126 protein-coding genes and 2 pseudogenes (1 of these 128 only partly in view) are annotated in these 106,230 nt (G+C 60.8%); 45 read left to right on the forward strand and 83 right to left on the reverse strand.

All coding sequences use genetic code 11. The features are described from left to right. Both U5K31_06540 and mutS read right to left on the reverse strand, forming a co-directional pair. A protein-coding gene (locus U5K31_06540) for a GntR family transcriptional regulator (protein ID MDZ7772379.1) crosses the window boundary here: on the reverse strand, positions 1-153 show its 5' portion. It extends 741 nt beyond the left edge of the window; only the first 153 of its 894 coding nucleotides appear in the window; its start codon is at positions 151-153; its stop codon lies beyond the left edge, outside the window. After that, complete coding sequence (mutS, locus tag U5K31_06545; protein ID MDZ7772380.1) at positions 150-2,852, reverse strand: DNA mismatch repair protein MutS; 2,703 nt, start codon at positions 2,850-2,852, stop codon at positions 150-152. Before mutS ends, U5K31_06540 begins: the two co-directional genes overlap by 4 nt. Before the next feature lie 137 nt (positions 2,853-2,989). Between mutS and U5K31_06550 the strand changes: the two genes are divergently transcribed. Together U5K31_06550 and U5K31_06555 are read left to right on the forward strand one after the other, a co-directional pair. Further along, complete coding sequence (locus U5K31_06550) at positions 2,990-3,892, forward strand: YihY/virulence factor BrkB family protein (GenBank protein MDZ7772381.1); 903 nt, start codon at positions 2,990-2,992, stop codon at positions 3,890-3,892. Positions 3,893-3,951: 59 nt separating this feature from the next. Further along, positions 3,952-4,548 (forward strand): DNA-3-methyladenine glycosylase, encoded by a 597-nt coding sequence (locus U5K31_06555; protein ID MDZ7772382.1) that lies wholly within the window; start codon positions 3,952-3,954, stop codon positions 4,546-4,548. Between the two features lie 133 nt (positions 4,549-4,681). Here U5K31_06555 and U5K31_06560 read toward each other — a convergent pair whose 3' ends face one another. Continuing rightward, positions 4,682-5,218 carry a DUF4168 domain-containing protein gene (locus tag U5K31_06560; GenBank protein MDZ7772383.1) on the reverse strand — a complete coding sequence of 179 codons (537 nt, stop codon included), beginning with the start codon at positions 5,216-5,218 and terminating at the stop codon, positions 4,682-4,684. Between the two features lie 181 nt (positions 5,219-5,399). Next, entirely contained in the window at positions 5,400-6,989 is a 1,590-nt protein-coding gene (locus tag U5K31_06565; protein ID MDZ7772384.1) for a M14 family metallopeptidase, read from the reverse strand. A gap of 244 nt (positions 6,990-7,233) precedes the next feature. On the opposite strand from U5K31_06565, the gene U5K31_06570 reads away from it, so the two are divergent. Together U5K31_06570 and U5K31_06575 are read left to right on the forward strand one after the other, a co-directional pair. Next, on the forward strand, positions 7,234-7,665 hold the full coding sequence (locus U5K31_06570) for a DoxX family protein (GenBank protein ID MDZ7772385.1): 432 nt from the start codon (positions 7,234-7,236) through the stop codon (positions 7,663-7,665). Positions 7,666-7,743: 78 nt separating this feature from the next. Further along, on the forward strand, positions 7,744-8,760 hold the full coding sequence (locus tag U5K31_06575) for an isocitrate/isopropylmalate dehydrogenase family protein (GenBank protein ID MDZ7772386.1): 1,017 nt from the start codon (positions 7,744-7,746) through the stop codon (positions 8,758-8,760). 33 nt (positions 8,761-8,793) lie between these two features. Here U5K31_06575 and U5K31_06580 read toward each other — a convergent pair whose 3' ends face one another. From U5K31_06580 to U5K31_06615, 8 genes are all read right to left on the reverse strand, one after another. Continuing rightward, on the reverse strand, positions 8,794-9,990 hold the full coding sequence (locus U5K31_06580) for a tetratricopeptide repeat protein (protein MDZ7772387.1): 1,197 nt from the start codon (positions 9,988-9,990) through the stop codon (positions 8,794-8,796). Beyond that, on the reverse strand, positions 9,987-10,862 hold the full coding sequence (locus U5K31_06585; protein ID MDZ7772388.1) for an alpha/beta fold hydrolase: 876 nt from the start codon (positions 10,860-10,862) through the stop codon (positions 9,987-9,989). The genes U5K31_06580 and U5K31_06585 overlap by 4 nt, the downstream gene beginning before the upstream one ends. A gap of 4 nt (positions 10,863-10,866) precedes the next feature. Next, a complete protein-coding gene (locus U5K31_06590) occupies positions 10,867-11,766 on the reverse strand; it encodes a pseudouridine synthase (protein MDZ7772389.1) in 900 nt (299 codons plus the stop codon). Continuing rightward, a complete protein-coding gene (scpB, locus tag U5K31_06595) occupies positions 11,763-12,605 on the reverse strand; it encodes an SMC-Scp complex subunit ScpB (GenBank protein ID MDZ7772390.1) in 843 nt (280 codons plus the stop codon). Before scpB ends, U5K31_06590 begins: the two co-directional genes overlap by 4 nt. Positions 12,606-12,686: 81 nt before the next feature. Further along, positions 12,687-13,649: a succinylglutamate desuccinylase/aspartoacylase family protein gene (locus U5K31_06600; GenBank protein ID MDZ7772391.1), complete on the reverse strand. Its 963-nt coding sequence runs from the start codon at positions 13,647-13,649 to the stop codon at positions 12,687-12,689. A 1-nt stretch (position 13,650) separates the two neighbouring features. Further along, the gene (locus U5K31_06605) at positions 13,651-15,582 is read right to left on the reverse strand and encodes a CBS domain-containing protein (GenBank protein ID MDZ7772392.1); all 1,932 of its coding nucleotides are present in this window, start codon (positions 15,580-15,582) and stop codon (positions 13,651-13,653) included. Positions 15,583-15,645: 63 nt separating this feature from the next. Then, a complete protein-coding gene (priA, locus tag U5K31_06610; GenBank protein ID MDZ7772393.1) occupies positions 15,646-18,108 on the reverse strand; it encodes a primosomal protein N' in 2,463 nt (820 codons plus the stop codon). A gap of 95 nt (positions 18,109-18,203) precedes the next feature. After that, the gene (locus tag U5K31_06615) at positions 18,204-19,745 is read right to left on the reverse strand and encodes a YifB family Mg chelatase-like AAA ATPase (GenBank protein ID MDZ7772394.1); all 1,542 of its coding nucleotides are present in this window, start codon (positions 19,743-19,745) and stop codon (positions 18,204-18,206) included. 118 nt (positions 19,746-19,863) lie between these two features. On the opposite strand from U5K31_06615, the gene U5K31_06620 reads away from it, so the two are divergent. Next, positions 19,864-20,217 (forward strand): DUF4342 domain-containing protein, encoded by a 354-nt coding sequence (locus tag U5K31_06620; GenBank protein ID MDZ7772395.1) that lies wholly within the window; start codon positions 19,864-19,866, stop codon positions 20,215-20,217. 7 nt (positions 20,218-20,224) lie between these two features. Here the strand turns inward: U5K31_06620 and trxB are convergent, their stop codons facing one another. Continuing rightward, positions 20,225-21,217, reverse strand: a complete 993-nt coding sequence (trxB, locus tag U5K31_06625; GenBank protein MDZ7772396.1) for a thioredoxin-disulfide reductase — start codon at positions 21,215-21,217, stop codon at positions 20,225-20,227. Between the two features lie 198 nt (positions 21,218-21,415). Between trxB and U5K31_06630 the strand changes: the two genes are divergently transcribed. The 8 genes from U5K31_06630 to U5K31_06665 all read left to right on the forward strand — a co-directional run bounded on the left by U5K31_06630 (position 21,416) and on the right by U5K31_06665 (position 26,181). Then, a complete protein-coding gene (locus U5K31_06630; protein ID MDZ7772397.1) occupies positions 21,416-21,688 on the forward strand; it encodes a DUF6364 family protein in 273 nt (90 codons plus the stop codon). Continuing rightward, positions 21,666-22,094, forward strand: coding sequence for a PIN domain-containing protein (locus U5K31_06635; protein MDZ7772398.1), 429 nt, complete (start codon positions 21,666-21,668; stop codon positions 22,092-22,094). Before U5K31_06630 ends, U5K31_06635 begins: the two co-directional genes overlap by 23 nt. A 302-nt stretch (positions 22,095-22,396) precedes the next feature. Then, the gene (locus U5K31_06640; GenBank protein ID MDZ7772399.1) at positions 22,397-22,570 is read left to right on the forward strand and encodes a hypothetical protein; all 174 of its coding nucleotides are present in this window, start codon (positions 22,397-22,399) and stop codon (positions 22,568-22,570) included. Between the two features lie 91 nt (positions 22,571-22,661). Then, entirely contained in the window at positions 22,662-22,889 is a 228-nt protein-coding gene (locus tag U5K31_06645) for a hypothetical protein (GenBank protein MDZ7772400.1), read from the forward strand. Then, positions 22,877-23,149, forward strand: coding sequence for a hypothetical protein (locus U5K31_06650; protein ID MDZ7772401.1), 273 nt, complete (start codon positions 22,877-22,879; stop codon positions 23,147-23,149). Before U5K31_06645 ends, U5K31_06650 begins: the two co-directional genes overlap by 13 nt. A gap of 164 nt (positions 23,150-23,313) precedes the next feature. Then, positions 23,314-24,447, forward strand: coding sequence for a Re/Si-specific NAD(P)(+) transhydrogenase subunit alpha (locus U5K31_06655; GenBank protein ID MDZ7772402.1), 1,134 nt, complete (start codon positions 23,314-23,316; stop codon positions 24,445-24,447). An 11-nt stretch (positions 24,448-24,458) separates the two neighbouring features. Further along, positions 24,459-24,758, forward strand: coding sequence for an NAD(P) transhydrogenase subunit alpha (locus U5K31_06660; GenBank protein MDZ7772403.1), 300 nt, complete (start codon positions 24,459-24,461; stop codon positions 24,756-24,758). Beyond that, positions 24,751-26,181, forward strand: a complete 1,431-nt coding sequence (locus U5K31_06665; GenBank protein MDZ7772404.1) for an NAD(P)(+) transhydrogenase (Re/Si-specific) subunit beta — start codon at positions 24,751-24,753, stop codon at positions 26,179-26,181. Before U5K31_06660 ends, U5K31_06665 begins: the two co-directional genes overlap by 8 nt. A gap of 6 nt (positions 26,182-26,187) precedes the next feature. Here U5K31_06665 and U5K31_06670 read toward each other — a convergent pair whose 3' ends face one another. After that, positions 26,188-27,501: an MFS transporter gene (locus U5K31_06670; GenBank protein MDZ7772405.1), complete on the reverse strand. Its 1,314-nt coding sequence runs from the start codon at positions 27,499-27,501 to the stop codon at positions 26,188-26,190. Positions 27,502-27,655: 154 nt separating this feature from the next. Here U5K31_06670 and nth point away from each other — a divergent pair, with 154 nt between their 5' ends. From nth to U5K31_06685, 3 genes are all read left to right on the forward strand, one after another. Next, a complete protein-coding gene (gene nth / locus U5K31_06675; GenBank protein ID MDZ7772406.1) occupies positions 27,656-28,369 on the forward strand; it encodes an endonuclease III in 714 nt (237 codons plus the stop codon). 4 nt (positions 28,370-28,373) lie between these two features. Then, a complete protein-coding gene (amrB, locus tag U5K31_06680) occupies positions 28,374-29,657 on the forward strand; it encodes an AmmeMemoRadiSam system protein B (protein ID MDZ7772407.1) in 1,284 nt (427 codons plus the stop codon). Positions 29,658-29,742: 85 nt separating this feature from the next. After that, positions 29,743-30,021, forward strand: coding sequence for a nucleotidyltransferase family protein (locus tag U5K31_06685; protein MDZ7772408.1), 279 nt, complete (start codon positions 29,743-29,745; stop codon positions 30,019-30,021). 27 nt (positions 30,022-30,048) lie between these two features. Here the strand turns inward: U5K31_06685 and gldC are convergent, their stop codons facing one another. The 3 genes from gldC to U5K31_06700 all read right to left on the reverse strand — a co-directional run bounded on the left by gldC (position 30,049) and on the right by U5K31_06700 (position 32,381). Further along, the gene (gldC, locus tag U5K31_06690) at positions 30,049-30,387 is read right to left on the reverse strand and encodes a gliding motility protein GldC (GenBank protein ID MDZ7772409.1); all 339 of its coding nucleotides are present in this window, start codon (positions 30,385-30,387) and stop codon (positions 30,049-30,051) included. A gap of 80 nt (positions 30,388-30,467) precedes the next feature. Further along, the gene (gene ahcY, locus U5K31_06695) at positions 30,468-31,778 is read right to left on the reverse strand and encodes an adenosylhomocysteinase (GenBank protein ID MDZ7772410.1); all 1,311 of its coding nucleotides are present in this window, start codon (positions 31,776-31,778) and stop codon (positions 30,468-30,470) included. 42 nt (positions 31,779-31,820) lie between these two features. After that, positions 31,821-32,381, reverse strand: a complete 561-nt coding sequence (locus tag U5K31_06700; protein MDZ7772411.1) for a TlpA disulfide reductase family protein — start codon at positions 32,379-32,381, stop codon at positions 31,821-31,823. Between the two features lie 191 nt (positions 32,382-32,572). On the opposite strand from U5K31_06700, the gene lhgO reads away from it, so the two are divergent. Continuing rightward, positions 32,573-33,775: an L-2-hydroxyglutarate oxidase gene (gene lhgO, locus U5K31_06705; protein MDZ7772412.1), complete on the forward strand. Its 1,203-nt coding sequence runs from the start codon at positions 32,573-32,575 to the stop codon at positions 33,773-33,775. Beyond that, a complete protein-coding gene (locus U5K31_06710) occupies positions 33,772-36,678 on the forward strand; it encodes an FAD-linked oxidase C-terminal domain-containing protein (protein MDZ7772413.1) in 2,907 nt (968 codons plus the stop codon). Before lhgO ends, U5K31_06710 begins: the two co-directional genes overlap by 4 nt. A 55-nt stretch (positions 36,679-36,733) precedes the next feature. Here U5K31_06710 and U5K31_06715 read toward each other — a convergent pair whose 3' ends face one another. The 5 genes and pseudogenes from U5K31_06715 to U5K31_06735 form a co-directional block, all read right to left on the reverse strand. Further along, positions 36,734-37,129, reverse strand: coding sequence for a rhodanese-like domain-containing protein (locus U5K31_06715; protein MDZ7772414.1), 396 nt, complete (start codon positions 37,127-37,129; stop codon positions 36,734-36,736). A gap of 94 nt (positions 37,130-37,223) precedes the next feature. Further along, positions 37,224-37,697, reverse strand: coding sequence for an AAA family ATPase (locus U5K31_06720; GenBank protein ID MDZ7772415.1), 474 nt, complete (start codon positions 37,695-37,697; stop codon positions 37,224-37,226). Between the two features lie 215 nt (positions 37,698-37,912). Further along, positions 37,913-38,212: a hypothetical protein gene (locus tag U5K31_06725; protein MDZ7772416.1), complete on the reverse strand. Its 300-nt coding sequence runs from the start codon at positions 38,210-38,212 to the stop codon at positions 37,913-37,915. Beyond that, positions 38,191-38,577 (reverse strand): hypothetical protein, encoded by a 387-nt coding sequence (locus U5K31_06730; GenBank protein MDZ7772417.1) that lies wholly within the window; start codon positions 38,575-38,577, stop codon positions 38,191-38,193. Before U5K31_06730 ends, U5K31_06725 begins: the two co-directional genes overlap by 22 nt. A gap of 247 nt (positions 38,578-38,824) precedes the next feature. Further along, a pseudogene (locus tag U5K31_06735) lies at positions 38,825-38,932 on the reverse strand (AAA family ATPase). 273 nt (positions 38,933-39,205) lie between these two features. Between U5K31_06735 and U5K31_06740 the strand changes: the two are divergent. Beyond that, a complete protein-coding gene (locus tag U5K31_06740; GenBank protein MDZ7772418.1) occupies positions 39,206-40,210 on the forward strand; it encodes an RluA family pseudouridine synthase in 1,005 nt (334 codons plus the stop codon). 66 nt (positions 40,211-40,276) lie between these two features. Here U5K31_06740 and U5K31_06745 read toward each other — a convergent pair whose 3' ends face one another. The 6 genes from U5K31_06745 to U5K31_06770 all read right to left on the reverse strand — a co-directional run bounded on the left by U5K31_06745 (position 40,277) and on the right by U5K31_06770 (position 45,003). Then, a complete protein-coding gene (locus U5K31_06745; protein ID MDZ7772419.1) occupies positions 40,277-41,344 on the reverse strand; it encodes a zinc-dependent metalloprotease in 1,068 nt (355 codons plus the stop codon). Between the two features lie 52 nt (positions 41,345-41,396). Further along, positions 41,397-41,744 carry a hypothetical protein gene (locus U5K31_06750; protein MDZ7772420.1) on the reverse strand — a complete coding sequence of 116 codons (348 nt, stop codon included), beginning with the start codon at positions 41,742-41,744 and terminating at the stop codon, positions 41,397-41,399. Continuing rightward, positions 41,711-42,541, reverse strand: coding sequence for a DUF5117 domain-containing protein (locus tag U5K31_06755; protein ID MDZ7772421.1), 831 nt, complete (start codon positions 42,539-42,541; stop codon positions 41,711-41,713). The genes U5K31_06750 and U5K31_06755 overlap by 34 nt, the downstream gene beginning before the upstream one ends. Further along, positions 42,444-42,887, reverse strand: coding sequence for a DUF5118 domain-containing protein (locus tag U5K31_06760; protein MDZ7772422.1), 444 nt, complete (start codon positions 42,885-42,887; stop codon positions 42,444-42,446). Before U5K31_06760 ends, U5K31_06755 begins: the two co-directional genes overlap by 98 nt. A 426-nt stretch (positions 42,888-43,313) precedes the next feature. Next, complete coding sequence (locus U5K31_06765) at positions 43,314-43,946, reverse strand: sensor histidine kinase (GenBank protein ID MDZ7772423.1); 633 nt, start codon at positions 43,944-43,946, stop codon at positions 43,314-43,316. Positions 43,947-44,799: 853 nt separating this feature from the next. Beyond that, positions 44,800-45,003 (reverse strand): PAS domain-containing protein, encoded by a 204-nt coding sequence (locus U5K31_06770; protein ID MDZ7772424.1) that lies wholly within the window; start codon positions 45,001-45,003, stop codon positions 44,800-44,802. 1,102 nt (positions 45,004-46,105) lie between these two features. Here U5K31_06770 and U5K31_06775 point away from each other — a divergent pair. From U5K31_06775 to U5K31_06795, 5 genes are all read left to right on the forward strand, one after another. Further along, on the forward strand, positions 46,106-46,309 hold the full coding sequence (locus U5K31_06775) for a hypothetical protein (protein MDZ7772425.1): 204 nt from the start codon (positions 46,106-46,108) through the stop codon (positions 46,307-46,309). Between the two features lie 952 nt (positions 46,310-47,261). Next, entirely contained in the window at positions 47,262-47,414 is a 153-nt protein-coding gene (locus U5K31_06780) for a hypothetical protein (GenBank protein ID MDZ7772426.1), read from the forward strand. Between the two features lie 10 nt (positions 47,415-47,424). Next, entirely contained in the window at positions 47,425-47,961 is a 537-nt protein-coding gene (locus U5K31_06785) for a hypothetical protein (GenBank protein ID MDZ7772427.1), read from the forward strand. A 103-nt stretch (positions 47,962-48,064) separates the two neighbouring features. After that, entirely contained in the window at positions 48,065-48,361 is a 297-nt protein-coding gene (locus tag U5K31_06790; GenBank protein ID MDZ7772428.1) for a hypothetical protein, read from the forward strand. Between the two features lie 1,641 nt (positions 48,362-50,002). Then, the gene (locus U5K31_06795) at positions 50,003-50,371 is read left to right on the forward strand and encodes a hypothetical protein (GenBank protein MDZ7772429.1); all 369 of its coding nucleotides are present in this window, start codon (positions 50,003-50,005) and stop codon (positions 50,369-50,371) included. 20 nt (positions 50,372-50,391) lie between these two features. On the opposite strand, the gene U5K31_06800 is transcribed toward U5K31_06795, so the two are convergent. From U5K31_06800 to U5K31_06890, 19 genes and pseudogenes are all read right to left on the reverse strand, one after another. Beyond that, on the reverse strand, positions 50,392-50,550 hold the full coding sequence (locus U5K31_06800; protein ID MDZ7772430.1) for a hypothetical protein: 159 nt from the start codon (positions 50,548-50,550) through the stop codon (positions 50,392-50,394). Positions 50,551-50,800: 250 nt separating this feature from the next. Then, positions 50,801-51,298 (reverse strand): hypothetical protein, encoded by a 498-nt coding sequence (locus U5K31_06805; protein MDZ7772431.1) that lies wholly within the window; start codon positions 51,296-51,298, stop codon positions 50,801-50,803. Between the two features lie 3 nt (positions 51,299-51,301). Continuing rightward, entirely contained in the window at positions 51,302-51,526 is a 225-nt protein-coding gene (locus U5K31_06810; protein MDZ7772432.1) for a hypothetical protein, read from the reverse strand. Continuing rightward, the gene (locus tag U5K31_06815; GenBank protein ID MDZ7772433.1) at positions 51,523-52,203 is read right to left on the reverse strand and encodes a hypothetical protein; all 681 of its coding nucleotides are present in this window, start codon (positions 52,201-52,203) and stop codon (positions 51,523-51,525) included. Before U5K31_06815 ends, U5K31_06810 begins: the two co-directional genes overlap by 4 nt. Next, a complete protein-coding gene (locus tag U5K31_06820; protein ID MDZ7772434.1) occupies positions 52,200-52,379 on the reverse strand; it encodes a hypothetical protein in 180 nt (59 codons plus the stop codon). The genes U5K31_06815 and U5K31_06820 overlap by 4 nt, the downstream gene beginning before the upstream one ends. Positions 52,380-52,433: 54 nt before the next feature. Next, positions 52,434-53,327, reverse strand: a complete 894-nt coding sequence (ric, locus tag U5K31_06825; GenBank protein MDZ7772435.1) for an iron-sulfur cluster repair di-iron protein — start codon at positions 53,325-53,327, stop codon at positions 52,434-52,436. A gap of 2 nt (positions 53,328-53,329) precedes the next feature. Further along, a complete protein-coding gene (locus tag U5K31_06830) occupies positions 53,330-53,605 on the reverse strand; it encodes a hypothetical protein (GenBank protein ID MDZ7772436.1) in 276 nt (91 codons plus the stop codon). Further along, positions 53,530-54,708: an oxygen-independent coproporphyrinogen III oxidase gene (gene hemN / locus U5K31_06835; protein ID MDZ7772437.1), complete on the reverse strand. Its 1,179-nt coding sequence runs from the start codon at positions 54,706-54,708 to the stop codon at positions 53,530-53,532. Before hemN ends, U5K31_06830 begins: the two co-directional genes overlap by 76 nt. A 17-nt stretch (positions 54,709-54,725) precedes the next feature. Continuing rightward, positions 54,726-55,466: a hypothetical protein gene (locus U5K31_06840; GenBank protein MDZ7772438.1), complete on the reverse strand. Its 741-nt coding sequence runs from the start codon at positions 55,464-55,466 to the stop codon at positions 54,726-54,728. A gap of 778 nt (positions 55,467-56,244) precedes the next feature. Continuing rightward, positions 56,245-56,514: a hypothetical protein gene (locus tag U5K31_06845; protein MDZ7772439.1), complete on the reverse strand. Its 270-nt coding sequence runs from the start codon at positions 56,512-56,514 to the stop codon at positions 56,245-56,247. A 543-nt stretch (positions 56,515-57,057) separates the two neighbouring features. Beyond that, the gene (locus U5K31_06850) at positions 57,058-57,315 is read right to left on the reverse strand and encodes a hypothetical protein (GenBank protein ID MDZ7772440.1); all 258 of its coding nucleotides are present in this window, start codon (positions 57,313-57,315) and stop codon (positions 57,058-57,060) included. 275 nt (positions 57,316-57,590) lie between these two features. Continuing rightward, positions 57,591-58,061: a hypothetical protein gene (locus tag U5K31_06855; GenBank protein MDZ7772441.1), complete on the reverse strand. Its 471-nt coding sequence runs from the start codon at positions 58,059-58,061 to the stop codon at positions 57,591-57,593. 24 nt (positions 58,062-58,085) lie between these two features. Beyond that, positions 58,086-58,670, reverse strand: coding sequence for a hypothetical protein (locus tag U5K31_06860; protein MDZ7772442.1), 585 nt, complete (start codon positions 58,668-58,670; stop codon positions 58,086-58,088). Between the two features lie 141 nt (positions 58,671-58,811). Continuing rightward, positions 58,812-59,084, reverse strand: a complete 273-nt coding sequence (locus U5K31_06865; protein MDZ7772443.1) for a hypothetical protein — start codon at positions 59,082-59,084, stop codon at positions 58,812-58,814. Positions 59,085-59,176: 92 nt separating this feature from the next. Continuing rightward, a pseudogene (locus U5K31_06870) lies at positions 59,177-59,464 on the reverse strand (hypothetical protein). Between the two features lie 155 nt (positions 59,465-59,619). Continuing rightward, positions 59,620-59,787 (reverse strand): hypothetical protein, encoded by a 168-nt coding sequence (locus U5K31_06875; GenBank protein MDZ7772444.1) that lies wholly within the window; start codon positions 59,785-59,787, stop codon positions 59,620-59,622. A 34-nt stretch (positions 59,788-59,821) separates the two neighbouring features. Next, positions 59,822-60,016, reverse strand: coding sequence for a hypothetical protein (locus U5K31_06880; protein MDZ7772445.1), 195 nt, complete (start codon positions 60,014-60,016; stop codon positions 59,822-59,824). 472 nt (positions 60,017-60,488) lie between these two features. After that, the gene (locus U5K31_06885) at positions 60,489-60,632 is read right to left on the reverse strand and encodes a hypothetical protein (GenBank protein MDZ7772446.1); all 144 of its coding nucleotides are present in this window, start codon (positions 60,630-60,632) and stop codon (positions 60,489-60,491) included. Between the two features lie 854 nt (positions 60,633-61,486). Next, entirely contained in the window at positions 61,487-61,897 is a 411-nt protein-coding gene (locus U5K31_06890; protein ID MDZ7772447.1) for an Rrf2 family transcriptional regulator, read from the reverse strand. A gap of 380 nt (positions 61,898-62,277) precedes the next feature. On the opposite strand from U5K31_06890, the gene U5K31_06895 reads away from it, so the two are divergent. The 3 genes from U5K31_06895 (at position 62,278) to U5K31_06905 (ending at position 63,472) form a co-directional block, all read left to right on the forward strand. Continuing rightward, the gene (locus tag U5K31_06895; GenBank protein MDZ7772448.1) at positions 62,278-62,607 is read left to right on the forward strand and encodes a hypothetical protein; all 330 of its coding nucleotides are present in this window, start codon (positions 62,278-62,280) and stop codon (positions 62,605-62,607) included. Then, positions 62,604-63,017, forward strand: coding sequence for a hypothetical protein (locus tag U5K31_06900; protein ID MDZ7772449.1), 414 nt, complete (start codon positions 62,604-62,606; stop codon positions 63,015-63,017). Before U5K31_06895 ends, U5K31_06900 begins: the two co-directional genes overlap by 4 nt. 179 nt (positions 63,018-63,196) lie before the next feature. Next, entirely contained in the window at positions 63,197-63,472 is a 276-nt protein-coding gene (locus U5K31_06905) for a hypothetical protein (protein ID MDZ7772450.1), read from the forward strand. A 324-nt stretch (positions 63,473-63,796) separates the two neighbouring features. On the opposite strand, the gene U5K31_06910 is transcribed toward U5K31_06905, so the two are convergent. The 4 genes from U5K31_06910 to U5K31_06925 all read right to left on the reverse strand — a co-directional run bounded on the left by U5K31_06910 (position 63,797) and on the right by U5K31_06925 (position 66,098). Further along, positions 63,797-64,243 (reverse strand): hypothetical protein, encoded by a 447-nt coding sequence (locus tag U5K31_06910; GenBank protein ID MDZ7772451.1) that lies wholly within the window; start codon positions 64,241-64,243, stop codon positions 63,797-63,799. Continuing rightward, positions 64,240-64,983, reverse strand: a complete 744-nt coding sequence (locus U5K31_06915) for a DUF5916 domain-containing protein (protein MDZ7772452.1) — start codon at positions 64,981-64,983, stop codon at positions 64,240-64,242. The genes U5K31_06910 and U5K31_06915 overlap by 4 nt, the downstream gene beginning before the upstream one ends. Then, on the reverse strand, positions 64,953-65,555 hold the full coding sequence (locus tag U5K31_06920) for a carbohydrate binding family 9 domain-containing protein (protein ID MDZ7772453.1): 603 nt from the start codon (positions 65,553-65,555) through the stop codon (positions 64,953-64,955). Before U5K31_06920 ends, U5K31_06915 begins: the two co-directional genes overlap by 31 nt. A 393-nt stretch (positions 65,556-65,948) precedes the next feature. Next, positions 65,949-66,098 carry a hypothetical protein gene (locus U5K31_06925; GenBank protein ID MDZ7772454.1) on the reverse strand — a complete coding sequence of 50 codons (150 nt, stop codon included), beginning with the start codon at positions 66,096-66,098 and terminating at the stop codon, positions 65,949-65,951. On the opposite strand from U5K31_06925, the gene U5K31_06930 reads away from it, so the two are divergent. Together U5K31_06930 and U5K31_06935 are read left to right on the forward strand one after the other, a co-directional pair. Then, positions 66,070-66,390, forward strand: coding sequence for a PHB depolymerase family esterase (locus tag U5K31_06930; GenBank protein ID MDZ7772455.1), 321 nt, complete (start codon positions 66,070-66,072; stop codon positions 66,388-66,390). The two genes, U5K31_06925 and U5K31_06930, sit on opposite strands and share 29 nt — an antisense overlap. A gap of 120 nt (positions 66,391-66,510) precedes the next feature. Further along, positions 66,511-66,723: a hypothetical protein gene (locus U5K31_06935; GenBank protein MDZ7772456.1), complete on the forward strand. Its 213-nt coding sequence runs from the start codon at positions 66,511-66,513 to the stop codon at positions 66,721-66,723. 205 nt (positions 66,724-66,928) lie between these two features. Here the strand turns inward: U5K31_06935 and U5K31_06940 are convergent, their stop codons facing one another. The 4 genes from U5K31_06940 to U5K31_06955 form a co-directional block, all read right to left on the reverse strand. After that, positions 66,929-67,258, reverse strand: coding sequence for a LytTR family DNA-binding domain-containing protein (locus U5K31_06940; protein ID MDZ7772457.1), 330 nt, complete (start codon positions 67,256-67,258; stop codon positions 66,929-66,931). Continuing rightward, a complete protein-coding gene (locus U5K31_06945; protein ID MDZ7772458.1) occupies positions 67,255-67,419 on the reverse strand; it encodes a hypothetical protein in 165 nt (54 codons plus the stop codon). Before U5K31_06945 ends, U5K31_06940 begins: the two co-directional genes overlap by 4 nt. Before the next feature lie 136 nt (positions 67,420-67,555). Continuing rightward, positions 67,556-67,696 carry a response regulator gene (locus U5K31_06950; GenBank protein ID MDZ7772459.1) on the reverse strand — a complete coding sequence of 47 codons (141 nt, stop codon included), beginning with the start codon at positions 67,694-67,696 and terminating at the stop codon, positions 67,556-67,558. A 101-nt stretch (positions 67,697-67,797) separates the two neighbouring features. Further along, positions 67,798-68,310, reverse strand: a complete 513-nt coding sequence (locus tag U5K31_06955) for a histidine kinase (GenBank protein MDZ7772460.1) — start codon at positions 68,308-68,310, stop codon at positions 67,798-67,800. On the opposite strand from U5K31_06955, the gene U5K31_06960 reads away from it, so the two are divergent. Both U5K31_06960 and U5K31_06965 read left to right on the forward strand, forming a co-directional pair. Beyond that, on the forward strand, positions 68,245-68,430 hold the full coding sequence (locus tag U5K31_06960) for a hypothetical protein (protein MDZ7772461.1): 186 nt from the start codon (positions 68,245-68,247) through the stop codon (positions 68,428-68,430). The two genes, U5K31_06955 and U5K31_06960, sit on opposite strands and share 66 nt — an antisense overlap. A 19-nt stretch (positions 68,431-68,449) precedes the next feature. Beyond that, positions 68,450-68,758 (forward strand): hypothetical protein, encoded by a 309-nt coding sequence (locus U5K31_06965; GenBank protein MDZ7772462.1) that lies wholly within the window; start codon positions 68,450-68,452, stop codon positions 68,756-68,758. Here the strand turns inward: U5K31_06965 and U5K31_06970 are convergent. Next, entirely contained in the window at positions 68,743-69,111 is a 369-nt protein-coding gene (locus U5K31_06970) for a hypothetical protein (protein MDZ7772463.1), read from the reverse strand. The genes U5K31_06965 and U5K31_06970 overlap by 16 nt on opposite strands. After that, complete coding sequence (locus tag U5K31_06975) at positions 69,108-69,974, reverse strand: hypothetical protein (protein ID MDZ7772464.1); 867 nt, start codon at positions 69,972-69,974, stop codon at positions 69,108-69,110. Before U5K31_06975 ends, U5K31_06970 begins: the two co-directional genes overlap by 4 nt. An 852-nt stretch (positions 69,975-70,826) precedes the next feature. Here U5K31_06975 and U5K31_06980 point away from each other — a divergent pair. Beyond that, positions 70,827-71,162: a hypothetical protein gene (locus U5K31_06980; protein MDZ7772465.1), complete on the forward strand. Its 336-nt coding sequence runs from the start codon at positions 70,827-70,829 to the stop codon at positions 71,160-71,162. Between the two features lie 174 nt (positions 71,163-71,336). Continuing rightward, on the forward strand, positions 71,337-71,768 hold the full coding sequence (locus tag U5K31_06985) for a hypothetical protein (GenBank protein MDZ7772466.1): 432 nt from the start codon (positions 71,337-71,339) through the stop codon (positions 71,766-71,768). A gap of 36 nt (positions 71,769-71,804) precedes the next feature. Here U5K31_06985 and U5K31_06990 read toward each other — a convergent pair whose 3' ends face one another. After that, positions 71,805-72,326: a hypothetical protein gene (locus U5K31_06990; GenBank protein MDZ7772467.1), complete on the reverse strand. Its 522-nt coding sequence runs from the start codon at positions 72,324-72,326 to the stop codon at positions 71,805-71,807. Positions 72,327-72,533: 207 nt separating this feature from the next. After that, the gene (locus tag U5K31_06995) at positions 72,534-72,677 is read right to left on the reverse strand and encodes a hypothetical protein (GenBank protein MDZ7772468.1); all 144 of its coding nucleotides are present in this window, start codon (positions 72,675-72,677) and stop codon (positions 72,534-72,536) included. 221 nt (positions 72,678-72,898) lie between these two features. On the opposite strand from U5K31_06995, the gene U5K31_07000 reads away from it, so the two are divergent. Next, positions 72,899-73,108: a cold-shock protein gene (locus U5K31_07000; GenBank protein ID MDZ7772469.1), complete on the forward strand. Its 210-nt coding sequence runs from the start codon at positions 72,899-72,901 to the stop codon at positions 73,106-73,108. Positions 73,109-73,159: 51 nt separating this feature from the next. Here the strand turns inward: U5K31_07000 and U5K31_07005 are convergent, their stop codons facing one another. The 5 genes from U5K31_07005 to U5K31_07025 form a co-directional block, all read right to left on the reverse strand. Beyond that, complete coding sequence (locus U5K31_07005; protein ID MDZ7772470.1) at positions 73,160-73,645, reverse strand: Rid family detoxifying hydrolase; 486 nt, start codon at positions 73,643-73,645, stop codon at positions 73,160-73,162. Then, the gene (locus U5K31_07010; GenBank protein ID MDZ7772471.1) at positions 73,642-74,952 is read right to left on the reverse strand and encodes an aminotransferase class V-fold PLP-dependent enzyme; all 1,311 of its coding nucleotides are present in this window, start codon (positions 74,950-74,952) and stop codon (positions 73,642-73,644) included. Before U5K31_07010 ends, U5K31_07005 begins: the two co-directional genes overlap by 4 nt. A 159-nt stretch (positions 74,953-75,111) precedes the next feature. Then, complete coding sequence (locus U5K31_07015; GenBank protein ID MDZ7772472.1) at positions 75,112-75,552, reverse strand: SufE family protein; 441 nt, start codon at positions 75,550-75,552, stop codon at positions 75,112-75,114. Positions 75,553-75,635: 83 nt separating this feature from the next. Further along, the gene (locus U5K31_07020; protein MDZ7772473.1) at positions 75,636-76,892 is read right to left on the reverse strand and encodes a PAS domain S-box protein; all 1,257 of its coding nucleotides are present in this window, start codon (positions 76,890-76,892) and stop codon (positions 75,636-75,638) included. A gap of 181 nt (positions 76,893-77,073) precedes the next feature. Next, the gene (locus U5K31_07025) at positions 77,074-78,237 is read right to left on the reverse strand and encodes an acyl-CoA dehydrogenase (GenBank protein MDZ7772474.1); all 1,164 of its coding nucleotides are present in this window, start codon (positions 78,235-78,237) and stop codon (positions 77,074-77,076) included. Positions 78,238-78,432: 195 nt separating this feature from the next. Here U5K31_07025 and U5K31_07030 point away from each other — a divergent pair, with 195 nt between their 5' ends. From U5K31_07030 to meaB, 3 genes are read left to right on the forward strand one after another with little or no spacing between them, the layout of a single operon-like run. Next, positions 78,433-80,418, forward strand: a complete 1,986-nt coding sequence (locus U5K31_07030; protein MDZ7772475.1) for a methylmalonyl-CoA mutase family protein — start codon at positions 78,433-78,435, stop codon at positions 80,416-80,418. A 16-nt stretch (positions 80,419-80,434) separates the two neighbouring features. Next, on the forward strand, positions 80,435-82,606 hold the full coding sequence (gene scpA / locus U5K31_07035) for a methylmalonyl-CoA mutase (GenBank protein MDZ7772476.1): 2,172 nt from the start codon (positions 80,435-80,437) through the stop codon (positions 82,604-82,606). Continuing rightward, positions 82,603-83,691: a methylmalonyl Co-A mutase-associated GTPase MeaB gene (gene meaB, locus U5K31_07040; GenBank protein ID MDZ7772477.1), complete on the forward strand. Its 1,089-nt coding sequence runs from the start codon at positions 82,603-82,605 to the stop codon at positions 83,689-83,691. The genes scpA and meaB overlap by 4 nt, the downstream gene beginning before the upstream one ends. On the opposite strand, the gene U5K31_07045 is transcribed toward meaB, so the two are convergent. From U5K31_07045 to U5K31_07095, 11 genes are all read right to left on the reverse strand, one after another. Further along, entirely contained in the window at positions 83,673-84,554 is an 882-nt protein-coding gene (locus tag U5K31_07045) for a DUF4097 family beta strand repeat-containing protein (GenBank protein MDZ7772478.1), read from the reverse strand. The two genes, meaB and U5K31_07045, sit on opposite strands and share 19 nt — an antisense overlap. 60 nt (positions 84,555-84,614) lie before the next feature. Continuing rightward, positions 84,615-85,430 carry a diadenylate cyclase CdaA gene (gene cdaA, locus U5K31_07050; GenBank protein ID MDZ7772479.1) on the reverse strand — a complete coding sequence of 272 codons (816 nt, stop codon included), beginning with the start codon at positions 85,428-85,430 and terminating at the stop codon, positions 84,615-84,617. Between the two features lie 17 nt (positions 85,431-85,447). Next, positions 85,448-86,302 (reverse strand): dihydropteroate synthase, encoded by an 855-nt coding sequence (gene folP, locus U5K31_07055; protein MDZ7772480.1) that lies wholly within the window; start codon positions 86,300-86,302, stop codon positions 85,448-85,450. A 6-nt stretch (positions 86,303-86,308) separates the two neighbouring features. Then, on the reverse strand, positions 86,309-86,647 hold the full coding sequence (locus U5K31_07060; protein ID MDZ7772481.1) for a DUF3470 domain-containing protein: 339 nt from the start codon (positions 86,645-86,647) through the stop codon (positions 86,309-86,311). 78 nt (positions 86,648-86,725) lie between these two features. Next, a complete protein-coding gene (locus U5K31_07065) occupies positions 86,726-87,979 on the reverse strand; it encodes an ectonucleotide pyrophosphatase/phosphodiesterase (GenBank protein MDZ7772482.1) in 1,254 nt (417 codons plus the stop codon). Positions 87,980-88,114: 135 nt separating this feature from the next. Next, entirely contained in the window at positions 88,115-91,318 is a 3,204-nt protein-coding gene (locus U5K31_07070; GenBank protein MDZ7772483.1) for a carboxypeptidase regulatory-like domain-containing protein, read from the reverse strand. A gap of 289 nt (positions 91,319-91,607) precedes the next feature. Further along, positions 91,608-91,814, reverse strand: a complete 207-nt coding sequence (locus tag U5K31_07075) for a hypothetical protein (protein MDZ7772484.1) — start codon at positions 91,812-91,814, stop codon at positions 91,608-91,610. Further along, a complete protein-coding gene (locus tag U5K31_07080; protein ID MDZ7772485.1) occupies positions 91,811-92,293 on the reverse strand; it encodes a glycosyltransferase in 483 nt (160 codons plus the stop codon). The genes U5K31_07075 and U5K31_07080 overlap by 4 nt, the downstream gene beginning before the upstream one ends. Then, positions 92,290-92,901 (reverse strand): TIGR04282 family arsenosugar biosynthesis glycosyltransferase, encoded by a 612-nt coding sequence (locus U5K31_07085; GenBank protein MDZ7772486.1) that lies wholly within the window; start codon positions 92,899-92,901, stop codon positions 92,290-92,292. Before U5K31_07085 ends, U5K31_07080 begins: the two co-directional genes overlap by 4 nt. Further along, the gene (gene arsS, locus U5K31_07090) at positions 92,898-93,950 is read right to left on the reverse strand and encodes an arsenosugar biosynthesis radical SAM (seleno)protein ArsS (GenBank protein MDZ7772487.1); all 1,053 of its coding nucleotides are present in this window, start codon (positions 93,948-93,950) and stop codon (positions 92,898-92,900) included. Before arsS ends, U5K31_07085 begins: the two co-directional genes overlap by 4 nt. Before the next feature lie 12 nt (positions 93,951-93,962). Continuing rightward, positions 93,963-94,298, reverse strand: coding sequence for an arsenosugar biosynthesis-associated peroxidase-like protein (locus U5K31_07095; protein ID MDZ7772488.1), 336 nt, complete (start codon positions 94,296-94,298; stop codon positions 93,963-93,965). 269 nt (positions 94,299-94,567) lie between these two features. On the opposite strand from U5K31_07095, the gene U5K31_07100 reads away from it, so the two are divergent. Continuing rightward, on the forward strand, positions 94,568-95,032 hold the full coding sequence (locus tag U5K31_07100) for a hypothetical protein (protein MDZ7772489.1): 465 nt from the start codon (positions 94,568-94,570) through the stop codon (positions 95,030-95,032). On the opposite strand, the gene U5K31_07105 is transcribed toward U5K31_07100, so the two are convergent. From U5K31_07105 to U5K31_07140, 8 genes are all read right to left on the reverse strand, one after another. Continuing rightward, positions 95,029-96,744: a DUF349 domain-containing protein gene (locus U5K31_07105; GenBank protein ID MDZ7772490.1), complete on the reverse strand. Its 1,716-nt coding sequence runs from the start codon at positions 96,742-96,744 to the stop codon at positions 95,029-95,031. The genes U5K31_07100 and U5K31_07105 overlap by 4 nt on opposite strands. A 182-nt stretch (positions 96,745-96,926) precedes the next feature. Beyond that, positions 96,927-97,751: a mechanosensitive ion channel gene (locus U5K31_07110; protein MDZ7772491.1), complete on the reverse strand. Its 825-nt coding sequence runs from the start codon at positions 97,749-97,751 to the stop codon at positions 96,927-96,929. Positions 97,752-97,861: 110 nt separating this feature from the next. After that, entirely contained in the window at positions 97,862-98,152 is a 291-nt protein-coding gene (locus U5K31_07115) for a hypothetical protein (protein MDZ7772492.1), read from the reverse strand. A 28-nt stretch (positions 98,153-98,180) separates the two neighbouring features. Further along, complete coding sequence (locus tag U5K31_07120; GenBank protein ID MDZ7772493.1) at positions 98,181-98,651, reverse strand: Dps family protein; 471 nt, start codon at positions 98,649-98,651, stop codon at positions 98,181-98,183. A 280-nt stretch (positions 98,652-98,931) separates the two neighbouring features. Beyond that, positions 98,932-99,642, reverse strand: a complete 711-nt coding sequence (locus U5K31_07125) for an RluA family pseudouridine synthase (protein ID MDZ7772494.1) — start codon at positions 99,640-99,642, stop codon at positions 98,932-98,934. A gap of 29 nt (positions 99,643-99,671) precedes the next feature. Next, positions 99,672-100,022, reverse strand: a complete 351-nt coding sequence (locus tag U5K31_07130) for a hypothetical protein (GenBank protein MDZ7772495.1) — start codon at positions 100,020-100,022, stop codon at positions 99,672-99,674. Positions 100,023-100,115: 93 nt separating this feature from the next. Further along, positions 100,116-101,423, reverse strand: coding sequence for an MATE family efflux transporter (locus U5K31_07135; GenBank protein ID MDZ7772496.1), 1,308 nt, complete (start codon positions 101,421-101,423; stop codon positions 100,116-100,118). A gap of 18 nt (positions 101,424-101,441) precedes the next feature. Then, complete coding sequence (locus tag U5K31_07140; protein MDZ7772497.1) at positions 101,442-101,930, reverse strand: MgtC/SapB family protein; 489 nt, start codon at positions 101,928-101,930, stop codon at positions 101,442-101,444. A gap of 45 nt (positions 101,931-101,975) precedes the next feature. Here U5K31_07140 and U5K31_07145 point away from each other — a divergent pair, with 45 nt between their 5' ends. The 7 genes from U5K31_07145 to U5K31_07175 all read left to right on the forward strand — a co-directional run. Next, positions 101,976-102,167 (forward strand): hypothetical protein, encoded by a 192-nt coding sequence (locus U5K31_07145; GenBank protein ID MDZ7772498.1) that lies wholly within the window; start codon positions 101,976-101,978, stop codon positions 102,165-102,167. Positions 102,168-102,177: 10 nt separating this feature from the next. Continuing rightward, positions 102,178-102,654, forward strand: a complete 477-nt coding sequence (locus U5K31_07150; protein ID MDZ7772499.1) for a hypothetical protein — start codon at positions 102,178-102,180, stop codon at positions 102,652-102,654. An 8-nt stretch (positions 102,655-102,662) separates the two neighbouring features. Further along, on the forward strand, positions 102,663-103,523 hold the full coding sequence (locus tag U5K31_07155) for a hypothetical protein (GenBank protein MDZ7772500.1): 861 nt from the start codon (positions 102,663-102,665) through the stop codon (positions 103,521-103,523). 108 nt (positions 103,524-103,631) lie between these two features. Continuing rightward, positions 103,632-104,177, forward strand: coding sequence for a 16S rRNA (guanine(966)-N(2))-methyltransferase RsmD (rsmD, locus tag U5K31_07160; GenBank protein ID MDZ7772501.1), 546 nt, complete (start codon positions 103,632-103,634; stop codon positions 104,175-104,177). 24 nt (positions 104,178-104,201) lie between these two features. Further along, positions 104,202-104,699 carry a pantetheine-phosphate adenylyltransferase gene (gene coaD / locus U5K31_07165; GenBank protein ID MDZ7772502.1) on the forward strand — a complete coding sequence of 166 codons (498 nt, stop codon included), beginning with the start codon at positions 104,202-104,204 and terminating at the stop codon, positions 104,697-104,699. 126 nt (positions 104,700-104,825) lie between these two features. After that, on the forward strand, positions 104,826-106,022 hold the full coding sequence (locus U5K31_07170) for a pyridoxal phosphate-dependent aminotransferase (GenBank protein ID MDZ7772503.1): 1,197 nt from the start codon (positions 104,826-104,828) through the stop codon (positions 106,020-106,022). Positions 106,023-106,050: 28 nt separating this feature from the next. Continuing rightward, positions 106,051-106,230 (forward strand): FmdB family zinc ribbon protein (locus tag U5K31_07175; GenBank protein ID MDZ7772504.1); only part of this gene is annotated, 180 nt, incomplete at its 3' end.

Raw genomic sequence — 106,230 nt, forward strand, 5'->3', positions numbered from 1 at the left:
CAGGATATGATACGCCTTTCGAACGGTGTGGAAGCTGGTTTCCAGCTGCTGGCCCAGCTCGCGGGTGGAGGGCAGCGTCTCGCCCACCTGGAACTGCTTGGTGGCGATCATCAGCCGGATGCGGTCGGCGATATATTTGGCGGAGGTTTTCACCCCTTCTTATCCACCATCTTCTTGAGTTCGGTGAGCAGCATGAGCGATTCGATGGGCGTCATCCGGTTGGGGTCGCAGGCCTCCAGCTTGTCCATGAGCTGCTCGATCCGGGGGTCAAGCTCCGCCTGAAAGAGGGACATCTGCTCGATCTGCTCCTGCTTGTCCATTTGTTGGGCCGCCTTACGGGCCGCAGCCTGCCTGGCCGCGGCGGCGGCCTTGCCATTTTCGCCCCCCTCCTTGAGGGTGCCGGCGGAGTCGGTCAGGTCGAGACTGTGGCTCTCCAGGTTCCCCAGGATCTCCCGGGCGCGCTCGATGACGATGGAGGGAAGCCCGGCCATATCGGCCACCTGTATGCCGTAGCTGTGGTCGGTGCCGCCGGGCACCAGCTTGCGCAGGAAGATCACCTTGCCCTCGTGCTCCTTCACCTGCACGTTGTAGTTTTTAATATGCTCGTAAAGGTTCTCCAGCTCGTTGAGCTCGTGGTAGTGGGTGGCAAAGAGGGTCTTGGCGGCCACCGAGGGCTGGTTGTGCAGGTACTCGGCCAGCGCCCAGGCGATGCTCAGCCCGTCGAAGGTGCTGGTGCCCCGCCCCACCTCGTCCAGCAGAATGAGGGAATTGCGCGTGGCGTTGTTGAGGATGTTGGCCGCCTCGTTCATCTCCACCAGAAAGGTGCTCTCCCCGGCGGCCAGGTTGTCGGAGGCGCCCACGCGGGTGAAGATCTTGTCCACCAGTCCGATGTGCGCCTTTTTGGCGGGCACGAAGCAGCCGACCTGCGCCAGCAGCACAATGAGGCCGGTTTGTCGTAAAATAATGCTTTTGCCGGCCATGTTGGGACCGGTGATGATCAGGATCTGCTCGTCCTCGTTCTCCAGGTGGATGTCGTTGGGAATGAAGGGCTCACCGGGCGGGAGGGTCTTCTCCACCACCGGGTGGCGCCCCTTGGTGATATCGACCACCTGGTCGTCGGCCATCTCCGGCTTGCAGTAGTTGTTGCGGAAGGCCACCTCGGCAAAGCTCTGCAGGCAGTCCAGCTCGGCCACCGCTCGGGCCACCTGCTGCACCTGCTCGGCGTATTCGGCCACCTGGCTGCGAAGCTCCTCGAAGAGCTCGTACTCCAGGGTTTTGCTGCGCTCCTCGCTGGAGAGGATCTTCTCCTCCACCTCCTTCAGCTCCTCGGTAATGTAGCGCTCGGAGTTGACCAGGGTCTGCTTGCGCGTGAAGTGGTCGGGCACCTTCTCCTTGTGGGTATTGGTGACCTCGATGTAGTAGCCGAAGACCTTGTTGTAGCCGATCTTGAGCGAGCCGATGCCGGTTTCCGCGGCCAGCTCCTCCTTGATCTTTTCGATGTACTGCTTGCCGTTGCGGGCGATGTCGCGCAGCTCGTCCAGCTCCTCGTTGTAGCCGTCCCGGAAGATGCCGCCGTCGCGCAGACTGGCGGGGGGATCCTCCTGTATGGACTCCTCGATCAGCTCCTGCAGCTCGTCCAGCAGGGGAAGACGCCCGCGCAGGTCGTTCAGCAGGGGCTCGTCCAGCCCCTGGAACTGCTCCTTCACGAAGGGCACGCGCAGCAGCGAACTGCTGAGCGCCGCCAGGTCGCGGGCGTTCGTGCGTCCCACGCAGATGCGGGAGATGAGCCGTTCCAGGTCACCCACCTGATCCAGTTCCTCCCGAAGGTTCTCCCGCGCCTCGTGGTCCCCGTTCAGCGCTTCCACGGCGTTGAGGCGTGCCACGATGGGCTCGAGGCGCTTGAGGGGACGCATGATCCACTTGCGCAGCATGCGGCCGCCCATGGCCGTGCATGTGCGGTCGAGGATGGAGATGAGCGTGCCTTCGGTGCCTCCCTCCTGCAGGCTGGTGACCAGCTCCAGGTTACGCTTGGTGGAGCCGTCCAGGGACATGTACTCATCGTCCTCGTAGGCATAGAGCCGTCGGATGTGTCCCAGCGAAGCCTTCTGGGTCTCCTGGACGTAGTGCATGAGCGCGCCGGCGGCCACCTGTGCGGTCTCCATACCCTCCACGCCGAAACCCTTCAGGGAGTGAGTCTCGAAGTGATCTGTGAGCAGCTCGTAGCCGTAGTCGCCCTCGTAGACCCAGTCTTCGACATAGGTGACGTTGTAGCCCTCCAGTCCCTCCGGCAGACTGTTCTTGAGCCTGCGGGGGAGCAGCAGCTCCGAGGGGGTGACAGACTGCAGCAGGTCGCCCAACCGCTCTTTGGGGGTTTCCGACAGGCCGAACTCCCCCGTGGAGACATCGGTGAAGGCCACCCCGACCGTGCCGCCCGACCAGTGCACCGCGGCGGCGTAGTTGTTGCGTTTGTGCTCGAGCAGTTTCTCCGACATGGTGACGCCGGGAGTGGTGATCTCGGTCACCTCCCGCTGCACCACCTTGCGGCCGGCACTCTTCGCCTCGGAGGGGTCCTCCGTCTGCTCGCAGATGGCCACCCGGTGTCCCAGCTTGACCAGCTTGGGGAGATAGGTGTCGAGGGCGTGGTAGGGAAAGCCCGCCAGCAGGGTCTGGTCGCTGCCGTTGTTGCGCTTGGTGAGGGTGATGCCCAGCTCCTCGCTCACCGTTTCGGCGTCGTCGGCGAAGGTCTCGTAGAAATCTCCTACCCGGAAGAGCAGAATAGCCCCCTCGTGCTCCTCCTTGATGGCGTGATACTGCTGCATCAGGGGGGTTAAAGACTTGTTCTTGGGACTCATCTGGGCGGTTTGCTGGGTTCGGGAGGGTGCATCGGGCGACAGGCGCCATCCTGCGGAATCGGGAGCCCGGCAGAATCTGTTGGCATTACCGGGTGCTAGGAATTAATTTAAGCTGTTCTCAAACAACCGTATCTGTTGTGCAGAAGTATAAGAATTTCTGGCGCCGCATCGTAGATCTGTTAAAGAATAAGGACGTGTTTTTCAACGCGTCCGCGATCACCTTTAACCTCTTTATCTGCGCCGTACCCTTCGTCCTGCTGATGATTTCACTCATCGGCTACGTGCTTTCCTACGAGGACGCCTTCAACGAGATCCTGCGCTATGGACGGGAGCTTTTTCCCGCCTTTTCGCACGAGACGCAGAGCGGGGACGTCTTTGAGGGGGCGGTTACCCTGGAGAACCTGCTGAACCCCCTGGTCGGCGCGCGTCAGGTCTTCGGTATTTCGGGGGCCGTCATTCTGGTCTTCTTCTCCCAGGGCCTCTTCTACACCATCAAGCACGTGATCTTTGACATTTTTGAGATAGAAGACCGACGTCACCCGGTGATGGAGATGGTCTACAACTTTTTCACCTTCGGACTGGTGGGCGGGGTCTTTATCTTTTTCAGCGTCTCCATCTCCTTCCTCTCCCTCTTCTCCTTCAGCGAGATCGCCCTGCCCTTTACCGACCTGGTGCTGCGCATGGGGTGGCTCTACAACCTGCTGAACATTCTAATCCCGCTGCTGTTTACCCTATTCCTGTTCTACACCCTCTTCCGATACATCAGCGAAAAGCGCATGCAGCGCAAGGTGGCCCTGGTGGGCGCCCTGGTCTACACCGCCCTCTTTGAGGTTGCCAAATGGGGGGTGGGACTCTACCTGGGCTACGCCTTCAGCGCCTACCGATACTTCTACTCCGGCTACACCATTCCGGTCATCATCGCGATCTGGGCCTTCTATTCGGCGGTGCTGCTGGTGATGTCGGCTATCGTGGCGCGCTCCTACCAGCAGACCTTCGTCGAAAGAGGGATCTCTGAAAACCCGTATACAGCCATCTCTTAAAGTCGAAAAGTCCAGAAGTCTTAAAGTCAAAAAGTCGGAAAGTCGGAAAGTCGAATGTCATGAAGCTGGAACGTGCATTTTATCTGCGTGATGATGTGGTGCAGATCAGCCGGGAGATGCTCGGCAAGGTGCTCTACACGCGTTTCGATGGGGAGCTCACCTCGGGCATAATTACCGAAACGGAGGCCTACCGCGGACACGACGACAAAGCCTGCCACGCCAACGACGGGCGCCGCACCGATCGCACCGAGGTGATGTACCGCCGCGGCGGCACCGCCTATGTCTACCTCTGCTATGGCATCCACCACCTGTTCAATGTGGTCACCAACCGGGAGGAGACGGCCGACGCCGTGCTGGTGCGCGCCGTTCGTCCCCTGGAAGGGAAAGAACGGATGCTCCGGAGGAGGGAGCGGGAAGAGGTGGAGCCGGCCCTCACGGCCGGACCCGGACGACTCACCCAGGCCCTGGGCATCTCGGTCGACCATTACGGGACCGACCTGCTTGGCGATACCATCTGGATCGAGGACCGCGGGCTGAATACTGGCTCCGCGGGCGTTGCATCAGGCCCCCGCGTGGGCGTGGACTACGCGGGGGAGCACGCCAAACGACCCTGGCGCTTCTGGCTGGAGGGAAACCGGTGGGTGAGCCGGGGCTGATATCCGGCGTGCATGGGATACACCCTGCCGGGCGCACACAAAAAAACGGCCCGCCGCTGGGGCAGGCCGTTTGTAGATTCATTGCCTTGCGTGTGCGTTCCGGACGATGTCCGCCCGGGATCACGACCGGTGATTACCGATTTCCGCCGTTACCGCCTCCATTGCCGCCGGTACCGGTGGTGTCTGACATCTCAGCCTGCACGCGCTGCTGGATGTCCGGGTTTGAACGAATAGTAGCATCCATGCGCTGAAATCGCTGCATGCTCATCTCGCTTTCCGTAATGATCTGCATCTGCTGCTTCTGCACCTGCATGCGCAGCTGTTGGAATTTCGGCTGCAGGCGCTGAAGGGCGCGCTTCTCCGAATCGGACAGCTGCATGTTTTGCTGCTGGCCGGTCTGCTGGGCCTGCATGATCTGCTGGAATTTCTGTACCGTGATGCTGTCAGCCTCCTCAACGATCTGCATCTGCTTCTGGTTCACCTCTGAGATGATAGGCTGGAAGCCCTGGACAATCTCTACAAACTGCTGGACGTCGGCATCGGTGACGCTGTCAGCAGGGATGGGATCGGGTTGCGGCGGCTGCATCTGCTGCTGGCCCTGAGCAAAAACAGTGCCTGCCGTCAGGGCAAATACCAGCACGAGGGAGAAAAATTTCGTTGAAACTTTCATAGAAAAAGTCAGTCTTGGATTAGATTGTTGCCTTTAATATAAGTCTAACTAATATACGGATTTAATCATTCGATCTAAAAAAGGACAAACAACCCGCTGCAGCCCAGGGCCGGCGGAAACCGGACCTCACCCCGCAGCTTCAACAAGCTTCAGAGGCAAATAAGGCGGGCTGCCGTGCGCACTACTCCAGGTTGAGGGCGCCGGCGGAAGGCACCTTGACCACCGGAAAGGAATCGCCGGATTCGAGGGCCTGATTGAAGAGTCCCCACTTGACATAGCCGTCGTCCGATTCGGGCTCCAGCAGGTAGAAGATGAGCTGGCGGTTGGAGTTGTTGGTGGGAATGATCACCCAGTCGTCCAGCGCCACCTCTTCGTCCCGGAATGCGCCCTCCACGGTCACCAGGCGGTGCCCCTCGTAGGCGTCCTCCTCCTGCTGGAAGGTCTCGGCCGCAAAGCGGCGTACCGGCACCGGGTCTCCGTTGGAGGTTGACACGGTGGTGATGCCGTGCATACGAAGGTTTTCCACGACGTGATCGTAGTCGCCCGAGCGGTTGTCCAGGGCGTAGGCGAAGGGTATGGAGCGGCTCTCGGTGGCGCGGAACTCGTTGTAGAGCAGGGAGCTGACCGTATCGGCGATGCCCATGCGCATATAGGTGTTGCGCTCCAGGTCATCATGGCGCATGGTGTCCAGGTCGGCAATCAGCACGGGAAACTCGGCAGGAACCTGCGTATAGTCAAAGGAGATGCCCGCCTCCAGGCTGTCGGCGTGTTCGGTGTAGTTGGCGTCGAGTACCTGTTTCATGGCCTGTATCTCGACGGCGTTCTCGGACATGAAGGCGACGGTCTCCTTCACGAAATCCTCTACCACGTCGATGCGCGATTCGTAGTCCACGTAGGCGTAGGTCTCGCTGAGCAGTCCCAGACGGTTGCGGAGGCCGTGATAGTTGGAGGAGTAGCGCGGCATATGGCTGTAGGTGAACCAGCCCTGCTCGGGTCCACGGTAGAAATTGCCGTAGTCGAACACCTGCCAGCCCTTCTCCTGCATGTCGCTGCGGATCTCCGGCAGCATTCGCCCGCGCATGAACTCGCGGATCATGGGATCGGTGTTGGGATTAAGGGGCTCGGCGTAGGTCAGGTGGTAGCCGTGCGGGGAGCCGTTGGTGGTGTGCAGGTCCATAAAGAGCATGGGATCCCACGTAGCCAGCACGTTTTGTACCAGTCCCTGTCCCTCGCTGGTGTCAAGCTTGGTAAAATCGCGGTTCAGATTGAGTCCCTCGGCATTGGGCCGCGTACCCACCCCGCCTGAGGGTCCCCACTGGTTGGTGCGGTGCTCCCGGTCGATCATCTCATTGCCGTCGGCGTTGTAGATGGGCGCCAGGGCCAGGGTGACCTTGCCCAGCCACTCGGTGTGCTCACCGGCGGTGAGCTCCAGGATGAGGCGCAGCAGGGCCTCCTTGCCCTCCACCTCACCGGAGTGGATATTGGCCACGATAAACACCACCGGTCGACTAAGGTCGCGCGCCTGCTGCGGGCTGCTGACCACACGGTCAGAGAAGACCAGCAGGGGGAGATCCCTGCCCTGCTCGGACTGCGCGAAGACTTCATAGTGCATATTGTCGGCATGCTGCCGGGCGTAGTCCACCACCTCCATCACATCATCGTACCGGGAGGTCTCCGTAAAATCAGTTGCCTCGGGCACCAGCTCCGGGGGCTCGGGAGCCGAACACCCCGCCGCCATGCCGATGACCGCCGCCAATACCGTAATGCTCATCCATCCTTTCATTATAAATACCCCATTGTTTTTAATTTGCCCGTGAAGTCGCTAGCAGTAACGCGTGTTCAATGTAAAATACCAAACGCTGTCTTGTTGTAATATTTTGATAAGCGCTACCGGAAAAACACCTATTTACAAAGATTTAAACACTAAGCGGCCCCTCCCATTCGATATTAACGTTAGCTCCTTGTATAATGGCGCCCTGCGGAGCATACCAATAATCGAGTCACCGGAAGGACCTATGCTGAAAGGAGGAAGACGAAGAGGAGTATACCGCGACATCGGACTGCTGATTATCCGCGCTGGTCTGGGCGTGGTCTTCGTTCTTCACGGCTATCCCAAGGTGTTCGGGGGACCCGAAAAGTGGGAGGAGGTCGGCGCCACCATGCAGTACCTGGGCATCGAATTCGCTCCCATGTTCTTCGGTTTTATGGCCGGCGCCATCGAACTGTTTGGAGGACTCTTCCTGGCTTTCGGCCTCTTTTTCACCCCCACCCTGGCACTGATGATCCTGGTGATGGCCGTGGCTGCGGCCGAGCAGGTGGCCACAGGCGGGGGACTCACCGGCATTGCCCATCCCATTGAACTGGCCCTGGTCTTCCTGGGACTGCTGTTTATCGGACCGGGACGCTACAGCCTGGAGTGGCGCATCAACCGCAGGAGGCGGTACTGAAACGTTCATTTGGCCTATTTTCTTCATATCTTCCGCGCTGCCAGAAAGAAGTTCTCCGCAATCATCAATACCTGACCCATGCAAGACGTCGTACTCATTCCCGGCGACGGAATCGGACCCGAAATCACCGATGCCGTCCTCTCCATTCTTGAGGAAGCCGGGGTAGAGATCAACTGGATCCGCCATACCGCCGGACTAAAGGCCTACGAGGAAATGGGCACTCCCCTCCCCGAAGAGACGCTGGAGGCCATCGCCGAACACCGCCTCGCCCTGAAGGGTCCTCTGACCACGCCCGTGGGCGCCGGATTCCGCTCGGTGAATGTCGCCCTTCGCAAGAAATTCGACCTCTACAGCAACATACGCCCGGCCAAGACCCTTCCGCATATTCCCTCACGCTACGAGGATGTGGATCTGGTGATTTTCCGCGAGAATACCGAGGGGCTCTACATCGGCAAGGAGCAGTGGGTGCGCGAGAACGGCCATGCCGAAAGCATTGCGGTGGTGACCCGCGAGGCCAGCGAGAAGATCATCCGCGCCGCCTTCGAATACGCCGTGGACAACAACCGCGACAAGGTGACCCTCGTCCACAAGGCCAACATCCTCAAATATACCTGCGGGCTCTTCCTGGAAGTAGGCAACGACATCGCCTCCGACTACCCTTCTGTGGAATACGAAGACCTGATCGTCGACAACATGGCCATGCAGATGGTGCTGCGTCCCGAAACCTTCGATGTCATTGTGACCACCAACCTCTTCGGAGACATCCTCTCCGACCTCTCCTCCGGACTGGTAGGCGGACTGGGCCTGACGGGCTCGGCCAATATAGGCGACGACGCCGCCATGTTCGAGGCCGTACACGGATCGGCCCCCGACATTGCCGGGCAGAATAAGGCCAATCCCATCGCCTTCCTGCTCTCCGCACTGATGATGCTTGATTATATAGGCGAGGAGGAGAAGGCGCATGTTATTCGGGAAGCCGTCTACCAAACGCTGGCTGACTCGTCGGTCTGCACGGCGGACATCGGTGGCAGCGGCTCCACTTCGGTTTTTGCCGAGGCGGTGTGCGGGCAGCTCAGCAAGCTGCAGTCTGCCTGACCGGCTTGCCTGTTCCCCGGCGCGCCGGACGCGTCAGGAACCTATACGGCGGATCAGCGCACCTGCACGGTCCCGGTATCCGGATTCCGCATCGTGCCGGCGCACGTGCTCCAGAACCTCCAGCGCCTCTTCGTTTCGATCCAGCTCATGCAGCACGCGTCCCAGGTAGTACCCCGAAATCACATGACTGGGACGTTCGTCGGTGCCGGGCAGCTCCTCGCCCAGCCGAAAGGAGGCTCGCAGCGCCTCTTCGGCCAGATCATGGTTTCCACGCTCCATATGGATGCGTCCCCGGTAGCCTAGCAGTTCTTCCCGCAGAACCCTGCCGAACGACAGGCTACGCGCCTCCCATCGTTCAAGGGACGCACGAATAACCGACTGGGCCTCCTCGTAGCGCTCCGATTCGAAAAGCGCCCTTACATAGGTGCGCACATAGTAGGAATTGCGGGGATAGTCCCGGTAGAGGCTTTCGAAATGGTGCGCGGCCTCCCGGTAGTCTCTCTGGTGATGGTAGGTGATGTTGCCCAGGAAATAGGTGGCCTCGGCAGAGGCGAACACAGCGCTGTCGGCTGCCTGCCGCAGCAGTTCAAGGCCTTTCTGCTTGTCCCCGTCCGGCAGGAACCAGGCGACGGGACGCACGACCGGATAGGTATCCGGCACCCAGGACGAATAGTAGATCATGAGTCCCTCGGCAAGTTTCAGGTCGGCCAGCCCGGTGTTCTGCTGCTGCAGCAGATCGTAGGCGCTGAGTGCCTTCCGCGCAACGTTCAGGCTGGATATCCAGTTGCCGCGATTCGACCGCTGCCGCGCGATGTACCCGTTGCTGATAGCCTTGATAATCAGGGCGTCTGCGTGACCTGCCTGCCGGTCCAATAGCCGGGATGCGGCGTAGTCGACCCGTGCCATGCGCTCCATCAACTCCTCGTCCCTGGACCGGTCGTGCAGGTCGGCCAGCACCTGCCACCAGAGTTCAATACCGTCGATCAGTTCCCAGAGCGGGTGTTGCGGGTGGCGGTTGCGCCAGGGACGAAGCACCTCCCGGGCCGCGTCAAAGCGAAAATTGTAGATGGAGTCAATGGCGGCCCTCGCATCGGGCCGGAATTCGTGATCCATGACCAGTTCCGGCACCTGCGCACCGGCCGAAGGCAGGACGGGCGGGGCAAAAAGCAGCAGGAGCAGCAGGGGTAGAAAAACCTTGTCGCGGCAAGAGGCGGGCAGGAAACGCTTCAAAGCAGGTGGTCTTCGAACCAGCCGGCGGTTCGGCCAAGCATCTTCTCGAAAGGCTCCGGGAAGGACTCCTCCCCGAAAGGATGGGAGCCGCCGAAGGTATGGCCGGTGCCGGGAACCAGCATGAGCTTCTTGTCGGCCGAGGGACAGTTCCGGTGCAGCAGTTCGGCGTCGGCGGGGGGCACCGACTCGTCCCCCCGCGCATGTACGAACAGCACAGGAATATGCAGTTCCTTTACACGTTCGGCGGCCATGAGACGGCCGGCGTTTTCGCGGGCGTCGTCCCACACCACACGGTCCACCGGCATCATCTGCCCGGTACGTCCGTTCCTGATTTCCGTCACGCCCTTATCCTCCCAGTCGGCGATCATCTCCTCGGACCAGCGCTGGTTGTAGTCCGCCACGGCTGACCAGGTGACCAGACAAGCCACCTCTTCGTATTCAGCGGCCGCCGCCACGGCGGTATGCCCCCCGCGGGAGTGCCCCAGAAGTCCTATGGCGTCGGTATTCAACCGCCTCCCGCCGGCGTCGACATCGCCCTCCTTCAGAGCCCGGATCACCAGGTCCACCTCGTCGAGGTCGCGGCTGAGGGTTTCCCGACGGAAGAGATCCAGCCGGTCGAAGACCCTGGGATCCTCCCCGATGCCGTTGTGGGAAAAATTGACGGCCATCACAGCAAAACCCGCCTCGCTGATAGCCTCGCAGGCATCAGGAAATGGACCCCAATCCTTGAAACCCTTAAAGCCGTGCAGGAAAATAATCACGGGAAGCGCCCTTCCGCTGCGGTCGCCGGGCAGGTAGAGGTCCCAGGTAATGGAGGATCCGTCATCGGCGGGAATACTGCCCGTACGCCTGCTGATAACATGGTGGGCCATGGGCTCAGGAATCGCTGCGGTTAAAATTGAGGGTGTCCAGCTTGACCAGCTTGCGGAGGGCGTTCACCTCCTCGCGGCGCAGATAGCGCCAGCGTCCCATCTTCACATCCTCCAGGGTAAGCCCGGCGTACTCGATGCGTTTGAGGCGGGATACCTCGCTGCCAAAATGTTCCACGATACGCCGCACCAGCCGGTTACGTCCCTCGAAAAGCGACAGCAGAAAACCGTCAGGAGTGCCGGTGATGCGGTGGGGTTTGACCGGGCCGTCCTCCAGTTCGATGCCGGCGGCGAGTTCGCGGAGCTGCGCTTCGGTGAGCCTGGGCCTGGACTCCACCTCGTAGGTCTTGCGCACGCGATAGCTGGGGTGCATCAGGCGGTGGGCCAGGTCTCCGTCGTTGGTGAGAATGAGCAGGCCCATGGTGTGACGGTCCAGTCGCCCGACGGGATAGACGCGCTGGCCCGTGGCGTCCTCGATGCGGTCCATGACCGTATCGCGTCCCCGCGGGTCGTCCGTAGTGGTAATAGTGTCTTTGGGCTTGTTCAGAAGGATGTAGACGAAGGGTTCCAGGCTCATGGTCTGATCCTCCACCATCACCCGGTCGCTGCGACGCACCTTGGAGCCCAGCTCCGTGACCGTCTCCCCGTTGACGGTCACCTTGCCCGCGGCGATGTAGTCATCGGCATCGCGGCGGGAGCAGAATCCCGAATGGGCGATGAACTTGTTGAGGCGTATTTCCTCGTCCTTCCCGTAGTCCTGATCGGCTTCGGGTGGCTTCTTGCCCTTGCCTTTGGGACCGCCGCGCCTTTGTCCGGAGGGACGTTTGTTCTTCCTGCCGGGCCTGTCCCCTCCCCCGGACCTCGATTTCCTGCCTTGCGGGCGCTCTTTTCGCTGGTCCTTGCTCACGTCTGTTCGGTTTTTTCGGATTCCTCTTGCGATGTGTCTCCGGACGCCTCCTCCGGCGCCGTCTCTTCGTCGTCCCTGCCGGCGGCCTCTTTCTCTTCCCCCTCACTTTTCTCCCCACCGTCCTCTTCCGAAGCCGGTCCCGCCAGCTTTTCCACGGCATTCACCAGGCTGGGATCTACGATGTCGGCCTCATCCTCGTCCACCTCTGCCTGGAGGCGTTCCAGCTCCAGCTGCCGGTCAAAGAGGAACTGGCGGTGCTCGGACATGTCGTCGTCCTGCAGGATCTCCTCGATCTCCCGTGGCTTCGGCAGCTCGTCCAGGGAGTTGATGCCGAAATGCTTCAGAAAATGGCGCGAGGTGCGGTAGATGAGCGGTTTTCCCGGAGCGTCCATGCGTCCCGCCACCTCGATGAGCACCTTCTCCAGCAGCTGCCGCAGGATGTAGCCGGAATCGACCCCCCGGATGTCGTCCACTTCCGGCTTGGTGATGGGCTGCTTGTAGGCCACGATGGCGAGCGTCTCGATGGCCGCCTGGGAGAGCTTGCGGTAGGCGTCCTCGTGCTGAAAGATGCTCAGCCAGGGCTCGAAGCGCTTGCGGGTGGCGAAGGTGTAGCCCCCGCCCAGATTGCGTATTTCGAAGGCCAGCCCGTTTTCATCGTAGCGCCGGTTCAGCTTGTCCACAAAAGTATGGATGGCGTCGGCCTCCAGCTCCAGCTCCTCCTCACCCCTGGCGATGATGTCCACGATCTTGTCGGCGGAGACCGGCTCCTCACTGGCGAAGATGATCGCCTCGATTACCGAAGAGAGTCGCGTGCCGTCAATAAACTGGTAATCGTTCATGGCAATGATGTGGAGACTTCAGGGTTGCGGGCCGTCCGCGCTTGCACCGTCAAAATAACAAAAAATGGAACCGATTTCCGATCAGGTACGGGCGCGCACGATGAAGAAGCCGTCGTTTCCCTGGTTCTGGTAGAGGGGCATAAGCAGGTAACCGTCGCACCGTGCCACGATGCGCCCCTCGCGGTCCGAGGCCAGCCACTCTCCCTCCTTGACGGGCTGAAAATTGCGGTAGTCCGGACGCATTCGGAAGCGGTCACCGGGCTGGATGATGTGCTGGTAAACCAGGTCCGACTTGACGGGCAGCACGCGGGTCTGCCGCCGCAGGTGGTGATGGTACTCCTCGAAATCGGGCAGGCGCCCGCTGTCGATGATCCCGGCCTTCGACAGGGCCAGCAGCAGGGCGGCCACCGTATTGTCCACCGTCAGGTCGTTGCGGTGCTGTCCTCCCTCGAAGGCGTAGGTAAGATAGCCGCGGTCCTGGAAGTAGCGCAGGGCGGCGCCACGAAGGCTCTCTTCGATGCCGAAGACCATGGGCACGTGCAGGTGACTCAGGAAATCCACATGGTTTTGACGCGGAGCGGTGATGGCGAAGATGTGTCCCTCAGCCGAGAAGGAGTGCAGGTCGACCAGGATGTTGTCGGGCGAACCGCCGTGGTCGCCGTAGGGCAGGGCCGACTCCCCGATCAGCGGCAGCAGCTTCTTGATCTGCCGGCGCTCGCTGCTGTCCAGCTCCCCTGCCGGCGTGCCGCGCACCTGCTCCAGGATACGTGGAAACCAGATCCGGTTCATGTCCTCGTCAATGTAGCGCACGCCCTCCCGCAGGGCCGGGAGATTGGCGCGCAGTCCCAGTACGGTGCCCCGCACCACGGCCCCATGCCGCTCCATCATGCCGAAGACCTGCTGCAGGGCCTCGACGCCGGCCGGCTCGTTGCCGTGCATCCCGCCGAGGATCAGGAAGCGCGGTCCGGGAACGGGACCCTCGGCATGACCGACCACGCGGTCCGCTTCGGCCTCTTCTATGTGCTCGGCAAGGGTATGCTTCATTCTATTCGTTGTTGCCGTGCAGCAGCCGCAGCAGACGTGCGGTAATGGTCATGTAGTTCTGTTCGGTGATGATGCCCACCAGGCGGTTGTTCTTGACCACGGGGAGACAGCCGATTTTTTGGGAGTCCATGATGTCCATGGCCTCCATGATAGAGGCCTCAGGATGGATGGTGATGGGATTGTCGATCATGATCTCCTCTACAGTCTGCGAGAGCTCCTCGTCATGGTTGATGGACTTGATGTACTCCTTGAAGAGGATGCGCATGGTGACCAGCCCCACCAGATGCTTCTTGTCGTCCTCCACCGGCACGTATCGGATGCGGCGCCAGTCGATCAGGTTAGCCACGAATTCCAGAATGTCGTCCTTCTGGCAGGTGAACAGATCGGTGGTCATGAACTCCTCCACCAGCAGGCTGGACGGCTGCCAGTCCTCAAGGTCCTCCAGGCGCGCGCGACCCCACTTGTGCACCGGCTCCCCCTTCTTCTGGTATTTGATCATGGCGCGGGTAACAGCGGCCAGGGACTGCTCTTTCGAGCTGTTCTCCTTCATCAGTCCGTTGTAGTTGTCGATCATCCACTGCGCGCCTGTCTGTCCGCTCTCCACGCGGTCGCGTATGATGCCCAGATAGGTATCGATGTCGCTCTCCCGGATGCCCGCCTTCTCGAGTCCCTCGCGCGCAATGGGCAGCAGCTCGCCCTGGATAAGCTCCGCGGCGTTGAAGCGCTTGTTGTTCACCCAGCGTATGGTGGTGTCCAGCCCCATCTTGGAGGCGGAGATAAAGTTCATCTTGGCTTCGTCGAAGCTCATCACCTCGGTGATATCCGGGTAGTAGTCGCCCAATTTGTTGAGCGTGCCCAGCCAGAAGGCGGAGTTGGCAATCTCGTCGGTCACGGTGGGACCCGAGGGGAAGACCCGGTTTTCGATGCGCAGGTGGGGCTTGCCGTTGGGACCCACCCCGTAGCAGGGGCGGTTCCATCGGTAGACCGTCCCGTTGTGCACCTGCAGGGCCTTCAGGGCCGGAGGCTTGCCCTCCTCCATAAGCGCCTCTACGTCTTCGGTCACCTCCGAACTGAGCATCACACGGTAGCGGGCGGTGTCCTCGCGGAAAATCTCCAGGATGCTCTCCTTCACCCACTCGTTTCCGAAGGTCACCCGCGGGGAGCTGTCGCGCAGGTGGTCGCCCACCGTGCGCGTGTCCACCGACTGCTGGAAAAGGGCGATGCGGGTCTCGCTCCAGAGGCGCTTGCCGAAAAGCAGCGGAGAGCCGACAGCGCTGGCCAGGATGGGTCCGGTAATAGCCTGGGCGATGTTATACTTGTTGACGAACTCCTCGGGCGTCACCTGCAGGTGCACCTGCCATCCGGTGTTGCTGGCCTCCAGCAGGGGGGAATCGAACTTCATGAGCAGCTCGTCCATGCCCTGGATGCGCAGTTCAAACTCCTCGCCCCGCAGGTTGTTGATGGCCTGGCAGAGCGCGCGATAGCGCTGCAGGGGCGTCATGTTCTTCAAATCGAGGTCCACCTTGCGGATGGTGGGCAGGATGCCCGTCAACACCAGGTTGCCGTCCATCTCCTCGGCCGCGCGCCTGACCCGGTCCACCCTCTCCTGCAGATTCTCCTCCATACGCGAGAGGCTGTCGCCGGTAAATTCCAGCGGAGTGAGGTTGATCTCCAGGTTGAACTTGGCGAACTCGGTGGTAAAGGCGCCGTCATCCTCCCCGAGCTGCGCCAGAATCTCCATGGCGCGGGGAGCGGCCTTGGCCTGCCGGTCCACCAGGCAGAGCTCCTGCTCGGCGCCGATGCGGATGGGATCGGTCTCGAACCAGTCGCCCTGCAGCATCTTGTCCAACGCGCGCAGGTCCTTCAGCACATATTTCATGAAGCGCTGAACCTCTTCCTGGCTGTCGGCCAGTTTAACTCTTTCTTCGCCCATATTCGGGGGACTTTTTTGCGGATGCTATGTCAATAATCGAATTTCTGCCACCTAATGCAAGCCCTATTCGAGGGCGTCCACGTTTACGTTGATGCGCACGGAACTGGCCCCCTCGGGCTTGCGATCACCGTAGAGGCCGAATACCTCGTCCAATAAACGTTCGATGGCGCGGGCACCGTTTCGCGGGTGGATCTTGAGCATGCTCTCCCAGCGGTACTCCTTCTGCATGCGCTCCACGGCGGCGGGGGTGGGACCCAGCACCGGCTCGCTTCGGCGGACCGCCTCTTCCAGCGCTTCGGTGAAGCGCCCGGCCACCTCGCGCACCCTATCCTGCCGGCTCCCCTTGAAGACGAAGCGCACGATGCGCGAATAGGGAGGATAGACCAGCTCGCGGCGGAAAGCCATCTCACGGCGGGCGAAGGCCTTGTAGTCGTGGTCCCGGGCGGCGCGCAGGGAGGGATGCTCCGGCTGGCGGGTCTGGAAGAAGACCCGTCCCTCCTTGTCGGCGCGTCCCGAACGGCCGGCCACCTGGCTCAGCAGCTGGAACATCCGCTCGGAGGAGCGGAAGGAGGGAAAGGCGAGTTCGGTGTCGGCGTCCACCACCCCTACCACCGTCACGTCCGGGAAATTAAGTCCCTTGCCCACAATCTGGGTGCCGGCCAGGATGTCCGCCTCCTTGCGCCCGAAGCGCGAGAGAATCTCCGCATGTCCCCTTCGTCCCGAGGTGGTGTCGTAGTCCATGCGCAGCACCCTCGCCTCCGGGTAGAGCCCTTCCAACTCCTCCTCCAGCTGCTGGGTGCCGCCGCCGCGCGGGGAGAGTCCCCCGGGCTGCTCGCATCGGGGGCAGCGCTCCGGAAGGCGCGCCGAGGCGCCACAGTAATGGCAGCGAAGCTGCTTTTTGGCCTTGTGGTAGTTGAGGCTCACTGAACAGTTGGGGCACTGGGGAATCTCCCCGCAGGTCTCGCAGTGCAGGTAGTTGGAGTAGCCCCGGCGGTTGTACAACAGGATGGCCTGCTCCCCCCGCTTCACCGCCTCCCCGACAGCCTCGTAGAGGGGAACGGCCAGGGAGCCGCGCATGGCCGCACGGTACTGCCGCAGGTCGAGCACCTTTACCTCAGGCATGGCGGCCTGAAAGGGGCGTTCGCTCAGCTCCAGGAAGGTGCTCTTGCCGCGGCGGCTGCCGTGCAGGGCGCTCATGCTGGGGGTGGCCGAACCCATCACCACCACGGCGTCGTTCAGGTGGGCCCGCATGACCGCCGTGTCGCGGGCGTGGTAGCGGGGCGACGGGTCCTCCTGCTTATAGGAGGCGTCGTGCTCCTCGTCCACCACGATGAGTCCAAGGTCGGGCACCGGCGCGAAAACCGCCGACCGGGCGCCGATGGCGATGTGCTTCTCCCGGTTCAGCAGGGCGCGCCAGGCGTCGTAGCGCTCGCGGTCGGTGAGGCGGCTGTGGATGACCACGATGTCGTCGCCGAAAATACGGTAAAAACGCTCCACGATCTGCGGCGTGAGGCCGATCTCCGGCACCAGCACCAGTCCCCCGCGTCCCATGGCGCGCGCCTTGCGCAGGGCGTGGATGTAGACCTCGGTTTTGCCGCTGCCGGTCACCCCGTAGAGCAGATGGCTGGCGAAGCGTCCCTCTTCGATGCCTTCGCAGATGGCCTCGCAGGCGCTGCGCTGCTCGGCGTTCAGCTCCTTGAGGGCCGAGGGGTCGTAGGTGTGGCGCAGGCCCGGGTCGGCGTGCTCCACCTCACGGGAGGAGATGAGCCCCTCCTCGGCGATACGCTTCAGGGTGTAGTGCTCCAGCAGCTCGTGGGCGTAGAGGTCGTCCTGGAACTCCGGCAGCCCCTCGCTGAGCAGCAGCTCCAGGGCGCGCACCCACTTGTAGTCGCGGCCCGCCTCCCGGTGCTCCTTCACGATCTCCCCCGCCCTGTCCGGACTCTCCTCCACCGACCATTCCCAGAGCGTGCGGGTGGAGGGCGACATCTGCATGCGGGGCTCCTCCCACACCTCCAGCCACCGGCGTCCCACCAGCCGCTTGAGCACGTCGGCGCCCCAGCGGCGGGAGGCCTCCTTCCAGTCGTAGCTGCCGGATGCGCCCACCTCCTCCAGCACGTTGCGCTCCGTTTTGCCGGCGGCCTCCGGGATCTCCCCCTCCAGGCCGGGGTGAAGCCGGATCTGCCGGGAGGAGTAGAAGTTGAGTCCGGCAGGCAGGGCGGCCTGTACGGCCTCCCCCCAGCTGCAGTAGTAGAAGCGGTGGATCCACTCGGTGAGCTGCAGCAGCTCTTCGGAGAGCACCGGCTCCCCGTCGAGCACCTTCTGCACGGGACGTGTGTCGAAGTCGGGCTGCTCGTCGTGCACCCGCACCGTCATGCCGATGGCCATCTGCCGGCGCAGGGGCACCCAGACCCGCATGCCGGGACGCAGAGATTCGATCGCCTCACGCCCCAGGACGTCCTCCGCCAGGGCGTATGTGAAGACCCGCCGCACGGCGGTGGGAAAAACGATGTCGGCGTAGCCGGGCACGGGCGCTCGTATTTGGACTGGAGTTGGCTGTAGCGAAAAGGGTATCCAATTTAGGGGTGCCTGTCAACGCGGATTTGTACAGGCGGCAGGGCCCGCTACCGCAGCCACCCCTCACGGTCCAGGCTGCGGTACTGCACCGCCTCGGCCACGTGGGCAGTGCGGATGGACTCGCTTCCTTCCAGGTCGGCGATGGTGCGTGAAACTTTCAAAATGCGGTCGTAGGCGCGCGCCGACAATCCTAGCACCGACATGGCGCGCCGCAGCAGAGTGGCGCCTTCCGGTCCCAGCCGGCAGACCGTGCGCGTGGTGCGCGCGTCCATCTGGGCGTTGGCGTAGACGCCGTCGAGGGACTCAAAACGGCGGCCCTGCCGCTTCCTGGCGGACGCCACGCGGGTGCGGATGGCGGCGGATCCCTCGGATGCCCCGGGGGAGGAGAGCTCCTCGAAGGGCACCTTTCGCACTTCGATGTGAAGGTCGATGCGATCGAGCAGGGGTCCGCTGAGACGGCCCAGGTAGCGGTGCATCTCCTGCGGGGAGGGTCCCTCGGGATTGGCCGGGTCGTACCAGTCGCCTGAAGGCGAGGGATTCATGGAGGCCACCAGCATGATGCGGCTGGGATAGGTAACGCTGAGCCGCGCCCGGGCGATGCGCACCTCCCCGCGTTCCACGGGCTGACGCAGCACCTCCAGGGCGCTGCGACGGAACTCCGGCAGCTCATCCAGGAAGAGTACCCCGTTGTGCGCCATGGAGATCTCGCCGGGACGCGGAATGCCCCCGCCGCCCACCAGCGCGGCGTCGGAGAGGCTGTGATGAGGCGCGCGGAAGGGACGCTCGGTCACCAGGGCGTCGCCGCGGGGCAGCAGTCCGGCCACGGAGTGAATCTTGGTGGTCTCCAGCGCCTCCTCCAGGGTCAGCGGCGGAAGGATGCCGGGCAGGCGCCGCACCATCATGGTCTTGCCGGAACCCGGTGGACCTACAAGGATTGCGTTATGTGAACCTGCCGCGGCCACCTCCAGGGCCCTCCTGACGTTCTGCTGCCCGCGCACCTCCCGGAAGTCGAGTACCGTAGCCGATCCGCCCTCCCTGAACGCCTCCTGAAGATCCACCCTCACCGGCTCGAAGTCTCCCTCCCCCCGCAGCCAGGCCATGACCTGTTCCAGGCTGTCGAAGGCCCACGTGCTCAGGCCTTCCACCACGGCCGCTTCATAGCCGTTATCCCGCGGCACCACAAGGTTTTTCAGTCCGCGCCGGCGCGCCTCCAGGGCAATGGGAAGCACCCCGCAGACCGGCTTGAGCTTCCCGTCCAGGGCCAGCTCCCCCACGATGAGGCTGTCCTCCAGCCGCCGGGAGCTCACCTGCCCGGAAACCGTAAGCAGGCTTACAGCGATGGGAAGGTCGAAGGCGCTGCCCTCCTTGGGCAGGTCGGCCGGCGCCAGGTTGACGGTGACCCGCCCGAAGGGAAATTCAGCCCCGGAGTTCCGCACAGCGGCCTCAATGCGGCGGCTCGATTCGGTCACCGCCCGGTCGGGCAGCCCCACCAGAAAGTAGCGGGGCATGCCGGCGGACATGTTGGTCTCCACCTCGATGATGCGCGCGTCCACCCCGAGGGTGGATGCGCAGTAGACGCGGGCGAGCATGGCGTGCGGATGAATCTTTGGGGAAGGATGTTCGTAATAGACCTGTAGCGCACAAAATCCTTACATTGGCGGGTCACCCCAATGCGAACCAGCTTCCGAATCCATGGGCCATGAGATTATGAAAACTTCCGAATCCAACAAGAAGAAAACCTTCACCGAGGAGATCAAGGGTACCGCTTCGGAGATCATCTCCCAGGTCAGGAAGATCATCAGGGAGGGCAACGCCCGGCGGGTCATGATCATGGATAAGAAAGGCAAGATCCTGTTTCAGTCCCAGATGACCGTGGGCGTCGGAGGGGCCGTGGTGGTCGCCGCCATCGCTCCCGTGGTATCGGCCATCAGCATGTTCCTGCTCTTCATGAGCGAGGTAAAGATCGTCGTGGAGCGCTACCCCGACGAGGAAACCGACGGGGACGAGTACGAGGTGGAGGCAGACGCCGAAGTGATCGAGGTGGAGGACGAAGAAGACTAAAGACCGACTACCCCGCCACCGCTTTTTCCCTGCCCTCCTCTTCACTCTCCTCCTGCACTTCCAGTTCGGAGAGGTAACGCTCGGCGTCCAGCGCGGCCCGGCAGCCCGTGCCGGCGGCCGTGACGGCCTGGCGGTAGACCGGGTCCATGGCATCGCCTGAGGCAAAGATGCCCGGCACGCCGGTGCGCGTGGACTGGCCCTCGGTCTTGATATAGCCCACATCGTCCATCTCCAGCACCCCCTTGAACAGATCGGTGTTGGGCTTGTGTCCGATGGCGATGAAGACCCCCGTGACATCCTCCAGCGTGGTAATCTCCTGCGTCTCGTTGTTGATCACCTTCACGCCGTCCACGGCCTTGTCGCCCAGCACCTCCTGCAGCTCGGTATTCCACATGAACTCGATCTTGGGATCGTTGAAGGCGCGCTTCTGCATGGTTTTGGAGGCGCGCAGCTCCTCGCGGCGGTGCAGCACGGTAACCTTGCCGGCAAATTTGGTCAGGAAGGTGGCCTCCTCCATGGCGGTGTCGCCCCCGCCCACCACAATCACGTGCTGGTCGCGGAAGAAGGCGCCGTCGCAGGTGGCGCAGGCGGAAACGCCCTGCCCGCGCAGTCGCTGCTCGCTGGGAAGCTCCAGCCACTTGGCCGAGGCGCCCGTGGAGACGATGATGGCCTTGGCGTAGAGTTCGTGCTCCTCGTCCACCGTCAGCTTGTAGGGACGCTCGTCAAAATTAATGTCCGTTACCGTGCCGTAGCGGCAGTCGGCCCCGAAGCGCTGGGCCTGCTCCCGAAAATCCTGCATCATCTGGGGTCCCATTACCCCCTCCGGGTAGCCGGGATAGTTCTCCACGTCGGTGGTCTGCATGAGCTGTCCCCCGGGCTCGGCTCCCTCGAACACCAGGGGCTTCAGGTCGGCCCGCGCCGCGTAAAGGGCGGCGGTGAGTCCTGCGGGGCCTGAGCCCACGATTACCACGTCAAAAGTTTTGCCAGCGATGTCTTCCATGTTGCGCTTCTCTTTCCGATTATAAATGGCATACAAAAATACAAAAAAAATGCACCCTTATGGCCTCGATATTTTCTATGATGGGCATAGAGAGAGGCTAATCTCTCCCTTGATCCCATGACAGGAGCATACAGAGATATGGAAAGTATACGTATGATTTATTACATTAATACGTATTCCAAATCCATCCCCGGAAACATGAAAAAGAAACTGACCCTCACGGTTGAAAACGCGGTAAAAGAAAAAGCCAAGAAATATGCCGCGCATAACAACACCAGCGTGTCCCAAATGGTCGAAAACTACCTGGAAGTGCTCACAAGAGAGGGATCTCGATACCGCCCGGATCCCGGTTCGTGGACGGAATCCCTTCGCGGAAGCGCAAAACTCCCGGAAGAATACAAAAACCTGGATTACAAAGAGATCAAAGAGCGAGAAATAGGGAGGAAGCATGGAGATCAGGGCTCTGCTTGACGTCAATATCTGTCTGGATGCCATGCTGGATCGTCAACCCTTCTCAGATTCCGCCCTCAGGATCCTGCAATCGGTCGAACGACAAATCATCACCGGTGTGGTACCCGCCATTTCATTCGACACTATTTTTTACCTTCTTCGTCCGGCGATGGGGACTGACGCCGCCCATTCAAGAGTTCGGGAACTCAGCCGGCACGTCCGAATCGGTGCGGTTACAGAGGCAACCGTGAGGAAAGCTATTGATGCCGGGTGGAAAGACCTGGAGGATGCTATACAGTACCACACCGCTCTGCAGTCGGAGTGCGACGTACTGGTCACGCGCAATGTCGCTGATTTCAAGGGACGGGAAATTCCTATTCTGACCCCGGAAGAGTTTCTTTCTCATTATCTTCCGGATAACCGCTGATTGCATTTCAACATTACCGTCCATGACCTCCGAGAACTATAATAATAGCGATCACAAACTAAGCAGAGCTGAAGAACCTGAAACGGCGTTCGAGGGGCAACGAATCGTCGTTTTTGACTCCTTCGAGCAGATGAACCAATACGATATCCGCCGATATGCCCGTATGACTCCGGAAGAGCGGCTGCGATCAGTGTATCTTATGCGTACAGCCTCCCACCCCAAACGCAAGACCAAATATCCCTTTGGAAGGCGCGTTCATTTTATCAAGTCCCTTCCCAGTTAACCAATTTTATCATTGTACCATGTCTTCAGAAGAACAAGAGGAACAAAACGGTAAAGAAGGTAGAGCTGAGGAACCCCAGGCAGCTTTTAAAACCGTTAAAATATTCAGCTCCTTTGAAGAAGAAGCGGAGTATACCGCCAAACAGCGTGCTGAATTATCCCATGGTGAACGTCTCAGACATGTTCGAGACTGACTCAGAAAACATGTCTTCGGTAAGCATCTGAAGGAAGACGGAACATGGCCCGAGATTTCGAGGAAATTCAAGATTATAGAACCGCGCACGGATGACGCTGGCAAATAATTTTGAACAGATCCTACAAGCATTTAATGCCAACGAGGTAGATTACCTTATCACCGGCGGTTATGCAGTAATTTTTCACGGATATGGAAGAACCACAGGTGATCTGGATATTTGGATTAATCCCTCCAAAGAGAATAAACCCAGATTGATCTGTAAAGGCCATGTAAGGAGCATCGGCGTTACCTGTGAGGGACTCGGATGCATTACCTGAGCCAACTCGATTTTAAGAAACCCTTTGCCATTCGATTAGGCGAAGAACCTATTCAAGTGGATGTCTTTAATGCTATTACGGGAGTCGACTATCAAGAAGCATCCAAGAATAGCATCCTTTTCGAAATTTCAGAAGGACTGGAAGTAAATTTTCTCGGGTTTAATGAACTGGTGATCAACAAAATGTTGACGGGCCGATTACGTGACAAAGCAGATGTAGATGAATTACAGCGAATAAAAAAATACGAGAAGGACAGCTAGGCATGACCTTGGAGAAGAAGCTGAGAATAGGTCTATCTTAAGCGTACAGCCTGCCTCATCCGCCATATCACGGCAAGAAAGGTCCTTCCCCCCTGCACAATCCGGTTTGCAAAACCGGGCCATTTCGCTATGTTTGTACCGTAGAACCAAACACGGAGGGTGAAGTGAATCTGGCCGTTCCCAAAGAAACCGGCGACCGCGAGAAACGCGTGGCCCTGACGCCCGAGATTGCCGGCAAGCTGGCCGACAAAGGCCACCGCCTGCTCATCGAAAGCGGCGCCGGAACCGCCTCAAACTATCCCGACCGTGCCTATGAGGAGGCGGGCGCGGAGATCGCCGACGGCCGCGAGGAGCTCTTCCGGCAGGCCGATATCCTCATCGCCATTCAGTGCCCCCCGCAGGCCGACCTCGACCGCCTCTCCGAAGGGAGCCTGCTTATCTGCCTGCTCTGGGCCCTGCAGGAACCGGAGCTGGTGGACTACCTCAAGGACCGGAATATCACTGCCCTGGGCATGGACGCCATCCCGCGTATCTCCCGGGCGCAGAATATGGACGTGCTCTCCTCCATGAGCTCCATCGCCGGTTACAAGGCGGCGCTGATCGGGGCGCAGGAACTTGACCGCTACCTGCCCATGATGATGACCGCAGCCGGCACCATCCCGCCCGCCAAGGTGCTGGTACTGGGCGCGGGCGTGGCCGGCCTGCAGGCCATTGCCACGGCCAAGCGTCTGGGTGCCCGCGTGGAGGCCTTCGACATACGTCCCGCCGTCAAGGAGCAGGTGGAGAGCCTGGGCGCCACCTTTGTGGAGGTGCCTTCGGCCGGGGCCGACACCGAAACCGAAGGAGGCTACGCCAAGGAACTGGCGGAGGACGAGCAGGAACGCCAGCGCCAGGTCATCCACAAACACGCCGCCAAATCGGATATCGTCATTACCACCGCCCTGGTTCCGGGCAAGAAGGCGCCCCTGCTGATCACCGAAGCGATGGTGGGCGACATGCACCCGGGCGCGGTGATCGTAGATCTGGCCGCCGAACAGGGCGGAAACTGCGCCCTGACGGAGGCGGGCGAGACCGTGGATGCAGGCGGGGTGAAAATAGTAGGACCGCTCAACCTGCCCAGCTCCCTCGCCTACCACGCCAGCCAGCTCTACGCCAAAAACATGCAGGCCCTGCTGAACCACCTGCTGCCGGAAGGCGAGCTGGTGCTGGACTTCGAGGACGAGATCACCCTCAATACCACCATTACGCACAACGGGGAGATCGTCTCCCCCATGCTGAAGGACCACGACAGCAACTGACGGAGGATCCCATGTCCGGACTCATTTTCAACCTTTTTATTTTTGTGCTGGCCTCCTTCGTGGGCTTCGAGCTCATCTCGAAGGTGCCGCCCACCCTGCACACGCCCCTCATGTCGGGGGCCAACGCCATCTCGGGCATTACCCTCATCGGCGCCCTGGTGGTCGCCGGACAGGTGGGGGACACCATGGGACAATATATCGGCATGGCCGCCATCATCTTCGCCACCATCAACGTGGTGGGAGGATTCCTGGTGACCGACAGGATGCTCGAGATGTTCAAGAAGAAAAAGAAGGAGGACGCCGATGAGTGAGCTCTTCCCCCCCTCCGTACAGGCCCTGCTTCCCGACCTGATCCAGCTCACCTACCTGGTGGCCACCGGCTTTTTTATCGTGGGCATCAAACGACTGGGATCGCCGGCCACCGCCCGATCGGGCAACCAGATGGCGGCCCTCGGCATGCTGATCGGCGTAATCGTGACGCTCTTCGACCAGCAGATTGTCTCCTACCAGTTTATCATCGCGGGTGTGCTCATCGGCGGAGCGATTGGAGTCTTCGCCGCCCGCACGGTCCAGATGACGGCCATGCCCGAAATGGTGGCCATCTTCAACGGCTTCGGGGGCGGCGCCTCCGCCCTGGTGGCCTGGGGTGAGTTCGCCCGCGCCGCCGAACCGGCGATAGCGTTCGGGGCACAGGACCTGGTGACCATCGGACTCAGCATCGTGATCGGCTCCATTACCTTCACCGGCAGTTTCATAGCCTTCGGCAAGCTGCAGGGATTCATCAGCGGCAACCCCATCACCTTCCCCGGACAAAATATTTTCAACCTGGTGCTGACGTTCGGCTCGCTGGGACTGATCGGGTGGTTTGCTGTCGACCCGGCGTTTATGACGGTTTTCTGGACCCTCTACGGCGTCGCCCTGCTGCTCGGGGTACTGATCGTGATTCCGATCGGCGGGGCCGACATGCCGGTGGTCATCTCCCTGCTTAACTCCTTCTCGGGCATCGCCGCCTCCATGGCCGGCTTCGTGATCAACAACAACCTGCTGATCATCAGCGGCGCGCTGGTGGGGGCTGCAGGACTGATCCTCACCAACATCATGTGCGTAGCCATGAACCGCAGCCTGGCCAACGTGCTCTTCGGGGCCTTCGGGGGCGATTCCTCCGGCGGAGGCAGTCCCGCCGCCGATACCGACCGGACCGTCCATGAGACAACCGCCGAGGACGTGGCCCTGCAGTGCACCTATTCCGACAAGGTGGTGATCGTGCCCGGCTACGGGCTGGCGGTGGCCCAGGCTCAGCACGTGCTCAAGGAGGTGGCCGACAAGCTGGAGAAAAAGGGCGTAACCGTGAAATACGGCATCCATCCCGTCGCGGGACGCATGCCGGGACACATGAACGTGCTGCTGGCCGAGGCGGACGTGCCCTACGACCAGCTCTACGACATGGAGCAGATCAATACCGAATTCAAGTCCACCGACGTGGTGCTTATCATCGGGGCCAACGACGTGGTCAATCCCGCCGCCAAAACCAATCCGGGCAGCCCCATCTACGGCATGCCCATCATGAACGTGGACGAGGCCCGGCGCACCATCATCTTCAAGCGCAGCCTGAGCCCGGGTTTCGCCGGCATCGACAACGAGCTCTTTTATGCCGACAAGAACCAGATGTTCTTCGGCGACGCCAAGGATTCCCTGCAGAAAATAAGCCAGGCGCTCAGCGAGATGAAGGATTAGAATGCCCTACCCTCCTTCGGCGTCCTCCCCGTAGTGTTTCATGGCCGCCAGGAAGCAGGCGGTGCCCAGCACGCCGCAGGCGGCAATCACCGTCATGAGCGCCTTTGATGGCCCGTAGGGCCCGGTAAAGACCGCATCCATGAGCCAGCCGGTGAGCGGGGGACCCACCCCGAAGCCCACCACACTGATCACGAAGAGATAGAGGGAGCCGGCCACCGCCCGCATGTTGGGCGGCACAAGGTACTGGATGAGAGCGGCGGCCACCCCGTTGTAGGAGGAGGAAATCACGTTTGCCAGTCCGATGCCCACCAGGGCCGCCGTTCCCGACCCCGCGAAGAGTCCGGCGTAGTAGAGCGGCAGGCAGGCCAGTCCGGCCACCATCCCCATCACGAAACGGAAGGAAGGTCCCCACCGCCGGGCCAGCCGGTCGGCCATCCTCCCGGCAAGCATCACGCTGCCGCCGGTGGCCAGCATGAACCAGCCGTAGTGCGGGATGAGCTCGCCCGCGCCATGCACCTCCGTGAGCACGGTACCCACAAATCCCAGCACGACGTAACCGGTGAAGGCAAGGAAGGAGAAGCCCAGGAAGTGCCAGAGCAGGGTGCGCTTGGCCATCAGGTAGCGGATAACCTGCCGGAAGGGCAGGGCGGTTTCGAAGCGGCGGGCGGACGCCGCCTCCCCGTTGCTCCCGGCAGACGCCTCTTCCAGATGGGCGATTCCACGCGGAAGCTCACGAATCAGCCACCAGGCCAGGGCTGCAATGAGCAGCCCGGGGAGTCCCACGGCGATCAGCGCCGTGCGCCAGTCGTAGGCCTGGGCTACCGCGCCGCCGGCAAGGTAGGCCGTGCCGATGCCAACAAAGATGCCCGAAGCGTAGATGGAATAGACGGTGGCGCGTTGATCGGGACGGAAGTAATCGGCCAGCAGGGAGTAAACAGCCGGACTGAGGGCCGACTGGCTCACGCCAACCAGCAGGCGGGCCACCACCAGGAAGGCAAGCGAGGTGGCGAAGCCGCTGACCGCCGTCATCAGGCTCCAGGTCACCAGTCCTGCGATGATAATGCGCTTGCGGGAACCGCGGTCAGCCAGCCAGCCCATGGGAATACCGCAGGCGGCGTAGATCAGCGAAAAGGCCGTGCCGTAGAGCGCGCCCACCTGCAGGTTGCTGAGGCTGAGTTCCTGCTGGATCTGCGTGGCCAGGACGGCAATGATCTGCCGGTCCACAAAGCTGCTGATGTAGATAAGCGTCAGCAGTCCCAGCACGCCCCAGGCGTAGGGGCTGCCGACCAGCTTGCGGGGTTGGTTGTCGGTATCGCTCATGCTGGAATTGGGTTTGCTGACGTCGGAAAAGGTAGGCAATTGCGCCGTGGAATTCAGCGTTCCGGCATAGGCGGGACCTGCCGGCCGCCGCATTGTGAATGTCCCCGCACTTTGCCATTTTACGTGGGCCAATTTTGACCGGAATCCCCCCGACATGGCTCCCAAGACCAAGGAGAAAAACAAGCTTCCCAAGCTGCCCGAGAAGAGCGAAAAGGAGAAAAAGCGCGCGCTGGAAATCCTGGACGCCCTTTACGAGCACTATCCCCAACCAAACTGCGCGCTGGATCACCGCAACGCTTTTGAACTTCTTATCGCCACCATCCTGAGCGCCCAGTGCACCGATGTGCGGGTTAACAAGGTGACCCCCGAACTGTTCGAGACCTACGGCACCGCCGAGGAGATGGCCCAGGCTCCGGAGGAGGAGCTGCAGGAGCTGGTGCGATCCACGGGATTCTACCGGAACAAGGCCAAGGCGCTCAAGCAGTCTTCCCAGGCCATCGTGGAGAAGCACGGCGGCAAGGTGCCCGACACTATGGAAGACCTGCTGGAGCTCTACGGGGTGGCGCGCAAGACGGCCAACGTGGTGTTGGGCAACGCCTTCGATACCAATGTGGGGGTGGTGGTGGACACCCACGTGCGGCGCCTGTCCAACCGCTTCGGACTGACCGAACACGAGAAGAACACCGACAAGATCGAGCGCGACCTGATGGCTCTCTTCCCCCGGGAACACTGGACCAACCTCTCCCATCTTATGATCCACCACGGGCGCAACGCATGCAAGGCCCGCATCTCCGAGCCGCCGGACCATCCCGTCTGCAAAACGTACGGCGTGCACTGCGAATGCCGGGAAATGCGGGAGGAAGGCTAGCGGCATGGCGGCAAACAACGAGCTCTTCAACTCCAAGGACAAGCCCATTCCCGGGGTGCGGCGGGAAATCTCCCTGGTGCCCGTCAGCCAGAACGGGGACTCTTACCTCTACGTGCACGACATGATGGGCTACGTGCCCGACGACCTGGCCCTCAACGCCCAGGTGCAGACTCTGCTGTCTCTGTTCGACGGTCGCAAAAGCGTAGAGGATCTCAAACCCTTTCTCGGCGAGGACGTGACCACGGATCATCTGCTGGAGTTCGTACAGTTTCTGGACGAAAAACGCCTGCTGAACTCCGCCTACCTTGACGACTACCGCGAAAAGGTGGAATCGGACTACGAATCCTCCCGCACCCACGCATCGGTGACCGCCGGCGGGAGCTACCCGGCCGACCCGGAGGAGCTGCACGCGCTGCTGGATGAGGCCTTCCAGAAGCGAAACGATCAGCCGGTAGATGGCAAGCCCAAGCAGGGAAAGGATGCCTCAACCCGGGACGAAAATCCCGTCCGAGCCCTCTACGCCCCGCATATCGACCCGCGGGTCTCCCTCGACGTCTACGCCGGGGCCTTTTCCCGCATCGCGGAGCAGCGGCCGGAGCGCGTGGTCATGCTGGCTACCTCCCACTACGCCGGCCTCTACCCCGAGCGGTACAAAAATCGTCCCTACATCCTGGTTGACAAGGACTTCGAGATGCCCAACGGCCTTGTGCCGGCCGACCGCGAGTCCCTGGAACGGCTGGCCGAGGCCGACAAGAACCTGGGCGTGACCGCCAGCGATCGCGCTCACCGCATGGAGCACAGCATCGAGCTGCACCTGGTATTCCTGAATCACCTGTGGGACCACGATTTTCAAATCGTGCCCATCCTGGTCAACGGTTTCGACGAGCTATACTACAAGGATGACGGTTTTCTCGGGGAGAGCGTGGCCGGCTTTTCGGACGTGCTGCGGGAGACGTTCGCTGGCGACGGGAACACCCTCTTCCTGGTCAGCGGTGACCTGGCTCACGTGGGACGCAAGTTCGGGGACGACCGGGCGGCCGACACCATGTTTGACGAAATCCGGGAGTTCGACGCCCGTTTCCTCGACCATGCCGTTGAAAACCGGCGCGGGGAGCTGCTGGCCCATATGAAAGAGGAGTACGACCCCTATCGCATCTGCGGCTTCCCCCCTCTTTATACGCTCATGCACACCTTGCCCGACCTGAAGGGCGAGCTGATCAACTACGAGATATGGGACGAGCAGGAGCGCGAGAGTGCTGTTTCCTTCGGATCCATCGCCTACCGGTAAATGAATATCCCCGCCAGGCAGACCTTCCTAAACAAGATATTTGTTATATTGGAAAGCAGTGTAACAGTAATATGCCTCTTTAACCATGAATATTGAAGAGCTAAAAGAGCAAATTACTCCCATCTTACACAAGTATGGGATACAAAAGGCAGGAATCTTCGGGTCTTCAGCACGAGGAGAGGAGAACGTCGGAGATGTAGACCTGCTGGTAAAAATCGATAAAAAAATAAGTTTATTGGAATTCGTGGGACTACAGCAGGAACTGGAGGATCATCTAAATTTAAAGGTAGATCTGGTCGAGTACGACGCCATTAAACCTGCCCTCCGTGAAGATATACTCCGTGAAGAGATTCCGGTGTTATGAGCCCCCGCAACACCGAAGAATAGAAGCCTACCCCGCGATTTCCATCTTGTCGGCAAAGTAGGCCGTAAAATCACGCATATCCTCCGCCATGTCGGTCTCCTCGGTGGAATTCTCCAGGGTGTCGGCCATGGTCACCAGCGTCTGGTGGAAAAAAATCTTCATCTCGTCGACGGTCATATCGCGCGTCCACAGGTCCAGCCGCAGGGTGTCCTTTCGCTGCGGGTCCCACATCGAAAGCAGCATAGCGCGGCATTCGGCCACGTCCTGTCCCTGCAGGTCGCTGGCATTCCAGAGGATGCTGGTGGGAATATCCTCCTCATCCAGTTCCACGGTGATGTTGATGTCCTTTTTCTGGGTATCGGGCATGGCTTATTCGGGCTTTATTAAAAGAAAAGCCCCATCCGGTTTATGAATGGGGCTTTCCATACGTTGGCTTGTGCAATGGATCAGTAACGGTAGTGCTCGGGCTTGTAAGGGCCTTCCTTCGGCACGCCGATGTACTCGGCCTGTTCTTCGGTCAGCTCCTCGAGCTCCACGCCGATTTTCTCGAGGTGGAGGCGGGCCACTTTTTCGTCGAGGTCCTTGGGCAGCACGCTGACATCCAGCTCGAAGTCCTCCGGACGGTTCCAGAGGGCGATCTGCGCCAGCGTCTGGTTGGTGAAGCTGTTGGACATCACGAAGGAGGGGTGACCGGTGGCGTTGCCCAGGTTCATCAGGCGGCCTTCGGACAGCAGGATGAGTTCCTTGCCGCTGTCCAGGCGGAAGAGGTCCACCTGCGGCTTGATGGTGTCGCGCTCGGCGTTGCCTTTCAGCCAAGCCACGTCGATCTCGTTGTCGAAGTGGCCGATATTGCCGATGATGGTTTTGTCTTTCATCGCCTTGAAGTGGCGCTCGGTCAGAATATCCTTGTTGCCGGTGGCGGTGATGACGATGTCAGCCTCCTTGACCGCGTCGTCCATCTTTTTCACCTCGTAGCCCTCCATCGCGGCCTGAAGGGCGCAGATGGGATCAATTTCGGTAACGATCACGCGGGCACCGCCTCCACGCAGCGAGGCGGCGGATCCCTTGCCTACATCGCCGAAGCCGGCGACCACGGCCACCTTGCCGGCCAGCATCACGTCGGTGGCGCGGCGAAGGGCGTCCACGCAGGACTCCCGGCAGCCGTACTTGTTGTCGAATTTCGATTTGGTAACCGAGTCGTTCACATTGATGGCCGGGGCGCCGAGGGTGCCTTCCTTGGCCATGCGGTAGAGGCGGTTCACGCCGGTGGTGGTCTCCTCAGAGATGCCCCGAATGCCGTTGAGCAGCTCGGGATACTCGTCATGGACCAGCGCTGTCAGGTCGCCGCCGTCGTCCAAAATCATGTTCAGCGGTTCACCATCCTCGAAGAAAATCGTCTGCTCGATGCACCAGGTGTACTCCTCTTCGGTCTCCCCTTTCCAGGCGTAGACGGGCACGCCGGTATCGGCGATGGCGGCCGCGGCGTGGTCCTGCGTGGAAAAAATGTTGCAGGAGGACCACTGCACCTGTGCGCCCAGCTCAACCAGCGTTTCGATGAGCACCGCCGTCTGCACGGTCATGTGCAGGCAGCCGGCAATCCGGGCGCCTTTCAGTGGCTGCTCGTTGGCATACTCCTCTCTCAGGGCCATCAGGCCAGGCATCTCGGCTTCCGCAAGGCGAATCTCCTTGCGGCCGAATTCAGCCAGGCCGATGTCTTTTACTTTGTAGGGAAGTTTCTCTTTGACTTGCTGTGACATGAATCCGTGTATGGCTTGGGTTGTGTGTTAAAGTCTCGCAAATTAACGGTTTTCCGCTCTCCTCTCAAGAGGAAAGTGACTCAGATTTTCCTGCTGTTCGGCAACCGGGGAGCTGTGCTTCTCGATCAGGTCGCGGACCACCTGGTACTCCTTCTCCGGTCCGTAACTGCCCATGGATTTCTCGATAAATTCGCCCCCGGCATCCACGTACACTTTAAAAGGTATGCCCTGAACACCCAGCTTGGTGTGCAGACCGCTGGAGTCCATCAGGAAATGAAAATCGTAGTCGTTTTCGCTGGCAAACCGTCGGGCGTCCTCCACCGTATCGGTGAAACCCGGGGTAACCGCCAGCACGGCAAAGCGGTCAGGATACTCCTCCACCAGTTTCTGCAGCACCGGGAAGGTGGCCAGGCAGGGCGAGCACCAGGTCTCCCAGAAATCGATGAGCACCACCTTACCCTGGAAATCGGACACCGCCACCTCCTCTCCCTCCAGGTCGGTGAAGACGGCCTCCTCCACGTAATCGGCTTCGGTTTTCTCACCGCAGGAAGCGAGAATGAGCAAGGCCATGCAAGCCAGTGCGAGGATGTTCAGGTGTCTCATAAGCCAATACAGCATTTCCTTGGAGTGGGTTCGGGCCTGCAATATACAAAAAGACCGTGGACCGGGTGGGGCCGTAGAGCCCGCCGGGGCGCCTCCCGCGCCGGCCCGTGCGATGCACGGTGGACCATCATTTTTGTATATTGGCGGCGTGACCAAAATCCAACCCCATTGAAGTCCCCAGCATTCCCTGCATGAATCACGACGTCATCATTGTGGGCGCCGGCATCGTCGGCCTCTCCGCCGCCTGGAAACTCGCCCGGAAGTACCCCGACATGAACATCACGGTCCTCGAGAAGGAGGACCGTGTGGCCGCCCACCAGACGGGCAACAACTCCGGGGTAATCCACTCGGGCATCTACTACAAACCCCACTCCTACCGGGCCCGCAACTGTGTGGACGGGCGGCACCAGCTGGTGGACTTTTGCGAGGAGCACGGGGTGGCCTACGAGATCTGCGGCAAAGTGATTGTGGCCACCAGTGAAGAGGAGATCCCGCGTATGGAAAAAATCTATCATACCGGCACGGTTAACGGCATCGAGGGCATCCGCATCATCGACGCCGAGGAGATTCGCGAGATCGAGCCCTACGTGCGCGGCCTGAAGGCCATCCACGTGCCCTGCTCGGGGATCGTGGACTTCACCGGCATGTGCGAGAAGCTGCGCGAACTGCTTGAGGCGCGTGGACAGCAGGTGCGCCTGGAACAGGAGGTGCTCGCGGTGCACCGGCGCGACGGCGACCTGGAGGTGCGCACCGGCAGCGACACCTTCCGTTCGAAATACCTGGTAAACTGCGCCGGGCTGCACAGCGACCACGTGGCCGAATCGGCCGGGGTCTCCACGCCCGTACAGATCGTCCCCTTCCGGGGTGAGTACTACGAGCTCGGGGAGCACGCCCGGCACATGGTCAACGGGCTGGTCTACCCCATTCCCGATCCCGACTTTCCTTTCCTGGGCGTGCACTTTACCAAGATGGTACTGGGCGGGGTGGAGTGCGGCCCCAATGCTGTGCTCGCCTTCAAGCGTGAGGGCTACACACGCACCTCCTTCGACCTGGAGGACACCATCGAGACCGTCAACTTCCCCGGTTTCTGGAAACTGGCCTTCGAACACTGGCGCAAGGGCATGGACGAACTCTACCGCTCCTTCTCCAAGCGCGCCTTCGTCCGCGGCCTGCAGAAGCTGATCCCCTCCATCGAAACCAGCGACCTGGAAGCGTCCCCGGCCGGCGTACGTGCCATGGCCATGCTGCCCGACGGGAGCATCCTGGACGATTTCCGCTTCGAGCAGAGCCGCCGGGAGATCCACGTGCTCAACGCCCCCAGTCCCGCGGCCACGGCCGGACTGGCCATAGGCGACGAGATTGTGCGCCGCGCCCAGCAAACCTTTGGCCTATGAACCCAACCGACGCTGTTACTCCGCGCGTGCACCGGGATCGCCAGACCAGGCTGCTGTACGCCAACGACGCGTCCATGTACGAGGAGCTGCCCCGGGGCGTGGCCTTCCCCCACGACGCCGCGGAGATACAGGCACTCGTACGGCGGGCGGCCGACGAGGACTTCTCCCTTACCGCACGGAGTGCGGGCACCAGCCTGGCAGGACAGGCCACCGGAGAGGGCGTCATCATGGACGTCTCCCGTCACATGACGGGCCTGCTGGAACTGGACCCCGACCAGCGCACCGCCCGCGTGCAGCCCGGGGTGATCCGCGACAGCCTCAACCGCGCCGCGGCGCAGCACGGTCTGCTCTTCGGTCCCGATACAGCCACCACCAGCCGCTGCATGCTGGGCGGGATGATCGGCAACAACTCCTGCGGCATCCACTCGGTAAAATACGGCACCACCCGCGACCACATCCTGGAAATAGAAGCGGTGCTCAGCGACGGCAGCCGCGCCGTTTTCGGTCCCCTGACCCCCGCCGAGCTGGAGGCCAAGAAGCAGCTCGACAGCCTGGAGGGCTATATCTACCGGGGCATGACGGAGCTGGTGCGCCGCAACCGCGAGGCCATCCTGGAGGCCTATCCGCACCCCGACATCCTGCGCCGCAACACGGGCTACGCGCTGGACCGCCTCTGCCGGATGGCCCCCTTCGAACCCGGCGGACCGCCCTTCAACCTGGCCGAGCTGCTCTGCGGAAGCGAGGGCACCCTGGCCATAACCGCCTCCGCCACCGTACGGCTGGTCCCGCAGGATCCCCACCGCTGCATGGTGGTGCCCCATTTCGACTCCATCGAAGCGGCCATGGAGGCCACCGTGGAGATTGTCCGGCACGGCCCCTCCGCGGTGGAGCTGGTGGACGACATCATCCTGGAGGCCACCCGGGGCAACCTGGAGCAGCAGAAAAACCGCTTCTTCCTGGAGGGAGAGCCGCGCGCCATTCTCATCACCCAGTTCGACGGCGACGATCCCGCTCGGCTGCGTGAGCGTGCGGAGGAGGTGGTTGCCCTGCTGCGCGAAAAAGGACTCTGCGAGGCCGCCCCGGTACTCGACGATTCGGGTGACATCCGGCGCGTGTGGGAGCTGCGAAAGGCGGGGCTGGGACTGCTGATGGGACTTGGAAGCGAGGAACGCTCGCCTTCTTTCTGCGAGGACACCGCGGTGCGCGTGGAGGACCTGCCGGATTACGTGGCCGATTTCCGCCGGCTGCTGGACAAATACGGCACCGACTGCGTCTTCTACGCCCACGCCTCGGTGGGCGAGCTGCACCTGCGACCGGTTATCGACATAGAGAACCCGGAGGGTGTGGAGAAGATGCGGGCCATGGCGGAAGAGGTGGCCTCCCTGGTGCGCAGCTACCGCGGCTCCCTCTCCGGGGAGCACGGTGACGGACGCGTCCGGGCGCCCTACATCGAGAAGGTGCTGGGCACGGAGATGATGCCCCTGCTGCGGCAGGTGAAAGAACTTTGGGATCCCAACTACCGCTTCAACCCCGGCAAAATCATCGAGCCCAAGCCCCTGGGGGTGGACCTGCGCCGGCCCACCCGTCCCCGGGCGATGGAGGCGGACACCGTCTTCGCCTGGCGCCGGGAGGGCGGCTTCGACCGCGCCCTGGAGCTCTGCAACGGCGCCGGCGTCTGCCGCAAGCTGGCCGGAAGCGGGGGCACCATGTGTCCCTCCTATATGGCCACCCGCGAGGAGAAGGACAGCACTCGGGGGCGCGCCAACCTCTTCCGCCAGCTATTCGCGGGCGAAGGTCCCGAAGCCTTCCGGTCGGAGGAGCTGCATGACGCCCTCTCCCTATGCCTGAGCTGCAAGGCATGCAAAAGCGAATGCCCGGCCAACGTGGACATGGCGCGGATGAAGGCCGAGTTCACCCATGGCTGGCACCGTGAGCATGGGATCACGCGGACCGAACGCTTCTTCGGGCAGGCAGGGCGTCTCTATCCCCTGGCCGCGCGCTTCCCCCGTCTGAGCAATGCACTGCTGGCCTCGCCGGCCGGCAAGGAGATGCTCTACCGACTGCTTGGCATCGACCGGCGCCGCACCCTGCCCCGCTTCGCCCGGCAGACGTTCACGGACTGGTGGGAAGAACGCCGGGAAGGCGGCACCGACGTAGAGAAGCGCCCGGCGGTCTACCTGTTGAACGACCTCTTTACCAATTACCACGAACCGCAGATTGCCCGCTCGGCCGTCCGCGTGCTGGAAGCGCTCGGCTACCGGGTGATCTGCGACGGCGTCACCGAAACGGGACGCCCGCAGATATCGAAGGGACTCATGGACCGGGCCCGAGAGCTGTCCCTCGAAAACATTCCCCGTCTCCACGCCCTCGCCGCACAGGGCATCCCGGTGGTGGGCCTGGAACCCTCCGAGCTGCTCACCCTGCGCGATGAGTACCTCGACCTCTCTCCCGACGACATGCTGGAGCAGGCCCGGAAACTGGCAGACCGTAGTTTCCTGCTGGAGGAGTTTCTGCTATCCGGAGACCACCCCCTCCAGCCGGCGTGGCGCACCGACAGGGAGAAGGCGGCAGTACTCCTGCACGGTCACTGCCACACCAAAGCCCTGACCGGCAACGGTCCCGTGCTGGAAGCCCTTTCACAGGCGGGCTACCGGCCTGAGGCGGCCGACACCGGATGCTGCGGCATGGCGGGCAGCTTCGGCTACGAGGCCGACAAATACGAACTCTCCATGCAGATCGGCGGGCAGCGACTCTTCCCTGCCATACGGCAATCGTCCGTACAAGAGCGTGAAGAGACTATAATCTGCGCACCCGGTTTCTCCTGCCGCCATCAGATCCGCGACGGGACGGGCGAACGCGCGCTCCATCCGGCGGAACTGCTGGAAGCCGCACTTCCGTCGTGACTCCCTAATCTGCCGTACACGAGGATCTGTTTCTTCATGGCATCTATAAGGCTAGTCAGAAGATCCTAGTCCTATGATCCCTTTTCTCGATGGGCAGGCCCGCCTCGTTCCAGGAGCGGAAGCCCCCTTTGAGCGATTTGACGTCCCTGTATCCCATTTTCTGGAGGTTGTCGGCCGCCAGTGCGGAGCGGTATCCTCCTCCGCAGTAGAGAACCATCTCCGTATCCACGTCGGCCTCCTCTTCGATGTCGCGCTCTATCACGCCCTTGCCCAGGTACTCCGCGCCTGCGATGCGGGCCTCCTCCCACTCCTCGCGCTCGCGCACGTCAATCAGCCGGAAGTCGTCCTTCTTGTCCAGTTTCTCCTGCACCTCCTCCGGGGTTATCTCCTCCACGCGGGTGAGGGCGTCGTTGACCAGGGTGACGAATCGCTCGGAGTGTTGCTTGGACATGGGGGCAAAAATGTGGGTTGGAAAGAGATTAGCGTTCGTGCGGCTTCCTTGCAAGTCGCATGCGGCGCCGAGTGTTCCCGTCCGACAGAGCCGGTCAGTTACGTGAAGAATTCTTTTCGATGAGTTCCTGGGCACTCTCCAGCGCGGCGTCGGTGATGTCCTCCCCGCTCATCAGTCCCGCCACCTCCCGCACATGCTCCTGTTCCGAAAGGGGCACGATACGTGTCACCGTTCTGCCGCCGGACTCCATTTTCTCCACGCGGTAGTGGCTGTGGGCCTGGCTGGCGATCTGCGGCTGGTGGGTGATGGCGATGATCTGGCAGCGGGAGGAGAGGCGCCGCATGGTGCGCCCCACCTTCTCGGAAATATGTCCGCTGATGCCGTTGTCAATTTCGTCGAAGATCATCACGGGCAGGGACTGCTCGCGGGCCAGGATGGATTTGAGGGCCAGCATCACGCGGCTGATCTCCCCGCCTGAGGCGATCTTGGCCAGGGGTTTGGGCGCCTCCCCCTTGTTGGTGGAGATAAAGAGAGAAACGCGGTCCGAGCCGTGCTCGGTGCACTCCACCGGGGTGCCGTCGATCTGGATCCACCCCTCGTCGGCCTCGATGCCACGACACCTGTACCTCCAGGCTGGCGTCGGGGATGCCCAGAGAGGCGAGCTCCTCCTCGATGGCCCCGGAGAGTTTCTCGCCCACCTCCAGGCGGCGCTCGTGCAGAGCCGCCGCCCGTTCTTTCAGCTGCCCGGAGACCTTGTCGATCTCCTTCTCCTTCTTCTCGATTTCAAGGTCGAAGTTCTCCGCCAGGTTGAGCTCTTTTTTGATCTCCCGGAGATAGTTGACCAACTCGGGCAGGGTACGGGCTGTATTTTTTACGAAGGCGGTTCAGCTCCGACAGACGGCTGCGCAGCTCCTCCAGGCGTCGAGGATTGAACTCGATGCCGGAGCGGTAGCGTTCGGTAAAGCTGACGGTTTCCTGAATACTGATACGCGCCGAGGAGAGCTCCTCCAGGTAGGTCTCGAATTCGGGTTCGATGCGCGCCATATCCTCCAAGTGCAGTTTCATGCGGTTGAGCAGTTCCATGACGCTCCCTCGTCGCCGCCGCCCATTTCCACCACGGCCGCCGCCTTCTCGTCCAATTCTTCGGCGTTGTCCAGCAGGTTCATCTCCGCCTCCAGCTCCTCCTCTTCGCCCGGTTCGATCTGGGCCTCCTCAAGTTCCTTTACCTGGAAGCTGTAGAGCTCACGCTTCTCCTCCAGCTCCGACTCGCGTTTGCGCAGCTTCCTGAGTTCGCTCCGAAGCCCGCGCATGCGGTCGTAGGTTTCCCGGTAGTCGGCCAGCAGCTCGTCCAGGTTCCCGAAGGCATCCACCACGCCACGGTGGTGCTCCTCGCGAAGCAGCATCTGGTGGTCGTGCTGCCCGTGGAGGTCCACCAGCCGGTCGCCCACCTGGCGCAGAAGGGTGATAGTGACCGGGGTGTCGTTGATGAAGGCGCGGCTGCCGGCAGTCGCGAATCTCCCGGCGCAGGATCATCTCCCGGCGAAATTCCACGGCGTTTTCCTCCAGGAGGTCTTTCAGCTCCGGGTCCTCCTCCACATGAAGAATGCCCTCGGCGATGGCCTTGGAGGTGCCCTGGCGGATGACGTCGGTGTCGGCCCGCTCGCCCAGGATCATATTCAAGGCGCCGATAATGATGGACTTCCCCGCCCCGGTCTGCCCGGTAAGAATATTGAGCCCCTCACTGAACTGCACCTCCAGTTCGTCGATGAGCGCATAGTCTTTGATGTAGAGGGACTGGATCATGGGGAGGTGTTTCGTTGGCTGGCGCCCGGTTCAAAAGGAAATATCCGCCTTTGAGGGCTGAGGTTCAAATGGGCGCGAAAATAAAAACGGCCCGCCCTCCCGGCAAAGCCGGAACGGGACAGGCCGTTTCCTCTCCTGTGGTAAAATCGTGCGCCCTGCAGGTCTCTCTTAATGAACAGTCACAGGTAAGACCGTCGCGGGAGCCGATCCTTACAAAATTTTTCCCTATCATGAGGCGCTCTGCCTAACCGACTATTCAACAACCGCTTAGACGTGTCCGACAAGCAGAAGAATACCAAAACCACCGACTACCACTTTGAAGTCCCCGAGGGATATCGTGCGGGAGAGCGCCTGGACAAGTACATCACGGGCTTCGTGGAGAACGCCTCGCGCACCAAGGTACAGGAGGCCATCGAGGAGGGACATGTGCTGGTCAACGGCAAGCAGGAGAAGTCTTCATACAATTTGAAGGCGGGCGACATCATCGACATCTCCATCCCCAAGTCCCCTCCCCCGGAGGCCACGCCGGAAAAGATGGAGCTGGATATCATCTACGAGGACGACCATATCATTCTGGTGAACAAGCCCGCCGACATGGTGGTGCATCCCGCCTATGGCAACTGGACCGGCACCCTGGTGAACGGTCTCCTCTGGCATGCCGACGAGCTCTCGGAGCCCGACACCGACACCATCCGCCCTGGCATCGTACACCGGCTGGACAAGGACACCAGCGGCATCCTCGTGGTGGCCAAGAACGACGAGAGCCACCGCACGCTGAGTGAGTATTTCCGCACCAAGGAGATCGAACGCACCTACTGGGCGATCGTATGGGGGCGGCCGGAACAGGAGAAGGGCACCATCGAAGGGAACATCGGGCGCGACCCGAGGAACCGCAAGAGAATGGCAGTGGTGCCGGCCGGCAAGGGCAAGCACGCCGTCACCCACTACGAGGTGCTGGAGCACTTCGATCACCTGACGCTGGTGCAGGTGCAGCTGGAGACCGGGCGCACCCACCAGATACGGGTGCATTTCGCGCACATGCATATGTGGGTTTTCGGCGACCGGCAGTACGGGGGCGACTCGGTACGCTACGGACCCAATACCGGAAGCCGCAAGGCCATGTTCAACAATCTGCTGGCCGGCATGGAGCGGCAGTGCCTGCACGCCAAGACGCTGGGTTTCGACCATCCCCGCACCGGCGAATTCATGGAATTCCACTCCGATTTGCCCGGCGATTTCCAGCAGGTGCTGGGTACCCTGCGCATGAACTGCAAATAGTAAAGGGGACCCCGCCTGCGCGGAGCCCCCTTTGAAATGTTCAGGCTGCCGGTCGGTTTCCCGGCGTCAGTTCTGCAGGGTCAGTCCCGCCTCCAGGGCCTTGTCTATGCGTGCCTTCGCCTCCTCGAGATGGGCGCGCGTATAGTCGTCGAACTCGAAGGTGGGCGGCGACAGGCGTGAGGCCAGCCGCGAGGAGAGGTTCTTGAGCTGCATGCGGGCCACCGAAATGGCGTCGGCCGGCATCTCGTCGTCGGCTTCGGTGACAATGCTGATCATCGACTCCAGATAGGCGCGCTGCAGGTCGCGCCGGTTGCTGACGATGTTCTGCCCCGGTGCACTCCAAATCTCCTGCCAGATGGCGCCCGTCAGGCGCCCCATCAGCTCAGGGATGGTCACCGTGTTCTCTGCACCGAACTTGGCCTCCGTGTCACGGATGCGGGAGAGGCGTTCGCCGTCAAGGAGCTGGCTGAGCACCGACTGCTGGATACCCAGCATGGTCTGGTGCAGTGGGTAGTCGACACGTCCCCATAGGGAGGAGCTGTTGCCCCAGTGGCTCCAGCGGTTGGCGCCGAACTGCTGGAAGACCTCCTGCGGGACGTCCAGGGCGCCCGGCCGGAAGGCGTATTCGATGATCATATCCAGCGCCTCCACCTGATCCTCCCGGGGAACCGGCACAAAGGGCATGCGGCCCTGCGGGTCGCCCACATGATCTCGGTACTGGTGCTGGCCTCCGATGTACTTGACGGTGGGCGCCAGCGCGCGGGCGTATTGGAAGAAATAGGACTGGAAGAGGTCCGTGGCCTCGTAATAGGGCATGTTGTCGGCAAGCGCAATTTCCGGCACCCGGGAAATCAGGTCGCGAAGCATATCGGCTCGCTGCCGGCCCCAGGCCAGAGGGTCGTTGCTCAGGTCGTAGGTGCGCGTGCGGGATCGAGTCCCGCCGGTATCGGTCCCGTAGGCGTGACCGGGGAAGGCCGAATTACGGGCGTCGATCGGCTGGCGTCGGCCTGCTGCGGCGTATAGCCGTAGCTGACGACCCAGCGGCCCGGCAGGATCCGACGCCCTGGGTTCCCAGTCGTGCCCGCCCGTGCCTTCGCCTTCGGGATTCGCGCTTCCGCCGTCGGGATACTCCATGGCGGAACTGAAGACCCCGTTCTGCGCCGTAAACTCCTCGTCGTAGAGCTGCTCAAGCGGCGTGTCGATGGAGGAGCGGAAGTTGTGCGCTCAGCTCCCAGCGTGTGCCCCACCTCGCGCATGTGGTCACCCAGCGGATGGCCTGGTCGAGGAATTCCTTGGGAACCGGCGAGCCCGGCTCGATGACGCCGCGGGCCACCATGATGCCGCGGGCCATGTCAAGCTGGGTATGCAGCTCGGCAAAGAAGGCCTTGGTCTTCACGCCCTGCTCCATCAACGCAAGCTCCTCTTCGGAGCGGTTGTAGATTTCGTCGATGGCATTGCGGGGCTCAACCATTTCACGGTAATCCGCCTTGTCACCCAGGATCACGTCGGCTTCGAAGAGAATGTCGGCGTCCATGATCTCCCGGGTGCGGGGATCGACGATGGAGGGACCGATGGCACCGTAACCCGGCTGGTCGGAAGTGCTCCAGCGCAGGGTGGCGTAGCGGATGTCCGCCGGATCCACGCCTTCGGGCAGCATTTCAGACTGCACGGCGTTGCGGAAACCGGCAGCCTCATAGGCATCAGGACCAGGGCTTGCACCCCCTCCATCATGGCCTCCCGAAATTCCTCGGGTACCGTGTGGTCGATGTAGTAGATGATGGGCTCCTTCGGAGTACAGAGTCCGTCGGATCCGGGCGCGCCGTCGCACTCCAGCCGCCAGCGGTTCACATAACGCTTGAAGAAGGTTTTGTCCTCCGTGGTGAAATCCTTGTGCACCGTCAGGAAAAAGCCGGTGCGGTCATCCCCCATCCGAGGTTCCATCGGCTGCTCGGGGAGCTTGGCCAGATCGTAGTGGATGGAGACGGGGATATAGCGTGTGTCGGGCACCGTGCGCGGACCGCCGGGATGTTCCGGTTGCCGAAGGTAAGGGACGCGGTGATGGCGGCGTTCTCCAGGAAAACCCTTCACCGATTTCATGTAGCTCCGGGATGGGTCTACCTGCACGCGGCCGCCGGCCGCGCCCTGCACACGCTGGCTGATATTGGACATGTCCGACACGAACCAGCTGTAGGCATCGATCAGCATCACCGAATCGTCATCGGTGGCCGCGATCTCAGCGGTCTCGAGCGCCCGACGGGCTGTAGGCCAGGGTCGCACCGCAAGGGCCTCGGGAGTATCGGGTTCGGCCTTGTGTCGGTGTGGCTTCTGCATAAAGAAAATCTTGCCCTCGTGTTTTTCGAAGGCTACGAGATGGCCCTCGGAAATAGTTGAGCATGGTGCCCCCGTAGAGGCCGCTGGAGCCGATGCCCTCGGCGATCTCGAAATTCATCAGAGAACCCCGTCCCAGCATATCCTTGGGAATGGCCAGGTAGAGATGTCCGTCCTTGGCGTAAGTGTCGATGTAACCGGGCCGGTGGGTGGTACCTTCTGTCAGTTCCGTAAATGTGTCCGTCGTGTCCGCCGCCTCGCCTTCCCCGTTGCCGCCCCGTTGGGCGAAGGCATCGGCGGAGGAGAGAAGCAGACACGCACAGAAAATAAGCAGGTAGTACTTCTTCATAATATGCGTGTCCGTTGGTTGGGAATGAGTCGTTAAAACAAAACAGGAATACGGGCAAAGTAGCTTTTTCTGTTTGGGACTGAATCGAGAAAAAGATAGGATGAGGGGTTGAAAAAAGTGGCCCGGGTTTGCCAAGCAGCAGAGAGCTGCGTATCTTTGAGGCTTCCGATTGCGCCCGTAGCTCAACTGGATAGAGCGTCTGGCTACGGACCAGGGTTGGGTTCGAATCCTCCCGGCAAATTCGGTAACATTTGGGTAACAAATAACGGCCTTCTATATTTTTATAATTCTATCAATATTGTAATCTGTTCATAACCTTCTACAGAAAACCTTATTTTGAATAATTTTGATTAAACCGTTCCAATCCTTTCATCGGCTTTTAAAGGTAACAAAGGTCCTTGTTAAAAAAACTCTCTCCAATGTTTTTTAGTGTTTAATTAAGGTCATTCCAATGGATGAAGAAGTCTCTTGCATGAAATCATCAGGTAATCCTACGCCATTATCTCGAACTTCCACTATTACCTTTTTGTCATTCTCATGCAGTTTAACCTCAATTTCGCCCTCCTCCCGATTTTTAAAGGCGTGTTTATAGGCATTGGTAACAACCTCGTTAACCAGTAGCGCACACGGAATGGCCTGGTTAATATTCATGGAAACCGGATCCGCCTCTACGGTAATAGTAATTTGTTTATCCCTGTCATACATTTCCTCAAGGCTTCGAACCAGCCGGGTTATATTTTCCCCAAAGTTTAAATGAGAAAGGCTTTCTGAACTGTACAACAATTCATGAATGGTAGCTATGGTCTGTATTCGCTGCTGAGCAGTTCTAAGCAAATCCTGCAACTTACTATTACCAGTATTCATGACCTGCAACTCCATCATGCTCGTAATAATGGCTAAGTTATTTTTTACCCGGTGATGGATTTCGGCCAGGAGCGTTTCCTTTTCTTTGAGGGATTCCTTCAACTGTTCTTGGGAGGCAATCTGTTCACTAAAATCCATCGCTTCCACAGAAACTCCATAGACGTCCCCTTTATCATTAAAGAGTGGTTCATACAATCAAATTAGATGTGTTATTCTTGTTGTGCGTCCTCGTTGCCCTTATCAATAAATATCCGCTCGCTACGGCCAAAATACGGCTCTCCCGTGTCGTGCTGCTTGTTTTCAGTCTATCGATATAGCCCTGACCTTCGGCTTCGGGTATAACCTCATCAACACGCACTTCCTATAATATCCTCTTGCCCTGCCACTTCCCGGTACGCTTTGTTAGCAATAACAAATTTCATTTCTCGCCCTTCTCAACAGACATTTAGGAGTCGGGGCTTTTTTCAAACATCTTCTTAAGCTTGTCTCGATCGCCTTCGGCTTTCTTGCGTTGGGTCTTGCTCCTTGTTCGAGCAACGTGCTCAGCTGCTCCTGGAAGCTACCGATTTGCTTCGTGATATCCACTCCGAATACCGACCAATATTAGTTTGGTTATCTTGATTCCAGCCTTTCTGCATTAATGGTATACGTGGCCGTGTTACCGCCGGCTGTATCTGCTGGTCATCTCAAACGAGCCATATCCCTCCTTAAGTACGTGTTGAATTTCCTCCGGCAGCTTTCTCTTTGTCGGCTTCATGCGACGAAGTTCTACAGCGGGCTAGCCCTTCTATTTTTCCGAGACAGGTCCCCCTTAAGGACGTTCGCCGTATGCTCATTCGTCTGTACCACCGTTCCCTCTTGGTCTAACACATAAAAGACCCCGGGCAAACTGCTAAGTAATACTTTTGTAAATTCTTTTTCATCCCGCAGGTCTTGTTCCTGTTCTTTTCGATCGCTGATTATCTCGAAATATTAAGCATGATCGCTTTCACCGGCATAATTCTTAAACGCCGTCGACGTTACTTCAACGGGTATCTTTTGGCCTTCTTTATGAATAAAAGGTAAGCTCACCAGCGTAACTTCCCGTTTCTGCCCGTTCTTTTAATGCCTTTTCTGATTTTTCATCCTTGGCTACAATGCCCTCGCGCCCCCGCTTCGTGATCTCCTTCTCGGTCATGCCCAACATGTCACAGGCCGCGTAGTTCGCCTGCAGGATTCCCCCGTTGGAAGTTGTCAGCATCATCCCTCCCATGCTCTGCTTGAAGGGTATATCTATTGCTTAGCTGGGTGTTCAGCTCCCCCGTAAGATCTTTAAACATGGCCAACTGATAGGTACAGCGCCCTCAGACGGTCACCGGATTGGTGATGACATACGCATATGTAAATTCGCCGGTCTTTTTTTGATGTTTCCACAGCCCTTCATCACTGACCATTTCATTATCCATCTGGGCCAGGTGTTTTTTCAGTTTGGGAACTTCTTCCTAGGGCACAGGTCAAATAAGGTGAGGGGAGACGTTGGAGTCGCTTGAATACCGCATAGCTCAACCATCGACTGATTGACATCCTTTATGGAGTAATCGTCCGGATCGTAAATACACATCGGGATGGGGTTATCACGAAAAAACTAATAAAGTTTTTATTTGCATAATATACTCTCTTAAACAGCTATGCTTTTATTGTATATCCTCTAACTTATTTAAGTAAAAGTATGGATATAGCTGATAAATCAATCTCTAGTGAAAAATATTTCTTTAAACAACCTTTGGGAACTATGGTATAGTTACTTTTCGACTGGTTTTTGTCTCCAAGCAACAGCTCATTGGATAAAGTTTTCGGGAAAGCTTATCCCACAGTTACCTTCAGTACTACAAATAGTACTACATGAAGTGCAAATTCACGGCCCATTTCCCCGCACAGAAATATCACGTGTAAATTTTACGACGGAGGTTGGTTTTCGAATCCTCCCGGGCGTACTCATTTTCCAACAGCTCCTCCTCCACCACCACAAAAGCCGGGACCGACCATAGTCCCGGCTTTTTTTATGTGCCTGCCCTTCTGTATACGACATCGGCTGCAATCGCCCACGAGGCATTCCCCTTCGCGCACAGAATTTACCCAACCCAGCCGAAAAGGCATACAACCATCTTTCATCCAATAGTATTCAATATTAAGTGTATTAGATTATGTACGAATAGTATTTAACTGCCTGTTTTAACAACAATATAGGGAATAAGTTTTTTACAAATATTAGAAAAACAATTTTGAATTAAACTTATTTGATTCGTTAAGTCGTCGATGCTAATCTAATTATAGAAAACACACAAACGCCCACCGTCAAATCGAGAGGTTTCATCATGAAAGCCGTTTATATTTTCCGGATCCTCTGTATCTGCACCATTCTCGCACTCAGTCCATTTTTACTGGCCGACCGCAACAGCGGGGCACCCGCATTCAACGATGCCAGAGCAGAAATCGGAACCTGCTGCAGCCAGCAGGGAGCCATCTGCGTCATTCCGCCGCTGGCCGTGCACAACTTCTATGCCTTGCCACCGGGCTGATCCTTGTCCCCCCGTCTGGGGACCGATCCCACTACCTGACCCTGACGGCAACCACTAGTCAGAGTCCCTTCTCCTCACCCTGAAAACCCACGGTACTTTCTCATGACCCGCAAGAAACGAAGCAGGTTATTAAGGGTGCTAGCCGTCCTCCTATTCGGTCCCATAGCGCTGTTCGGCAGCCCTGCGGATTGGCTATCATTTCGCGAGGCGCCTTCCAGCAGCGGGACCTGCTGCAAGAGTGACTCCAGCCTCTGTGTCATCCCCCCACACATGATACAGCACCGCTACGCCATGATGCCGAACATCCCCTGTCCGCCCGTGAGTTGACCCGCCCGACGACGAAACCTGAACATCAGCCTTCCGACCATGAAATCACCAGCCCATTCCTACCGTATTGCCCTCACTTCCCTAATTGCCGCCAGCGCGTTCGTGATCCTCTTCTGGAATCCATCCAGCCTGAGAGGGGAGAGCTCCTTGGCCCACGAGGGATATTGCTGTCCACAGGCCGAAGCCTTGTGCATTGTAAACTGCCACATACGGAACAATGCCTACGCAGTGACCGAAATGCAAAACTGTCCATCCTACCCGCTGGTCTACGTGGAAGGCGGCCCGTGCCCCGGTGTCAACCCCTGGTAGCCGGCACCTCCATTCAACCAATCAACCTCCTGCCATGACCTCCCGAATCCGATTCCGACTGGCCCTTATTCTTCTAATCCTGACAGCCTGCCCCTTCCTTCTCCCCGAGAGCAGGGGCAGCGAGTACCTGGACCCGGACCGATGAAGCCGCCACCTGCTGCCCAGCGAGAACAGCCTGTGCTTCTTCTCGGAGGAGCTGAAATTCCCGGGCTACTACGCCATACCTCCCGGCAGGCGATGCACTCCGCCCCGGCAACCCGGGCGACCACACCGAATAACCAGGTCCCGCAACCACCAACATTCATCTGGCAACGCTATGAATACCCGAACACGCTTCCTTCGACGCACTTCCGGCGCCCTCCTGCTGGCGCTGCTCTGGGCCGGAGACCTCCTCGGCCAGGAACCCGCCGTTCCGGTACAGCCTCTCACCCCTGCCGGGGAGTGGGTGCTGGACCAGGAAGTCATCTGACAATCCCTCCATGATCCGGTATGTCCGGGGATACATCGTGCTGACCGACGGCAACCCCGACCGGCAGGTAGCCCTCTCGCACGAATCGGACATGCAGTACCTGGGCGGATTCGGGCGTAACGGCAGGGGGCCCGCGGAGTTCCTGAGTCCCTGGCTCATCATGGGCGAGCCCGGGTGTCCGCTCTTCTGCATCTACGACCTCAATCTACGGCGCATATCGTGCTACGATGCCGACCAGGTGTCGACTGACTTTTCCCGTGTGGAGCCTGAGCTGACGGTCAACCTGGACGGAAGTTTCGGCATGCCCCTCAACCTCGAAGCACGCCTGTCGCGCAAGGAGTTCATCGTTACCGGCATCTTCGCCGACGAAACCCGCTACCTCGTTTCCGACAGCACCGGGCGCGTCATACAGCGTTCCGGCGCCATTTCGGGAGTCATGCCCAGGGCCCCGGTCAACGTTCAGCACAACGCCGCCCTGGCCCGGGTGGGCGGCCCATCCGCTGGACGGCCGGCTGGCTTTCGCCTACCGGTTCACGGACCAGATTGACATCTACTCGGCCGAAGGAGAACTTCTGCGCGAGGTCGCCCATCCCGAGAGAACCTCGGAACCGGGCCTGGTCCTGGCCTACACACCTTCCGGCCAGCCCTATATGGCGCAGGACAACAACACACGCCTCTCCTACGTCCACGTCATGGCCGACGCCCGGTTTATCTACGGGCTCTATTCGGGCCGGCAGCGCAGGCAGGGAGCCGCCGACTTCGCCAACCACCTGTTCATCTTCGACTGGGAGGGCAGGCTGGTCTCCAGCCATCCGCTGAATACCTATGTGGGAAACTGCACGCTGACCGGGGAGCCCGGCACGGTGCTCTGCCTGGAACGTCCTGCAGATCCCCAAGATGATTTCCGCATTCTGAAACTACAAGTCCCGGAGCCCCGCGATGGCTGAGCAAAAGAGCATCGACTGGAAGTAGCTCGATCGCAGCAGGGCGCCCATTCCCCGGCGAAGCCGCAGAAGGGCCGACCTCGCATTTAGACTCATTCACTCCGCAAATGTGAGGTCTCATACGCTGGAGACGCCTACTTTCTACCGATTTGCTTATCGTAGAGCACATCCTGCATGGTACATCCCCGCCGCACATGAATATCCATCGTAACAGCCTTGCCCTCCTGGTACTGCTTACCCTTGCCGTATCCCAGGCCTCCTGCCAGCAGAATCAGGAAATCCGCGGGGCGCAGGTTCTCCCCCTTTGATTTTGTTCACCATCTACATGTGCCCGTATTGATTAACGGCCGGGAGGCGAACCTGCTCTTCGACCCGATTCAAGACATCATGCTTGATTCTAAATTCGCCCGTTCCCACGACATCCACCGAATCGGAGGAGAAGAAGCCGGTTACGGTGGACCGGTAAGAGCCGGGGGAGCCCGGCCCCCGGGAGCGCCTTGGTGCAATTTGCAAGAAATATCAGCCTTGAGGCGGGAGGGAAAATCTACGGCTATAGCCTGACGCCGGCCATTCCCCTCGATTCGATGATGGCCTCTTCCCTGGGCCGTCATGTCGACGGTCTCCTGGGCATCAATGTCATTCTCGGATTTCGTGCTTGCCTTTGACTTCCCCGGAAAACGCTTCCAGCTGCATCCACACATGGACTTTGATCCTCCACCGGGGGCGGTGCCGCTTTCCATAACATGGGTTCGCCGGCGTCCTACGGTCACCCTCACTTACCGCGCCGGGAAGAGATTGTCCCAAGGTCGGTTTCTCCTGGATTTCAGAATGGGCGGGACCATAGCAATTCACCACGTTCCACACGGACTCCCCCGATCTCCTGTCGCTTGCATCCCACCATTACAACGGAGGGAGAAGCGGCCTGGGTAGCCTGGAAAGTAGGGCGGGCCGGCTGCCTCGCCTCTCCGTGGGAAAATTCAACCTGGACTCCCTGGTGGTAACCCTGGCCAGGGAAAGATCGGGAGCCGATTTTAACCCCCCATGGGATGGCCTGGTGGGACTAGGCCTGCTGAGCCAATTCCGAAATTTGGCTGGACTTGAACAGCAACCGCATATGGCTCCGTCCCAACAGGCGTTTCGGCCGCCCTTCCGAATGGATATACACCGGCGTGGGATTCACGCCCGGGAAGAACCCGTTCACCGTCAACCAAATTGACAAAAATTCACCTTCCGAGCATGCCGGTTTTAAAAACGCAAACACCCATCCGTTCTGTGAACAGCAAACGCCGTCAGTTGGAACGTACGGGAGTGGAAGGAAGAGCTGGAAAAATTTCCCGGCCAAAAGGTGGTTGTGGAGGTGATAAGAGAAGGTCAAACCATTCGCCTGCACTTTTCCGTGACCTCCAGGATACCAGGGCGTAGGTAAATACGGACCATTAACTGAGCGTGTACTCCCTGACATGCCCCATTTCCTTTCCCCTTAACAACCAGATCACATGAAAATGTACACCCGCATCACAGGCCTGAAACAATCGATCAAAAATCGCGGGTGTTGTGATTCTCTGGCTTATAGCGAGCGGGTGTCTCCCTTATCGAAGACAGGCTGACACCGATGAGATCGCGCGGTGGGAGGAGGAGGAGTTGATGGAAGCGGACCGAACCTTCCAGGAGACCAGCCGGAAGCAGGGACTGGAGGGGTGGCTTTCCATGATGAGCCGGGATGTGGTACGCATGCCCGTATTCGGGAGTGCCTTTATCAAAGGACGAGACAAGGTCGCCCGGCTGGACTCCTCCCTGTGGAATACGCCCGGCCTGCACCTGGAATGGGAGCCCGAGCAGTCGGTAGTATACTCCGGCGGATCGCTAGGCCTGACCACGGGCAGTTACCGGTTGCTGGAGGATGTGTCCGGTAGATGCAGGCAAGAGAGACACCGGGCAATACCTTACCTTGTGGAAAAGGACGATACCGGAAGGTGGCAGGTCCTGTTCGATACTGGCGTCTCCGATTACTAGTAGCGTATCCACACCAACGCCTACGAGGCTGCGTAGCTGACCACGCGCTTCCAGTGCAGTTTTGCAAAAAGAACCACCGCAGCCGCCTCCATGCCCCGGCCCGCAAGCTGCATCCAGCCGGAACCCGCCAGGTGGTAGGCCAGCACCAGGGCGATGCCCCCGTTCAGCAGCAGGGCCATCGGCCCAGGGCCGCGACGGGATTTCCTCGGGGGGACCCTCCAGGTGGCGGGGCAGCATCCAGTAAGCCGTGCCGAGGGTGAACTGGACCACCCAGCCGGGAAGGGCCAGCTCGATGTGCAGGGGCAGCAGATGCCAGAGTCCGTCATGCAGCGGCCAGGCCTTGTGCACCAGCAGCAGCCCTCCCATGCCCGTGGCCGTCAGCAGGCAGGCGAGGGAGGATCGGATCATGATGCGGCTCACAAGAGGCATCTAGCTTGCGGGTTTATTTCGACCAGAGGGGTTGCCGCTTCCCTTTCGCCCGCCTGCGCTCCCGCTCCTTTCTACGCTGCCGTCGCCGCTTCTCCTTGGACTGCACCCGGGGCCAGATCTCCAGCAGATAGGCCCCGGCCCCGGAAAACTGCAGAAGGGCCCGGAAAGGCCCAGGACGACGGCAGCCGCCTCGTCAGGCCGGCCCGCCGCGAAAGGTTCGGCCCCCACCCGGAGCATGAGTCCGACGTTTAGCGCCAGGAAGGCCAGCCAGGGTTTGGGCTGGGCACGGAATCCCTCCTCCCGCGTCCGCCCGGGAAACATCCAGACGGAGACGCCCATGATAATCTGGGTGATCCATCCCACGGTGAGCATATGCCAGAAAAGCGGCATGAGCGCCGGCAGTCCCGCCGGGTCGAGGGCGGACAGAAGGCCCGCGGCCAGGGAAAGCAGAAACCAGACGAGGCCGGACTTGATAAAAAGCCGGGTGATACGAGGCATGAATCAGCGGTCATCCTTTCCGGATGGTTCGACGACCGAATCTATTCCTTCCACGGGGGCCGAACGCGCCAGGACGGCCCACATCCAGGTCATGGCCAGCACGGGCAGGGCGGCTGCGGCCGCAAGCGTCCAGAAGGCCCACATGCCGGTCCACCCCGCCGGTACGGCCGGGGTAAGCAGCAGGAGACAGCAGCACCGCGACCACGCTGCCCGCGAGCAGATAATCACGACCGGTACGGCACCTGACGGAGCAGGTGCAAGTCCGGCAGCGCCCGCCAGCGTAAAGCGCCCAGCAGCAATACATGCAGATAGAAAATGCGAAGCGCATGACTGGAGAGCAGGAAGTCACCGGGAACCACCGAAGCAGCAACCTGCATGAAACCCTTGAGCGCCAGGAGGGCCAGCGGCCACAGAAGCAGTCCCCCCAGCCGGCTTTTATGCTTCCAGAAACCGTAGCAGAGAACCAGCAGTCCCACGCCGGCCGCCACCCCTCCCAGGCGCCCGATCACCAGCATGAGTGGGGAGAGCAGATCCTCCGATATGCCGTAGATAAAGGTAAGAGGGGCACCCAGCACAATGGCCGTCACCGGCAGCGCAAACGCCCCCCGGCCGGTCCACGCGCGCAGGTCTGCCGTCTCGGCAAGCATGGCCAGCGCGGCCAGCACCACCCAGCCCTCTGCAAAACAGGCCAGGAAGAAATGGGTCAGGGCCATGCCCAGCAGGGGCGTGCCCGGCGCCAGGTTCTGGGCCAGGGCCACCCCCCAGGCGCCCAGGCTGCTGACCAGCAACAGGAGCAGCGCGGAGTCCATGAACAGCAGGCCCGGCCGGTTGCCCGGCCGCAGGCGCAGTTTCCACCAGATGGCCATAAAGGCATACCAACTGACCATCACGGCCCCGCTGATCATGACGGAGAGGGGCAGGGAGATACCGCCCAGAGAAACCGGCCGGTAGCCGTAAAGCAGGAAAAAAGCCAGGAAAGCAGGCCGAGTCCCAGTCCCCAGCCGATGCAGGCCCGGAGCCGGCTAATAAGGCGCGACTGTTCGGGGAGCAGGCGGGCCATGCTCTTCCAGAGAAGGTACATGGGAAGGGGACAGCCCACCCGAAGAACATCAGGTGGGAATGAGCGTGGCGGAGGTTATCCAGGCTGAGTTCCCCGGGGAGCGGGGACACCATGCCCGCACGGAAAAACAGGCCCGTGGCCCCCGCCAGCACGAAGCAGAACAGGGAACCCTGCCATAACCATTGGTCCTTTCTCATCGTCCTCGTCGGTTGATCCCATTGCCCGGGCAGGTAGCCGGGCTTCAGCCGGCCAGACGTTCATGTAGCTCCAGGCCCGGGGAAACAGTATGTTGTTTTCCAGATGCACGTGCTTGTGAAGATCGTCTCGGAAACCCTCCAGGTTCTGGAAATAGACCCGGAAAGTGGGACAGGCATCCTCAGGCGGCGTAAAACCGTCACTCAGCTCTTCCAGCCTTGCCATCAGCCGGCCGGCCTCTTCGTGCTCGGATTCCAGCATGGCCACGGCCTGTGCGGGAGTGCCTTCGTCCAGCCCGGATTCAGGCGCCCGGCCTTTCGAATCGGCCTCCACCAGGTGCCTGATATAAGGAAACAGCAGAAGCTCCTCTTTGTCAAGGTGATCAGTCATCTCGTCCCGCAGCTGCAGGAACACCTCCAGCATCTCTTTGAGAGCCGGATAGCTGCGGCCGTGCACCTTGGCCACTTTTCGCGCGTAGGATTCGATTTCGGGCAGCTTGTCCCGCACGAACCGGTGATGCATGCTGACAATGTACTCCACCAGCAGGTCGGCAGGCCAGGAGGCATAGTCGGCCTCTCCTCCGGCACGCCGGAGGACGGAACGCAGCTCCTGCTGCAGTTCCTGTACGTCCACGCCCTTCTTGGTGCAGGCTTCGGCCACAGTGCGTTTTCCCCCGCAGCAGAAATCCAGTCCGAATTTCTTAAAGGCGCCCGCGGCGCGGTAATCTTCGGCGACAATCTCTCCTATGGTTCGATGGGTAAGTTCCTGGTTCATGGTCATACGGTTTTTGAATATTGGGATTTTGCGTATTTGGGGCGGTCCCCGGCGCGGTGCAGGTACCGGTCAAAGCACATGGCAATGTTCCGCAGGAAAAGCCGCCCCGTTTCGTTGATAGATATTCGGTCGTCATGCAGGCGAAGAAGCCCGTCCTGCTCCAGTTCCCCCAGCCGGTCCAGCTCCCTCGCGAAATAGTCGTTCATGTCGATACCCCAGCACCGCTCGACTTCGGCAAAGTCAACACCCATGCGGCACATGATGCGGCCGATGACCATGCGGCGTATTTCGTCATCGCGGTCCAGGCGGGCGTATTTGGCGACGGGCAGCCTTCCCGGTCGAGTTCCCTGTAATAGTCGCCCAGTTCCTTGGCGTTCTGCCAGTACCAGCCTCCGGCCCCGGAGATGCCCGACATGCCCAGGGCGTAGAGATCGGCCCCCGACCGGGTGCTGTAGCCCTGGAAATTCCTGTGCAGATCGCCGGAGGCCATCGCCTCCACCAGCTCGTCTCCCTCCCGTGCAAAGTGGTCCATGCCGATGAACCGGTACCCCTCCCGGTCCAGGTGGTCAATGGCCAGCCGCAGCATGGCAATCTTTTCGTCGGCCGAGGGAAGGTCCTCACGCTCCAGCAGGCGCTGCGCGGGCACACGAGAAGGCAGGTGCGCATAGCTGTAGACAGCCAGTCGGTCAGGCCCCAGGTCGGTCACCTCCTCCAGGGTTTTCCCGAAGGTCTGACGGCTCTGACGGGGCAGCCCGTATATCAGGTCGAAGTTTATCGATCGGATGCCCTCCTCCCGCAGCCAGCGGCAGACGCGTTCCACCTGCTCGGTGGGCTGTACGCGGTGGATGGCCTTCTGCACTTCGGGATTGGTGTCCTGCACGCCCAGGGAGGCGCGGTTGCAGCCGATGGCGGCCAGGGCCTGCACGTGTGCCCGGGTGCAGCGCCGGGGGTCAATCTCCACGCTGAATTCGGTTTGTCCTGTAAACTGGAATCGTTCACGCAGGGCGTCCCCCAGGCGCAGAAGCTGCGCGGGCTCCAGGAAGGTGGGGGTGCCTCCCCCGAAATGAAGCTGCTGCAGGGGAGCGCCCGGATTCAGGCGCCCGGACAGCAGGTCCATCTCCTTCTCCAGGTAATCCATGTAATGGTCTCCCCGGCCGCGGTCCCTGGTGATAATTTTGGTGCAGGCGCAGTACCAGCATAGGGAGAAGCAGAACGGGACGTGAACGTAGAGGGAAAGCGGGCGGCTGCGCCGGTTCCGGTCCTCCAGAGAGCACGCAAGTTCGGCGTACGCCCGCTCCCCACCCTCCCGGAATTGCACCGCGGTGGGGTAGGAGGTGTAACGGCGACCCGTTACGTTGTATTTACGAATGAGGTCATCCATGGGGACGGCGGTTTCTTCTAGAATCCTTTCGCTCGAACAGCCTGAGTCCGCGCCATACCGGAACCACCCATCCAGAGGGCCAGGCAGGCGGAGGAGATCACCATGCCCAGCGAGCCTCCGAAAAAGCGGTTGAACACCGCACCGGTGTAGCCCATGAGCGCGGAGAAGTCGAACTCCAGCAGCACCCCGATCCGGGCCAGGTCGATGGGGTTGAGCACCGACAGGCCGATCACGACCTTCTCGAGCGGGTATTGGCTGAAGGAGCTGACCACCGCCAGGATGAGTCCGTCGTAGAGTACGGCCAGCAGCAGCCAGCTGATCAGAGCGAAACCGAATCCCTTCACCCGGTCATCGTAGTACCGGAGCCCGAACAGGAAGCCAATGCCCGTGAATATCAGCGTGAGCACCACGCCCAGTCCAAGCACGGTAACCATGCCGCCCGCGCTGGCGCCTGTCCAGGCGCCCGTATACAACAGGGGCGCGCCCACGCCCAGCAGAAAGGCCAGGCAAAGCGGCAGGGCGAGTCCCCCGTAGACGCCCGCAAAGATGCGGCGGCGGTCCATGGGCTGGGCAAGCAGCATCTCCACAAACTCCCGTGACTGGTACAGGTAAAGCACCCCATAAATGAGGCTTACCAGGGGCACGAAGAGGAGCATAATATTTGACAGGCTCAGCAGCGCCTTCACGCCGCCCCCGCCGAAACGTATAAGCGCGTCGGTACAGCACAGCGCGAGCGAGAAGCGCAGGAGCCATACCATCCGAGGTGCCGCGCGAGCGGTTCCTTCCATCGGTAATCCTGGCGGACGGCCCACGGTCTTCATGCAGCGGCCTGGTCGAGACAGCTCCAGCCTCAGCCCCTTCCAGCGCCGCCGTGCTCGTTGTTCGCCGTACGAACGGGTCCTCGGGTCCTCTCGTCACGCGGACCCGACCCTCCACCAGCAGCACGATGCGGTCGGACAACTCCTCTATTTCGCTCATGATGTGGGTGGTGAGCAGGATGGTTTTGCCCCGCTCCTTTTCCCGGCGGATCCACTGCTTGAAGCGAAAGCTGGAGCGCGGATCCAGGCCGGCTGTGGGCTCGTCCAGTATCAAGACGGGCGGATCGAACATGAGCGCCACCAGGGCGCCGGCTTTCTGCTTCGTACCTCCGGACAGCACCCTCAGGGGCTTGTCCATCTCCTTGTCCAGTTCGAAGAGTGCAATCAGCTCCCGGGCGTAAACCGCTTCCTCGCCGCGTATGCGGACGACGAAGTCCATCATCTCCCGCAACGTCGGTGCTTTCGGGATATCGAGCCTGCCGGGGCATGCAGCCCCAGGAGGCGCCGGTAGTCTCGCATGACCCGTTCGGGGTGACGCCCGTCAATCTCGATGTCCCCCGTCGGGTCGTGCCGGTCCCGGCCAGGTGCTTGATGAGGTGGTCGTGCCGATGCCGTTGGGGCCGACGCATGCCGGTGCAGCTTCCCTGCGGCATACGCAGGTCCACGCGGTCCAGCACCTTCAGCTCCCCGAATGATTTGCTCAATCCATCGATGGTAATCATTGTATCCTCTCCATCAGGGGTTTTTTGTCCTGGAGATTCTCAGGGGTTAGTACGGGCATGATGCGCTCGGCCGTATCGAGGATGCCGATCAGCATGCTGCGCATGAGGACAAGGATTTCCGGCTGCTTCTCAATAAGAATGGAGAAAAGCCGTACGGGACGGTGGGGCACGTCGCCCACGCCGTCGCGGTCCAGGTCGTAGCCCGAATAGTGACTCCAGTAGTTGCGGTTGAAAATGTTGAAATTCTGCCGGCTGTTGGTGGCCACCCTCGAAGGTGTTGGCCATGAAGTTGTTCTCCACAAACTGGTTGTCCATGGAATTGGCCATCACCTTCAACGCCCCAGCCGTTGCTTCGAAAGTCGTTTCTTTTCACGCGGTTGCGGCTGGAGGCCTCCATGTAGAGGCCGATGGAGTTGTCGGCGAACAGGTTGCCGGTGACGGTGCTGGAGCGGATCTCCTTCATCAGCAGCCCGTAGGCGGCCGATCCCCAGTCCTGTCCAGAAAGCGGTTGTCTGTCAGCTCCACGTGGTCGGTGAACATCGCAGCCACGCCTGCGCCGTCATTCTTGGAACGTATTTCCGGTGAAAGTGCAGTTGTTGGAAGAACATGAAGTGCAGTCCGTAGCGCAGGTTGCCCTCGCCGTGGTTGCCGGTGAGGCGCGCTTCCGCGCGCAAAACTGGGAGATCAGATGCCAGTCACGGTGTCCCTCCACCCGGTTGTCCGCGATATCGATGTTTCTGCTGTACCAGAGGCGGATGCCGTTGCCCGACATTGGTCTCCCGCTCTCCCGCGGCGGTGAGATGTTGTTTCTAATCGTGCCGCCGTCCGACCTGCGCGAGGTTGATGCCGAAGAAATTTTGGCTCAGCACAAGGTTCTCGAGCCGAATGCCGGCGGATTCCTCTACCAGGATCCCGGCATTGTCGTCCATAAAACTCACGCCCGAACCGCGCACCTCCAGGTCGCGAATGGTCACATGGTCGGCGTGGACGATCAGCACGGAACCCTCGCCCCCGGCGTCCACCACCGCCCGGCCTTCGCCGCGGATGGTAAGCGTCTTGTCGATCAAGGAGGTTCCCGCGCTCGGAATAGGTTCCCTCCCGCAATACGACGGTGTCGCCGGAATCGGCCCGGTCCACGGCCTCTTGCAGGGAGGAAATTTCACCGCCCGGTGAGACGGTGCAGGTGCGCAGGGGCGACACTGGCGAGGAAGGACGGCTGTCCGGCAGCGTCCGCCGGAAGCCCTGGCGGCGGCCAGCCACGGCAGAGCCGCCGACAGCAGAGGCCCGCGGCCCGCGGGCCCCGGAAATATGATCCCTGGTGTGTTCATGATACGCAATCCATCTATTTTTCAGTGCCTTGACTCCAAATGCTGCTCAACGGGAGACACGCTCCCATTCGATGCGTTCGCCCGGGTATTCTTCGAGATGACGCTCTGCAGCCTGCTGCGATGCGTACGGCCACGGCGGCGGCGCCCACGAGGAACTCCGGTATCTCATCGCTGCGTATCAGCACCGCCTCGGTCAGCGACAGCCAGCTGCCCGGCTCATTGAAATCGCTCACCCAGAAGGATGCGCCATAGCGGCCTCGCTGCGGGTGCTCCGAGCGGTAGTCGCCCCATGCATTCAATGGCGTCGAACTTGACGGCCTTGCCCCGTGGTGCGCGACCATCTGGGAGGCAAAAGCGGGATCTGCGATCATCATTTTGCAGTGGGCGCCTGCGTCGGAGCCGTAGTGAATTTCTGCTGGTCCCCCGCCGCAGGCGGCCATCAGAAGAGCCAGCGCCAGTGTCGCGGTTAGTTTTTCTCCATCCATTCATGGTTGATTCCTCTTTTTTTGTCATGATGCATTCTTTGACGGCCGCTCGCGCCACCAGACCAGCGCGGCCAGGCCCATGGAACACATGGCCAGGAAAAAGCCGATGTGCGGCATGGAGGTGGTGCGCATGTTCAGCAGCTGCTTGGTGCCGATCAGCGGGGCTGGTAGGTCATGCCCGGCACCTTGATGGCGGCGTCGGGACTCAGGTTGTGCCCGTAAGTCGATACTCCCACAGCCAGAAGTCGTGCCAGGCCCGCCAGCGCGCAGCAGCACGAAGAAGACCAGCCACACGGCCAGCCATTTCCGGTTGCCCCAATAGGCGATCAGCAGGCCCGTGAGAATCAGGCGCCGCGAAAAGCGGGGCATGATCTTGAGCTCCGGGATGGAGTCGGGGTGGATCCCCTGCATGCCGATATAGTGGTTCAGGCCATTGATGTTCTGCAGGTCCTGCGGGGCCTTGCCCTCAATGGTGTTCACGCGGATATTGAGGCCAATGCCCTCGGGATACTGGGGGGCGTCAAGATTTATGCTCCAGATGGGGAATACGAACACACCTGCCAGCAGCAGGGCCGCAACCGCCATTGCTATTCTGTTTTTCTTTTTCATGGCTTATCTCAATCGTTTGTGTTTCTCGCCCGGCGTCCGGGTATTGCATTCCGTTTGGTGCCGGCCGGGGGCGGCTGAGCCGCTCCGTCCGGCGATAGGTAGCGGGGAGCTGTCACACGCCCCGCCACGATGGATTGAGAGTCAGACTATTCGCCGGTGCCGAAGCTGATCGGCACGTCGGAGCCGGCAGGTGAAACCCTGATGTATCCCTGCATCTCCTGGTCGGAGTGCCGAACAGAAGTCCGTGCAGTAGAAGGGCGCTACACCCACGCGGTCGGGCGTCCAGACCAGGGTCCGGGTCTCACCCGGCATGATCAGGAGCTCGGAGGTGTTGGCCCCGCGGACAGTGAAACCGTGCGGCACATCCCAATCCTGTTCCAGGTTGGTGACATGGAAGTAGACCGTGTCACCCATCCTAATGCCCTCGATGTTATCGCGGGACGAAGTGGGTACGAATGGTGGACATGTAGATGTGCACCTCGTCCCCGTCGCGCTCTACCCGTGCCTCATCCTCGCTGGTGATGGCGTGCGGGTTGTGATTGTCTTCCAGCGGGTAGAATGCGGACCATGTCGTCGTCCATGATCAGGTCGGCCGGTATGCCCTGCGCGTAGTGCGGCTCGCCCTCGGTGGGGAAGTCCAGCAGCAGGCGCATCTTGTCGCCCGAAATATCTATGAGGTTGGGCCGAGTGGAAGAGCTCCGGACCCGTGGGCAGATAGCGGTCCTTGGTGATCTTGTTGAGAGCCACCATGTATTTGCCCAGGGCTTGCGGCTGTCCCCGCCGGGAATCATAAGGTGACCCGGAGAGCAGGATCGATGCGGTCAGAGCACCTCGAAGGAATCCAGGCTCCACTTCACGATTTCCGAAGGAGATGAATGCCGTGGTATAGGCGTTTCCGCGCCCGTCGAACTCCGTGTGCTGGAGGGGACCCAGGCCGGGGTTCTGCACCTCAGCCGGCCACTGTGGCGTCGTAGCGCAGCACCGGAATGCCCTCTTCCTCACCCTCGCAGTCCTCGTCTCGATGGCCTCGATCATCTTGCTGAAGGAGTGCACCGGGATGCACCGTGGAAAGCTTGCCGCCGGCCACAATAAGCTCCCCGTCCGGCGAAACGTCCACCCCGTGGGGGGATTTGGGCGTGGGCAGGAGCAGATCATGCCCGGAGCTCGGTGGGATCGAGTACGCGCACCTGGTCGTAGCGCTTGGTCTTGGCGATGTGGTCGGAGTCGATGTAGTTGCGCACGTAGTCGGCGGGCACCATCTCGCCTTCGCCCTGCGCGGCATACTCGGCCGCCTTGGCCCAGTTGACCGCGGCGATATAATCCTTGTCGTTGCGCGAGGCATTCACTTCCAGCAGGGTGTGGGCCTGCTCGCTGTTGTAGCTGGTAAAGAAGGACCAGCCGTGCGAGGGGACCTTTGCCCGCGTGGGAGAGGTCGTAGTCGAATCCGGGCACCAGGATCTGGAAGTCCAGGCGGCGTGGAACCGTCATCCTGCATCTTGATGAAGGAGAGCGTACCCTGGAAATTTCTCGGCGTAGGAGTCAATGGCCACGTCCCGTTCCCCGTCGTCGCCCATGGGCACGCATGAAAGGCGTGGCGGCCGAGATATACTCGGTGCTCTGGGTTACGAAGGGCCGAGGCATGGTTGCCGCCGGAGTTGGGAATCTCGATGATTTCTGGTGGTCTGGAAGCTGTTCAGATCGATCTTGGCCACACGGGGCGTGTTGTTTTCGTTGATGAAAATGTAGCGCCCGTCAGGCACACCATGGGGTCTGGGACAGCTCGGGGTGGTGAGCGTCGCCCCAGGGGCGCGGAACCGGTCAGGAGGTCTCCAGCATCGCCTTGGTCTCCTCGTTGTAGCCGTAGCCGTTGGTGGCCGGCATGAGGAAGACAGGGATGGTGTAGATATGGCGTCCCGAGGGGATGCCGTAGACGCTGAGCTGTCCGCTGTAGCCGCCAGACATGAATCCGTAGAATTCGTCGTATTCACCGGGGGCTACGACCGGTTTCCGTGGCAGCGCTCGGCGTCGCGAGCCCAGCTCCTGGCTGGAGCCTTGCGCCCAGGACCAGCGGGCAGAGGGCCGCCAGCGGCAATATCCGTGGCTTGTTGAGGATCGGAAGTGTTCATAATGATGGTTTCGTTTGTGAGGGTTGGTGGTTGTCTAAAGTCAGCTCTCCTCTTCGTCGAGCTCTTTGCGTTGGGGTCGGCGGAGGTATGCGACAATGGCCCTCGCCTGTTCCTGCGTCAGGTCTCTGATTGGGCATGGGCGTCAGGAGATCGCGAAAGCATCTTCTTGGCTCCCGGGTGGTCCTTGACCGCTTCTTGCGGGTTGAGAACCGGTGTTCATCACATAGGTGGGCGAGCGCGTCTCGGAGATGTTACCCAGGGCGGGTCCCACATAGCGTTCATCCATTCTGTGGCAGGCCGAGCACTCGGTCTTGAGAACCTGGGCCCCCTGCCTGCCGCCATATCGGGATCGAGGGATTCGAGCGTGACCACTTCGTCCACGGGCCCGATGCCGTGTTCCATTTCGGATTCCGAGAGACTCCGGAGGTCGGTGGACTCGGCGCGCCGACGAGGCGTCGTTCTCGCCACTCTCCGTGGAGCCGCTGCTGCAGCCGCCCAGGAGCAGGGCCGTCACGACCATCCATCCTGATAATTTCTTGAGTGTTTTCATGACGTATAAGCGCAGGTTTTAGAGGTCTGGTTCTAAGTGATCGTCATTCGAGTTATTAAGAGTCTTTTATCTTGAAATAGCGAGGTGCTGAATCTGTCGTTCCCAGTCGAAGTCGCCGTCATGCGTGATACGCAGGTTCATCACCCTTCCCTTTTCGGCCAGTTCCACCAGGTTGGTGTTTTCCAGCATGGCCCGGAGCAGCCGTCGCGGGTGCCGGCCCCGTTTTCGTGCCGGGGACAGGGTTTCTGCGTACGGCACCCCGGAAGGCCCAGGGCGCATTCCGTGAACAGCTCCTCGCCGTCAATGGCCACCACGATGTCAAAAAGGGTTACCTCCTCCCCCGTCTTAATGAGCTTGACCCCTCCGTTGGGGCCCTTGTGCGACTCCACCAGTCCGGCACCGTTGAGCTGCTGCAGAATCTTGGTCAGAAAGTGGAAGGAGATGTCCAGCTTGTCACTCATTTCCTTGATGGAGATATACTGCCCATGGTCGTTGGAGGCCATGTAGAGCCCGGCCCGCAAACCGTAAACGCAAGACTTGGACAGCAGCATGAGATCGTTATTAAAGTTTTAAGAGTCTTTAGTCTTAATTTACGGCCGTCCTGCATGACATTGCAAAACTTTTGTCAGATAGTTTACAGCTGACCCAAAACGCTGTATCTGAAGGGGCGATTTATTATCATGCGTTCGGCGTCCCAACCCAGGCACTTTTTTATCATAAGAACCCGCATACCGTCCCTGACATCTTCTCGTTCAATCCTCCCCTGGAATTACCTGCCGGCCGTCTCGGGCTGATGGCCCTGCTCTCCCTGGCGCTCCTGCTGCCCGCGGCCTGCTCGCAGGCGCCGCAGTACGAGGACCCGTGACCGCCTTCGAATCGGCGAATGTGCTGCCCATGGACCGCGACGCGGTGCTCAGCGGTCATACCGTTGTTGTGCACCAGGGCCGTCTGGGCACAGGTGGGCCCGGATCGGGAAGTGAACGTCCCGGCGGGCGCCACGCGCATCGACGCCGCCGGCAAGTACCTGATGCCGGGCCTGGCCGAAATGCACGGCCACATCCCGCAGGTGCAGGGCAGCGGCGCCAGCCCCGGCCAGTACGCCGAGGATATGCTCTACCTCTACCTCACCGGCGGAGTGACCACGGTGCGCGGCATGCTGGGCTCGCCTGGACAGCTGGATCTCAAGGCGGCGGTAGACAGCGGGGTGGTAACCGGTCCGCACCTTTCCTGGCGGGACCTGCCTTCAACGGCAACGCCGTGAACTCCCCTGCCCACGCGGCGCAGCGCGTGCGCGAGCAGCGCGAAGAGGGCTGGTACCTGCTGAAGGTGCACGAGGGACTCACCGCAGCCGAGTACGATTCCATGGCGCTTACCGCCAATCGCCTCGGCATGCCATACGGGGGACACATCCCCAATGAGGTGGGACTGGAGCACGCACTTCAGGCCGGCCAGCAGACGGTGGACCACCTGGACGGTTACCTGGAATTCATGGGGGCCATGGAGCGTCCGGCCACCGACGAGCAGATTCAAAGGGCCGTGGACCTCTCCCTGGAATCGGGAGCCTGGGTGGTACCCACCATGGCCCTCTGGGAGAGCATCATCGGGGCGGCGGACTGGGAGGCCATGCGCGCCGTACGAGGAGGTGAAGTACATGCCGCAGCAGGTGATTGACGGCTGGGAAAACTGGATCTCCGATATAGGTCCAATGCCGAATCCCGAAACGGCCGCTGTGCAGGCTGAGAACCGGCTGCGCCTGCTCGGCGCCCTTCACGAGGCGGGGGTGCCCGTGCTGCTCGGGTACCGACGCCCCGCAGATCTACAGCGTACCCGGATTTTCCATCCACCGCGAGATGCCACTCATGTCGGAAGCCGGCATGAGCAACTATGAAATCCTGGTCTCGGGCACGAGGACGGTGGGAGCGTATTTTGGACAGGAAGACCGCTTCGGAACGGTAACCGGGGGCGCCCGCGCCGACCTGCTGCTGGTCGACGGCAACCCGGTGGAGGACCTCTCCAGACTGCGAGACCTGGCGGGTGTGATGGCAGGCGGCGACTGGATGCCGGCCGACTCCATGGACGCGCGCCTGCAGGAAATTGCCGGCCGCAACAGCGTGGGGAAGCAGTGAGCGTTGCCCGGTTACAGCCCGAGTGAATAGGACCATTTCAGCAGCAGCGCGCGGCCCGCGCGATACCGGGCGGCGCGGAACGCCGGGGTCCAGCACCTCCCGCTGGGTGTTAAGCTGTTCGATTTCGAGCACGGCCAGTAGATCGCGCCCCTCCCCCGAAATGTTGCAGCGCGCCCTGAGGTTGGCGGCCACCAGCTCGGCCACCGCCCTGCTGCTACTGCACGAAGGCGCTGGCCGACAGCCGGCGGTTCGCTGCGGCCTCGGTGCGCAGCCGTACAATATGGGCGTCATAGGACTGTCCCCGGTCCGGAAAGCGCAGGGCGGCTATGGCGAGGCGCAGGTGCGGCCCAGCTCAAGGTGCTCAATCGATGCATTCCAGACCGGTTCAACCGATACGCCCGAGCGATGCCCGTCGTAAAAGGAACCCGCGTTGACCGACAGGTTGGCGCGCAGCAGCCGGTCAGGTGCCATCTGGTAGCGTGCCTGCCCGTCCAGAAAACGATACTCCCCGGCAGATACCTCGGTGCCCGGCAGGAAGGAGACATCCCGCAGAAGATCTTTAACACCCTCCAGGTTGAGTAGCTCCGCCCCCGACATCATGGACAGCCGGCCCGAAAGCTCCAGGCTGCCTGTCTCCAGGCTCCCGTCGGGATTGCGGTAGTAGGACGATCCCGAGAGACCCGCCTGCCAGCGCCGGAGGCCCTCACCCTGCTCCAACAGGCGGGCGAAATTGGCCGAAAATCCGCCCGAGGTGAAATCCCTTCGCCTCACAAAGCCCACCCCCGGATCGAAATTGCGCCCGGACCGGGCGAAGGAGGACCGAATAGAAGAAACCATCGCTGCGCCGGTTGGACGAGTCCACCCGCAGGAAACCGGTGTCGCCGGGTCGCCCCGCTGTCCGCCCGGTCAGCCCGTCGTAAAACGCTCTGCGCGGCATCTGGATCGTGGCGTAGTCGTTGCCGGTCACCCTCACCAGTCCGTCTATGCCGTAAGCCACGTTGTGCCCGGCCTCGGAGAGGCGGCTTGTGAGCATGCCGCCCAGGTAGGAATTTTCGTTGAACACCCTGCGCTTGAGGCGCGACGCGCACGAAGCTCTCCGAGGGCAGGTTCTCGCTGTCGGCCGTTTGCATGTTGATAAGACCCAGGTCCATTCCCGTGCGCCCGGTGAGGCGGCCTCCGCCCCAGATGCGGATGGGACGCCCCCCGGCATCCAGTCCGATGCGCCGGCTGAAAAAGAGCTGGTCCCTGCCTCCCAGGTCGAAGCTGAAAATGGAGGCGCGCTCCTGGAAAAACTGGCGCTTCTCAGGAAAAAAGAGGGGAAAGCGGGTGAGATTGACCTGCTGGTTGTCGGCCTCCACCTGGGCAAAATCGGTGTTGAAGGTGGCGTCCAGCGTGAGGTTGGAGCTCAGGTTATACTTCACGTCGAAGCCCGCCTCCCGGGTAACGTCGTTGGAGGCCTCCCACGCGTCGGAGGTGGCGTTCAGTTCAGACTGGCGCTCCACACCGCCCACGGGTCAGGCTTCAGGTAAAGGGGACGGCGGCTCTCCACGCCTTCCAGCACCACGTCGCGGGCCTGGGAGGGTTTGGCGAAAGCCAGTGCCCATTCAGGCGGGATGGGAGGATAGATATGGCGGCGCACGCCTTTTGAGAGGTATCGGTAAGTGATGAAGCCAATCTCGGCCCTCCCGTCGCGCACCTGCAGGCCGATGCTGGAGAAGGGTATGCGCATCTCGGCAAACCATCCCTCGGGGGTGCGGGTGGTCTCCACTTCCCAGTGGGTGTTCCAGGTATCGTTCATGGGCCTGCCCGAGGAGAAGTCCGCGTCGTTGGAGATGGCCATGTCGACACGCACCCCGGCGGGATTGGTGATAAACCAGAGGGCGTTTTCGTTGTCGTTGAACGGATCCACCACCAGCGCAAAGATGTCGTCCTCGCTGTATCCGTCACGGGAGAGGGTATTCACGCGGATGTCGGAGGGATTCGAGGTATAGAGTTCTCCGGCCACATAGAGGTTATGGTTGTCGTAGGCCACGCGGATAAGGGTCTTGTCGGACATCTCGCCGCGGTAAACCGGCTCGAACATGACCAGGGGAGGGATTGATGCGGCGCCAGGCGTCCTCTTCGATTTTTCCGTTCGATGGTCGCCGGCCCGCTGAGCCGGGGTATGGGATTCTTCACGGTTTCTGCGGACTGACCAAAAATTGCCCGGGGCAGCAGTGCCAGCAGCACGGCTGCACGAACGATCGTTCTGGTGTGGCCAAACATAAGCTTTGCGATAGGAGGTTTTACTGCGAAGCTAAATAAAAGCAATCGCGGGAAGAGATGCAGAGCAGGTTGAAGGCGATGCGCGTCACGCCCTTCATCCCTGTCATGTGCCTGTTCATCCCGGCCGTCTCGGGTCTCGCTCTCAAATTCCTGCATGCATGCAGGAATTCGGGCATGCTCCGTCGAGCGGTAACCCATCTGACTTACCAACTCAACTCCAGACCGGACCTCCATGACACGTCCCCTTCTCGGTATCCTGCTGCTGTCCCTTCTCTCCTTCTCCTCCTGCAAGCTGCTGGGTGGAAACGACAGCGGCGGGGAGGGGAGCGGCCGTGCGCCCGACGACGGGCTGGTCCGCCACTCGGTGGTGGTGGACGGCACCACACGCACCTCCTGGGTATCCTCCCGGGAGCCCACCGGAAGACCCCATGCCCCTGGTGATGATGTTTCACGGGGCCCACGGCAGCGGCAAGGGCATGAGCCAGGGTATTCACTTCAACCGCCTGGCCGAAGAACACGGCCTGGTCGTGGCCTACCCCGACGCCGAAGTCGGCAACTGGGCTGGAAGGCTGCGGCTGCAACAACGCCGACCGTCTCGGGATCAAGGATATGGCCTTTGTAGAGAAGATGATCGTGGCCATGACCCGCAATGAAGCGGTGGACGACAAGCGAATCTACGGGGTGGGCTTTTCGCAGGGGGGACTTTTGCCAGCCGGCTGGCCTGCGAGGCCAGCGACCGCTTCCGGGTATCGTGGTGGTCGGCCAACATGTCGGTGCCCTTCTCAGAGCTGCTCCCCCGGGAGCCGGTGGCCATGCGCTTTATCCAGGGTACGGCGGACGAGATCCTTCCCTACGGGGGTACCGACAATGGGACCCTCTCCCTGCTGTCGGCGCCCGAAGCCGTGCGGTTTTGGGCGGCGAAGAACGGTGTGGAACCATACCGGGGAGGCGGCCTGGCGGCCGAATGGGGAACGTGGTTGGGTTAAAATCAACCGCTACCGGGATCCTGAGGGCAATCCGCGCCGATTCGCGGAGCTGCTGAGCGTCTACATGCAGGGTCACCGCTGGATCAGCAACCCTGGGTCGACTCCAACGAGGAGATCCTGGAAATGGTGCAGAATCACTGAAAGGCAGGCAACGGCAGCCACCTGCGCCATGCCGTTTCGCCTCCTTCCACCTGTTCCCGCCCGTCTAATCCTGGCCCAGCCAGGACTTGAGCTCAGGTGTGCGTCTGCGGCTTATCACCACCTGGTCTTCCCCGTCGGGATCCGGCACCAGGTTGACGGTGACCTGTCCCTTGAAATAGGACTCCAGCTCGCTGATGGCGTCGAGGCTGGCGATAAACTGCCGGTTCAGCCGGAAAAACTGCCGCGGGTCGAGCAGACCCTCCAGCTCCGTGAGGGTATAGTCCACCACGTATTTTCTGCCTTCGTGGGTTACCAGCATGACCAGCTTGTCGCTGGCCTGGAAGTAGGCCACTTCCCGGTCGTTGACGGGAAGCAGGCGCTGGCCCAGCTTCACCAGGAAACGGCGTTTTTGTACCGGGTCTGGTTGAGAAGATTTTTGGAGAAGATAAACGGCCGGGTCTCGATCGTGGAAGCCTGCATGCGGCGCAGCTTGGCCAGGGATCCCTCCACCTTGTCCCGGGATAGGGGCTTGACCAGGTAATCCACGCTGTTCATCTCAAAAGCCTTCAGGGCGTATTCGTCGTAGGCGGTAGTGAAGATAATGGGCTGACGTTGTGCTCCAGGTACCTGCAGGCGTGCTGGGAGCAGGAGCCGTCAGGAGAGCTCAATGTCCATGAAGATCAGGTCGGGGTTATCCCGGCGGATGATTCCGGCCGGCCTCCCGGCCCGTTTCCACGGCAGCTATAACGTCTGCAGAGGGCTCGAGTTCTTCCACGATATTTCTCAGCTGGCGCTGCGCGGGAGCCTCGTCTTCACAGATCAGAATACGCATGGTCTCAGTAGGTTAGCAGTGGTACGCGTACGGTAAAAGTGCCATTCTCCTTTTCGATCATAACAGGCCGGTGGGTCAGGAAGGTATAGCGCTGCCGTATGTTATTCAGTCCGAATCCCACGCCACCGGTTTTCCCATTCTTGGGTCGCAGCGTGTTCTCCACCACCGAAGTATTCGCCCTCTCCACAGTAAAGCCGGGATGTGCAGGGGTTCCTGCAGGGAGAGCTTGTTATGGCGGATGGCGTTCTCCACCAGGATCTGAAGGGTGGCCGGCGGTAGTCGGAATAGCCCCCGGTCCCGCTCTCCTCAATACTGCATTCGAGCTGCTCCTCATAACGTATGCCCAGCAGAAAAAGATAATCCCGTATGAAACTGAGCTCGTCCTCCAGCCGGATCACCTCCTCCTGGCGGGTGTTCAGAACATAGCGGTAAATGACACCCAGCTTCTCCAGGTAGCGCTGGGCCAGCTCGGGATCCTCGTCAATAAGCGCGTTGAGCACGTTAAAGTTGTTGAACAGGAAATAGGGGATCTTACCTGGGAACGCAGCATGCCCAGTTTGGCCTTCACGTTCTCCTTCTCCAGCGCCTGGCTGCGAAGGATCGATTCCTTCCAACCCGCCACCAGGGTGCCTGCGTTCACGAAAACCGCCTGCAGCAGCGAGAAAAGAATCGCAAAAAGCGTGTATTCGATGACCCCGGGCCACCACACCTCCATCCCCCACACCACCCGGTAGAGCAGGTAAGCAAAGGGGAATGACCACCAGGGGGGTGACCGCAACGGTGAGCGCCAGCTCCAGTCCCAGCCGCGTGCGCGGCCTTCTTTTCCAGGGGAGCCGGCGGTCCAGGTCACGGGACTGGGACTGGTGGAATCCGAAGAGCAGTGCCAGGGTGCGAGACCATCAACGAGTACTCTGCGTGCGCGTACAGGGTCATGCCCTCGAACTCATAGCCCCGGATGAGAAAGAGCAGGCTGTAGGAGGGCAGCGCCAGCAGGAGACTGATCAGCAGGCGATTGCGCCGGGAATTGATATGGAGCATGTCCATGCTCATCGGATGTCGTAGCGGTGAATACGGGCCGGGGGCCAGCCATCCTCATGGGGACGGCGATCGTCCCCGTAGTACCCCCAGGGACTGTTAACAATGTAGTATACACTCTTTTGATGAACAATGCCTGTGGTTGGCTCCCCGTAGGATTCCAGGGCCCGGTCCAGTGCCACCCGGATGCCTTCCACGGCCGTTCCGGCGCCGGGATCCACTTCCGACATGCGCATGGGATGGGTGCCGTTCTGGATGGTGTAGAGCCTGCCCTCATGCCAGGCCGGGCCGTCGGTGCCCTTGAGAAGGTAATGTTCCCCCGGGAACAGGGGCTCCGGAGCACTCCCCTCCGCCGCCCGCAGGCGATAGATTCCCGTCAAGTAGTCGGCTGCATAGAGCGTGCCGGTTCGCCCGTCCAGGGCCAGACCCTGCAGGTTGCCGAATTCCTCGTGGCGAACCAGGGTATCCAGTCCGGCATCCCCCGGTAAAAGGCGCCATATGACGGGCTGCCGGCCGTCGGAAAGGAAGACGGTGCCGTCCACGCCGATCTCCAGGTCGCCGAATGGTGCCTCCCGGGCAGCTCATGGACGGCGGTCACCTCCCCCTTCCGCAGGTCCACTTCCAGGAGTGCGGAACGGCCCTCAAGCGAGTCGTTCCAGCCGGCGAATTCAGACACGGCCGATGTCGCCACCCAGAGCCGTGTGGTATCTCGTGGATCAACCTCCAGGGCAAAGGCCGACCAGAAGCCGTATTCCTCTAGGCGGACGACCTCCCGCAGCGTCTGTCCGAGGCTGTCGAAAGCCACCACGCGTCCCCGCCGAATGTCCCCCGCCAGGAATGCCCCGTCAAGAGGCGACCAGGCCAGGGCTTCCGCATGGAATTGCTCCTCCCCCAGGGTCGCGTAGGGCCGGCTGGACTGCAGGGTTCTATTTTGTGCCCTTACCGCAGCGAGGAGATTGCGGTAGGCCGGATGTTCCCGCAGCCCGGCGAAATCCGGATCTTCCGCAAAAGCGGAGTCGGCATAGAGGCGGCTGCGGGCGGCCAGCGTTTCCAGGGCGCGGCCATGCTCGCCGCGCAGAGCCAGGGCGGCGGCCAGGTTATAGCTCAGCACGGGGTGCCAGGGCCGCAGGGAGTCGGCCCGTCCGGACGCCCGGTAGAAAGCCTCGGTGTCGCCCTTCCGGTAGGCCTCCACGCTCTCCCGGTGATCAGTCTCCCGCGTCTTTCTGCGCCCGGGCGGGATCACACGACGCTTCCCAGAAGGAGCAGAAGAAGGAGAACAGGCAGCATGGAGAGGGCGCGGAGAGAGCCCCGCTTCAGGAGATGACGATAACGAGTCATGGCCGGGTGCTGTATGCGTTGGGATGGTGGCTACCAAGGTAGCCAAAGACGCGCCCGTGCGGAGAGATGCCAGGGACCTGAATCGACACCTGGGACCTCCAAGGCCCGACTGGTTTCCGGACCGGAGCCGTATACGCTGCCGCGCCGGAGACCCCGCTCAGAAAAGGGAAAATGCGTTCCCCTAGAATCCGCCGGCGCCGGCGCAAAATCGCGGAAATCATAACCTCCCATGATCACGAAGACCCGTCTTTCCTGCCTGTACTATTCCGGGCCAGCCCTGCTCCTGCTGGTCCTGGCATGCTCTGGCGCAGGTGCCCGCGCACGCCCGGCCTTCCCGGGCGGGGCCCGGGGTGGTGTCGGGGACAGCCTGCTGAGCGACGCCGATCCCTCCCCAGGCCCACGCCATTTTCCTGCCCTCCGGCTACCGGCCGGATCGCAGCTGGCCGGTGCTCTTCCTCATGGACCCGAGGGGCCGTGCCCTGGTACCCCTGCAGCGCTTCCGTCCCGTGGCCGACTCCCTGGGCTACATCATGGTCAGCTGTCGGAATACCATGAGCGACGGTCCCGACGAGCCCAACGTACAGGCCCTTAACGCCATGCTGGCTGACGCGGCGGCCACCTGGTCGGTGGACGCCCGCCGCTACTACCCTGGTCGGGTTTTCAGGGCACCGCCCGCCTCTCCTGGTCTGTATGCCTACCGAGATACCCCGCAACGTGGCGGGGGTGATCGGGGTTGGGGCGGGGCACCGCCCATGGAATGGTGCCGGCAGCCCAGGTTCAGATGGAGGGCAAGCCCTTCGCCTTCTACGGGGGCGGCGGCTTCCACGATTTCAACTACCTGGAGATGGTGGAGCTGGAAACGCACCTGGGAGCTGCTCACCTTCAACCACAAGATGGTTCTGCCCGGGTCCCCACGCCCTGGCCCAACCGGCAGCGCCTGTACGACGACGCCCTGCGCTGGATGCACCTGCAGGCCATGAGGACTGGAAGCATAGAAACCGACACCGCTTTTGTGCGCCGTTACTACGCCTCCAGCCTGCGGCAGATCCGGGCCTCGCCCGACATCCGGGAGTCAAGGGCCTGCAGGACCTGATGCGCTCCTTCGAGGGACTGGTGGAGCATCCGGACACGGTGCGTGACCGCTACCGCCGCCTGGAGAGATCGCGGGACTTCCGGCGCCTTCGCGACCGCATCGGCGAGCTCATAGGTAGCTACCGCGACTACAACGTCCGGGCCTCCGGCCTGCTGGAAGGTCTTTTGGAAAGAAATGGAAACACTGCCCAGCGCCGGTGCGTTGCTGCGGCGCCTCGATGTGAAGGAGCTTCAGGCAGAGGCGGAGGACAGTACCGATGCCTATGGCGCCCGGGCCGCCCGCGTGAAGCTGGAGCTGGCCTACGTGAAAGCTTCCTTCTACGTTCCGCGAGAGGCCCTGCGCCGGGGAAAAGCCCGGCGGGCACTGCTTTCCCTGGAGGTGGCCGAGGGCATCCTCGGGCACGCTCGGTGCCCGGCTATTCCGGGCGATGGCCCACCATGCGCTGGGCGAGCGGGAACACGCCATGGAGAACCTGGAAGAGCTTCTGCAGTCAGGAGTTCCGCCCGCCTACCTGGAGAGCATGGCGCAGCTGGAGGAGCTCCGGGACGATCCGGACTTCAAGGCGCTGATGAAGCGCTACCGCGGGAGAACCGCGACAGGCCGTGACCGCCGGTGGAGCGAGACGGTCCGCGGCGAATCGCTTCAGGCATTGCTGTACGTTTCGCTGGCCAGCTTTTCGACCACGGGTTTTTTCTCCTGCGGGTTGCCCACCCGGATAGCGTCGGTCAGGGCCAGCAGGTTGTAGAGGCGCGGGTCCTGCTCGCAGGCCCGAGGCACGGTGTGATAGAGTGGATTTACCGAAGCCCCCTTGACGCCTGCGCTGCCCCCCGGCCATACGTAGGGGAGATCCAGTACGAACTCGTCCTTGAGCAGCTCGCACGAGTGCGCCGTGGGCATGCCGCGGGTGAGGCGACCCGGCTCCACCGGATAGACGTAGCGAAGCCCGTAGACCAGGAACTCCAGCAGCCGGTCGCGCGCCACCTCTCGCTTGTTCTTCTCGATCAGCCCCGCCTGCATGGATCGGTAGACCGACTCGCTCACCTCGGAATTGCTGAGCTGAATCTCCCGGGCGATGTCTTTGAAATACCAGTCGCGTCCGCTAAAAGATATCATCTTCAGCATCACAATGACGTCCTGGGGACGCATGCCTTTGTGTTCCTTCATGGAGAAGACCCCTATTTGCAATTTGCAAAATGCATGATTGGCGAAATTTACCAAAGTTGCAAATTTAAATGGCAGAAAGGGCGTGAGGGCGCAGGCGTCTGTCAAGACACCTCCGAGAGCTTGCGCTCAAGGAAGCGTCGGTTGAAGCCGTTGTGAGTATGCCGCAGCACCGGGCATCCCCGGGCCAGTTCGGCGGCCTGATCCAGGCTATCGGCCATGAGGAAATAGTAGCCACTGACCAGCTCCTTCGATCCAGCGCTGGTGCACCTCGATCTCCTTCTGCATCTCTTCCGGCGAGTACTCCTCGTAGATGCTCTGGTCTTCAAACAGTATCAACATATATTTTTCCATGTTAAGGAGAAATTGGTTTAGGGTTGCATCGTATGAACAATCGTGCGAGACTAAAGGAGACAATTAGTACTGTGAACGGCCGCACCCCCCGTAAGGGCTTGTATAGTAGGTAATCCAAAAAAAATATACTATAATTAAGCGTTCGGATGCCCTGAAAACCACTCAGGGAGTGTTCCCGGCACTTTAAGTAGCACAGGAAGTCAAAATTGGAGACCAAGACAATGGCAGAACGAGAAGTCGGAACCGTCAAGTGGTTCCACAACGGTAAAGGGTATGGGTTCATCACGCGCGAGGAAGGCGAGGATATTTTCGTTCACTTCAGCGAGGTCCAGATGGAAGGATACAAGAAACTGGAGGAAGGCCAGGAAGTGGAATTCACAGTGGCTGAAGGCGAAAAAGGTCTTCAGGCGCAGGAAGTCATTCCAATCTAGTATACGGAAAATCTTCACAGAGGCGTTTCGCCGGCCGGCGAAACGCCTTTTCTATTTTACGGCGGTCATCTTGATCTCCAGGAGGGCGTCTCGCGGTATGCGCGATACCTCCGTGACGGCACGCGCCGGACGATAGCCCTCGAAGTACTCCGCATAAATCTTGTTAAAGGCCTCGTAGTGGCCCATGTCGGCCAGGTAGACCTCCACCGACACCACGTCTTCAAAGCCGAAGCCCCCCGCTTCGCATACCGCCTGCAGATTTCGGAAAACCTGGCGCGCCTGGGCCTCCATGCCTTCGCCGGCCAGCTCGCCCGTCTCCGGAACCAGGCCGATCTGCCCGGCCAGGTAGAGTGTGTTGCCCGCGATAACGCCCTGCGAATAGGGGCCGATGGCTTCAGGCGCCCGGTCGGTCTCCACTACGGTTTTGGGAGTGGCCTCTCCGACGCGCGGTTCGCCCTGTCCGGGCAGCTTGATCAGCAGCAGCCACAGCAACGCACCGAGCAGAAGGAATCCCACCACATAGTGCCAGCGCCTCATGGCCCACCCCCCGGAAGCCCGTGGTTGGCCGCCGCAAGCATATGGTCCACAAACCGATCCAGCTCTTCCAGGGTGGTATAGACATTGGGCGTGACCCGTATGCCCTGGAACTGCTCATGGCTTATGGGCGTGGAGAGGATGCGGTAGTTGCGCCACAGGTGATTGCGAAGCTGCCCGGGCGGAATGCCGTCGATCTCCACGTTGGCCAGGGCGCAGTAGTATTTCGGATCGCGGCTGGTATGGAAACGGATGCGGTCGTGGTCTTCCAGGGCGTTCATCCAGTAGTCGGTCAGGTAGCGCAGGCGCGCCTCCTTGCGCGCGGGCCCGATGGTCTGGTGGAAGGTGAGAGCCTCGCCGGTGCCCAGGTAGTTGGCGGCCGGGTGGGTACCGATCTCCTCGAATTTGCGGATGTCATCATCCATGGTGTCGGGCGCCGCCATCAGCGGCCAGAGGTCGGCGACCCTCTCCCTGCGTACGTAGAGCATGCCGGTACCGTGGGGCGCCAGCAACCACTTGTGGAGGCTGGTGGCATAATAGTCGCAGCCCAGGTCTTCCAGCGTGAAGTCCATATGGGCAAAAGCATGGGCCCCGTCCACAATCACGGGAATGTCGTAGCCGCGCGCCATCTCCACCACCTTCTTGACCGGCAGGATCTGCCCGGTCAGATTGATGACGTGGCATAGGAGGATGAGCCTAGTATCCGGGGTGATGTTGCGCTCGAAACGCCGCACGATCTCCTCGTCGTCCTCGGCCGGAACGGGAATGCTGAACTGACGCAGCCGGATTCCCTCGCGACGCTCCCGCTGTTTGAAGGTGGTGATCATGCGGGGATAGTCCTGGTCGGTCGTGAGCACCTCGTCACCCTCCTGCAGGTCAAAGCCGAACTGGCAGATCTGCAGGCCTTCTGAGGCGTTGCGGGTCTGTGCGATCTCCCCGGCTTCGCAGCCGAAGGCCCGTGCCAGCCGCTGGCGCACCCCCTCTCGCTGGGGCTCCAGGATGTCCCACATGGTGTAAACCGGCGCCTCGTTGGAGTAGTCCAGATCGCGCTTCATGGCCTCCTGCACGATGGAAGGGGCCGGGCTTACACCCCCGTTATTCAGGTTGATCATGCTGCGGTCCACCGTAAAGGCCTGCTGCACCTCATGCCAAAGCGTCTCGTCGGCCGCGGCCTCGCGCGGCGTGCCGCCGTAGCCGGAGAGTTCCTGCCGCAGTTCCCGCGCGCGGCCGGTGTCCCACAGCCCGGCGCCGGTAAGCAGGGCCCCGGTTGCCGCTCCCGCCTGTTTGAGAAAAGTTCTTCGGTCTGCCATATCCATCCTTTTTGGAGTTGCCGGTTAGCTGGCTTCCGGAATCGAACGCCGTACCTGCATCGAGACGTGCGGTTCCCTTCCTAGATTTAGCGATTGGCGCGGACTTTATCAAATGGCGATAGCGCCGGCACCGGCGTGCCGCGTGGAGTCGGGCGTTGGTCAGGCCCCGGCTTCCTTCTCCATCTTGGTACGATAGGCCATGGCGTAGATTTTCATCTGCTTGACCATCGAAGCCAGGCCGTTGGAGCGGGTGGGGGAAAGGTGCTCCTGCATGCCAATCCTGCGAATAAATTCGGGGTCGGTGCCCATGATGGTTTCGGGCCGCCGGCCCGAGTAGAAGCGGACCATCAGCGCCACGAGACCCTTGGTGATGGCGGCGTCGCTGTCGGCCTCAAAGATCACCCTCCCGTCCTCCAGCCGGGTGTGCAGCCATACCTGCGACTGGCAGCCGCGTACGAGGTTATCCTCCACCTTGTGCTTTTCGTCCAGGATGGGCAGCTGCCTGCCGAGCTCGATGATGTGCTTGTAGCGCTCGGTCCAGTCGCTGAGGGCTGTAAACTCCCGGACGATCTCCTCTTGTATGTCCTGTATGTCATTCATGGGATGGAATGTCGGGCCTTAACCCCGAAAGGTACAAAGAATTCCGGGGGCGTGTAAGTGCGGCAGGGCGACGGATATTCCTTTCAACTCCCTCCGGCCGAGGCTTCCTCCGGCTTGAGGCTGACCGCTCCCCGAAGCCTGATACCGCCGTTTTCACCGGAGGCCTTGCAGTAATCAATAACCTGAATATACTCGCCGCCGCGGTTTTGTATGCGATACTGGCAGGTGGTGCTGCCCCCGGAGACCGAGTTCCTCAGGAAACGGCAGACCTTCTCATAATCGTCTTCATGAACGTACTGCCGGAGGCAGCCTTCGCCCAGGATCTTCTCAGGTGCAAGACCCGTCAGCTCGGGGAATTCCTCGGAAAGGTAGGTGACCACCGGCCGGCCGTCTTCCAGGTAGGCCTCGTAGATAAACTCGGAGGCGCGGTCGAAGATGCGGCTGAAATCCTCATTCCTGCGGTCCAGGGTCTCCATAATGCGTTTGCGGAGGGAGATGTTCTGGACCGTGGCGCGGATGAGGGTCTGGTCGGCCAGCTCGAGTACGCGGGTGCGGCCCTCCACCTGCACCGGCACGCCGCTCTTGTGGCGGACAATGCCCTTGAATTGCTGGCCTTCAAAGATGGAGGGGTCGTCCCGGTCAAACCGCTTTTTCAGGGAATCGTTGAACTTATCGGGAAAAAGTTCCCAGGCCTTGGACTTCTTCAGCTCGTCCTTGGTATACCCTGTTAGTTCCCGGAAGGCCTTGTTGGCCATGACGATATTGCCTTGAACATCCACATCCAGCACCGTGCTTCGGGAGGCCTCGCGCAGGTCGTCAAATTCTGTCTCGGCGTCGATGAGCACGCGCTCGGAGCGCTTGCGCTCGGTTATGTCGTGCTGATAGGACACCCAATGTGTGATATTGCCCTGGCGGTCGGCAAGAGGGTGGATATCCCACTGATTGACGAATTCCGAACCGTCCTTTCGGTAGTTTACGGTCTGTCCAAAAAAGGACTTGCCCTCTTTGAGCCGGCGCTTGAGCTTGTCGAGCACCGCGCGGTCCGTCTTGGGTCCCTGCAGGAGGCGCGGAGTTTTACCGATGACCTCCTTGCGGTCGTAGCCGGTCATCTCGCAGAAACCGTCATTCACGTAGACGATGCGGGGGCCGGGCTCCTCCAAACTGAGCTCGGTAATAAGAATGGAATCGTAATCGCTGCGGATGGCACCTTCGAGCAGATCGAGCCGCGTCTGTGCGGTTTTCCGGGCCTTTTGCTCCTTTTCAAAGAGTTCCCTGAGTTTCCTGTAGGACTTCTCGTCCCTGCTGAGTTCTTTAAGCTCTTTCTGATAGTCGGATGACATAGATATGGCGGTTTATTGATAGCTGCACGTATTGTGTAGACCCTAAGGCCGGCCCTTTACAAATCTGCCGGGATCCGAACCCTACTCGCCAACAACCATTCCTTTGGCTATCATTCCATAACTGCAGCAATTATTGGAACTCCGCATGGCGCCCTTGCATGGCGAAACCTATACGTACCGCCTATTTGAGAAGCAGTTTAGCGATGGTATTGAGCTGCATGTTGGAGGTGCCCTCGTAGATCTTGCCTATCTTGGAATCGCGGTAAAACTTCTCCACAGGGTACTCCTTCACGTAGCCGTAGCCCCCATAGAGATCTACCGCCAGCGAGCTCACGCGCTCGGCTACCTCGGAGGAGTGATACTTGGCCATGGCCGCCTCCTTGAGAAAGTTCTGCCCGTTCTCTTTCATGCGGGCAGCGTTGTAGACCAGCAGGCGCGCCGTCTCAATGTCCACCGCCATTTTTGCCAGCTGGAACTGCACGCCCTGGAAATCAGAAATGGCCCGGCCGAACTGCTCGCGCTCCTGGGTGTAGGCCAGGGCGGCGTCGAGGGCGCCCTGGGCGATGCCCACCATCTGGGCGCCGATACCGATGCGGCCCTCGTTGAGGGTCTCCATGGCCACCTTGTAGCCCTTGCCCACCTCGCCGAGCACGTTCTCTTTGGGCACCCTGCACTCCTCCAGAAGAATTTCACAGGTAGAGCTAGCGCGGATGCCCAGCTTGTTCTCCTTCTTGGAAACCGAAAAGCCCTCCGTATCGCGCTCCACGATAAAGGCGGTGATGCCCTTGTAGCCCGCACCGGGATCGACCGTGGCGAAGACCAGGAAAATGTCGGCTTCCGCGGCATTGGTGATCCACATCTTGGCGCCGTTCAGCACGTAGTCGTCGCCCTCCTCGGCGGCCGTGGTTTTCAGGGCGAAGGCGTCGCTCCCGGAGCCGGCCTCCGACAGGCAGTAGGCGCCCACCTGCTCGTTGGAGAGCCTCGGAAGCCAGTGCTTTTTCTGCTCCTCGCTGCCCCATCGCAGGAAGGCGTTGTTGACCAGGGTGTTCTGCACGTCCATGAACACACCCGCCGAAGCGTCCACCCGCGAGATCTGTTCGATGGCGACGATGGACATGAAAAAGGTGCCGCCCCCGCCCTGGTACTTCTCGGGTACCTCGATGCCCATAAGGCCCATCTCAAAAAACTCCTGCACCAGGTCGGGATCCAGCTTCGCTTTTTCGTCCATCTCCTCCACGCGGGGACGGATGGAGGATTCGGCAAAATCGGCCGCCGCCTCCTGCAGCATCTTCTCGTCTTCGGTCAGTTGGGTGAGGGGCGGCTGAAGTTGGTCAACGTTTTCCATGGGTGGCGTAGATTGTTTCATTGGAAGCATGTTTTCAAAGCGGGGTAATATAGGGAATCGACGCCTTTTTTTCGGCTTTTTCTGTCGCCTCCGGGCGTACCCGAACGCATCCCCCGACCCATTGCGGTGACCGGAAGGCGTTAGTAAAACCCGTATTCCCTCGTTATTTTTTATTCCAACTTAACCACCTTGTCTATGAGCGAGCAGCAGAGCGACTTGTTCCCCGAATTTCCTCCCGTCTCCCGCGAGGCTTGGGAGGAGGTCATCAAAGGCGACCTCAAAGGAGCCGACTATACCGACAAACTGCGCTGGAAGTCAGGTGAGGGCGTAGCACCCCTGCCCTTCTACCGGCGGGAGGACCTTCCGCGGGAAGGACCGCAGACGGTGGACAACAGGCCGGGCTGGTCTCTCGTGGAGGAAATCTACGAGCAGGATCCCGCCGAGGCCAACGACGCCGCGCGCCGCGCCCTCTCCCGCGGAGCCGAGGCCCTGCGTTTCCACTTGCGCCTGGAGACTCTCGACGGGATGTTGGGGGGCGACCAGAGCGGACTGGCCCTGCGCGGACAGGACGACATGGACCGCCTGCTGGAGGAGATAGACCCGCGGAAAACACCCCTGCACTTCGATGCCGCCATCGCCTCCCCCGCTGTGCTGGCCATGGTGCGCAACACCCTGGACCGGCGCGGAACCGATCTCAAGGCGGCACGCCTCACCCTGCTGCACGATCCCGTGTCGTGGGCCCTGGAGCACGGCCGCCTGCCCATGGAGGGCGAGGCGCCCCACCGCTCTTCAGCCGCGCTGCTGGAGGCTGCGGAACAATGGGGACTCGACCGGCTGCGATGCCTCGGCGTGGACGCTCGTATCTACCACCGCGCCGGCGCCAGCGCGGCCCAGGAGCTTGGCTGGGGAGTGGCGGCGGCCGGCGAGTACCTGGCCCATCTGGGCGAAGAGGGCCTGGCACCCGGGGCCGTCGCCCCCCGCATCCATTTCTGCCTCTCCGCGGGCTCTGCCTATTTCATTGAAATGGCCAAATTCCGCGCCCTGCGCCTGCTCTGGCATAATCTCTGCAGGGCATGGGACATCGACCAGCCGCCGCACGCCTTCCTGACCGCCGAGACCTCCTCCTGGAACAAGACCCTCTACGATCCCCACACCAACATGCTGCGCACCACCACCGAGGGCATGTCCGCCGCGCTGGCGGGCGCCGACGCCCTCGTGGTGCAGCCCTATGACGAGTCCATTGGAAGGCCCGACGACTTTTCAAGGCGCATCGCCCGCAACTCCCAGATCATCATGAAAGAGGAGGCGTACCTGGACCGGGTGGCCGATCCCTCGGCGGGTTCCTATTACATAGAGCATCTCACCGAAGAACTGGCCGAAAGAGCCTGGGAACACTTCCGGGAAGTAGAGGCCCAGGGCGGACTGCTGAAGGCGGTGGAAGGGGGCTTCCTTCAGGCCGCCGCCGGGGAGTCCCGCGAGGAGCGCGACCGCGCGGTGGCCTTCGGGAAACGCGTCTTCGTGGGCACCAACCACTACCCCGACCCGGACGGAGAGGCCGGCGAACGGGCTGCCGGCCGGGGGCACCGCACTGTTTCCGTCGCTCCCTCCGAGGAAGCGCCCAAACCGGATCCCGACCGGCTGGTGCCTTCCATGGCGGAGTGCCTGCTCGAGGGCGCCGGCATGGGCGACCTGGCCACCTCCCTTCTGGACGCCGGCCGGCAGAAGATCGCGCCGCTCCGGCCCTACCGCGGCGCCGAGGCCTTCGAGGAGCTTCGCCTGGCCACCGAGGCGGCCGGCCGCGCCCCCTCCGTCCTCACCCTGCCCTTGGGCGACCGCAGGATGCGCAAGGCGCGCTCTTCTTTCGCTGTAAACCTGCTGGGCTGCGCCGGCTATGAAATCGAGGACCCCATCGGCTTCGAATCGGCTGATGAAGCGGTGGAGGCGGTGCGCGATGCGGCTCCCGACGTAGCCGTGCTCTGCAGCTCCGACGAGGCCTACGCCGAGCTGCTGCCCGCGGTAGCGGGGGAGCTTCGTGCCCTGGAAAACCCGCCCCTGCTTGTGCTGGCCGGCAGGCCGGAGACCGTACCTGATCCGGATCTGGCCGACCTGTTCATCCACGCCCGCAGCAACGTACTGCAGACCCTGCGCGAATGTCACCGCAGGCTGGGCATTGCCCCTTAACCGAATACGACCGAGCATGAAGAGACCCGACTTTTCCAAGATCGACCTCGACACCCGGCGAAAGGACGCGCCCGGCCCCGGCGGCCGCAGCAGCGAGGAGTCGCGCGTGGAGATCTGGGAGACCCCGGAGCAGATCCCTGTGAAACCGCGCTTCACGGCCGCTGACCTGAAAGGGGTGCACCACCTGGACTACGCCGCGGGCATCCCTCCCTATCTGCGGGGGCCCTACGCCACTATGTACGCCCTCCGGCCCTGGACCATACGCCAGTACGCCGGCTTCTCCACGGCCGAGGAGTCCAACGCCTTCTACCGCAAAAACCTGGCCCAGGGACAGAAGGGGCTCTCCGTAGCCTTCGACCTGGCTACCCACCGCGGCTACGACTCTGACCATGAGCGGGTGACGGGCGACGTGGGCAAGGCGGGCGTGGCCATCGACTCCGTCCGCGACATGAACATCCTGTTCGACGATATCCCGCTTGACGAGATGTCGGTGTCGATGACCATGAACGGGGCGGTCATCCCGGTCATGGCCTTCTACATCGTCGCTGCCGAGGAGCAGGGTGTGGCACCCGAACAGCTCAAGGGCACCATACAGAACGACATCCTCAAGGAGTTCATGGTGCGCAACACCTACATCTACCCGCCCAAGCCCTCCATGAGGATTATAGGCGACATTTTCGCCTACACTTCCGAGCACATGCCCAAATTCAACTCCATCAGCATCAGCGGCTACCATATGCAGGAGGCCGGGGCCACCTGCGACCTGGAGCTTGCCTATACCCTGGCCGACGGCCTGGAGTACCTGCGCACCGGCATGGAGGCGGGAATTGACATCGACGACTTCGCCCCGCGCATCTCCTTTTTCTGGGCCGTCGGCATGAATCATTTTATGGAAATCGCCAAGATGCGCGCCGCCCGCATGCTCTGGGCCAAGATCGTAAAGCGCTTCGACCCTCAGAACCCCAAGTCGATGTCCCTGCGCACCCACTGCCAGACCTCCGGCTGGAGCCTGACCGAACAGGATCCCTACAACAACGTCACCCGCACAACCATCGAGGCCATGGCGGCGGCACTGGGACACACCCAGTCCCTGCATACCAACGCCCTGGACGAAGCCATCGCCCTGCCGTCCGATTTTTCGGCCCGCATTGCACGCAACACCCAGATCTACCTGCAGCAGGAGACGGGCATCACCCATGCGGTAGACCCGTGGGCCGGCTCCTACTACGTGGAGTACCTGACCGACCGCATCGCCCGCCGCGCCTGGGAGCTTATCGAGGAGGTGGAGGAGCTGGGCGGCATGGCGCAGGCCATCGAGGAAGGGCTCCCCAAGATGCGCATCGAGGAGGCCGCCGCCCGCAAGCAGGCCCGCATCGACAGCGGCAAGGACATCATCGTGGGCGTCAACAAATATACCCTTGACAAAGAAGACCCCATTGACATACTTGAAGTGGACAACACCAGGGTGCGCCGGCAGCAGGTGGAACGGCTGGAAGCCCTGAAGGCCGAACGCAACGACGAAGAGGTCCAACGCGACCTGCGCGAGCTGCGAAGGGTGGCCGAAAGCGGGGAGGGCAACCTGCTGGCCGCCGCCGTGGAGGCCGCCCGCAGCCGGGCCACCCTCGGGGAGATCTCCACGGCCATGGAGGAGGTCTTCGGCCGGTACAAGGCAAACATTCAATCGATCAGCGGCGTGTATTCATCCGAAATAAGCGACGACGAACATTTCCGCAAGGCCCGCGAAAAAGCCGACGCCTTTGCCGACCGCGAGGGACGCCGCCCCCGCATCATGGTGGCCAAGATGGGGCAGGACGGACACGACCGGGGCGCCAAGGTAATCGCCACCAGTTTCGCCGACCTGGGCTTCGACGTGGACATCGGCCCCCTCTTCCAGACCCCGGCCGAGGCCGCAAAGCAGGCCGTGGAAAACGACGTGCACATCCTGGGCGTCTCCAGTCTGGCCGGGGGACACAAAACACTGGTCCCGAAAGTACTCGAGGAACTGGAAAGGCTGGGGCGCGACGACATCCTGGTCATCGTGGGTGGGGTGGTTCCGCGCCAGGACTACGATCATCTCTATGAAAAGGGCGTAGCCGGCATTTTCGGACCCGGCACGGTCATATCCAAGGCCGCCCTGCAGATCCTGCAGGTGCTGATGGACCGCACCGGCGGGGAGGAGCACTCATGAGCGGCGACGAGGGCAACGGAACAGGGCGGCAGCCTCTCCATCAGCAGTCGCCGACCTCCATGGACGCCCGATCTCGGGGAAGCCGGAGAGGGGGACCCGCCCCGAGCTCGGCCGATGACTTCCTGGAGGGCATCCGCCAGGGCGACCGGACCATGCTGAGCCGCGCCATTACCCTTATCGAAAGCACGCGTCCGGGCGACCGGGAGCTGGCTACGGAGATCATCGAGGGTTGCCTCCCCCATACAGGCCAGTCGGTACGGGTGGGCATTACCGGGGTGCCGGGCGTGGGCAAGAGCACCTTCATCGAAGCCCTGGGCAACCACCTTTTGCAACAGGAGGGACGCCGATTGGCGGTGCTGGCCATCGACCCCAGCAGCACCCGCACGAAGGGAAGCATCCTGGGCGACAAGACCCGCATGGAGACCCTGGCCAATCAAGCGGACGCCTTCATCCGCCCTTCCCCGACGGGAGGTTCCCTGGGGGGGGTGGCGCGCAAGACCCGCGAGACGGTCTTTCTGTGCGAGGCGGCAGGCTACGATACGGTATTCATCGAAACCGTGGGGGTGGGCCAGTCGGAAACGGCCGTCCACTCCATGGTAGACTTCTTCCTGCTGCTCATGCTGGCCGGGGCTGGCGACGAGCTGCAGGGCATCAAGCGCGGCATCATGGAGATGGCAGACCTCATTGCCGTCAACAAATCCGACAGCGTCTCCAGCAGCGATCTCACCCGCACGCTGCGCGGATACAAGAACGCCCTTCACCTCTACCCCACGCCCGAGTCGGGCTGGAAGCCGCGGGTCACCACCTGCTCCGCCCTGGAGGGCGAGGGCGTTGCGGAAATTTGGGAGACGGTGGAGGAATACCTCGCCCATTCCCGGGAGAGTGGATGGTTTTCGGAAAAGCGCAGCAGACAGGCCAGGCATTGGATGGAAGAGACGATACGGGGCCGGCTGGAAGACGACTTCTACCGATCGGAAGCAGTCCGTGAGAAACTGGAGGAGGTGGAGCAGGCGGTTCTAGGCGGAGAGATGAGCTCCTCCCGCGCAGCCTCGCTGCTGCTGGAGCGCTACCATACGTCCAGGTAGACCCTCCCGTCGTCGGTCCGCAGGTCCACCCGCGCCGACCCGCCGGACAGTCGCCAGCGGCTGCGGTACTCCTCCTCCTGCAGCTTTTCATAGGCCGATGAGGCCCTCACCGAAGGGTCGTCGTGGTCGACGACGAACTCCCCTCCCCCCTCTGTTACATAGAGATGCAGGTCGCCGTCCTCCGAATCGAAACGATAGCTCCCGTCGTCGGCCAGCGACGTTTCCAGGCGAAGATCCCCGTCGTCGGCGTCGGTGCGGATGTCGGTGAACGCCCCGTTGCGAATGTCAACGTCGCCATCCTCGAAGCGGAGGATCAGCTCGCCGCGTCCCCCGTCCATCTCCAGGTCCCCGTCGTCCAGGGTAAATCGGAAGGAGGAGCCGCCGCAATCCTGCAGCCAGAGATCGCCGTCCTCGGCGTTGATGGCAATGTCACCGTTTATACCCCGAATGGAGTAGTTGTCGTCGTCCCCGTTCAAATCCAGGTTCACCCAGCGCGGGGCCTCGATGGTGATGCGGTAGGTCTCTTCGACGGAGCCCAGGGAGATGTTGAAATCACTCTCCCCGCGGATACGCTCGCGCAGCACCAGGTCGCCGCCGCGCTCCTCGGCCACCATTTCGAAATCGCGGTCGCCACCGATCTGCACGCCCCGTGAGGTACGCCGGTAGTGCACCACCACATGCACGTCGCTGCGATCGGCGCCCCGGATCTCCACCTCCGCATCGTTGCTGTCGAGGACGATGGATCCGCCGGCATCGACCGCGAAGGTCTCGTCCATGTTGAATTCCCGGCTATCCTGGGCGACGGCCGGAAAGGTAACAAGGGCAATGAGCAGGGTGAAAAGCAGTCTTATGCGAGGAGCCATGGGTGAAAGAACCTTGGTTTCGGGTTGTCCGAAACCTGATACGAAGAGGCCGGGCAAATGTTAACCCAGATTTAGCTCCGATTGCGAGGGGGTGAAGGCTACATCATCGTCCTCCATTTTCTGATCGCCCAGGGCCTTGTTCATCTCGGTGCGCAGCTTCTGGATAGTCAGTCCGCTGGTGAGCGAGCTGTTGCGGGCGATGGAGATACGGCCGGTCTCTTCGGAAATAACGATCACGAAGACGTTGTTGGTTTCGGTGATGCCCACCGCCGCCCGGTGACGTGTGCCGAAGACCGAGGAGATGTTCTGGTTCTGGGAGATGGGCAGGTAGCAGCTGGCGGCCACGATGCGGTTGTTACGGATCACCACGGCACCGTCATGCAAAGGCGTGTGCTTGTTGAAGATAGTCTGCAGCAGCTCGCTGTTAACCCGGGCGTCCAGCTTCACGCCCACGTCCACCAGGTCCTGCAGGGAAGAGGCCCGGGCGAAAACAATAAGTGCGCCCGTCTTGGAGTGCGACATGTTGCGAACCGCGTCGATCACCTCATCGATGACCGTCTCGGAGTTCGTGCGCATGAAGAGACGGTCCAGATTGGTGTTCTGGCCCAGGCTGTAGAGCAGCTTGCGGATTTCAGGCTGGAAGATAATGAAGACTGCCAGCACCCCCACGTCCAGGATGCGCCGCAGGATAAAGTTGATGGTGGTGAGTCCCATGGCGCTCACCAGGGCGTTGATGATAATAATAAAAACCAGTCCCACAGCCGCCTGGATGGCAAACGTGCCCCGTATCCACCGATAGAGGTAGAAGAGCACCATGGCGATAATAAGGACTTCGATGAAGTCCTTTACGCCGAATTCCAGGAATCCAATGGGCATCTGGAGAGCGGTAAAGGTTAGGAGGTTAGGGCATTATACACCAAAACGGAATCTTTTGCCGGACGAACGTCGTGCACCCGGATGATGCGCGCCCCTTTGGTCATGGCATGGTAGTGGGCCGCCAGGGTACCGGCCAGGCGGCTGCCGGTCTCCCTTCCGCCCAGGAGCCGGTCGAACATCGATTTACGTGAGGCGCCCACCATCAATGGATAGCCCAAATCCATGAATTTGTCAAATTTAGCCAGGATTTCCAGGTTGTGCTCCAGGGTTTTGCCGAAACCGATGCCGGGATCCAGCACCATCCGCTGCTGCCCCTTCTCCAGGGCGAAGCGGACCTGTCGCTCGAAAAAGGCAAAAATGTCGCCCGTCACGTCGCCGTAGGCGGGTTCGTCCTGCATGGTCTGCGGATCGCCCTGCGCGTGCATAATTATCAGTGCAGCGCCATGGGAGGCCGAAAGTTCCGCCAGCCGCGGCTCGCGGCGGAGTCCACTTACGTCGTTCACAAAATGTACGCCCGCCTGCAGCGCCCGTTCCGCCACGCGGTACTTGGTGGTATCGACGGAGAAAAAAAGGGCCGGAAATCGCGGCAGCGCAGCCTCCAGCACGGGCATGACGCGTCGCAGCTCCTCCTCTTCGTTCACGGGCTCGGCGCCGGGGCGGGTGGACTCCCCACCCACATCGACGATATCGGCCCCTTCCACGGCCATGGCTTCAATGCGGGCGAGAGCATCGGAAGGGTCGTTGTGGCGCCCCCCGTCGGAAAAAGAGTCGGGGGTGACATTCAGGATGCCCATCACCGCCGGCTGGGAGAGATTAAGGCTGCGTCCACGAAGTTCGAAGCGCCGCGGCGGGATGTTCGGAGAGTCAGCCAACGGCGGTCAGTCCCACTCTTCCTGCAGGTGTTCCCGTTTATCCTCCACCTCGGCCCAGTCGTCGGCGTCGGGATTCGTCTCCTTGGTCTCGTTGATAACATACGACGACCAGCTCTCGGCCAGGCGCTCGTTCAGTTCGATATAGTACTCCCACTCCAGGGGCACCTCGTCGTCGGGGTAGATGGCCTCCACCGGGCACTCCGCCACACAGGCGTCGCAGTCGATGCATTCCAGGGGGTCGATGGTCAAAAAGTTGGGACCCTCGCGAAAGGCGTCCACCGGACATACGGCCGCGCAGTTGGTGTACTTGCAGTTGATGCACGGCTCGGTGACGATATAGGCCATCGCTTCGAAGTTCTGCTCTGGTTGAAATTCGGACTAAATATCTCGGCTTCACGCCTTAGATGCAATCTTTTCTGGCCCTCAGCGCGGATCTTTCAGCAGCACGCGGACCGAGTCGGGGCTGCCGTCGTTCGGGGCGGGCTTGGTGCCCATCACCAGGTTCATCAGCTCGTAGAGGTGAATGGCGCCGAAGGCCTCCACCGTGGTGTCGGACCGGAAGGCGGGACCGGTCGCCAGGAAGTACCCCCTCATGGAGGGGAGGGCGTTGTCGTAGCCATGAGTGGCCCCCGGGAGGGAGGCGACAAAATCCCGCCGCCAGTCGCTGCGCAGTACGGTGTAGCCCGGATCGGCCACAAGCACCAGGCCGGTCACCCGCGGGTGCCCGTAGAGCCGGAAACGTTCGGGCAGTTCATTCTTGCGGTAGACCCGAAAGGGTCCCCCGTCGGCCGCCGCGCTCAGCTGCCGGTAGAGGGAGTCCTCCATCCCTTCCTTCGGCTCTATCCACGTCACCGGGTCCCACATCACCCGCTCGGTATGGTCCAGGTCCACGATCTCGTCCAGCACGATGATGCGTTCGGCCGACTGGGCGGTCATCCCGTGGTCGGAGACCACCAGCAGATTGACGCGCCCGGCGAGTCCCTCCTCCCCCAGCCTCTTCATGAGGTAGCCCATCAGCCGGTCGGCCTCGCGGATGGCCGCGCGCAGGGAGTCCGAGGGCACGCCGTAGTCGTGTCCCGCCGCATCGACCAGGTCGAAGTAGAGGGTGGCCAGGTCCGCCGCCTCCTCCCCGGGCAGCGACAGCCATTTGACCACCGTGTCGATGCGCGCCTCGTTGGGCATGCTCCCGTCGTAGCGCTTCCACCAGGTGGGACGCATCTCCTGCACCGGGGCCTCCGAGCCCACCCAGAACATGGTGCCGGCGCGCCCGCCCTGCTTCTCCACCGTATTCCAGATGGGCTCGCCGTCGTACCAGAAGGGGTCCTCCACCGCGCTGCGGTCGGAGATGCGGAACCAGGCCTCACGGCGCGGGTCGTACATGGTATTGGCGATGAGTCCGGTGTGGCCGGGATGAAGCCCCGTGGCGATGCTGTAGTGACCGGGAAAGGTCTTGGTCGGGAAGACCGGGATGAGTCCCCGCGAACGCACGCTCTCGCCTGAAAGGGAGTCAAAAACCGGGGTATCAGCCAGGTCCAGGTAGTCGTGACGGAAACCGTCGAATGAGACCAGCAGCAAGGGCCTGAGTTCAGGCTGGCCGGTAGTTTTGCTGGCATCGGGTCCGGAAGTACAGCCCCCCGCGGTCAGGATCAGGATAAAAAGGAAGATCTGGGTACGCATGGGCAGTGGGTCAAGAGGTATATGATAAAATTACCGGAACGGAAGCAAAACGCCGCTCCATGCCTTTAATATAAAAAAGGGCGGCCCCGATGTGCATCGAGGCCGCCCGTAAAATCTGCCGGGTACCGCCGGATCCTAGAAGGAGTAGCGGATACCCAGTTGCAGCTGCCAGCGGGAGCTCAGATCGTTGATGCTGTAAAGCTCATCATCGGTGACGTTATCCTCGTCAAAGCTCATGATGGGCTTCCCAAGGTCACCGCCGCCCAGGTTGTACTGCGGATTGTTGTTGATGAAATCCTGGTCGACATATCCCTGGAAAGCGAGCAGCTGGTAGTTGTTGAAGCCGTTGATCGACTTCTGCACGCCCCAGTCGCTGTTCAGCAGGTTGAGCACATTGAAGACACTTGCCGTCAGCTCCACGCTCTGTCCACTGAAAGTCTGGATCTCCTGATTGATGCGGAGGTCCAGGAAGTTCGACCACGGCTCGCGGGCGGTGCCGCGCTCAACGTGGTCGCCCCGGTAGTCGTCCAGGGAGGGATGGTCAGAGATAAAGCTGTCGAAGGCACTCCAGTTGCCGCTGGCCATAACCACCTCGTCGGCGCTGGCCGGTACGTAGATCAGGTCATTGTCAAAACGGCCGTCTCCGTTGGCATCGCCGGAGTAGATCCAGCTGAAGGGCGCGCCTGCGCGACCGTCGTAGACCAGCGAGATGGTGGTCGCAAAGCGGTCAGCCCAGTCGAAGCGGTAGGACAGCTGTCCAAGCACCCGGTGACGGCGCTCAAAATCGGCCGTGCCGAGACCCGGATTGTTCACATCCACGTTCTCGTTGTACTGCCAGTTGGAGATGGCGCGGCTGGACGTACCGTTGTTCACGGTCTCAGCCCGGTTGTAGGTGTAGGCCAGGCTGGCTCTCCAGCCGTTTTCCCACTGTTTCTGTACCTGCCCCGTCAAACTCATCTGGTAGCCCTTGCTGGTATTGTCCAGCACGATGGCGTTGGTAAAATCGTCGCTCACCCGCTCGGGGAAACCGGAGGTGTTTCCAAAGAAGGGACTGAAAACGATGTCGCCGTAAATGGGCCTTCCATACCTGGAGGTTCCCACCTGCTCGATGTTGATGTTCCGGAAGACCACTTCGTTGATCATCTTGGAATAGATGCCTTCGATGGTACCGGTCATGCCCCAGGGCAGGTCCTGGTCAACCGCCAGGTTGAATTTGAGGGACTGTGGATATTTGAAGCCGTCCTCCAGGAGATTGACCTCGGAGGTATTGACGCCAGCGAGGTCGGAACGCTGCTGGTCGGGGTCCGGTTGGAAGGTAAAGTCGTCGGGCAGCTGGCCTCCTGATAGGTCAATACGTCCGTAGTCGGCGCCCGTGTTGCTGTACTGGTTGGAGATCCAGACGAAGGGCGGATTTCCGGAGAAGATGCCGACGCCGCCGCGCACCTGGGTGGTGCGTTCGCCGCCGCTGGCATCCCAGTTGAAGCCCAGTCGCGGTGCCCAGAGCACGTTGCCGCTGGCGATGCGCGTGGTGCTGTAGCCCGAAAAGGCTTCGGGCACCAGGGGATTGTACGTGGGATCGTCCGGCAGAATGGGGATGTCGGCACGCAGGCCCATGGTGAGGGTCAGGTCGTCATTGACCGTCCATTGGTCCTGGGCATACAAGCCCAGCTGGATGCCGGAGAACTTAGCCCGCTCATTGCCCCCCGGCAGCAGGTGGCTGTGGAGGTAGGAGTAGGGATCTCCCTCACGAAAATCTTCGATGCTTCGGAAAGTATAGGTGCCGAAGGCGTCCTGCACGAAGAGGTTGTCAAAGGTGAAGATCTGGTTGCTCGTACCGATGGTCAGCTCGTGGTCACCGATAATCCAGTTCAGGTTGTTGGTGAACTCGATCAGGTCCTGTCCCAGTGCGTTGGCCTGGGAGAAGCGGTCAATACCCATATAAATGCTGGCGAAGTCACCCTGTCCGTCGGGAAGACTTATCTCCACCTCCGGGAAAGGTTCGGCCACCACGTCGCGGGAGTCGCGGATGCGGGTGTAGACCACACGGGCCTCGTTGAACAGGTTGTCGCTGAAATTACTTTGCAGCTGCGCCACAATGGACTGCTGCTCGCTGTTGAAATTGTACTGGCGATTGCTGAAGGAGTATTCGTCGGAACCACGGAAGATGCCCTCCTCGTCCACGGCGTCCACCCAGTTGTAGCGGAGGGTGAACTTGTGGTCGTCGTTGATGTTCCAGTCCAGTTTGGCCAGCAGCTTATTGTTGTCCTGGGCTGTGGTAAAAGGCGAGGAGTAGTCGCCCGGATTGTAGCCGTACTGGTTCTGGGCTATGCTGGCAATCTCGTTGAAGGGGTCGGAGCCCAGGGCGAATTCATTGGCCGCACCGCTGCCGGCAATGCCGGTGGTGATGGGACTGGACTGGCGACGGAACTCCCCGTTCACGAAGAAGAACAGCTCGTCCTCAATGATGGGACCGCCCACGCTCAGGCCGAGATAACTCTCGTCGAAGGAGGGATAGTCAGAGGAGTTTTGTGTTTCGCCGTCGCGGTCAAACTGGTAGTTCCCCACAAAGCTCTCGTTTCGGAGCTGATAGTAGGCGGAGCCGGAGTACTGGTTGGTCCCGCTCTTGGTAATGGCATTCACCTGTCCCCCGGTAAAACCGTTGTTGGTCACGTCAAAAGGGGCAATGTCCACATTGAATTCCTCAATGGCGTCAATACTGATGGGGGAGGAGACACCGGCCTGACTGCCGGGCACGGCCTCACCCAGTCCGAATACGTCATTCAGAGTGGCGCCATCCACCAGAATGTTGTTGTAACGGTCGTTGGCGCCACCGAAGCTGTAACCGCTGCTCACCTGGGGATTCAGTCGCGTAAAGTCCTGCAGCGACCGTGAAATAGTGGGGGTTGTTTCGATCTCCTGGCGGGAGATGTTGGTGCTTGCACCGGTTCGATTTGCATTAAAGACCGGGTCCGCATCGGCCGTAACGGCAATCTGGTCCAGGCTCAGGGAACCCTCCTCCATCTCAAAATTCAGCTCAACGGTCTCGTTCAGCGAGATGTTCTCGATCTCCTTCCGCTGGGGATTGTATCCCACGAAGGTCACCCTGACCTCGTATGGTCCGCCGACGCGAACGTTCTTGATGGTGTAGCGTCCGTCGATGCGGGTCGCGGTTCCGAAGCGCGTGCCGGTAGGCTGGTGGATAGCCACGACATTGGCACTCGGCAGCGGTTCACCCTGTGCGTCCCATACGATCCCTTCGATGGTACCGGACGTTGTTCCTTGGGCAAACACACCTATTGGGAGCAGTATGGCTGCCAACAGTATGATGTATCTATTCATAATCAATTGATGGATTCTTTTGATTGAAGTTGGATTGACGCTGACTGCGCCTTTATCTGGCTGGATTAAGATAAGGACCAGCAAATTACCAAAACATTAAGTCTTGGCCTCTCATGTTATCAAATTGGAAAATAATGGCAGGCCCTCAGTAACGAAATTTTAATATTTGCCCTCACAGAGCCTGCTAAGGGGAGGGGCTCCCCGAGGGCCCCGGATTGTGCCGGAAAAAGGCTCGGCTGGGTGTGTGCGTGGCTGTGCGAGAGCGGCCGGGGTGACGAAGCCGCAGACCTCACCGCACCCATTGCCGGTACCACGCAGCCAGCTGCCGCTGGGGAAGGCCCAGGTGGTAGCAGACCCAGATCCAGGTAAAGATCAGCTGCAGCCGCAGCACTCCGTTGCGGATGTACGAGCGGGAGGAGGTGACCACGGCGCGATCAAGCAGGGCGAAGGGCGCCGATCCCTTCAGCCGGCGCACCATTTCGTTGTCCTCCATCACCGATAGTGGTCCTCCCGGAAGCCACCGCTCCTGTTAAAGAGTCGATGTGTTACGTAGAGGCTCTGGTCACCGAAGCGGAAGGCGTCCACATCGAAGCGTGTGAACCAGGCATAAATCTCCAGCAGGGGGTGTGAAGGCCGGAAGGAGAGACGGAAGCAACCCGCGGAGCACCCACTCGCCAGTGCGGATGCGATTTGCCGGTCGAAGCCTTCCGGGGGAAGGGTGTCGGCATGCAGGAAGTAGAGGACCTCACCTTCGGCGGTGCTCGCGCCTGCGTTCATCTGCCTCGCACGTCCTCGAGGGGCCTGAATCACCCGGCCGGCGCCCGCCTCGAGAGCCTCCCTCACCGTACCGTCCGAACTGCCCCCGTCGGCCACCACGATCTCGGGCGCCTCCGTCGCACGCTCCAGTACCGCGCGTACGGTTGGGCCGATCACTCCCTCCTCGTCCAGGACCGGTATAACCACGCTCAACTTCACGACAGATAATCGTGCCTGCGACGGGCCCGCTGCCAGTTCTCGGCCGTATCCACATCGCCCAACTCCTCCAGGCGACGGGTCCGCAGTCCCAGGCTTTCAGCTTTTTGGAGGGTGCGCGCGAGCACGTCGGACGTGCTCCATGGGATACCACGAAACAGCTCCGGATGCCAGGCCCGTGCACCGACCAGCCAGTAGCCGCCATCGGAGGCGGGTCCCAGCACCAGGTCGTGCCGCTCCAGGGCTTCGAAAGCGCGGCGAAGGTGATCGGCACGCAGGTCTGCACAGTCGCTGCCGATAAGCAGCGCCTGCCGGGGGCCCTCCTCCTCCGCCATGCGGAACGCGTGACTCATGCGCGCGCCCAGGTCGCCTTCTGGCTGAACACGGCACTCAAAGTGGGGCGGACCCCAGGGGCTTTCCTCCCCGAGGTCCCCGTCAAACCAGGCCTGCCGCCGTACCGGTACCTCCAGGCAAACCTCCCGGGTACGCGCCAGCAGCCGGCGATAAATCTCTACGGCCTTCTTCTCGCCCACCTCCTCCGCCAGGCGCGTCTTCACGCGTCCGGCCTCGGGACGTTTGGCGAAAACCATCAGCAGACGCTCCTCCCTCATGCGACCTCCCCTCCGCAGGAGCTCCCTGCCCCGGCGGTGCAGCCGTAACAGTGCCGGTCGGTGCGAATGGCGCGGGCGTTGAGCGCTTGCTCGTCCCACCCGGAAATATGCCGGGGGGCACCCTCTTCCACCTTCATCTCCAGCATCTGGTTGAAATCGCAGTCGTGGAGGTAGCCCTCCCAGGATACCGATATGGTGTTGCGGCACATCACTCCGCGCGCGGCGGCCGGGTTGAAGGCGGCCACCAGCTTTTCCATGTAGTCGTCCAGGTTGCCGCTCTCCAGAAGGAATTTCAGGTAGCGGCTGATGGGCAGGTTGGTAATAGTAAAGAGGTTGTTGAAGGTGATATCATGTTTGGTCTTCAGCCTCTCACGAAACTCCCGCTCCAGGCCTTCCTGGGAGCCCGGCAGGAAAGCTCCCGCAGGGTTGTATACCAGGTTGAGTTCCAGTCCGCTTCCCTCCACGCCGTAGCCTATTTCGTTCAGGTGCTTGAGGGCCTCCACCGAGCGGACGTAGGTGCCCTCGCCCCGCTGGCGGTCGGTATGCTCGCGGTTGTAAAAAGGCAGCGAGCAGGTTACCTCCACCCCGTGACGGGCGAAGAACTCCGGCAGGGATCGGTACTTTGGGGCGGTGGTAAGGATGGTGAGGTTCGAGCGCACAATGACGTGGCGGTCCATGCCGGCGAGTTCTTCCACAAACCAGCGGAATCGGGGATGCATTTCAGGGGCGCCCCCGGTCAGGTCAACCGTCGATATGTCCGAACCCTCCAGGGCCTGAAGGCACTGGTCCATCACGGCGCGCGGCATCACCTCCTCACGGTCGGGTCCGGCATCCACGTGGCAGTGCTTGCAGGTCATGTTGCACATGTAGCCCAGGTTAACCTGAAAGATCTCGATACCGGTGGGACGCAGGGGGTGCTCTCCCAGGTCGCGCAGCTTCTCTTCGAAGTCGGGCAGCTTCCGCAAGCGCTCGCTGTGCCCGTTGAGCACCTCGAGCTGGACCGCGGGATCGGAGAGTTCGTGTTCGGATACCTTGAGAGAATGTACCATGGATCTACGGGACTACATGCGCATTTTCTTGGTCTTGTTCATCATCTGCACCCCGTGCACCAGCGAGGCTCCGCCCCGGATGGCGGCAGCCACATGCACGGCCTCCATCATCTGCTCTTCCGTGGCCCCTTTCTTGAGGCTCTCATCGGTATAGGCGTCGATGCAGTAGGGGCACTGCACGGTGTGGGAGACCGCCAGGGCGATGAGCGCCTTTTCGCGTTCGGTGAGGGCGCCCTCCTCGAACACGGCCCCGTAGTAGTCGAAAAACTTCTCGCCGAGCTCCTCCTGGAATTCGGTGACGTCCTCAAATTTCTTCAGGTCTTCGGGTCGGTAGTAGCTCTGGTCCATGGCCTCGGTGTTTGAATTGGGGTTGGATTTATACGTTGGGTTTATACGGCGGACGTCCCGCGGGAACTCGCCGTTTACCGCAGGGGGTGATATCCAAATATGAGAACGATATGCCCGGGCGGATCATGCCCGGCGGAACAGAATACGAAACGGACGACGCACGGCAAAACGACCGGAACTTCTGTCTTTTCCCTCCCTATAAGGACTATGTGCCGCGGGAGGTTCTTACCCGAGCATGGACAAACCCTGATAAAACCCTGTACAACAACATGAAAAAGGTACTAAGCGCAACTCTTCTTTCCCTCATCCTGGCCGCGGGAGCCGGCAGCCTCCACGCACAGCAGGCCGGCGAAGGACTTGGCATCGGCGTAATGGTGGGCGAACCCACCGGCCTGAGTTTCAAAAGCTGGACCGGCGGCGGCAACGCCTTCGACCTGGGCGTGGCCTGGTCGGTGGGTCCATACGACGCCCTCCACCTGCATGCGGACTACCTCTGGCACAGCGACTTCGGCGACGTGGACGAGGGCGCGCTGATGTTGTACGTGGGACTGGGCGGCCGGATGATTTTTGCCGACGATGACGCGAGGGTGGGTCTTCGCGTGCCCCTGGGTATCACCTATCTCTTCGAGGGGGCGCCCCTTGACCTGTTCCTGGAGGTGGCGCCCGTCATGAACCTGGTGCCTGGCACCGATTTAGACATGACGGGAACTGCGGGCGTGCGCATCTACCTCTAGTCGTCCTCCCCGATCTCCTCCATGCGGCCGGCGAGCTCGTCCATGCGGTCCCGCTTGGTTTCCAGCTTACGCTCGGCCTTGTCGATCTTCTCCTGGATCTCCTTCATCAGGGGATTGTCGTCGTCGGAGGAGGTGAAGTAGGTCTTTTTTTCCTTGATCTGGAGCACCTTGTCCTCCAGGCGGCGCACCTCCCCCTTCATCTTTTTGAATTCCTTTCGCAGATCCTGGATCTGTGACCGCTCTTTGGGGTCGAGATCCGCCTTGGCCAGTTCCTGGTCGAATTTATCGCCCGACTTGGCGGCGCGGAAACGCTCGTAAATCACGTCGCAGGCCTCGCGGTACTTCTTCCAGATCTTGTTTTTCTTCTTGATGGGTACGTAGCCCGCCTCCTTGAATTTCTCCTGCAGGGGCTTGGCCTGGTTGACGGCCTCGATGGGATCGTCGTGCCTGCCCAGCTCCTGCAGCTTCTGCAGGATCTCCTTCTTTTCCTCAAGGTTGTCCCTGCGCTCCTCCTTGACCTCCTTGAAATGGGCGCGGCGGCGGTCATAGAAGACGTCCATGGCCCCCTTGAACTTTTTCCAGATCTTGTTGGATTTCTTGCGGGGTACGGGACCGATGGCCTTCCAGCGGTCCATGAGCTGCTGCATCTTGCTGTGGCCTTCGTCCCACTCGTTGGTGTCCTTGATGGCCTCCGCCTGTTCGATCAGCTCAAGTTTCTGCTCGAAGTGCTTCTCCTCCTGTTCGCGGAGCTGGTCCATGTTGTCCGACTTGCGGTCATTGAAGGCGTCGCTGGCTGACTTGAAGCGGGCCCACAGCTCGTCTTCCTGCCGCTGGGGCAGGTTGCCGATTTTTTTCCAGCGCCGATGCAGGCGGTTGATCTTCTGGGCCGCCTTGGCCAGGTCGTCAGCCTCCAGCAGGGCCTCCGCCTCCCTGATGACCTGCTCCTTCTTGCCGTAGAATTTGTCGACCTTCTCGCGGTGTTTGGGATTGTGCTCGTAGATGAGATCGTAATAGTCATCCTGGGCCGCCTTGTAGCGTCCCCACACCTCGTCGGCCTTCTCGCCGGGCACCCTGCCGATCTTCTTCCACTGGTTGGTCAGGTCGTCAAACTTCCGGTCGACCTGCTTCCAGTTTTCCGTCTCCGCGTCGATGGAGCCGGCCACCCGCTCCATCTTGTCGAGCACGCTCAGCTTCAGCATCAGGTTGTCCTCCTCCTTCTGGCGCTGCTCCACAAGGCGGTCCACCTTGTGGTCGTTGAATTCATTCACCAGCTTTGAAAACCTTTTTTCCAACTCATCCTCGGAGGCGTCCTTGGGGAGGCGGCCGGTGGAACTCCACTCGCCGCGGATCTTCTTGACCTTACCGGTGGCGGACCAGTTCTTAGCGTCTACGATCTCCTGCAGATCGTCCAGGAGTTTGTTCTTGCGATCCAGATTTTCGCGCTTCTGCTCCTTCTGCCTGCGGTAGTGCTCTTTCTTGCGCTCCTCGAATTGTTCGGTGGCCTCCACCACGCGCCGGTACAGCTCTTCGCGCGCTTCTTCCTCCTCCACCCCGGGTCCCTCCTCCCATTGCCGGGAGACGTTGTCCAGCTCCATGCTTACATAGGGCCAGTCGGATTGCGACGCCAGCGATTCGGCCTTGTCGGCCAGATCGCGGTAGTATTCCAGGCCTTTATGCTCCTGCGAATCGGTGGTGGGTTTCTCTTCGTCCATAATGCTGCTCGCAATACCTGGTTAGGCTGCCCGTGGCTGTGCTGGAATACGGCAGGAGGTACATGCCGCACCTTATCCAGTTTAGCCAAGATAATAGTTCCAAGCAACTTAATACAAGGCCGCAACTCCGTGCCCGCCGGAGGAAGGGGGAAGGTGACGTGGACAGGCAGACGGCCTGCGCGCTATTCACCCTCGCGGAACAGGTGGACGTCGCGCTGGGGATAGGGAAAGGAGATTCCTTCGGCGTCGAAACGCTGCTTGAAGGCCTTGATGAGATCGTAGCGCAGCGGCCAGAGATCGGGAGTGCGGGTCCACGGGCGCACGCGAAGAACCACGGCGTTATCGCCCAGTGCGCCCACTGCAATGAGGGGTTCGGGCTCGTCGAGCACACGCTCCTCGCCGGCAAGCACCTCGCCGATAATGCGCATGGCCTTGTCAATGTCGTCGTCGTAGCCTATGCCGATCTCGAGGTCGCAGCGCCGCGTGTCGCGGCCTGTCATATTGATGATTTCGCTGCCCCAAATGCGAGAGTTGGGCACGGTGATCTCCTTGTTGTCAAAGCTGTGCATGCGGGTGACAAAAAGACCGATCTCATCGACCACTCCCGATGTGCCCCCGATCTCCACGGCGTCCCCCGTGCTGAAGGGGCGCAGAGAAAGCAGCATCATGCCCGAAGCGATGTTGCTGAGGGTGCCCTGCAGGGCCAGTCCAATGGCCAGTCCAATGGTACCCAACACGGCAATCAGGCTGGCAGTTTCCACCCCGAACTGGCCCAGCACCGCCAGCACGGTGACGGCCAGCACTGCAATGCGGGTAATCTTACCCAGCAGGGGCCCCACGGTTTCGTCGATCTTGCCGGAGCTTTCGCTCATGGTTATCACGCGCCGGCCCGCCCATTTGGAGGCCAGCCATCCCACGATCAGTATGGCGACTGCGCCGATGACTTGCATGCCGTAAAAGACCAGGTTTTCGGCTACGAAGCTGGACAGGGCGTCTACGTTTTCCATGCGTGGGAGGATGTGGGAATGATAAAGGGCCTCAACTTACGAAAAAAGGCAGTATTCCGCCTCACCGCATGGGCGCGGGACGCGGAATATGCCTTGTGGGATGGATAGGGTCAGCTCTTCAGGATGGAGCGTACCTCGGAGATGCCGGTTTTAAGGTCGTTCCAGAGCTCTTCGGCGTCGTCCCTGATCTGGTCGAAGGATTCGTCGCCCGCTTCCCGGATCTTCTCCAGCTTGGACTTCAGCCGGGAGCGTTTCTCACGCAGTTGTTTCATGCGTTCCTCGAACTTCTGTTTCAGTTCGCCCGACTCCTTTCCGGCGCGTTCCTGCAATTCGTCAATCTGCTCGTTCCAGGTGCGGAGCTTCGTTTCCAGTTTGTCGATGTACTCCTCTCGTGATGCCATAACGTTCAGTTGTGTTAGGATTTCGGTCTTATTCTTCCAGGTGACTGCGGAGCATCCAGGCGGCCTTGGAATGCACGTGCAGGCGCTGCGTAATCAGGTCCACCGTCGCTTCGTCGTCCGCCTCATAGGCCGGTTTGAGCGCCTCGCGCGCAGTTCGTAGGACCTGCTCGTTGGCCACCGCCAACCGTCGCACCATTTCGAGAGCCTGCGGCTTCTCGGTATCCTCCTTGATGGAGGTCAGTTCGCTGAACTCCTTGAAGGAGCCCGGGGACTTGTGTCCCAGCGCGCGGATGCGTTCGGCGATCTCGTCGACCGCTTCGGCCAGATCGGTGTACTGATGTTCGAACTGTTCGTGCAGGGAATGAAACAGCTCCCCGGTCACGTTCCAGTGGTAATTGTGCGTCTTCAGGTAAAGCATGTAGGAATCGGCCAGCAGCCGCGAGAGTTCACCCGCGATGGCCTTGCGATGCTCCTTGCTGATGCCAATGTTGATATCCATATCTATTACTCCGTCCTTGTTTACTGCAGCCATAGTGCTCTGACCCGCAGGTTTAATTCAGGTTGATTCGCTTTTCGGTTTCCGCGCACCACTCCGAATCGTTGCGCATCTCGGAGATGAGTTCACAGAAGAAATTCTTTACCTCCTTGATCATGAATGCCTCTTTGAGGGATAATTCCATAGTGTATCATCACTACATTTTTAGCCGGAAAAACATTCCTTGTTCCCCATAGAATGTTCCTATGCGGGTCATAGAATAAAGGGTAGGCCGGCGCTCCTGCTAGGCCCCGCTCTCCATCTCTTTTTTCCAGCGGAAGTGGTCGATAAGGCGCATCATGTCGGGGGGTACTTTGGCCTCGAAACGCACCTCGCGTCCACCGCGCGGATGTTCGAAAGCCAGGCGCCAGGCATGAAGGGCCTGCCGGTTGATCAGGGGTTCCTCCTCTTCCTCCGGGGCGTAATGCTGGTCGCCCACCAGCTGGTGACCCGCCTCGTTAAACTGCACGCGGATCTGGTTTTTGAGTCCCGTGTCGAGCTTCACCTCCACGAGGGTGGTTTTGTGCAGGTACTCGCGGACGGACCAGCTCAGGCGGGCGGGGGTGGCGTCCTCCTCCTCCGGATCCACCACCACATTGCGGAAACCCTCGCTAATCAGCTTCAGATGGTGAAAAAGCTCGCCCTCTTCCGGCTCCACACGCCCCCTGACCAGGGCCAGGTAGCGGCGGTCGGGTTCGTGGTTCTTGAACTGTTCGAAGAGGTGGTCGTAGGACTTCTTGTTCTTGGCGAAGACCATCAATCCGCTGGTGTAGCGGTCAATGCGGTGCACCGAACCCACGCGCACTCCATGCTTGCCCAGGTGACGGGCCACCAGGTCGAAGAGGTTCTTGGCCTTGCTGTTGGGAATGGGAACGGCCAGCAGGCCCGCGGGCTTGTCGACCACGAACAGGTCGCGGTCTTCGTGCACAATATAGAAATCGCGCTTTCCAGCCACGTCTTCAGATTCCGCTCTTTACGCCGGCGTCAGGATTCCACGCCATGGACCTCTTTGAGGATTCCCTGGGCGTCGGCATCGTTGTCCTGCATGACCCGGTGCTGCAGGTTGGTCACAATTTCCTCCCGTGCCTTCTCGAAGGCCTCCTCCCGGGCCTCCTCGCGCGTTCCGGTGCGGATCAGGTCGTAGATGTCGTCCGCCCGCACGATGCTGTAGAGATCGTCGTCGTTGAATGCGTGGGAGCGCTTCTCCTCGTACAACTTGAAGAGCGCGGGGAACTGTTCGCTGTCATCGGCGCGGTCGATAATGTCGACGTCAGAGGGACCCTCGGCGCTGAGGGGGGTCTTGCAGAGATAGAAAAATTTTTGCTTGTAAATCATAATGCCTGGAAATGGTGTTACCGTTTGGGGGCGGCCGACCTCGCGGCGAAACCCTGCTCGAATATAACCAACTATTCCCGATTTTCGAACGGCTCAGGAGGAGCCCATCACGCCCGGGATGTGCCGGCGCGCATACCAGGTGAGGGTGGCGCCGCGCCCCACCATGAAGACCACCATGGCCAGCCAGATAGCGTGGTGGCCCAGCCAGCCCAGCGAGGCGTAGAAGGCCGGCAGAAAAAGCAGGAGGGTGGCCAGGAGCATGGAGTCGCGCATGGGTCCCGTAGCGGTGGCTCCTATAAAAATGCCGTCCCAGATATAGCAGAAGGAGCTGACCGTGGGACCCACAATAGTCCACCCGTAAACGGCCAGGGCGGCCGCGATCACAGGCTCCTGGTCGGTGAACAGGGAGAGAATGGGGCGGTCAAGCAGCCCGTAGACCGCCGACGCAGTCACCCCCATGCCGATGCCCCAGAGGAAACACCAGCGCACCGCCTTCACGAGTTTGTCGCGCTCCCCGGAGCCCGTGTATCGTCCCACCAGGCTTTCGGCGGCAAAGGCGAAGCCGTCGATGCCGTAGGCAACGATCATCCACATCTGCAACAGGATGGAGTTGGCGGCCAGGACGGTGTCGCCGAAACCGGCCGATTTCGCGGTAAAGAAGGTGAAGGTAAAGATCAGGCAGAGGGTGCGGATAAAGATGTCCCTGTTGACGGAGAAGAAACGCACCAGGGCTTTCAGCTCCCAGAGCCTGTCGTGTGCGTAGGAAGCCAGCCATTCCCGGTATTTCCAGGCAAGCAGCCCCACCGCCAGCACAAGGCCGAAGTAGCGGGCGATGAGGGTGCCGAGGGCCACCCCGTCGACGTGCATGCCCATGCCATAGACAAAAAGCACATCCAGTACGATATTCAGCGCGTTTAGGACGATGGTGACGATCATGGGGTAGCGAGCGTTCTGCATTCCGAGGAACCACCCGTTGATCGCATAGAGGCTGAGGGTGGCGGGAGCTGACCAGATTCGGATGCTGAAGTAGATCCGCGTGTAGCGCTGAACCTCGGAGGAGGCATCGATAAAGTAGAGGCCCAGCTCCAGGATCCAGACTTGCAGGAGCAGGATGATCAGACTGAGGACGCCCGCCACGGCCAGGGCGCGGGCCAGGGTGAGCACGCTTTCGGTGCGGTCGTCCTGGCCAAAGGCCTGGGCGGTGATGCCGGTGGTTCCCATCCGCAGGAAACCAAAACCCCAGAAGATGAAATTGAAAATCATCCCTCCCACCGCAATGGCCCCCAGGTACCATACATTCTCCAGGTGCCCCACCAGCGCCGTGTCCACCGCACCGAGCAGGGGTACCGACAGATTGCTGATGATGTTCGGCAGGGCGAGCCGTAGGACGTTTCGGTTCACGTGGGAAAGGTGTGGGGATCAGCGCTGGTTCGGGTTGGCGTCCTGACGCCGGTCGCGGAATCGCGTAATCCGGCGCTCGACCAGCCCCAGGCCTAATAAAATAAGAATCACCAGCAGGGTCAAAACGGCCGCCATCTCAATCTGCTCAAGGGCCACGGTGATGCCGATGGCCGCGGCGAAGAGAATGGAGGCAGCCGTGGTAAGTCCCTCTACGCTCTCCTCGCGGTTGCGGAAAATGATGGTGCCGGCTCCCAGGAAGCTGATACCGGTAATGATGGCCTCCATAATGCGTATGGGATCGGCCATGACGGCGTCCACCATCGGACTGCCGCTGTACTGGCGGATCATGAAATCCCCCAGTATGACCAGCAGTGTGGAGGCCCCCGCCACCAGCATGTGGGTTCGAAGGCCTGCAGGTTTATCGGCGAACTCCCGCTCCAGTCCAATAAGTCCGCCTAGCAGAATGGAACAGGCCACCAGCAGAATTTTTGAGATGTGAATGTCCATGGTCTTTCCTTTGATTTGTTTGAAGATAAACGGGTCACATATCGCGTGACCAACGAAGATAAAGCATTTAGAGCCCCTTCGAGAGAAGGTGTTCCTTCACCAACCGGATTCGCTTCGAAGGGAGCAGATATTAAAGTTTGTTTGCCAGAGCGCCATTTCCGGGCGATAGTTGCATATCAATACTTCGCCAACTATTTTCAAGTCCGTTTTTCCGCTGAACATTATCTAAATAGTTAATACGCACAAGATGAATGTCGATAAAAGAAATCAAATCCTAAGTATTGTCCTGGCCGTCGTGATCGTGGGATTGGGCTACTATTTATACCGATCCATCAACGACCCGTACCAGGAGGTCCTTGAGCAAGAGCAGATGACCGAACAGGTACGGCACCGCATGAGCCTGGTTCGCGACGCCCTCCGCGAGTACGAACAGTCGGTGGGCAACTTCCCGCCCACCGAAGGGGGACTTGACACCCTCGTGCAGTGGGTCATGACCGATTCGCTCATCTCCCGCCAGGCCGACTCTCTTTTCGCCTTCATGCCGCCAAGCAGCTACAGCCCCGATTCGCTGATCATCTCCCCGCGTCCCCCGCACAATCGTTTCGAGTACACGCTGAACGACACCCTGCGGCCGCAGATTTACCTGCTGGAAGATCCCGATTCGGAAGATAATATCGGCGACCTGACCAACACCACCGAACTCAACGCAGCCAGCTGGGAATAAGAGGTGGTATGGCGGACACACATCCCGGGCTGGGTCTTTGTTTCTTCGGCAATCAGCTTTTTTATGCCGTCAACACCCCCGGGAGCAGCAATCGACTCTCCCGTATCGGATGCGTGGACTTCAACTTTAACGTTCCCGAGGCCCTGCTGACGGGCCGCGAGGATCACTTTCCCGGCATCCAGCAGGCAGTGGAGAAGCTCAAGGAGCGCTTCGGTATCCGCCATATTCGCATACTCTCCTTTCCCACCGGCGAATGCTGGTCCATCTTTCCCAAGGTGGTCTACGACGAAGCGGACGAGCGTGAGGCGCACCTGAAGATCCTCATGAGCGGCACCGACCGCCAAAGGATCCAGCCCACCTGGTACAACCTGAGCAACCCCGACTACAAACTGCTCATGCTGCGCGACACCGGCGCCCTCGGAGGACTCCCAAAAATCGCCCCCAGCGCCTCTACGGTCGACCTGGTAAGCGAATTTGAAATCGGCCAGCGATGGATCAGCCACGCCGATCCCGGCGGCTCCTTCATGACCGTTTGCTGCTTCGGGGAGTGCATTTCCGTGAGCTCTTTCATCCTGGGAAAACTTCGGGGAACCACCTTTATCGAATTCGACGAAGTTGACGACCTTCCCTACCTCTGGCTGCACCACGCCTCCGAACAGAAATGGATGCAGGGTCTTCACGACCACGTCTACGTCTACGGGCAGCAAGCCCACCGCTTCATCGACGTGTTGCGTCCCTTCTGGGACGACGCCGGCTCCGTGCAGAAGATGAACTCCCTGGAGGCCATTCGCATCGAGGCCGACGAGCGCACCTACGGCTTTGACCTGGAAATGGCTTTCCCCGCCATCCTTCTTTCGCTTCAAGTCTAATTAAAGTCGGAAAGTCTAATAAGTCTAGAAGTCAGAAAGTCGGGAGGCGGAAGGGGGTCTGTTTTTTTCTTATTATTTACCTCACGCCAACGAAGTTGACTCTCTGCCATGCGCATTATCACCGGTACCCTGAAAGGCCGGCAAATCCGCATTCCCAAAACCCTGGACGTGCGGCCAACCACCGACCGCGTCAAGGAGGGCATGTTCTCCGTCATCGATGCGCGCAAGTTTCTGGCGGGGGCACGGGTGACCGATCTCTTTGCAGGTTCCGGGGGTCTGGGATTCGAGGCCCTCTCGCGGGGCGCGGAGCATGTGCTCTTCGTGGAGCAGGACGCCCGCAACACCTCCCACATCGAAGAACTCGCAGAGGAGTTCGGCGTAGCCGATCGCTGCCGAACCGCCATCACCCGGGTCGAAGACTTCCTGGAGGGCCCTACCCTGCCCGCCGACTTCGTATTATGCGACCCCCCCTACGAATATCCACACATGGAAGAGATGGTGGACCGCATCCTGGAAGTGGGATGGCTGCATCCTGGCGGGTGGCTCGTCCTGGAGCACGACAGCCGGCACGACTTCCGCGAACATCCCCGCCTGCTGCAGCAGAAGGAGTATGGCCGCACCTACGTCTGTTTCTTCGAGGCGGCCGAAGCATAACCCAAAACCAACCGACACCCGCGCATGGATACGCTCGCCCTCTACCCCGGTTCCTTCGATCCCATCACCTACGGACACCTCGACATCCTTGAGCGGGCCACCAAGCTGTTCGACCGTATCGTGGTAACCATTGCGGTGAATAACCGCAAGGAAGGGGTCTTCTCGGGCGACGAGCGCGAGGAGATGATCCGCCGTTGCCTGGAAAACTCGTCCTGGGCCGAACAGGTGGAGGTGCAGCAGTTTACCGGGCTGCTCGTCGACTTCGCCAAATCGCGCGACGCCACCACCCTGGTGCGGGGCGTGCGGCAGGTGTCGGATTTCGAATACGAGTTCCGCATGGCCCTCACAAACCGACGGCTGGCCCCCGAAGTGGACACCGTATTCCTGATGCCCAATGAACAGCTTACCTTCATCTCCGCCTCCCTGGTCCGCGAAATAGCTTACTGGGACGGCGACCTGAGTTCCTTCGTGCCCGCACATGTGGCCCGCGCTCTTCGCGAGAAGTATCGGGATCTCCGGTAGCTGCGCCGCCAACCGGTCCCGTCCCCGCGGTTAATCCCCCTGCCGCCACACCCTGCAGGACTTAGATAAGAAAGTCTTTTTTTCTATTTTCCTTCTCGCAAACATCCGCACCGCAACCCCGCCGAAATGATCTCCACTCGCGCCCGCGCCGTCTCCCCTTCGGAGACTCTGCAGATTTCCGCCAAGGCCAAGGAACTCCAGCGGCAGGGTCGCTCGGTCATTTCGCTGAGTGCCGGCGAACCCGACTTCAAGACACCTGACCACATCTGCCGGGCCGCCATCGAGGCCATCGAGGCGGGCTTCCACGGCTACACCATGAATACGGGCACCCCCGGCCTGCGGGAGGCCATTTGCGACAAGCTGAAACGTGACAACGGGCTGGACTATGTCCCCTCCCAGGTGGTCTGCACAAACGGGGCCAAGCAGGCCCTCGGCTTCTCTCTCCTGGCACTCCTTGACGAGGGCGACGAGGTAATTATTCCCGCCCCCTACTGGGTTTCCTACCCTGAAATGGTCAGGATCGCGGGAGGAACGCCGGTCACCGTGCGCACCGACTTTGGGAACAGCTACAGGATGCGCCCCTCCCAGCTGGAGAAGGCTCTCACCCCGCGCACCAAGGCGGTAATGCTCTGCTCACCCTCCAATCCCACCGGCACCTGCTACAGTCCGGCGGAGCTGGCGGAGCTGGCGGAGGTGCTCGAGAAGCGCCCAGGAATCTGCGTGATATCCGACGAGATTTACGAATACATCCGATTCGATGGGCAGCACACCGGGATCCTGCAGGTCGCCCCCGGCCTCTATGGACGCACCGTGGTGATCAACGGATTCTCCAAAGGCTTCGCCATGACCGGCTGGAGGCTCGGCTGGCTGGCTGCCCCGCAGGAGATCGCCGACGCCGTGGCCCGCATTCAGAGCCAGGAGACCTCCGCCCCTTCATCCATCTCCCAGAAAGCCGGGGAGGCCGCCTACCGGGGCAATCTCTCCGCCGTACACACCATGCGAGACCACTTCCGCGACCGCAGGGACTACCTGTTCGAGGCGCTCTCTTCGATGGAAGGGCTGAAATGCTTCAAGCCGCAAGGCGCCTTCTACCTCTTTCCTGACATTTCGGCCTACCTGGGACGCCGCGCGCCCGATGGCACGGAAATTGCCGACAGTACTGCCCTGTGCATGTACCTCCTGGAGGCGCACGGGCTGGCCGCCGTGCCAGGCGACGCCTTCGGCGAACCGGCCGGCATGCGGTTGAGCTACGCCGCATCCATGGAGGAACTCAAAGAGGGGGTCAAACGGCTGAAGGAGGGTCTGTCCTCCCTGCAGCCCTGACGCCAGAACCACCGAACATACCTATACCATGCCTACATACGAATACAAGCGAGAAGACGGTACCCGATTCGAGATCCAGCAAAGCATCAACGACAATCCCCTGAAGACCTGCCCCGATACCGGACAGAAGGTCACCCGCATTATTTCCGGCGGCGGGGGTGTGGTCTACAAGGGTGACGGCTGGTACGTGACCGACTACAAGAACAAG

The organism is Balneolaceae bacterium (assembly GCA_034521445.1).
GTDB lineage: Bacteria > Bacteroidota > Rhodothermia > Balneolales > Balneolaceae > JAXHMM01.

Coding starts and splice junctions, on each gene's coding strand:
- mutS (MDZ7772380.1), bottom strand. CDS start 2,852: ATGAGTCCCAAGAACAAGTCTTTAACCCCCCTGATGCAGCAGTATCAC.
- U5K31_06555 (MDZ7772382.1), top strand. CDS start 3,952: ATGAAGCTGGAACGTGCATTTTATCTGCGTGATGATGTGGTGCAGATC.
- U5K31_06560 (MDZ7772383.1), bottom strand. CDS start 5,218: ATGAAAGTTTCAACGAAATTTTTCTCCCTCGTGCTGGTATTTGCCCTG.
- U5K31_06565 (MDZ7772384.1), bottom strand. CDS start 6,989: ATGAGCATTACGGTATTGGCGGCGGTCATCGGCATGGCGGCGGGGTGT.
- U5K31_06570 (MDZ7772385.1), top strand. CDS start 7,234: ATGCTGAAAGGAGGAAGACGAAGAGGAGTATACCGCGACATCGGACTG.
- U5K31_06575 (MDZ7772386.1), top strand. CDS start 7,744: ATGCAAGACGTCGTACTCATTCCCGGCGACGGAATCGGACCCGAAATC.
- U5K31_06585 (MDZ7772388.1), bottom strand. CDS start 10,862: ATGGCCCACCATGTTATCAGCAGGCGTACGGGCAGTATTCCCGCCGAT.
- scpB (MDZ7772390.1), bottom strand. CDS start 12,605: ATGAACGATTACCAGTTTATTGACGGCACGCGACTCTCTTCGGTAATC.
- U5K31_06600 (MDZ7772391.1), bottom strand. CDS start 13,649: ATGAAGCATACCCTTGCCGAGCACATAGAAGAGGCCGAAGCGGACCGC.
- U5K31_06605 (MDZ7772392.1), bottom strand. CDS start 15,582: ATGGGCGAAGAAAGAGTTAAACTGGCCGACAGCCAGGAAGAGGTTCAG.
- U5K31_06615 (MDZ7772394.1), bottom strand. CDS start 19,745: ATGCTCGCCCGCGTCTACTGCGCATCCACCCTCGGGGTGGACGCGCGC.
- U5K31_06620 (MDZ7772395.1), top strand. CDS start 19,864: ATGAAAACTTCCGAATCCAACAAGAAGAAAACCTTCACCGAGGAGATC.
- trxB (MDZ7772396.1), bottom strand. CDS start 21,217: ATGGAAGACATCGCTGGCAAAACTTTTGACGTGGTAATCGTGGGCTCA.
- U5K31_06630 (MDZ7772397.1), top strand. CDS start 21,416: ATGAAAAAGAAACTGACCCTCACGGTTGAAAACGCGGTAAAAGAAAAA.
- U5K31_06635 (MDZ7772398.1), top strand. CDS start 21,666: ATGGAGATCAGGGCTCTGCTTGACGTCAATATCTGTCTGGATGCCATG.
- U5K31_06640 (MDZ7772399.1), top strand. CDS start 22,397: ATGTCTTCAGAAGAACAAGAGGAACAAAACGGTAAAGAAGGTAGAGCT.
- U5K31_06645 (MDZ7772400.1), top strand. CDS start 22,662: ATGACGCTGGCAAATAATTTTGAACAGATCCTACAAGCATTTAATGCC.
- U5K31_06650 (MDZ7772401.1), top strand. CDS start 22,877: ATGCATTACCTGAGCCAACTCGATTTTAAGAAACCCTTTGCCATTCGA.
- U5K31_06660 (MDZ7772403.1), top strand. CDS start 24,459: ATGTCCGGACTCATTTTCAACCTTTTTATTTTTGTGCTGGCCTCCTTC.
- U5K31_06665 (MDZ7772404.1), top strand. CDS start 24,751: ATGAGTGAGCTCTTCCCCCCCTCCGTACAGGCCCTGCTTCCCGACCTG.
- U5K31_06670 (MDZ7772405.1), bottom strand. CDS start 27,501: ATGAGCGATACCGACAACCAACCCCGCAAGCTGGTCGGCAGCCCCTAC.
- nth (MDZ7772406.1), top strand. CDS start 27,656: ATGGCTCCCAAGACCAAGGAGAAAAACAAGCTTCCCAAGCTGCCCGAG.
- amrB (MDZ7772407.1), top strand. CDS start 28,374: ATGGCGGCAAACAACGAGCTCTTCAACTCCAAGGACAAGCCCATTCCC.
- U5K31_06685 (MDZ7772408.1), top strand. CDS start 29,743: ATGAATATTGAAGAGCTAAAAGAGCAAATTACTCCCATCTTACACAAG.
- gldC (MDZ7772409.1), bottom strand. CDS start 30,387: ATGCCCGATACCCAGAAAAAGGACATCAACATCACCGTGGAACTGGAT.
- ahcY (MDZ7772410.1), bottom strand. CDS start 31,778: ATGTCACAGCAAGTCAAAGAGAAACTTCCCTACAAAGTAAAAGACATC.
- U5K31_06700 (MDZ7772411.1), bottom strand. CDS start 32,381: ATGAGACACCTGAACATCCTCGCACTGGCTTGCATGGCCTTGCTCATT.
- lhgO (MDZ7772412.1), top strand. CDS start 32,573: ATGAATCACGACGTCATCATTGTGGGCGCCGGCATCGTCGGCCTCTCC.
- U5K31_06710 (MDZ7772413.1), top strand. CDS start 33,772: ATGAACCCAACCGACGCTGTTACTCCGCGCGTGCACCGGGATCGCCAG.
- U5K31_06715 (MDZ7772414.1), bottom strand. CDS start 37,129: ATGTCCAAGCAACACTCCGAGCGATTCGTCACCCTGGTCAACGACGCC.
- U5K31_06725 (MDZ7772416.1), bottom strand. CDS start 38,212: ATGGAACTGCTCAACCGCATGAAACTGCACTTGGAGGATATGGCGCGC.
- U5K31_06745 (MDZ7772419.1), bottom strand. CDS start 41,344: ATGGAGTATCCCGACGGCGGAAGCGCGAATCCCGAAGGCGAAGGCACG.
- U5K31_06750 (MDZ7772420.1), bottom strand. CDS start 41,744: ATGGACGCCGACATTCTCTTCGAAGCCGACGTGATCCTGGGTGACAAG.
- U5K31_06755 (MDZ7772421.1), bottom strand. CDS start 42,541: ATGCAGAAGCCACACCGACACAAGGCCGAACCCGATACTCCCGAGGCC.
- U5K31_06760 (MDZ7772422.1), bottom strand. CDS start 42,887: ATGAAGAAGTACTACCTGCTTATTTTCTGTGCGTGTCTGCTTCTCTCC.
- U5K31_06770 (MDZ7772424.1), bottom strand. CDS start 45,003: ATGGGAGGGATGATGCTGACAACTTCCAACGGGGGAATCCTGCAGGCG.
- U5K31_06775 (MDZ7772425.1), top strand. CDS start 46,106: ATGAAAGCCGTTTATATTTTCCGGATCCTCTGTATCTGCACCATTCTC.
- U5K31_06780 (MDZ7772426.1), top strand. CDS start 47,262: ATGAATACCCGAACACGCTTCCTTCGACGCACTTCCGGCGCCCTCCTG.
- U5K31_06785 (MDZ7772427.1), top strand. CDS start 47,425: ATGATCCGGTATGTCCGGGGATACATCGTGCTGACCGACGGCAACCCC.
- U5K31_06790 (MDZ7772428.1), top strand. CDS start 48,065: ATGGCGCAGGACAACAACACACGCCTCTCCTACGTCCACGTCATGGCC.
- U5K31_06795 (MDZ7772429.1), top strand. CDS start 50,003: ATGGAAGCGGACCGAACCTTCCAGGAGACCAGCCGGAAGCAGGGACTG.
- U5K31_06800 (MDZ7772430.1), bottom strand. CDS start 50,550: ATGGCCCTGCTGCTGAACGGGGGCATCGCCCTGGTGCTGGCCTACCAC.
- U5K31_06805 (MDZ7772431.1), bottom strand. CDS start 51,298: ATGCCTCGTATCACCCGGCTTTTTATCAAGTCCGGCCTCGTCTGGTTT.
- U5K31_06815 (MDZ7772433.1), bottom strand. CDS start 52,203: ATGATCAGCGGGGCCGTGATGGTCAGTTGGTATGCCTTTATGGCCATC.
- U5K31_06820 (MDZ7772434.1), bottom strand. CDS start 52,379: ATGTACCTTCTCTGGAAGAGCATGGCCCGCCTGCTCCCCGAACAGTCG.
- ric (MDZ7772435.1), bottom strand. CDS start 53,327: ATGAACCAGGAACTTACCCATCGAACCATAGGAGAGATTGTCGCCGAA.
- U5K31_06830 (MDZ7772436.1), bottom strand. CDS start 53,605: ATGGTCATCGGCCGCATCATGTGCCGCATGGGTGTTGACTTTGCCGAA.
- hemN (MDZ7772437.1), bottom strand. CDS start 54,708: ATGGATGACCTCATTCGTAAATACAACGTAACGGGTCGCCGTTACACC.
- U5K31_06840 (MDZ7772438.1), bottom strand. CDS start 55,466: ATGGTATGGCTCCTGCGCTTCTCGCTCGCGCTGTGCTGTACCGACGCG.
- U5K31_06855 (MDZ7772441.1), bottom strand. CDS start 58,061: ATGGATGGAGAAAAACTAACCGCGACACTGGCGCTGGCTCTTCTGATG.
- U5K31_06860 (MDZ7772442.1), bottom strand. CDS start 58,670: ATGAAAAAGAAAAACAGAATAGCAATGGCGGTTGCGGCCCTGCTGCTG.
- U5K31_06865 (MDZ7772443.1), bottom strand. CDS start 59,084: ATGGGTGACACGGTCTACTTCCATGTCACCAACCTGGAACAGGATTGG.
- U5K31_06885 (MDZ7772446.1), bottom strand. CDS start 60,632: ATGTCTGGCGGCTACAGCGGACAGCTCAGCGTCTACGGCATCCCCTCG.
- U5K31_06890 (MDZ7772447.1), bottom strand. CDS start 61,897: ATGCTGCTGTCCAAGTCTTGCGTTTACGGTTTGCGGGCCGGGCTCTAC.
- U5K31_06905 (MDZ7772450.1), top strand. CDS start 63,197: ATGCCACTCATGTCGGAAGCCGGCATGAGCAACTATGAAATCCTGGTC.
- U5K31_06920 (MDZ7772453.1), bottom strand. CDS start 65,555: ATGTTCGAGCCGGTTTACCGCGGCGAGATGTCCGACAAGACCCTTATC.
- U5K31_06945 (MDZ7772458.1), bottom strand. CDS start 67,419: ATGAACAGCGTGGATTACCTGGTCAAGCCCCTATCCCGGGACAAGGTG.
- U5K31_06950 (MDZ7772459.1), bottom strand. CDS start 67,696: ATGCGTATTCTGATCTGTGAAGACGAGGCTCCCGCGCAGCGCCAGCTG.
- U5K31_06960 (MDZ7772461.1), top strand. CDS start 68,245: ATGCCCAGTTTGGCCTTCACGTTCTCCTTCTCCAGCGCCTGGCTGCGA.
- U5K31_06965 (MDZ7772462.1), top strand. CDS start 68,450: ATGACCACCAGGGGGGTGACCGCAACGGTGAGCGCCAGCTCCAGTCCC.
- U5K31_06980 (MDZ7772465.1), top strand. CDS start 70,827: ATGGTGCCGGCAGCCCAGGTTCAGATGGAGGGCAAGCCCTTCGCCTTC.
- U5K31_06985 (MDZ7772466.1), top strand. CDS start 71,337: ATGGAAACACTGCCCAGCGCCGGTGCGTTGCTGCGGCGCCTCGATGTG.
- U5K31_06990 (MDZ7772467.1), bottom strand. CDS start 72,326: ATGAAGGAACACAAAGGCATGCGTCCCCAGGACGTCATTGTGATGCTG.
- U5K31_06995 (MDZ7772468.1), bottom strand. CDS start 72,677: ATGGAAAAATATATGTTGATACTGTTTGAAGACCAGAGCATCTACGAG.
- U5K31_07000 (MDZ7772469.1), top strand. CDS start 72,899: ATGGCAGAACGAGAAGTCGGAACCGTCAAGTGGTTCCACAACGGTAAA.
- U5K31_07005 (MDZ7772470.1), bottom strand. CDS start 73,645: ATGAGGCGCTGGCACTATGTGGTGGGATTCCTTCTGCTCGGTGCGTTG.
- U5K31_07010 (MDZ7772471.1), bottom strand. CDS start 74,952: ATGGCAGACCGAAGAACTTTTCTCAAACAGGCGGGAGCGGCAACCGGG.
- U5K31_07015 (MDZ7772472.1), bottom strand. CDS start 75,552: ATGAATGACATACAGGACATACAAGAGGAGATCGTCCGGGAGTTTACA.
- U5K31_07020 (MDZ7772473.1), bottom strand. CDS start 76,892: ATGTCATCCGACTATCAGAAAGAGCTTAAAGAACTCAGCAGGGACGAG.
- U5K31_07025 (MDZ7772474.1), bottom strand. CDS start 78,237: ATGGAAAACGTTGACCAACTTCAGCCGCCCCTCACCCAACTGACCGAA.
- U5K31_07030 (MDZ7772475.1), top strand. CDS start 78,433: ATGAGCGAGCAGCAGAGCGACTTGTTCCCCGAATTTCCTCCCGTCTCC.
- scpA (MDZ7772476.1), top strand. CDS start 80,435: ATGAAGAGACCCGACTTTTCCAAGATCGACCTCGACACCCGGCGAAAG.
- meaB (MDZ7772477.1), top strand. CDS start 82,603: ATGAGCGGCGACGAGGGCAACGGAACAGGGCGGCAGCCTCTCCATCAG.
- U5K31_07045 (MDZ7772478.1), bottom strand. CDS start 84,554: ATGGCTCCTCGCATAAGACTGCTTTTCACCCTGCTCATTGCCCTTGTT.
- cdaA (MDZ7772479.1), bottom strand. CDS start 85,430: ATGCCCATTGGATTCCTGGAATTCGGCGTAAAGGACTTCATCGAAGTC.
- U5K31_07060 (MDZ7772481.1), bottom strand. CDS start 86,647: ATGGCCTATATCGTCACCGAGCCGTGCATCAACTGCAAGTACACCAAC.
- U5K31_07065 (MDZ7772482.1), bottom strand. CDS start 87,979: ATGCGTACCCAGATCTTCCTTTTTATCCTGATCCTGACCGCGGGGGGC.
- U5K31_07070 (MDZ7772483.1), bottom strand. CDS start 91,318: ATGAATAGATACATCATACTGTTGGCAGCCATACTGCTCCCAATAGGT.
- U5K31_07085 (MDZ7772486.1), bottom strand. CDS start 92,901: ATGAGGGAGGAGCGTCTGCTGATGGTTTTCGCCAAACGTCCCGAGGCC.
- arsS (MDZ7772487.1), bottom strand. CDS start 93,950: ATGGTACATTCTCTCAAGGTATCCGAACACGAACTCTCCGATCCCGCG.
- U5K31_07095 (MDZ7772488.1), bottom strand. CDS start 94,298: ATGGACCAGAGCTACTACCGACCCGAAGACCTGAAGAAATTTGAGGAC.
- U5K31_07100 (MDZ7772489.1), top strand. CDS start 94,568: ATGAAAAAGGTACTAAGCGCAACTCTTCTTTCCCTCATCCTGGCCGCG.
- U5K31_07105 (MDZ7772490.1), bottom strand. CDS start 96,744: ATGGACGAAGAGAAACCCACCACCGATTCGCAGGAGCATAAAGGCCTG.
- U5K31_07110 (MDZ7772491.1), bottom strand. CDS start 97,751: ATGGAAAACGTAGACGCCCTGTCCAGCTTCGTAGCCGAAAACCTGGTC.
- U5K31_07115 (MDZ7772492.1), bottom strand. CDS start 98,152: ATGGCATCACGAGAGGAGTACATCGACAAACTGGAAACGAAGCTCCGC.
- U5K31_07120 (MDZ7772493.1), bottom strand. CDS start 98,651: ATGGATATCAACATTGGCATCAGCAAGGAGCATCGCAAGGCCATCGCG.
- U5K31_07130 (MDZ7772495.1), bottom strand. CDS start 100,022: ATGATTTACAAGCAAAAATTTTTCTATCTCTGCAAGACCCCCCTCAGC.
- U5K31_07140 (MDZ7772497.1), bottom strand. CDS start 101,930: ATGGACATTCACATCTCAAAAATTCTGCTGGTGGCCTGTTCCATTCTG.
- U5K31_07150 (MDZ7772499.1), top strand. CDS start 102,178: ATGAATGTCGATAAAAGAAATCAAATCCTAAGTATTGTCCTGGCCGTC.
- U5K31_07155 (MDZ7772500.1), top strand. CDS start 102,663: ATGGCGGACACACATCCCGGGCTGGGTCTTTGTTTCTTCGGCAATCAG.
- rsmD (MDZ7772501.1), top strand. CDS start 103,632: ATGCGCATTATCACCGGTACCCTGAAAGGCCGGCAAATCCGCATTCCC.
- coaD (MDZ7772502.1), top strand. CDS start 104,202: ATGGATACGCTCGCCCTCTACCCCGGTTCCTTCGATCCCATCACCTAC.
- U5K31_07170 (MDZ7772503.1), top strand. CDS start 104,826: ATGATCTCCACTCGCGCCCGCGCCGTCTCCCCTTCGGAGACTCTGCAG.